General features: G+C 66.1%; 105 protein-coding genes, 4 tRNA genes and 1 pseudogene (2 of these 110 only partly in view). 73 read left to right on the top strand and 37 right to left on the bottom strand.

Translation table 11 applies throughout. From position 1 onward, the window contains the following. The 7 genes from AB4Z32_RS11380 to gltA all read left to right on the top strand — a co-directional run. Positions 1-354 carry the 3' end of a GntR family transcriptional regulator gene (locus AB4Z32_RS11380; protein ID WP_442121950.1) on the top strand. It extends 468 nt beyond the left edge of the window, so 354 of the gene's 822 nt are visible here — the last part of the coding sequence; the start codon falls outside the window, past its left edge; its stop codon occupies positions 352-354. Positions 355-537: 183 nt separating this feature from the next. Next, entirely contained in the window at positions 538-969 is a 432-nt protein-coding gene (sdhC, locus tag AB4Z32_RS11375; protein WP_442121949.1) for a succinate dehydrogenase, cytochrome b556 subunit, read from the top strand. A 2-nt stretch (positions 970-971) separates the two neighbouring features. Further along, entirely contained in the window at positions 972-1346 is a 375-nt protein-coding gene (gene sdhD / locus AB4Z32_RS11370) for a succinate dehydrogenase, hydrophobic membrane anchor protein (protein WP_442121948.1), read from the top strand. Positions 1347-1348: 2 nt separating this feature from the next. Continuing rightward, a complete protein-coding gene (gene sdhA / locus AB4Z32_RS11365; RefSeq protein ID WP_442121947.1) occupies positions 1349-3127 on the top strand; it encodes a succinate dehydrogenase flavoprotein subunit in 1779 nt (592 codons plus the stop codon). Between the two features lie 15 nt (positions 3128-3142). Further along, entirely contained in the window at positions 3143-3853 is a 711-nt protein-coding gene (locus AB4Z32_RS11360; protein WP_442121946.1) for a succinate dehydrogenase iron-sulfur subunit, read from the top strand. 129 nt (positions 3854-3982) lie between these two features. Beyond that, positions 3983-4249 carry an FAD assembly factor SdhE gene (locus tag AB4Z32_RS11355; RefSeq protein WP_442121945.1) on the top strand — a complete coding sequence of 89 codons (267 nt, stop codon included), beginning with the start codon at positions 3983-3985 and terminating at the stop codon, positions 4247-4249. Positions 4250-4300: 51 nt separating this feature from the next. Then, on the top strand, positions 4301-5602 hold the full coding sequence (gene gltA / locus AB4Z32_RS11350; RefSeq protein WP_442121944.1) for a citrate synthase: 1302 nt from the start codon (positions 4301-4303) through the stop codon (positions 5600-5602). Positions 5603-5679: 77 nt separating this feature from the next. On the opposite strand, the pseudogene AB4Z32_RS11345 reads toward gltA, so the two are convergent. Further along, positions 5680-5939, bottom strand: a pseudogene (locus AB4Z32_RS11345) (IS3 family transposase); the annotation flags it as partial. Positions 5940-6082: 143 nt separating this feature from the next. Here AB4Z32_RS11345 and AB4Z32_RS11340 point away from each other — a divergent pair. The 4 genes from AB4Z32_RS11340 (at position 6083) to rnk (ending at position 8835) form a co-directional block, all read left to right on the top strand. Continuing rightward, positions 6083-6925 (top strand): class I SAM-dependent methyltransferase, encoded by an 843-nt coding sequence (locus AB4Z32_RS11340; RefSeq protein WP_442121943.1) that lies wholly within the window; start codon positions 6083-6085, stop codon positions 6923-6925. A 99-nt stretch (positions 6926-7024) separates the two neighbouring features. Continuing rightward, entirely contained in the window at positions 7025-7561 is a 537-nt protein-coding gene (locus AB4Z32_RS11335) for a dihydrofolate reductase family protein (protein WP_442121942.1), read from the top strand. Further along, positions 7558-8136 carry a TetR/AcrR family transcriptional regulator gene (locus tag AB4Z32_RS11330; RefSeq protein ID WP_442121941.1) on the top strand — a complete coding sequence of 193 codons (579 nt, stop codon included), beginning with the start codon at positions 7558-7560 and terminating at the stop codon, positions 8134-8136. Before AB4Z32_RS11335 ends, AB4Z32_RS11330 begins: the two co-directional genes overlap by 4 nt. Before the next feature lie 291 nt (positions 8137-8427). Next, positions 8428-8835, top strand: a complete 408-nt coding sequence (gene rnk, locus AB4Z32_RS11325) for a nucleoside diphosphate kinase regulator (RefSeq protein WP_442121940.1) — start codon at positions 8428-8430, stop codon at positions 8833-8835. A gap of 74 nt (positions 8836-8909) precedes the next feature. Here rnk and AB4Z32_RS11320 read toward each other — a convergent pair whose 3' ends face one another. Both AB4Z32_RS11320 and AB4Z32_RS11315 read right to left on the bottom strand, forming a co-directional pair. Continuing rightward, positions 8910-9161, bottom strand: coding sequence for a DUF3297 family protein (locus AB4Z32_RS11320; RefSeq protein ID WP_442121939.1), 252 nt, complete (start codon positions 9159-9161; stop codon positions 8910-8912). A gap of 33 nt (positions 9162-9194) precedes the next feature. Then, positions 9195-9590 (bottom strand): hypothetical protein, encoded by a 396-nt coding sequence (locus tag AB4Z32_RS11315; protein ID WP_442121938.1) that lies wholly within the window; start codon positions 9588-9590, stop codon positions 9195-9197. 123 nt (positions 9591-9713) lie between these two features. Here AB4Z32_RS11315 and AB4Z32_RS11310 point away from each other — a divergent pair, with 123 nt between their 5' ends. The 3 genes from AB4Z32_RS11310 to AB4Z32_RS11300 all read left to right on the top strand — a co-directional run bounded on the left by AB4Z32_RS11310 (position 9714) and on the right by AB4Z32_RS11300 (position 13677). Next, entirely contained in the window at positions 9714-10742 is a 1029-nt protein-coding gene (locus tag AB4Z32_RS11310) for a proline iminopeptidase-family hydrolase (protein WP_442121937.1), read from the top strand. Positions 10743-10753: 11 nt separating this feature from the next. Continuing rightward, positions 10754-11245, top strand: a complete 492-nt coding sequence (locus tag AB4Z32_RS11305) for a nuclear transport factor 2 family protein (RefSeq protein ID WP_442121936.1) — start codon at positions 10754-10756, stop codon at positions 11243-11245. Positions 11246-11376: 131 nt separating this feature from the next. Then, a complete protein-coding gene (locus AB4Z32_RS11300; protein WP_442121935.1) occupies positions 11377-13677 on the top strand; it encodes a putative bifunctional diguanylate cyclase/phosphodiesterase in 2301 nt (766 codons plus the stop codon). Here AB4Z32_RS11300 and AB4Z32_RS11295 read toward each other — a convergent pair whose 3' ends face one another. Genes AB4Z32_RS11295 through pyp form a run of 3 tightly spaced genes read right to left on the bottom strand, consistent with a single transcriptional unit; the run spans position 13678 to position 16258 of the window. Then, positions 13678-14598 carry a MerR family transcriptional regulator gene (locus AB4Z32_RS11295; protein ID WP_442121934.1) on the bottom strand — a complete coding sequence of 307 codons (921 nt, stop codon included), beginning with the start codon at positions 14596-14598 and terminating at the stop codon, positions 13678-13680. Positions 14599-14611: 13 nt separating this feature from the next. After that, positions 14612-15865 (bottom strand): AMP-binding enzyme, encoded by a 1254-nt coding sequence (locus tag AB4Z32_RS11290; RefSeq protein WP_442121933.1) that lies wholly within the window; start codon positions 15863-15865, stop codon positions 14612-14614. Positions 15866-15868: 3 nt separating this feature from the next. Then, the gene (gene pyp, locus AB4Z32_RS11285; protein WP_442121932.1) at positions 15869-16258 is read right to left on the bottom strand and encodes a photoactive yellow protein; all 390 of its coding nucleotides are present in this window, start codon (positions 16256-16258) and stop codon (positions 15869-15871) included. Positions 16259-16435: 177 nt separating this feature from the next. On the opposite strand from pyp, the gene gluQRS reads away from it, so the two are divergent. Next, positions 16436-17359 carry a tRNA glutamyl-Q(34) synthetase GluQRS gene (gluQRS, locus tag AB4Z32_RS11280; protein WP_442121931.1) on the top strand — a complete coding sequence of 308 codons (924 nt, stop codon included), beginning with the start codon at positions 16436-16438 and terminating at the stop codon, positions 17357-17359. Positions 17360-17371: 12 nt separating this feature from the next. Here the strand turns inward: gluQRS and AB4Z32_RS11275 are convergent, their stop codons facing one another. The 8 genes from AB4Z32_RS11275 to AB4Z32_RS11240 form a co-directional block, all read right to left on the bottom strand. After that, a complete protein-coding gene (locus AB4Z32_RS11275) occupies positions 17372-17965 on the bottom strand; it encodes a CHRD domain-containing protein (RefSeq protein WP_442121930.1) in 594 nt (197 codons plus the stop codon). A 391-nt stretch (positions 17966-18356) separates the two neighbouring features. After that, entirely contained in the window at positions 18357-19037 is a 681-nt protein-coding gene (locus AB4Z32_RS11270; RefSeq protein ID WP_442121929.1) for a GNAT family N-acetyltransferase, read from the bottom strand. A gap of 10 nt (positions 19038-19047) precedes the next feature. Beyond that, positions 19048-20802 (bottom strand): ClcB-like voltage-gated chloride channel protein, encoded by a 1755-nt coding sequence (locus tag AB4Z32_RS11265; protein ID WP_442121928.1) that lies wholly within the window; start codon positions 20800-20802, stop codon positions 19048-19050. After that, on the bottom strand, positions 20789-20980 hold the full coding sequence (locus AB4Z32_RS11260; RefSeq protein WP_442121927.1) for an oxidoreductase-like domain-containing protein: 192 nt from the start codon (positions 20978-20980) through the stop codon (positions 20789-20791). The genes AB4Z32_RS11265 and AB4Z32_RS11260 overlap by 14 nt, the downstream gene beginning before the upstream one ends. Continuing rightward, entirely contained in the window at positions 20977-21372 is a 396-nt protein-coding gene (locus tag AB4Z32_RS11255; protein WP_442121926.1) for a BlaI/MecI/CopY family transcriptional regulator, read from the bottom strand. The genes AB4Z32_RS11260 and AB4Z32_RS11255 overlap by 4 nt, the downstream gene beginning before the upstream one ends. 20 nt (positions 21373-21392) lie before the next feature. Further along, positions 21393-21845 carry a hypothetical protein gene (locus tag AB4Z32_RS11250; protein ID WP_442121925.1) on the bottom strand — a complete coding sequence of 151 codons (453 nt, stop codon included), beginning with the start codon at positions 21843-21845 and terminating at the stop codon, positions 21393-21395. A gap of 86 nt (positions 21846-21931) precedes the next feature. After that, positions 21932-22606, bottom strand: a complete 675-nt coding sequence (locus AB4Z32_RS11245; RefSeq protein ID WP_442121924.1) for a response regulator — start codon at positions 22604-22606, stop codon at positions 21932-21934. Further along, positions 22603-24195: an ATP-binding protein gene (locus tag AB4Z32_RS11240; protein ID WP_442121923.1), complete on the bottom strand. Its 1593-nt coding sequence runs from the start codon at positions 24193-24195 to the stop codon at positions 22603-22605. Before AB4Z32_RS11240 ends, AB4Z32_RS11245 begins: the two co-directional genes overlap by 4 nt. A 270-nt stretch (positions 24196-24465) precedes the next feature. Here AB4Z32_RS11240 and AB4Z32_RS11235 point away from each other — a divergent pair, with 270 nt between their 5' ends. The 4 genes from AB4Z32_RS11235 (at position 24466) to AB4Z32_RS11220 (ending at position 28914) form a co-directional block, all read left to right on the top strand. Further along, complete coding sequence (locus tag AB4Z32_RS11235; RefSeq protein ID WP_442121922.1) at positions 24466-25206, top strand: hypothetical protein; 741 nt, start codon at positions 24466-24468, stop codon at positions 25204-25206. 103 nt (positions 25207-25309) lie between these two features. Further along, positions 25310-27538, top strand: coding sequence for a TonB-dependent receptor plug domain-containing protein (locus AB4Z32_RS11230; protein ID WP_442121921.1), 2229 nt, complete (start codon positions 25310-25312; stop codon positions 27536-27538). Positions 27539-27651: 113 nt separating this feature from the next. Further along, complete coding sequence (locus AB4Z32_RS11225) at positions 27652-28224, top strand: hypothetical protein (RefSeq protein WP_442121920.1); 573 nt, start codon at positions 27652-27654, stop codon at positions 28222-28224. A 120-nt stretch (positions 28225-28344) separates the two neighbouring features. Next, positions 28345-28914, top strand: a complete 570-nt coding sequence (locus tag AB4Z32_RS11220; RefSeq protein WP_442121919.1) for a hypothetical protein — start codon at positions 28345-28347, stop codon at positions 28912-28914. A 16-nt stretch (positions 28915-28930) separates the two neighbouring features. Here AB4Z32_RS11220 and AB4Z32_RS11215 read toward each other — a convergent pair whose 3' ends face one another. The 5 genes from AB4Z32_RS11215 to AB4Z32_RS11195 are packed head-to-tail and all read right to left on the bottom strand — an operon-like array spanning position 28931 to position 33375. Next, the gene (locus AB4Z32_RS11215) at positions 28931-30271 is read right to left on the bottom strand and encodes a sulfite reductase subunit alpha (protein WP_442121918.1); all 1341 of its coding nucleotides are present in this window, start codon (positions 30269-30271) and stop codon (positions 28931-28933) included. 2 nt (positions 30272-30273) lie between these two features. Then, complete coding sequence (locus AB4Z32_RS11210; RefSeq protein ID WP_442121917.1) at positions 30274-31290, bottom strand: FAD:protein FMN transferase; 1017 nt, start codon at positions 31288-31290, stop codon at positions 30274-30276. Positions 31291-31300: 10 nt separating this feature from the next. Beyond that, entirely contained in the window at positions 31301-32143 is an 843-nt protein-coding gene (locus AB4Z32_RS11205) for a DUF4198 domain-containing protein (protein WP_442121916.1), read from the bottom strand. A 9-nt stretch (positions 32144-32152) separates the two neighbouring features. After that, positions 32153-32677, bottom strand: a complete 525-nt coding sequence (locus AB4Z32_RS11200) for a DUF2271 domain-containing protein (protein ID WP_442121915.1) — start codon at positions 32675-32677, stop codon at positions 32153-32155. Positions 32678-32709: 32 nt separating this feature from the next. Next, positions 32710-33375: a PepSY-associated TM helix domain-containing protein gene (locus AB4Z32_RS11195; protein ID WP_442121914.1), complete on the bottom strand. Its 666-nt coding sequence runs from the start codon at positions 33373-33375 to the stop codon at positions 32710-32712. A gap of 311 nt (positions 33376-33686) precedes the next feature. Between AB4Z32_RS11195 and AB4Z32_RS11190 the strand changes: the two genes are divergently transcribed. The 6 genes from AB4Z32_RS11190 (at position 33687) to AB4Z32_RS11165 (ending at position 41819) form a co-directional block, all read left to right on the top strand. After that, positions 33687-36542 (top strand): 2-oxoglutarate dehydrogenase E1 component, encoded by a 2856-nt coding sequence (locus AB4Z32_RS11190; RefSeq protein ID WP_442121913.1) that lies wholly within the window; start codon positions 33687-33689, stop codon positions 36540-36542. Positions 36543-36629: 87 nt separating this feature from the next. Continuing rightward, a complete protein-coding gene (gene odhB / locus AB4Z32_RS11185; RefSeq protein ID WP_442121912.1) occupies positions 36630-37910 on the top strand; it encodes a 2-oxoglutarate dehydrogenase complex dihydrolipoyllysine-residue succinyltransferase in 1281 nt (426 codons plus the stop codon). Between the two features lie 70 nt (positions 37911-37980). Further along, complete coding sequence (locus tag AB4Z32_RS11180; protein ID WP_442121911.1) at positions 37981-38319, top strand: PspC domain-containing protein; 339 nt, start codon at positions 37981-37983, stop codon at positions 38317-38319. A 125-nt stretch (positions 38320-38444) separates the two neighbouring features. Next, positions 38445-39878: a dihydrolipoyl dehydrogenase gene (gene lpdA, locus AB4Z32_RS11175; RefSeq protein WP_442121910.1), complete on the top strand. Its 1434-nt coding sequence runs from the start codon at positions 38445-38447 to the stop codon at positions 39876-39878. Between the two features lie 130 nt (positions 39879-40008). Beyond that, positions 40009-41106, top strand: a complete 1098-nt coding sequence (zapE, locus tag AB4Z32_RS11170; protein WP_442121909.1) for a cell division protein ZapE — start codon at positions 40009-40011, stop codon at positions 41104-41106. Between the two features lie 14 nt (positions 41107-41120). Further along, positions 41121-41819 (top strand): hypothetical protein, encoded by a 699-nt coding sequence (locus tag AB4Z32_RS11165; RefSeq protein WP_442121908.1) that lies wholly within the window; start codon positions 41121-41123, stop codon positions 41817-41819. Positions 41820-41851: 32 nt separating this feature from the next. Here AB4Z32_RS11165 and AB4Z32_RS11160 read toward each other — a convergent pair whose 3' ends face one another. Further along, positions 41852-42655, bottom strand: a complete 804-nt coding sequence (locus tag AB4Z32_RS11160; RefSeq protein ID WP_442121907.1) for a PP2C family protein-serine/threonine phosphatase — start codon at positions 42653-42655, stop codon at positions 41852-41854. 176 nt (positions 42656-42831) lie between these two features. Here AB4Z32_RS11160 and AB4Z32_RS11155 point away from each other — a divergent pair, with 176 nt between their 5' ends. After that, the gene (locus tag AB4Z32_RS11155; RefSeq protein WP_442121906.1) at positions 42832-43032 is read left to right on the top strand and encodes a YdcH family protein; all 201 of its coding nucleotides are present in this window, start codon (positions 42832-42834) and stop codon (positions 43030-43032) included. A 46-nt stretch (positions 43033-43078) separates the two neighbouring features. After that, positions 43079-45187 (top strand): ATP-dependent DNA helicase, encoded by a 2109-nt coding sequence (locus tag AB4Z32_RS11150; RefSeq protein ID WP_442121905.1) that lies wholly within the window; start codon positions 43079-43081, stop codon positions 45185-45187. Between the two features lie 35 nt (positions 45188-45222). Here the strand turns inward: AB4Z32_RS11150 and AB4Z32_RS11145 are convergent, their stop codons facing one another. After that, positions 45223-46002 carry an SOS response-associated peptidase gene (locus AB4Z32_RS11145; protein WP_442121904.1) on the bottom strand — a complete coding sequence of 260 codons (780 nt, stop codon included), beginning with the start codon at positions 46000-46002 and terminating at the stop codon, positions 45223-45225. Between the two features lie 43 nt (positions 46003-46045). Here AB4Z32_RS11145 and AB4Z32_RS11140 point away from each other — a divergent pair, with 43 nt between their 5' ends. After that, positions 46046-47527 (top strand): alanine/glycine:cation symporter family protein, encoded by a 1482-nt coding sequence (locus AB4Z32_RS11140; RefSeq protein ID WP_442121903.1) that lies wholly within the window; start codon positions 46046-46048, stop codon positions 47525-47527. Between the two features lie 16 nt (positions 47528-47543). Here the strand turns inward: AB4Z32_RS11140 and AB4Z32_RS11135 are convergent, their stop codons facing one another. Both AB4Z32_RS11135 and AB4Z32_RS11130 read right to left on the bottom strand, forming a co-directional pair. Next, positions 47544-47795, bottom strand: a complete 252-nt coding sequence (locus AB4Z32_RS11135) for an MbcA/ParS/Xre antitoxin family protein (RefSeq protein ID WP_442121902.1) — start codon at positions 47793-47795, stop codon at positions 47544-47546. Continuing rightward, the gene (locus tag AB4Z32_RS11130; protein WP_442121901.1) at positions 47792-48778 is read right to left on the bottom strand and encodes an NADPH:quinone oxidoreductase family protein; all 987 of its coding nucleotides are present in this window, start codon (positions 48776-48778) and stop codon (positions 47792-47794) included. The genes AB4Z32_RS11135 and AB4Z32_RS11130 overlap by 4 nt, the downstream gene beginning before the upstream one ends. A 160-nt stretch (positions 48779-48938) precedes the next feature. On the opposite strand from AB4Z32_RS11130, the gene AB4Z32_RS11125 reads away from it, so the two are divergent. From AB4Z32_RS11125 to rlmD, 7 genes are all read left to right on the top strand, one after another. Continuing rightward, complete coding sequence (locus tag AB4Z32_RS11125; RefSeq protein ID WP_442121900.1) at positions 48939-49547, top strand: toll/interleukin-1 receptor domain-containing protein; 609 nt, start codon at positions 48939-48941, stop codon at positions 49545-49547. An 8-nt stretch (positions 49548-49555) separates the two neighbouring features. Then, on the top strand, positions 49556-50770 hold the full coding sequence (locus tag AB4Z32_RS11120; RefSeq protein ID WP_442121899.1) for a hypothetical protein: 1215 nt from the start codon (positions 49556-49558) through the stop codon (positions 50768-50770). Between the two features lie 177 nt (positions 50771-50947). Further along, positions 50948-51685, top strand: a complete 738-nt coding sequence (gene surE, locus AB4Z32_RS11115) for a 5'/3'-nucleotidase SurE (protein WP_442121898.1) — start codon at positions 50948-50950, stop codon at positions 51683-51685. Then, positions 51682-52542 (top strand): protein-L-isoaspartate(D-aspartate) O-methyltransferase, encoded by an 861-nt coding sequence (locus tag AB4Z32_RS11110; RefSeq protein WP_442121897.1) that lies wholly within the window; start codon positions 51682-51684, stop codon positions 52540-52542. Before surE ends, AB4Z32_RS11110 begins: the two co-directional genes overlap by 4 nt. A gap of 34 nt (positions 52543-52576) precedes the next feature. After that, a complete protein-coding gene (locus AB4Z32_RS11105; protein ID WP_442121896.1) occupies positions 52577-53494 on the top strand; it encodes a peptidoglycan DD-metalloendopeptidase family protein in 918 nt (305 codons plus the stop codon). Positions 53495-53503: 9 nt separating this feature from the next. Beyond that, positions 53504-54529 carry an RNA polymerase sigma factor RpoS gene (gene rpoS, locus AB4Z32_RS11100; protein WP_442121895.1) on the top strand — a complete coding sequence of 342 codons (1026 nt, stop codon included), beginning with the start codon at positions 53504-53506 and terminating at the stop codon, positions 54527-54529. A gap of 169 nt (positions 54530-54698) precedes the next feature. Next, positions 54699-56111 carry a 23S rRNA (uracil(1939)-C(5))-methyltransferase RlmD gene (gene rlmD / locus AB4Z32_RS11095; protein ID WP_442121894.1) on the top strand — a complete coding sequence of 471 codons (1413 nt, stop codon included), beginning with the start codon at positions 54699-54701 and terminating at the stop codon, positions 56109-56111. 95 nt (positions 56112-56206) lie between these two features. Here rlmD and AB4Z32_RS11090 read toward each other — a convergent pair whose 3' ends face one another. The 4 genes from AB4Z32_RS11090 to AB4Z32_RS11075 all read right to left on the bottom strand — a co-directional run bounded on the left by AB4Z32_RS11090 (position 56207) and on the right by AB4Z32_RS11075 (position 62180). Further along, on the bottom strand, positions 56207-58870 hold the full coding sequence (locus tag AB4Z32_RS11090) for an ATP-binding protein (RefSeq protein ID WP_442121893.1): 2664 nt from the start codon (positions 58868-58870) through the stop codon (positions 56207-56209). 104 nt (positions 58871-58974) lie between these two features. Further along, positions 58975-61008 (bottom strand): TonB-dependent receptor, encoded by a 2034-nt coding sequence (locus AB4Z32_RS11085; RefSeq protein WP_442121892.1) that lies wholly within the window; start codon positions 61006-61008, stop codon positions 58975-58977. Between the two features lie 79 nt (positions 61009-61087). Next, positions 61088-61432, bottom strand: a complete 345-nt coding sequence (locus AB4Z32_RS11080) for a DUF2946 family protein (RefSeq protein ID WP_442121891.1) — start codon at positions 61430-61432, stop codon at positions 61088-61090. 64 nt (positions 61433-61496) lie between these two features. After that, entirely contained in the window at positions 61497-62180 is a 684-nt protein-coding gene (locus tag AB4Z32_RS11075; RefSeq protein WP_442121890.1) for a Bax inhibitor-1/YccA family protein, read from the bottom strand. Between the two features lie 257 nt (positions 62181-62437). Between AB4Z32_RS11075 and ndk the strand changes: the two genes are divergently transcribed. The 17 genes from ndk (at position 62438) to AB4Z32_RS10990 (ending at position 80809) form a co-directional block, all read left to right on the top strand. Next, positions 62438-62863, top strand: a complete 426-nt coding sequence (ndk, locus tag AB4Z32_RS11070) for a nucleoside-diphosphate kinase (protein ID WP_047824070.1) — start codon at positions 62438-62440, stop codon at positions 62861-62863. Between the two features lie 177 nt (positions 62864-63040). Further along, positions 63041-64210, top strand: coding sequence for a 23S rRNA (adenine(2503)-C(2))-methyltransferase RlmN (gene rlmN / locus AB4Z32_RS11065; protein WP_442121889.1), 1170 nt, complete (start codon positions 63041-63043; stop codon positions 64208-64210). Further along, entirely contained in the window at positions 64207-65019 is an 813-nt protein-coding gene (gene pilW, locus AB4Z32_RS11060) for a type IV pilus biogenesis/stability protein PilW (RefSeq protein ID WP_442121888.1), read from the top strand. Before rlmN ends, pilW begins: the two co-directional genes overlap by 4 nt. A 1-nt stretch (position 65020) precedes the next feature. Continuing rightward, on the top strand, positions 65021-66049 hold the full coding sequence (locus tag AB4Z32_RS11055; RefSeq protein WP_442121887.1) for a helix-turn-helix domain-containing protein: 1029 nt from the start codon (positions 65021-65023) through the stop codon (positions 66047-66049). 37 nt (positions 66050-66086) lie between these two features. Then, positions 66087-67358: a flavodoxin-dependent (E)-4-hydroxy-3-methylbut-2-enyl-diphosphate synthase gene (gene ispG / locus AB4Z32_RS11050; protein ID WP_442121886.1), complete on the top strand. Its 1272-nt coding sequence runs from the start codon at positions 66087-66089 to the stop codon at positions 67356-67358. Between the two features lie 68 nt (positions 67359-67426). Then, entirely contained in the window at positions 67427-68773 is a 1347-nt protein-coding gene (gene hisS / locus AB4Z32_RS11045; protein ID WP_442121885.1) for a histidine--tRNA ligase, read from the top strand. Positions 68774-68809: 36 nt separating this feature from the next. Continuing rightward, positions 68810-69463 (top strand): YfgM family protein, encoded by a 654-nt coding sequence (locus AB4Z32_RS11040; RefSeq protein WP_442121884.1) that lies wholly within the window; start codon positions 68810-68812, stop codon positions 69461-69463. 88 nt (positions 69464-69551) lie between these two features. After that, the gene (gene bamB / locus AB4Z32_RS11035) at positions 69552-70706 is read left to right on the top strand and encodes an outer membrane protein assembly factor BamB (protein ID WP_442121883.1); all 1155 of its coding nucleotides are present in this window, start codon (positions 69552-69554) and stop codon (positions 70704-70706) included. A gap of 7 nt (positions 70707-70713) precedes the next feature. Continuing rightward, complete coding sequence (gene der, locus AB4Z32_RS11030) at positions 70714-72051, top strand: ribosome biogenesis GTPase Der (protein WP_442121882.1); 1338 nt, start codon at positions 70714-70716, stop codon at positions 72049-72051. A 260-nt stretch (positions 72052-72311) separates the two neighbouring features. Further along, positions 72312-72548 (top strand): RNA chaperone Hfq, encoded by a 237-nt coding sequence (gene hfq, locus AB4Z32_RS11025; RefSeq protein WP_036168820.1) that lies wholly within the window; start codon positions 72312-72314, stop codon positions 72546-72548. Positions 72549-72577: 29 nt separating this feature from the next. After that, the gene (hflX, locus tag AB4Z32_RS11020; RefSeq protein ID WP_442121972.1) at positions 72578-73759 is read left to right on the top strand and encodes a GTPase HflX; all 1182 of its coding nucleotides are present in this window, start codon (positions 72578-72580) and stop codon (positions 73757-73759) included. A 3-nt stretch (positions 73760-73762) separates the two neighbouring features. Beyond that, positions 73763-75136, top strand: a complete 1374-nt coding sequence (gene hflK, locus AB4Z32_RS11015; protein ID WP_442121881.1) for an FtsH protease activity modulator HflK — start codon at positions 73763-73765, stop codon at positions 75134-75136. Continuing rightward, positions 75136-76014: a protease modulator HflC gene (hflC, locus tag AB4Z32_RS11010; protein ID WP_442121880.1), complete on the top strand. Its 879-nt coding sequence runs from the start codon at positions 75136-75138 to the stop codon at positions 76012-76014. Before hflK ends, hflC begins: the two co-directional genes overlap by 1 nt. A 207-nt stretch (positions 76015-76221) precedes the next feature. After that, a complete protein-coding gene (locus tag AB4Z32_RS11005; protein ID WP_442121879.1) occupies positions 76222-77376 on the top strand; it encodes an ATP phosphoribosyltransferase regulatory subunit in 1155 nt (384 codons plus the stop codon). 3 nt (positions 77377-77379) lie between these two features. Next, positions 77380-78690 (top strand): adenylosuccinate synthase, encoded by a 1311-nt coding sequence (locus tag AB4Z32_RS11000; RefSeq protein ID WP_442121878.1) that lies wholly within the window; start codon positions 77380-77382, stop codon positions 78688-78690. 23 nt (positions 78691-78713) lie between these two features. After that, entirely contained in the window at positions 78714-79256 is a 543-nt protein-coding gene (locus tag AB4Z32_RS10995) for a phosphoribosyltransferase (protein ID WP_442121877.1), read from the top strand. Positions 79257-79390: 134 nt separating this feature from the next. Continuing rightward, positions 79391-80809, top strand: a complete 1419-nt coding sequence (locus tag AB4Z32_RS10990; RefSeq protein WP_442121876.1) for an SH3 domain-containing protein — start codon at positions 79391-79393, stop codon at positions 80807-80809. Positions 80810-80851: 42 nt separating this feature from the next. Here AB4Z32_RS10990 and AB4Z32_RS10985 read toward each other — a convergent pair whose 3' ends face one another. The 3 genes from AB4Z32_RS10985 to AB4Z32_RS10975 are packed head-to-tail and all read right to left on the bottom strand — an operon-like array spanning position 80852 to position 83742. Next, positions 80852-81226, bottom strand: coding sequence for a c-type cytochrome (locus AB4Z32_RS10985; protein WP_442121875.1), 375 nt, complete (start codon positions 81224-81226; stop codon positions 80852-80854). Beyond that, complete coding sequence (locus AB4Z32_RS10980) at positions 81219-82988, bottom strand: GMC family oxidoreductase (RefSeq protein WP_442121874.1); 1770 nt, start codon at positions 82986-82988, stop codon at positions 81219-81221. Before AB4Z32_RS10980 ends, AB4Z32_RS10985 begins: the two co-directional genes overlap by 8 nt. Before the next feature lie 22 nt (positions 82989-83010). Continuing rightward, positions 83011-83742, bottom strand: a complete 732-nt coding sequence (locus AB4Z32_RS10975; protein ID WP_442121873.1) for a gluconate 2-dehydrogenase subunit 3 family protein — start codon at positions 83740-83742, stop codon at positions 83011-83013. A gap of 282 nt (positions 83743-84024) precedes the next feature. Between AB4Z32_RS10975 and AB4Z32_RS10970 the strand changes: the two genes are divergently transcribed. From AB4Z32_RS10970 to AB4Z32_RS10950, 5 genes are all read left to right on the top strand, one after another. Continuing rightward, the gene (locus AB4Z32_RS10970) at positions 84025-85698 is read left to right on the top strand and encodes a methyl-accepting chemotaxis protein (protein ID WP_442121971.1); all 1674 of its coding nucleotides are present in this window, start codon (positions 84025-84027) and stop codon (positions 85696-85698) included. 64 nt (positions 85699-85762) lie between these two features. Further along, the gene (locus AB4Z32_RS10965; protein ID WP_442121872.1) at positions 85763-86365 is read left to right on the top strand and encodes a MarC family protein; all 603 of its coding nucleotides are present in this window, start codon (positions 85763-85765) and stop codon (positions 86363-86365) included. A gap of 6 nt (positions 86366-86371) precedes the next feature. Then, entirely contained in the window at positions 86372-87196 is an 825-nt protein-coding gene (locus AB4Z32_RS10960; RefSeq protein WP_442121871.1) for a helix-turn-helix domain-containing protein, read from the top strand. Between the two features lie 90 nt (positions 87197-87286). Then, positions 87287-88531: a glycosyltransferase gene (locus AB4Z32_RS10955; RefSeq protein ID WP_442121870.1), complete on the top strand. Its 1245-nt coding sequence runs from the start codon at positions 87287-87289 to the stop codon at positions 88529-88531. Positions 88532-88585: 54 nt separating this feature from the next. Then, on the top strand, positions 88586-89032 hold the full coding sequence (locus tag AB4Z32_RS10950) for an FKBP-type peptidyl-prolyl cis-trans isomerase (RefSeq protein ID WP_442121869.1): 447 nt from the start codon (positions 88586-88588) through the stop codon (positions 89030-89032). 6 nt (positions 89033-89038) lie between these two features. On the opposite strand, the gene AB4Z32_RS10945 is transcribed toward AB4Z32_RS10950, so the two are convergent. Next, entirely contained in the window at positions 89039-89530 is a 492-nt protein-coding gene (locus AB4Z32_RS10945) for a hypothetical protein (protein WP_442121868.1), read from the bottom strand. A 135-nt stretch (positions 89531-89665) separates the two neighbouring features. On the opposite strand from AB4Z32_RS10945, the gene AB4Z32_RS10940 reads away from it, so the two are divergent. After that, complete coding sequence (locus AB4Z32_RS10940; RefSeq protein WP_442121867.1) at positions 89666-90115, top strand: FKBP-type peptidyl-prolyl cis-trans isomerase; 450 nt, start codon at positions 89666-89668, stop codon at positions 90113-90115. Positions 90116-90342: 227 nt separating this feature from the next. Next, positions 90343-91413: a trypsin-like serine protease gene (locus AB4Z32_RS10935; RefSeq protein WP_442121866.1), complete on the top strand. Its 1071-nt coding sequence runs from the start codon at positions 90343-90345 to the stop codon at positions 91411-91413. A 64-nt stretch (positions 91414-91477) separates the two neighbouring features. Here AB4Z32_RS10935 and uvrB read toward each other — a convergent pair whose 3' ends face one another. Next, positions 91478-93562 carry an excinuclease ABC subunit UvrB gene (uvrB, locus tag AB4Z32_RS10930; protein WP_442121865.1) on the bottom strand — a complete coding sequence of 695 codons (2085 nt, stop codon included), beginning with the start codon at positions 93560-93562 and terminating at the stop codon, positions 91478-91480. A 107-nt stretch (positions 93563-93669) separates the two neighbouring features. Here uvrB and AB4Z32_RS10925 point away from each other — a divergent pair, with 107 nt between their 5' ends. The 4 genes from AB4Z32_RS10925 to AB4Z32_RS10910 all read left to right on the top strand — a co-directional run bounded on the left by AB4Z32_RS10925 (position 93670) and on the right by AB4Z32_RS10910 (position 95693). Continuing rightward, complete coding sequence (locus tag AB4Z32_RS10925) at positions 93670-94881, top strand: amino acid aminotransferase (protein WP_442121864.1); 1212 nt, start codon at positions 93670-93672, stop codon at positions 94879-94881. Positions 94882-94934: 53 nt separating this feature from the next. Continuing rightward, positions 94935-95010, top strand: a tRNA-Asn gene (locus AB4Z32_RS10920). Positions 95011-95094: 84 nt separating this feature from the next. Further along, a tRNA-Asn gene (locus AB4Z32_RS10915) sits at positions 95095-95170 on the top strand. A gap of 55 nt (positions 95171-95225) precedes the next feature. Next, positions 95226-95693 (top strand): RES family NAD+ phosphorylase, encoded by a 468-nt coding sequence (locus AB4Z32_RS10910; protein WP_442121863.1) that lies wholly within the window; start codon positions 95226-95228, stop codon positions 95691-95693. On the opposite strand, the gene purT is transcribed toward AB4Z32_RS10910, so the two are convergent. Then, the gene (gene purT / locus AB4Z32_RS10905; protein ID WP_442121862.1) at positions 95665-96882 is read right to left on the bottom strand and encodes a formate-dependent phosphoribosylglycinamide formyltransferase; all 1218 of its coding nucleotides are present in this window, start codon (positions 96880-96882) and stop codon (positions 95665-95667) included. The genes AB4Z32_RS10910 and purT overlap by 29 nt on opposite strands. 91 nt (positions 96883-96973) lie before the next feature. Here purT and AB4Z32_RS10900 point away from each other — a divergent pair. The 3 genes from AB4Z32_RS10900 to AB4Z32_RS10890 all read left to right on the top strand — a co-directional run bounded on the left by AB4Z32_RS10900 (position 96974) and on the right by AB4Z32_RS10890 (position 98325). Beyond that, positions 96974-97049, top strand: a tRNA-Asn gene (locus AB4Z32_RS10900). A gap of 56 nt (positions 97050-97105) precedes the next feature. Continuing rightward, on the top strand, positions 97106-98236 hold the full coding sequence (locus tag AB4Z32_RS10895) for an acyl-CoA dehydrogenase (protein WP_442121861.1): 1131 nt from the start codon (positions 97106-97108) through the stop codon (positions 98234-98236). A gap of 13 nt (positions 98237-98249) precedes the next feature. Then, positions 98250-98325: transfer RNA gene (locus tag AB4Z32_RS10890), tRNA-Asn, on the top strand. A 42-nt stretch (positions 98326-98367) separates the two neighbouring features. Here the strand turns inward: AB4Z32_RS10890 and AB4Z32_RS10885 are convergent. Continuing rightward, on the bottom strand, positions 98368-99252 hold the full coding sequence (locus AB4Z32_RS10885; protein WP_442121860.1) for a LysR substrate-binding domain-containing protein: 885 nt from the start codon (positions 99250-99252) through the stop codon (positions 98368-98370). Positions 99253-99358: 106 nt separating this feature from the next. On the opposite strand from AB4Z32_RS10885, the gene AB4Z32_RS10880 reads away from it, so the two are divergent. From AB4Z32_RS10880 to AB4Z32_RS10860, 5 genes are all read left to right on the top strand, one after another. Then, positions 99359-100378, top strand: a complete 1020-nt coding sequence (locus AB4Z32_RS10880; RefSeq protein ID WP_442121859.1) for an aldo/keto reductase — start codon at positions 99359-99361, stop codon at positions 100376-100378. Positions 100379-100382: 4 nt separating this feature from the next. Continuing rightward, the gene (locus AB4Z32_RS10875) at positions 100383-100868 is read left to right on the top strand and encodes an SRPBCC family protein (protein ID WP_442121858.1); all 486 of its coding nucleotides are present in this window, start codon (positions 100383-100385) and stop codon (positions 100866-100868) included. Between the two features lie 24 nt (positions 100869-100892). Next, on the top strand, positions 100893-102293 hold the full coding sequence (locus tag AB4Z32_RS10870; RefSeq protein WP_442121857.1) for an MFS transporter: 1401 nt from the start codon (positions 100893-100895) through the stop codon (positions 102291-102293). 70 nt (positions 102294-102363) lie between these two features. Further along, positions 102364-102708 (top strand): HNH endonuclease, encoded by a 345-nt coding sequence (locus tag AB4Z32_RS10865; protein WP_442121856.1) that lies wholly within the window; start codon positions 102364-102366, stop codon positions 102706-102708. A 144-nt stretch (positions 102709-102852) separates the two neighbouring features. After that, entirely contained in the window at positions 102853-104454 is a 1602-nt protein-coding gene (locus tag AB4Z32_RS10860) for a response regulator (RefSeq protein ID WP_442121855.1), read from the top strand. A gap of 24 nt (positions 104455-104478) precedes the next feature. Here the strand turns inward: AB4Z32_RS10860 and AB4Z32_RS10855 are convergent, their stop codons facing one another. Together AB4Z32_RS10855 and AB4Z32_RS10850 are read right to left on the bottom strand one after the other, a co-directional pair. Then, positions 104479-104937 (bottom strand): response regulator, encoded by a 459-nt coding sequence (locus AB4Z32_RS10855; protein WP_442121854.1) that lies wholly within the window; start codon positions 104935-104937, stop codon positions 104479-104481. Positions 104938-104965: 28 nt separating this feature from the next. After that, entirely contained in the window at positions 104966-107230 is a 2265-nt protein-coding gene (locus tag AB4Z32_RS10850) for an ATP-binding protein (protein WP_442121853.1), read from the bottom strand. Between the two features lie 235 nt (positions 107231-107465). On the opposite strand from AB4Z32_RS10850, the gene AB4Z32_RS10845 reads away from it, so the two are divergent. After that, a complete protein-coding gene (locus tag AB4Z32_RS10845; protein WP_442121852.1) occupies positions 107466-109376 on the top strand; it encodes a PAS domain S-box protein in 1911 nt (636 codons plus the stop codon). Between the two features lie 17 nt (positions 109377-109393). Next, entirely contained in the window at positions 109394-110317 is a 924-nt protein-coding gene (locus AB4Z32_RS10840; RefSeq protein ID WP_442121851.1) for a pyridoxal-phosphate dependent enzyme, read from the top strand. A gap of 28 nt (positions 110318-110345) precedes the next feature. Here the strand turns inward: AB4Z32_RS10840 and AB4Z32_RS10835 are convergent, their stop codons facing one another. Next, a protein-coding gene (locus AB4Z32_RS10835; protein WP_442121850.1) for an esterase/lipase family protein crosses the window boundary here: on the bottom strand, positions 110346-110963 show its 3' portion. Its footprint extends 585 nt past the window's final position; the window shows 618 of its 1203 coding nt (coding positions 586-1203); its start codon lies beyond the right edge, outside the window; the stop codon is at positions 110346-110348.

The following is a 110963-nucleotide window of genomic DNA, read 5'->3' as shown; positions in this document are numbered from 1 at the left end:
GCGGTCGTCTATATCAAGCGCATCATGTCGTTCGAGGGCGTGCCGACGATCCTGGAAGAGCTGTGGCTGCCGGGGCAATTGTTCAAGGGGCTGACGGCGGAGCGCCTGGCGGAATACAAGGGGCCGATGTATGGCCTGTTCGAATCGGAGTTCGGCACCCGCATGATCCGCGCGACGGAAAAGATCCGCGCGGTGGCGGCCGACGCCGGTGCGGCCGAGTACCTGAAAGTGCCGGAGGGAACGCCTCTGCTGTGCGCCGACAGGCTCTCGTTCACCTATGGAGACAAGGCGGTGGAGTTGCGTCGCGGACTGTATTTGACCGCGCAGCATCATTACCAAAACGAATTGTCCTGATAAGTTTTTGTGCCCGCTCTATGCTGGTGCAGGAATCGCTTTGAGCGAGTAAAATGAGTTGGTTTTGGGAAAGCGAAGACGAGGCCCGGTCGACGTTCCCCCGGAGTCGGAAACGGTTCCGAGCAGGTCGCAAAATCGATGCAATGGGTTCGATAAATTTCAGTATTTGAGGGAGGTGTTGCAATGTCCGAAGCCGTGAGAGAGGCTCAAAAGAAGGGCCGACCGGTAATTCGTAATGTCGACTTTGGCGATATTACTTACCGGGGGTATTACAAACAGCCGCCGTCGGCGATCGTGTCGATTCTGCACCGCGTGAGCGGCGCCGGCCTGTTCCTTTTCCTGCCGTTCCTGCTCTGGCTGTTCCAGGAAAGCCTGCGTTCGGAAATCTCGTTCGCGCACTTTGCCGGCGTTGTCAGCCATCCGTTCACCAAGATCATCATCCTCGGCCTGTCGTGGGCTTACCTGCACCACTTCTGCGCGGGCGTGCGCCACCTGTTCATGGACAACCACATGGCCCTGGACAAGGACGCTTCCCAGAAGACCGCACGCTGGGTGCTGGTCGTCAGCCTGGTCTTGACCCTGCTGGTCGCCCTCAAACTGTTCGGAGTGTTTTAATCATGCAATCCCATACTAACAAGAATATCGGACAGCGCCGCCTGGTCGTCGGCGCCCACTACGGCATGCGCGACTGGCTGGCCCAGCGCCTGACCGCGATCCTGATGGCGGTGTTTACCGTCGTCCTGCTGGTCTCCTTCCTGACCGGCCAGAATTTCACCTATGAAGGCTGGGCCGGGCTGTTCTCGCGCCAGTGGTTCAAGCTCTTCACCATGGTTACCCTCTTCGGCCTGTTCTACCACGCATGGGTCGGCATCCGTGACATCTGGATGGACTACGTCAAACCGGTCGGTATCCGCCTGACCCTGCAGACCCTCACGGTGTTCTGGCTGCTTGCCTGCGCCGCCTGGACTGTGCAAATTCTCTGGAGCGTTTAATCGTGGCAGCATTTAATTCTTCAATTCCCACCCGCCACTTCGACGTCGTGATCGTCGGCGCCGGCGGTTCCGGCCTGCGCGCCGCCCTGCAAATGTCGGAAGCCGGCCTGAACGTCGCCGTGCTGTCGAAAGTCTTCCCGACCCGTTCGCACACCGTGGCGGCCCAGGGCGGCATCGGTGCTTCGCTCGGCAACATGAGCGAGGACGACTGGTTCTGGCACATGTTCGACACCGTCAAGGGCGGCGACTACCTGGGCGACCAGGATGCGATCGAATTCATGTGCCGCGAAGCACCGAAGGTCGTGTACGAGCTCGAACACTTCGGCATGCCGTTCGACCGCAACCCGGACGGCACCATCTACCAGCGTCCGTTCGGCGGCCACACCGCCAACTTCGGCGAGAAGCCGGTGCAGCGCGCCTGCGCGGCCGCCGACCGTACCGGCCACGCGCTGCTGCACACCCTGTACCAGCGTAACGTCCGTTCGCGCACCCACTTCTTCGTCGAGTGGCAGGCGATGGACCTGGTCCGCAACGCCGACGGCGACGTGCTGGGCGTGGTGGCGCTGGAAATGGAGACCGGCGAGGTCATGATGCTGCAGGCGAAGACCACCGTGTTCGCCACCGGCGGCGCCGGCCGTATCTTCGCGGCGTCGACCAACGCCTTCATCAACACCGGCGACGGCCTGGGCATGGCGGCACGCGCCGGCCTGCCGCTGCAGGACATGGAGTTCTGGCAGTTCCACCCGACCGGCGTGGCCGGCGCGGGCGTGCTGATCACCGAGGGCGTGCGCGGCGAGGGCGGTATCCTGATCAACTCGAACGGCGAACGCTTCATGGAGCGCTACGCGCCGACCCTGAAGGACCTGGCGCCGCGCGACTTCGTCTCGCGCTCGATGGACCAGGAGATCAAGGAAGGCCGCGGCGTCGGCCCGAACAAGGACCACGTGCTGCTGGACCTGCGCCACATCGGCGCGGACACCATCCGCAAGCGCCTGCCGTCGATCCTGGAAATCGGCCACAAGTTCGCCAACGTCGATGCGACCAAGGAACCGATCCCGGTCGTCCCGACCATCCACTACCAGATGGGCGGCATCCCGACCAACATCCACGGCCAAGTGGTTGCCCCCGACGGCACCGGCGGCCAGAAGATCGTCAACGGCCTGTACGCGATCGGCGAATGCGCCTGCGTCTCGGTGCACGGCGCGAATCGCCTTGGTACGAATTCGCTGCTCGACCTGGTGGTGTTCGGCCGCGCGGCCGGCAACCACATCGTCGCCCAGAACCTGAAGGCGCAGGGCAACCGCGCGCTGCCGAAGGATGCCGCCGACTACGCGCTGGACCGCCTGAACCGCCTCGAGAACTCGACCGGCGGCGAGAAGGTGCAGGACGTCGCCAACGCCATCCGCGCCACCATGCAGAAGTTCTGCGGCGTGTTCCGTACCCAGGCGCTGATGGACGAAGGCGTGAAGGAAATCATGAAGCTGGACGAGCGCCGCAAGCACATCTCGTTCAAGGACAAGTCGAAGGTGTTCAACACCGCCCGTATCGAAGCGATGGAGCTGGACAACCTGATCGAAGTGGCGAAGGCGACCATGGTCTCGGCAGCGGCCCGCAAGGAATCGCGCGGCGCCCACGCCCACAGCGACTTCGAGCACCGCGACGACGAGAACTGGATGAAGCACACCCTGTTCTTCTCGGAAGGAAACCGCCTGGAATACAAGCCGGTGATCCAGAAGCCGCTGACGGTCGATACCTTCAAACCGAAACCACGTACTTTCTAAGAATTTAGGTAAAACATGGCACGCACAGTCCAACTGAAGATCTACCGCTACGATCCGGACAAGGATACGAAGCCCTACATGCAAGACATCACCGTCGAGCTGAAAGACACCGACAAGATGCTGCTCGACGCACTGCAGCGCATCAAGTCCGACGTCGACGACTCGCTGGCCCTGCGCCGCTCCTGCCGCGAAGGCGTGTGCGGTTCGGACGCGATGAACATCAACGGCAAGAACGGTCTGGCCTGCACCACCAACCTGAACGAACTGACCCAGCCGATCGTGCTGCGTCCGCTGCCGGGTCTGCCGGTCGTGCGCGACCTGATCGTCGACATGACCAACTTCTTCAAGCAGTACCACTCGATCAAGCCGTTCCTGATCAACGACTCGATCCCGCCGGAGAAAGAGCGTCTGCAGTCGCCGGAAGAGCGTGAAGAGCTGGACGGCGTGTACGAGTGCATCCTGTGCGCCTGCTGCTCGACCTCCTGCCCGTCGTTCTGGTGGAACCCGGACAAGTTCGTCGGCCCGGCCGGCCTGCTGCAGGCCTATCGCTTCATCGCCGACTCGCGCGACGAAGCGACCAACGAGCGCCTGGACAACCTGGAAGACCCGTACCGCCTGTTCCGCTGCCACTCGATCATGAACTGCACGGACGTCTGCCCGAAGGGTCTGAACCCGAACAAGGCGATCGGCAAGATCAAGGAATTGCTGGTCCGCCGCGCGATCTAAGCTGCGATTTGTCGCGTGGGTCGTGGGCACCCGTGCCCCGCGCGAACACCGTCATAAATATAGTAAAACTACCGTACTGCCGCGAAACGGCAGCCGGAGTATAGTGTTGACCGAACAACGGACTCTAGTGTGAAAACGCATCAATCCGACCCCGCCAACCGAGCGCGCCTGCGCTGGCGCGCCCGCCGGGGCCTGCTCGAAAACGACCTGATCCTCACGCGCTTCCTGGATGCGCACGAAGAGGAATTGACGGACGAAGAGGTCGATGCGCTGACCCGCTTGCTGGACCTGGCGGACAATCCGCTGATGGACCTGCTGTTGGGACGCGCCGAGCCCGCGGGCGAGGTCGACCTGCCGCATGTACGTGCCCTGGTGGCGCGGTTGCGGCAAGCGTAACGAAACCTGGTTTCGTTTTTTTGTATATCACCTCCCACAGAAGGAAGTGCCATGAACATCTCTGATACCAAAGCCACCCTGTCGTTCTCGGATGGCAGCCCGTCGGTAGACATGCCGATCTACAAAGGCACCATCGGCCCGGACGTCATCGACATCCGCAAGCTGTACGGCCAGACCGGCAAGTTCACCTACGACCCCGGCTTCATGTCGACGGCATCGTGCAACTCGAGCATCACCTACATCGACGGTGACAAGGGCGAGCTGCTGTACCGCGGCTACCCGATCGAGCAACTGGCCGTCAATTGCGACTTCCTGGAATCCTGCTACCTGCTGCTGAACGGCGAACTGCCGAACAAGGTTGAAAAGGAAAAGTTCGTCGACACCGTGACCAAGCACACCATGGTCCACGAGCAGATGAACTTCTTCTTCCGTGGCTTCCGCCGCGATGCGCACCCGATGTCGGTGCTGGTCGGTACCGTCGGTGCACTGGCGTCGTTCTACCACGACTCGCTGGACATCAACGATCCGGAGCAGCGCGAGATCTCGGCAATCCGCCTGATCGCCAAGCTGCCGACCCTGGTCGCCATGGCATACAAGTACTCGATCGGCCAGCCGTTCATGTACCCGCGCAACGACCTGTCGTACAGCGCGAACTTCATGCACATGATGTTCGCCAACCCGTGCGAAGAGTACAAGGTCAACGACGTGCTGGTGCGCGCCCTGGACCGCATCCTGATCCTGCACGCCGACCACGAGCAGAACGCTTCGACCTCGACCGTCCGCCTGGCCGGTTCGTCGGGCGCCAACCCGTTCGCCTGTATCGCAGCCGGCATCGCCTGCCTGTGGGGCCCGGCACACGGCGGCGCCAACGAAGCCGCCCTGAACATGCTGAAGGAAATCGGCAGCGTCGAGAACATCCCGGCCTTCATCGAGAAGGTCAAGGACAAGAACTCGGGCGTCAAGCTGATGGGCTTCGGTCACCGCGTGTACAAGAACTTCGACCCGCGCGCCAAGCTGATGCGTGAAACCTGCCACGAAGTGCTGAACGAACTGGGCCTGCAGGACGACCCGCTGTTCAAGCTGGCAATGGAACTGGAAAAGATCGCCCTGAACGACGAATACTTCGTGTCGCGCAAGCTGTACCCGAACGTCGACTTCTACTCGGGTATCGTGCAGTCGGCCCTGGGCATCCCGGTCTCGCTGTTCACCGGTATCTTCGCGATGGCCCGTACCATCGGCTGGATCGCCCAGTGGAACGAGATGATCGCCGACCCGGAACAGAAGATCGGCCGTCCGCGCCAGCTGTTCGTCGGCTCGCCGCGCCGCGACGTGCCGAGCATCGACAAGCGTTAATTTGCGTCAGTCGTCGTCAAAAAGCGAGCCTGCGTGAACTGACGCCGTAAAGTTGGACGGTTGGTTTGCCAGGTGACCAAGGCCCGAGTCCTGTATTGCACAGGACTCGGGCCTTTTTGTTTGAACTTGATACGGTCGTGATTGTAATAGTGGATGTGGGACAGTTCTGCCTGCAGGGAATCGACGCTGGAGAATTTGTTCAGGTAGAAGCACTCGGGCCTGAGCACGGCAAAGAAGCTTTCCATTGCCGCGTTGTCGAGGCTATTACCTTGCGTGGCATGCTCTGGGCAAGGCCGTGTTCCCGGAGAATACGCTGATAGGCCGGCATTCGGTATCGGGCGGATTCAACCGGTCGTCCCAACACCGTCATCAATCGCTGCACGGTTTTATGATTGACGTGCGGTCTTGTCTTTCGTTTTTCGGCGGTGTTTTCTGCTGCCGGGCTTGAACCAAGGCTTGAACCGCTCATCGTACTTCGCCATGAAAAAAACCAAAAAGTTGGAGTCCAACTTTTGGGCTTTAGTTCAGCGGGCTGGCTTTCTTGTTTCTGTTGTTTGGTATGATGAGGCCCGTTTTATTTTAAAAAAGAATATGGCGACACAAGGCGAACACGATTACTTCAAGAATATCGGCGAAGCGAATATGCGGCACGCCATCCTGAAGCCATGGTCGGATGCCCAATGCGGTTTGTACCTGATGGAACTGGGCGCCATGCTCGGCCTGATGCCGGAAGGTGGACGTCTGCTCGACATGGGCTGCGGCACCGGCTGGACCAGCATCCTGTTCGCCAAACGAGGTTATGAAGTGGTCGGCCAGGACCTGGTGCCGGAAGCGATCGAGGCCGGCCGCCGCATGAAACAGGAAAACGGCATCGGGAATCTCGAATTCGTGGTCGGGGATTATGAATCGCTGGCATTCAGGGAGGAATTCGACATCGTCGTGTTTTTCGATTGCCTGCACCATGCGGTCGACGAAGTCGCCGCGCTCGAAAGCGCTTATCGCGCGCTGAAGCCGGGCGGCATCTGCATTACCTCGGAGCCCGGATTGGGCCATGAACGCCGCTCGGCGGAAGTCATGGAGAAATTCGGCGTCACCGAACGCGACATGCACCCGGCCAAGATCATTCGAGCAGGTAAAAAGGTCGGGTTCCGCCGCTTCAGCGTGCACGCACACGCTTCTTATCTGTACATTTCACTGTACCGGCAGTCGGGCCGCGGCCTTCTCGGCAAGCTCATGAAATTGCCGGGCATGCGGACCTTGATCGGCATGCTGGTCGTGCTGTTCTCGAAGCACCAGGCCGGGATCGTCGTACTGAAGAAGTGAGGGTGGTCCGGTTTCTCGAACACGAGAAGCGAGCCTGCGGGCTCGCTTTTTTTCGTCCTGCGGTTAAAATATACGGTGTATAAATAAAACGGAGCAGACATGATCACAGGACACGTATTCATCGCCACCAGCCTCGACGGCTACATCGCCCGCCCGGACGGCGACATCGGCTGGCTGCTGCAGCGCGACGATCCAGACGAGGACCACGGCTACAAGGCCTTCATCGCCGACAAGGACGCCATCGTGATGGGCCGTGGCACCTATGAAAAAGTGGTGGAATTCGGCGAATGGCATTACGACCGCCCGGTGGTGGTGCTGTCGAAGCAATTACAAGGCAGCCCGGTGCCTGAGCGCCTGCGGGGAAAAGTGCGCTTCACGGACCTCGCTCCACGCGAGGCGATGCAGGAGCTGGAGCGCCAGGGCGCGCGCAAGGTCTACGTGGATGGCGGACAGGTGGTGCAGTCCTTCCTGCGCGAAGGGCTGATCGCGGACATGGTCGTCACCACCGTGCCGGTACTGATCGGCGCCGGCCGTCCGCTGTTCGGCGCGCTTCCGGAGGACAAGGACCTGGCCCTGGTTGCCAGCCGCAGCTTCCCGTCCGGCCTGGTGCAGTCGACCTGGCGCGTGCTCGCATGAACCGTCCGCGCGGCCGTCCCACGCGCGGGCAGGGCGTCACCCTCGACGCCATCCTCAATGCCGCCCTGGTCCTGCTGGCACAGGACGGCGGCCGGGGGCTGAGCATGCGGGCCCTCGCTGCGCAGATGAGCCTGACGCCGATGAGCCTCTACCATCACGTCGAGGACCGCGCCGGCCTGCTGCGGCTGCTTGCCGACAAGGTGTACGGCGCGGTGCCGATCGATGCCGACAGTCCGGCAGACGCCATCGATGCCGTCCGCGAGCTGCTGATCCGCTACCACGACGCCGTCGGCAGGCACCCCCAGCTGACCCTCGCGATCTTTGCCGAGCCGGCGGCAATGGCGGGGGCGGCGCAGCGGATCACCGAGCGCCTGGAGGCGCTGCTGGAGCCCTTGAGCCCGGAACATATCCTGTGGCGCGACATCCTGGTCGACCATGCCCACGGCAGCGGCCTGGCGCTCGGCGCTTTTCACGCCGATTCGCAGCAATCGGCAGCCCTGCGCGAGCAGTACCGGCGCGCCCTGGATGCCTTGCTGGCGCAGTTCGCCGGCGCCGCATCCGCACGCGCCGCCTGAAGGTCGCAACAATCGTCCAACACGGCTATACTGGTATCACTAACATCGTTCGTCACCGCCCATGTCTCACCCCGCCGTTCATGCCTGCTGTCAACGTGCGTCCCTGCACGAGGGAGTACGGCTGCCGCACGCGCGGTTTTTCCCGCGAGATCTCGCCCGGCCCTCCTGGGCTCGGTAGGACCCGACCGCCCGCGCGGCCGTCCTTCCGAGCCTGTTCCAACGACACACCCGGCCGCCGCCGACAGGCGCTGGCCAATCCGTCTTGCTGGTCTATTTTTACAGGAGTTGAACATGAGACCGAACATCACCGTATCCACCCTCGACATGGCGCGCCTTGAAGCGCTGTTCGACGACATGCCGGTCATTCCCGGCGATCGCGAGTACAACCTGCTCGACGAACTGGGCCGGGCGGACGTCGTCGATCCGGACGAGGTGCCGTCCAATGTGGTGACGATGAATTCGACGGTGCGCTTTGCGGTCGACCATCCGCCCCAGGAATTCTGCATGACCCTGGTCTACCCGAAAGACGTGGCCTTCGGCAGCGACCGCCTGTCGGTGATGTCGCCGATCGGCAGCGCACTGCTCGGCCTGGCGGTGGGCGATACGATCGAGTGGGCGCGCCCGGGCGGCGAACTGTTCAAGCTGACCGCGCTGGAACTGCTGTACCAGCCGGAACGCTCGGGCGAGCTGCACCGCTGAGCCGTCCGGTGCCGCAAACGAAAACGGCCGCCGGATGACTCCGGCGGCCGTTGCATTTGTGAAAGGTAAGGGGATCAGTCCGCGTAGTACGGCTCGACGGTGCCCTTCAGCTTGATCAGCATCGGACGGCCCTTGCGGTCCAGGACCTTGCCGGCAGCGACCCTGATCCAGCCTTCGCTGATGCAGTATTCCTCGACGTCGGTGCGGTCCTTGCCGTTGAAACGGATGCCGACCGGGTGCTTGAAGACTTCCGCATCGTGGTGCGGGCTCTTCGGGTCGATGGACAGGCGGTCGGGCAGGGGAGGGAGTTGGGTAGTATCGTTCATGGTGCGACATTATCCACGATTCCCGATCCGGCCTCAATTACACTTGCCGCGCACCACGGCGGCGGCCCAGAAGGGCAGGGCGAAGATGCCGCCGAGGCCGACGTTGAAGGCGCCGAAAGGCGTCTTGACCACCGTGCCGGCGGGCTGGAATTTCAGCGCGTCCGGCCCCAGGCAGCCCGGCTTTTCGGCTTCCGAGAATCCCTTTTCGAACTTCTGGTAGGCATCGCCGCTGAGCGCTTTTCCCGACTGCAGCCCGGAATTGCCCTTGCTCTCGGCCAGGGTCTCGCGCACCGCCTTGCTGATCACCTCGTCGCTCAGGCGCAGGCTCAGCGGCGGCGGCTTCGCATCATCCTTGCGCGTTTCAAGTTCCTGCGCCTGCGCCGAGGCCAGGCAAAGTCCGCACACCGTCATCCAGGTCCTCGCTCTCATCGCTTGCCCATCGAGTTGTCGGGTAATCAAACTTACACGAGTTCTTGAACGCGCGTTTCATCTTGCACATTTGCTTACATTTCCAACGTACAATATATCGATATTGCCAACAACGAGGTCCCGATGAAACGCTTTCTTGCGCTGATGGCCGCTGTGCTGATCGCCCTGCCGGCAGCTGCCGCATCCACCGCAGCCAGCAATTATTTCGACAACGCCGGCCGCGGCGACGTGCTGTCCGGGGGCGTCCGCATGATCCCGATCACCACGCCGAAGGGCACGTTCAAGGTCTGGACCAAGCGGGTCGGCAATAACCCGACCATCAAGGTGCTGCTGCTGCACGGCGGCCCGGGCATGACCCACGAATACCTCGAAGCCTTCGACAGCTATTTCCCCGGCGCGAGCATCGAGTACTACTACTACGACCAGCTCGGCTCGAGCTACAGCGACCAGCCCGACGATCCCTCGCTGGTCGAGCTGCCGCGCTATGTGGAAGAGGTCGAGCAGGTGCGCAAGGCGCTGGGCCTGGACAACAGGAACTTCTACCTGCTGGGCCACTCCTGGGGCGGCCTGCTGGCGGCCGAGTACGCCCTGAAATATGGCCGGAACCTGAAAGGCCTGGTCATCTCGAACATGATGATGAGCATCCCGGCGTACAACAAATACGCCGACACCGTGCTGATGCCGGCGATGGACCAGAAGGCCCTGGCCGAGATCAAGCGCCTGGAAGCCGAGGGCAAGTACGAGGATCCGCGCTACATGGAACTGCTGCTGCCGAACCACTATGTGCAGCACGTGCTGCGCATGCCCTTCGAGCAGTGGCCGGAGCCGGTGACGCGCTCGATCAAACACATGAATCCGAAGGTCTACGTGCCGATGCAGGGCCCGAGCGAACTGGGCGCCCACAACGCCAAACTCGAACACTGGGACCGCGTCGCCGACCTGCCGAAGATCGCCGTGCCGACCCTGGTGATCGCCGGCCGCCATGACACCATGGACCCGGCCCACATGAAGATGGTCTCGCAGGAGCTGCGGCATGGCCGCCTGCTGATGTGCGAGAACGGCAGCCACATGTCGATGTACGACGACCAGAAGACCTATTTCAGCGGGCTCATCAAATTCCTGCGCGACGTCGACGGCGGCCGCTTCCAATGAAAGGATTCGCCATGAAATCGCTGCTCCTCGCGTGCTGCCTGTTCTTCGCCGGAATCGCCCAGGCCGCGAATGCCGATCCCGCGCTGGCAAAGCAGGTGAACGCCTTCGTCGACGCCTGGCACGACGACGCGGCCCATGCCCGCATGGCCTATTTCGACAAGATGGCGCCGGACGGCGTCTACATCGGCACCGACCGCAGCGAGCTGTGGCAGCGCGACGCCTTCAAGGCCTGGGCCCGCAAATACTTCGAGGGCAAGAAGTCGGCCTGGACCTTCAAGGCCAGTCGCCGCAACGTCTACGCCTCCGAAGACGGCAAGCTGATCTGGTTCGACGAACTGCTCGACACCGCCAATATGGGCCACTGCATGGCCAGCGGCGTGATCCGCAAGACCGGCAAGGGCTTCGAGATCCTGCACTACCAGCTGTCGATCGCGGTGCCGAACGAGATCGCCGGGCAGGTGACGGCGCTGGCCAGGAAAGCCGAGGCCGCGCCCGCCAAGTAAATGTTCATCAACTGTTCAGTTTCTTAAAGCTATTGTTTCGTCCCGCGCACACAACAGGCTTTCCTGCAAATGCTGACACGCGACCCGCGCTCACATAGAATGTTGCTTTGCAACAATTGGCCCTCGGCTTAATGGGAACTTACTACGACATCGCACACTGGCGCTCCAGGGTTTTCGAATCCCTGCTGTCGTATGTCGTCCTGCTCGGTACGCTGGCCGCGGTGCCCAGCATCGGCCTGTCCATCAGCGAAGGCTTGTGGCCGGTCGCACTGATGGACAGCGTGGCGCTGGCCTGGGTGGCCGCGCTGTGGCGCCTGCCGCGCCTGAATTACACCTTCAGGGTCCTGAACTTCCTGGCGATCCTGTACATGATCGGCATCGGCCTGATGCTCACCATCGGCCCGGTCAGCCAGATCTTCCTGATGGCGCTGCCTGTGCTGGGCGTGGTCCTGCTGGGCATGCGGCCGGCGCTCGGCGCGCTGTGCTTCTGCGGCGCCTCCATCTTCTTCCTCGGCCTCGGCGGTTACGCCCGGCTTTACGTGAGCGGCATGGAAGAGCATGCGCTGCTGCCCTGCCTGATCGTCACCCTGAACTACCTGTTCGTCGGCGCCCTGATCACCCTGACCTGCGGCGGCCTGCTGCAGCGCCTCGACAGCTCGATGGAAGAGCTGAGCCGGACCGCCGACTCGCTCGAGGAAGGCCACGCCAGGCTGCACGAGCTGAACGCCGAGCTGCGCCTGACCTCGGCCGCGGTGGCGCGCCTGAACGACATGGTGCTGATCGCGAAAGTGGATCACCGCGAAGGCGCGGAACAGCCGATCATCTTCGCCAACGACGCCTTCGTGCGCCGCACCGGCTACTCGCGCGAGGAGATCGTCGGGCGCAGCATGCGCGTGCTGCACGGACCCGAGACCGACGAGATCGAAGTCCGGCGCATCCTCGACGCCATGGCGCGCGGCGAAGCGGTGACTTCCGAGCTGGTGAACTACACCAGGAACGGCGAAAAATACTGGGTCGAGATGGAACTGGTGCCCTTCGCCGGCGAAGGCGGCCGGAATACCCACTGGGTGGTGGTCGGACGCGACATCACGGACCGCAAGAATGCCGCCGACGCCATCCACCGCCTGGCCTTCTACGACGTGCTCACCGGCCTGCCGAACCGGCGCCTGCTGATCGAGCGCCTCGACGCCATGGTCGTGCGCGCCCATACCGGCGGCGGGCTGGGCGCGGTGCTGTTCATCGACCTCGACAACTTCAAGACCATCAACGATGCGCGCGGCCATGCGATCGGCGACGTCATGCTCAAGCATGCGGCCCAGCGCGTGGCGGCGGTGCTGCGCCAGGGCGATACCGTGGCGCGCCTGGGCGGCGACGAATTCGTGGTCCTGCTCGAGAACCTGGGCCGCGACGTGCAGCGCGCCACCGGCGCCGCGCAGGCGGTGGCCGAGAAGATCCGCGCCGCCCTGGCCGAGGACGTCGAGATCGGCGGCCAGCTCTACCACGCCTCGGCCAGCATCGGCGTTGCGCTGCCGCTGCGCGACGGCAGGACCGGACAGGACCTGCTGCGCGAAGCCGATACCGCCATGTACCGCGCCAAGGTGGCCGGCCGCAACGGCGTGACCCTGTTCGAATCCAGCATGCTGACCGAGGCCGAGCGCAAGCTGACCCTCGAGCGCGACCTCGCCGCCGCGATGGAGAACGGCGAGCTGGCGATGCACCTGCAGCTGCAGATCGATCACGAGCGCACGCCGGTCGGCGCCGAGCTGCTGATGCGCTGGCGCCGCGCCGACGGCACGATGGTCGCCCCGGACGTCTTCATCCCGGCCGCCGAATCGAGCGGCCTGATCCTGCCGCTCGGCCAGTGGGCCTTGCGCCAGGCCTGCCTGTCCTGGCTGCGCCTGGACCGCGCCGGCCTCGCCGTGCCGCTGTCGGTGAACGTCAGCCCGCTGCAGTTCCGCCAGCCCGATTTCGTCGACCAGGTGTGCGCGGTGCTGGTCGAGACCGGGGCCCCGGCTTCCCAGCTGATCTTCGAGGTCACCGAAGGCCTGCTGGTCAACGACCTGAACGAAACCATCGGCCGCATGCACGAGCTGGCGCGCATGGGCATCCGCTTCTCGATCGACGATTTCGGCACCGGCTATTCGAGCCTGGCCTACCTGAAGAAGATGCCGCTGTACGAACTGAAGATCGACAAGAGCTTCATCCGCGATACCCCGGGCGATGCCAACGGCACCGCGATCGTGCAGTCGATCCTGGCGATGGCCGACCACCTCGGCCTGCGCGTGGTGGCGGAGGGCGTCGAGACCCAGCAGCAGGCCAGCTTCCTGGCCGCCAACCGCCAGCCGGCCATGCAGGGCTTCCTTTTTTCGCGTCCGGTACCGCTGGACGACTTCATCGCCCAGCTGCAGGGCTGGGAAGCGCAGGCCGCCTGATCAGGCCTTGAGGCCGGCCAGGGCCTGACGGCCGCTGTCCAGGGTCGGCAGCAGGCGCACGCCGGCGACTTCCTCCAGCCTTTCCACGCCGGCGCCGCCGGCCCACAATTCCACGCCGTCGGGCAGGGCCTGGCGCAACTGCAGCAGCACCGGCGCCACCTGGCGGCGCGGATAGGCAGCCGAGAACGACAGCGCGACCACGCCCACGCCATAGGCCGCGGCGGCGCGCGCGATGTCCAGCAGCGGGGTCTCGGTACCCAGCGAGATGCAGCTTGCGCCCTCCAGCGCGAACATGGTTTCCGCCATCATGAGACCGAGGCCGTGGGCCTCGCCGGGAACGGTGGTGAGGAGGATGCGCGCACCGTGGCGCGCGGCCGGCAGGTCGGCCAGCGCCTGGCGCAGCAGCCGTTCCGCCGACTCGGTATAGAAATGTTCGTCGAAGACGTCGAAGCTGCCGTCTTCCCAGCAGGCGCCGACGGCTACCGTGAGCGGCGCCATGGTCTGCTCGACGAAGCGTTCGAGTCCCTGGCGCGCCAGCGACTGCCGCAGCGCGTGACGGAAGGCGGCCGGGTCGCGCGCGCCGATCATCTTCAGCAGTCGCAGGTTGGCGCCGTCCAGCGCATCGCCGGCCAGCGCGGCGCGCTCCGGCGCGGCCAGGGCGGCGAGTTCCGGGTGCGCCATCGCGGCCAGAGCACCGGGGCGGTGGCCCTGGTCCATCAGGCGCTTCATCAGGCGCAGGCGCTCGACCTGGTCGGCCGGGTAGCAGCGTTCGCCGTTCGCATCCCGCTCCGGCTGCGGAAAGCCGTAGCGGCGTTCCCAGACCCGTAGCACGTCCTTGGACAGCCGGGTCTCGCGCTCGACGGCGGCGATGCTCAAACCGGCCGATGCGGAAGCGGCGGGGGAGGTTGTCGATATCGTCATGTAGGCACTTATTCTAGCCGTTCGTGGGGCCGATGCTCCAGTCGGCCGGCTTGTCGAGTGCCCCGCGCGGGATGCGCTCGCCCAGCGTGATCGCCTTCGGGCGCTCCGGCGCCGCCAGCCTGGTGTCGATCCAGGCCCTTAGCTCCCTCGTGAAACGCTCGCGCGTGAATCCCTCGCCGGCGCCAGCGCCGGCACGCGGCACGATGAAGGCCTTCAGGCGCATGCCCTCGTCGGGGCGCATCAGGCGCACCGCCGCGTCTTCCACCATCGGATGCTCGAGCAGTACCTGGCGCACCCGCTCCGGGAACACGTTGGTGCCGCCCACCTGGACCGCGGCGTCGCGCCGCGGGCCCACCATGAACAGGTCGGGCGCCTGCCATTCCAGGCTGTCCTGCGGGCGCAGCAGCGCGGTGCGGCCGTCGGGGCAGTTGCGCAGCAGGGCGTCGACGCCGTCCGGCGCGCGGTCCAGGTAGGGCATCAGGCGGTAGGGCTCGCGGTGCGAGGCGCGCCAACCCAGGCCGCCGGTTTCGGAGGCGCCATACACCTGCACCAGCCGCAGGCCGGCCGCCCCCGCGCGTTCGGCCACCGCGTCGGGGCAGGGCGCGGTCGAGCTGGCGCCGTCCACGTCGTCCGGAAAAGCCGCGCCGGCACCGAGCGCATCCTGCCAGACATGAGGATGGCCGATCACCAGGTCGCCGGGCAGGACGTGGCGCGCGAGCTGGGAAGGCAGGCGCGCACGCACGCTCAGCACCTGGTCCGGTGCGAGGCCGAGGTGGCGCGGCAGCAGGACGCCGAACAGGAAGCCGTAGATGTGATGGCAGGGCACGGCCAGCAGCAGGCGCCGGCGGCGCGGGAACAGCGCGGCCAGCGCCGCCGCTTCCTGTTCCAGCAGGACCAGTTCGTGGCTGCAGCGCTTCGGCTCGCCGCTGCTGCCCGAGGTGCGGAAGGTGACTTCCTCGCTCCAGTGCTGCAGGGCGGCGGTGGCGATGTCGAGCCAGCCGTCCAGGGTGCGGCGCGCCAGCAGGTAATCCTCGACTCCGCTGCGCTGCATCTGCAGGGCTTCGGCCAGCGCGCCGGCCAGCTGCAGCAGCTCCAGCGAATCGACACCGAGGTCCTGGTCCAGCGACAGCGCGCCGCTCCAGCCGTCGGGCAGGATCCGCTCGTGGCGCAGCGCCGTCAGTTCGGCGGCCACCAGGTCGGCGACGAAGCGCAGCAGCGCGCCGCGGTCGGCCCACCATGGGGCCAGGTCGAGGCCAGGTTCGCGCATCGCTTACAGGCGCTTGACGAAGATCCAGAAGCTGCCGTCGCTGATGGCCTTCTTCATGTGGATCTTCACCTTGGTGGGCGTCATCTTGTAGTCGAACACGTACTCGAACATCGTGTTCAGGTTGTTGGCGCGCACGCCGGCGTCGAACACGCCCTTGAAGCGGGCCGTGTTGGTGCAGGGGGCGACGTCGCGGAAGAAGTTGGTGCCGATCACGGCGCTGGCCTGGCGGCCGGTGATCATCGCTTCCGCCTGGTTGTAGCGCAGGACCTTGCCCTGCGCATCGAGCTGGATGGCGCCGAAGGCCAGTTCGTCGATCTGCTGGCCGGACAGGCGGGACAGGGTGTTGTCGATGTCGTCCTTGCCGAAGGCGACGACGTTCAGGGTAGACAGCATGGGTTCCTCATTGTTCTTGGTTGATAGTTTGTCCAGGACAAAGTGAGATTGTATATTGCTTTTTAGAAATTACAAGCATTGTTGCGTAATTTTGTCCTGGACAAGAATATCACGCTGCCGGCACGGTCCGGCGCCGCGTCCCGGCCTGTGCTAAGGTTGCGCTTTTCTCCATCGAGCATGAGCCTTCCCAGCCCCTACATCGGCCGTTTCGCCCCCTCGCCCACCGGCCCCCTGCACGCCGGTTCGCTGGTGGCGGCCCTGGCCAGCTACCTGGACGCGCGTGCCAACGGCGGCGCCTGGCTGATCCGCATCGAGGACATCGACGAGGGCCGCGCCGTGCCCGGCGCCGCCGAGACCATCCTCGCTCAGCTCGACTGGCTGGGCATGCAGTCGGACGGCGGGATCGTCTGGCAGAGCCGGCGCAAGGACCTGTACCAGGCCGCGCGCGAACGCATCGCGGATTACGTGTACGGCTGCGGCTGCAACCGCAGGGAGATCGCCGATTCGCGCCTGGGCGTGGGACCGGACGGCGCCGCCATCTATCCCGGCACCTGCCGCCTTGGCCTGGCGCCGGGCCGCGAGGCGCGCAGCCTGCGCCTGCGGGTGCCGGAACCGGGAGAAGACCTGATCGGCTTCCAGGACCGCTTCGCCGGCTGGCAGGAGCAGCGGCTGGCGCTGGAATCGGGGGATTTCGTGCTCAAGCGTGCCGACGGCTACTGGGCCTATCAGCTGGCCGTGGTGGTGGACGATGCGGAGCAGGGCGTGACCGACGTCGTGCGCGGCGCCGACCTGCTCGATTCGACCCCACGCCAGATCTACCTGCAGCGCCTGCTGGGCGTGTCGACGCCGCGCTACCTGCACGTGCCGGTGGTGCGCAATGCCAGCGGCGAGAAACTGTCCAAGCAGACCGGTGCGCTGGCCGTCCTGCCGGGTAACGAAGAGGCCGCCGTCGCGGCCCTGCAACAAGCCGCCGGCTTCCTCGGCCTGCGCCTGGCTGGGCCGGGCGCTTCCCGGCCCGCTTCCCTGGCCGCGTTCTGGCAAGAGGCGGTCCCGGCCTGGGCCAAGCTGCTTGCCGAACGCGGCGCCCTGCTTACCGGCTAGCCGGAATGCCGGCTAACGCTGCCAGCAGCTTTCCCAACGCCGCCTGCGGCCCATCCACATGAGGCTGGCCAGGCCACCCGCCAGCATCGCCCACTCGGCCGGTTCCGGCACCGGTGCGGCCACCACGAAGCCACGGATCTCGCCAGCCGGATGCGAGGTCGTATGGATGTTGACGTAGGCTTCGTTGGCATTGATGCCGTTCACGAAGGCGGTCGCCGCGCCGGACACCGTGCCGCCATTCGCCGCCAGGAAGGCCGGGTCATAGGTCGCGGTGTCGTACAGCGAGAAGGTCTTCGTGTAGGTGCCGTCCTTGACGCCGGTCGGGAAATCGGTGAACGGCAAGGCCACCGGCGAAGTGCCGGTGAAGGCGGTGGTGGTGCAGCAGTGGATGTGGGCCTCGGTCGAGTCGCCGACCAGGCCGCTGAACGGCACGTCGACCGTCAAGTTGGTGCCGGCGAACTCGAGCGTCACCATGCTGCTGCCCGGCGAAGCGTTGGGCGGACTTTCGGCCGGGCCGCTGGCGGTCGCCTTGTAGGTCTGGGCGAAAGCCGGGGTGGCCAGCCCCGCCGTCGCTGCCAGTGCTAGAACAGACAGAACTTGTTTCATGGATACCTCCTGTTGAACAGAGTCTCTGCAACGCACCCCGTCCTGGGATGCGCTCAAAAACTTAGCACCGGAGCTTGGCCGGGACTCGCACCGTACGGCTGAGATAGTGCCCATGAGCGACTGAATCCCGGAAATTCAGTAATTATGTGATACAGAAATTTTGATCCTCCTCTCATTTTTGTATCATGTCTGGCGTGCGCCTACTTGCGCCTACTTGCGCTTCATGCTGATGCTGCCGTCCGGTTCCAGGAAGGCGCATTGCATCTCATGGCGGGCGCAGTCGGCCGAGCGCAGCGCCCTCGACCCGCGCCTCCTCCCAGCGAATGCCCACGGATGAGAGGGTGGTAGTGACGAGTGCGCGGTTTGATTGTTCGCCAGGGAACGAAGCGGATCAGCAGGCTGGCGTCACCACCCGCACCACCGTCTCGCAATAGTCGCGAAAGCCCATGCGCAGATAGAGCCCGTGCGCCGCCTCGTTGGCCCGCATCACGTGCAGGAAGGGCGTCTCGCCGCGCAGCAGCTGGCGCCGGATCAGCTTCAGCATCAGGCGCCGCGCGTAGCCGCGGCCCTGGGCATCGGGATGCGTGCAGACGCCGCTGATCTCGCGCAGCCCGGGCGCGGCCATGCGCTCGCCGGCCATCGCGATCAGCTTGCCGCCGTCGACATGGCCGAAGTACTCGCCCAGCTCGATGGTGCGCGGGCCGAAGGGACCGGGACGGGTGAGCCGGGCCAGCGCCAGCGCCTGCTCCGCATGCGCTTTCCCGAGCGGGATGGCATCCGGCGCTTCGTCGCGCTCCGGCATGACGCCGTCCCAGACCATGCGGTACATGGTCGACTCGGCCTCGATGCGCCAGCCCGCGGGCGCCGGGCCGGACCAGGCGTCGCAGTAGAAGTGTTCGCCGGCTTCGCAGAAGGGCGCCAGCGCCGCGAAGTCCGGCTGCCGCGGGTCGGGAAAGCCGACGATCGGCGAGAACCCGGGGGCATAGCGCCTGGCCGTCCCGGTGCCGGCCGACAGGTGGGCGTGCATGCCGCTCAGGGTGTTCCAGAAGATGTTGTCGAGCAGGTGGTCCATGCCGGGCATTCTACGCCTCGATGCGGGCGTGCAGCAGGCTGCGGTTCAGGCGCACGTAGGCATCCAGCAGATCGGTCTTGTGGACGGTGCCGAGCAGTTCCGGATCGCCTGGCGCGCGCACGATCGGCAGGCGTTCGCCGTGGTGGCGCATGAACTGGCGCAGGGCTTCGTCCAGGCCCATGCCGGCGTCCAGCAGCGGCAGCGCATCCCGGCGGGCCATCGTGCTGCAGGGCTGGCTCGCCAGCAGCGGATCCTGGAAGCGCGGCGCGATCTCGTGCAGGGCCACCGTGCCGCGGTAGCGCCCGGCGCCGTCGACCAGGTAGACGTACTTGACGTTGTGCTGGCCGAACAGTTCGGCGGCGGCGGACAGCGGCGCGGTGTCGGGCAGCACCGTCTCGGCGGGGCGGATCAGTTCCGCGATGCGCATGGTGCGCAGCCGTTCGCGCTCCTCGGCTTCGGCCAGGCGCTGGGCCGTGATCTCGTACATCGAGGCGCCCCCTAGCGCGCGCGCCACCGCGTAGGCCACCACGCAGGCCAGCATCAGCGGCAGCATGAGCTGGTAGCTGAGGGTCATCTCGAAGATCATCAGGATCGCCATCAGCGGCGCGCTGGCGGCCGCCGCCAGGGTCGCGCCCATGCCGACCGCGACATAGGCGGCGGGCAGCGCGGCGGCGCCGGGCCACAGGGCCTGCAGCGCCAGCGCGAACAGGTAGCCGACCGTGGCGCCCACGAACAGGGTCGGCGTGAAGATACCGCCGACGGCGCCGGAGCCGCAGGTCAGGCAGGTGGCCAGCACCTTGCAGACCAGTACCAGCAGCACGCCCTGCCAGAGCCAGGGCTGGTGCAGCAGCGAGTTCACCACGCTGTAGCCGTTGCCCCAGACTTGCGGCACCCACAGCGAGATCGCGCCGACCCCGAGGCCGCCGAGCGCGAGCCGCAGCGGCAGCGGCAGCCTGGATGCCTGGAACAGGCCGCGGGTGCGCTGGAGGGCGCCGAGGAAGCCCGGCGCCACCAGCCCGGCGAGCACGCCCAGCACCACGAAGGCGAGCATCTCGGTACCGGCGATCGGCGCGAAGGCCGGCATCTCGTAGGTCGGGTGGTAGCCGGGCAGGTGGCGCATGGTGATGTTCGAGACCACCGCCGCCACCATGATCGGGCCCAGGCTTTCCATGGCGATCGCGCCGAGCACGATTTCGGTGACGAAGAAGGCGCTGGCGATCGGCGCGTTATAGGCCGCGGCAATGCCGGCCGCGGCGCCGCAGGCCACCAGCAGGCGCAGGCGCATCGTGTTCAGGCGCAGTGCGCGCCCGCTCAGGGACGCCGACAGCGCCGCCAGCTGGATCATCGAGCCTTCGCGGCCGATCGAACCGCCGGAGGCGATCGACAGCAGCGAGGACAGGCCGTTGACGAGGGTGAGGCGGATCGGCACCCGGCCGTCGCCGATCGCCACGATCTCCATGTAGTCCGGGCGGCGTTGCGAGGGCAGGCGGCGGCCGAGGGCGAGCAGGGAGCCGGCCAGCAGTCCGCCCGCGCAGGGCAGCAGCAGCCGGGTATGCCAGGGCAGGGAAGCGGCGATCTCGACGAAGGAACCGGAGCGGCCGTAGAGCAGTTCCTGCATCAGGACCAGGCCTTCGCGGAACACCACCGTGGCCAGGGCGCCGACGAAGCCGACCAGGGCCGCCAGCAGGAGCAGGGAGTTCTTGCCGAGCAGCTCGCGCAGCCGGCCGCCGAGGCGTTCGCCCCGGCCGGCGTCAGGCGCCTGCACCGGCCTGCCCGGGATGGCGCTCCTCCCACGCCTTCAAGGCCCGCTCGTAGTTCTCGAGCGCGATCTGGTACATGTCGAACACGCAGTTGACGCAGCCGGTGCCGCAGCAGTCTTCGAGCTCGGGCTCTTTCGGCGGCAGCGGGCGCGGATCCGTTTCGGGCGAGGGGGCGGCGCTCACGATTCCTTCCCGCCGTTGAGGATCCGCTGGATCTCTTCGCGCTCCTTCTTGCTGACGTGGCCGCGCAGGGCGGCCAGCACCAGCGCCTTGCCGGAGCCGGAAAAGGCTTTCACGATCAATTCGCTGACCAGGCTGGTCTGCAGGGCGTCCTGCGGCTGGGCCGGCGAATACACGTGGGCGCGCTGGCTTTCGTCGCGCAGCAGCAGGCCCTTGGCATGCATCAGCTGCAGCAGGCGCAGCACCGTGGCGGCCGTCATGTCGGGACGGTCGGTGGCTAGCGCCTCGTGCACCTGTTTGGCCGTGGACGGGCCGGTTTGCCACAGGATGCGCAGCAGTTCCAGTTCGGACGGTGTCGGTTTGGGTGGGGCGGGATGCGACATGCGTTGCAGCATACCCGCTCCCGCCGTGAAAGTCACTCGGTGAGCTGGTATTCGCGCAGCGAGAACCTCATCCTGCCGTCCTGCTTCACGCAGACGCCCGTCATGGTTTCGCCCGGGCGCAGGGTGAAGCTGAGGCGGGTGCCCGGCTGCTTCGCGGCGCAGTCGGCGTGGGCACTGTCCGGCACCGGCGGCAGCTTCGGCGGCGGCGGCGGGGACGGCGGAGCCGGAACGTCGGGCGGCGCCGGCACGGCCGGGATCGCGGGCATGGCCGGCATGGCGGGCGCGTACGCGCTCGCATCGCCGGGTACGGGCGGGGCCGGTGGTGCCGGCGGTCCCGGCGGGCGCGGCGGTTTCGGCGGCTTGGGCGGCGGCGGGCAGTTGGCGCCCTTGGCATCGCAGTTGACGTAGACATGGACGTCGGCCACGGCGGCACCGGCGACGCCGGAGAGCAGGGCGAACGTCAGGATGGCGGCGGTATGTTTCATCTTCTTCTCCTCAGGCTGGAACCCGTCCGGGGCGGCGGGCCATATGTGCATGGTGCATTGCGAATGTGGAGAAAAAATGAAGAAGGCTATAAATCGAAGCGGTAGCCGAGTCCGTAGATCGCATGGATGGCTTCCACGCCCGGCAGCGCCGCGTCCAGCTTGCGCCGCAGGTTCTTGACGTGGCTGTCGATGGCGCGGTCGGCCACCTCGAGGCTGGCATTGCCCTCGCGCGCGGCGTCGAGCAGCTGGGCGCGCGAAAACACCTGGCCGGGCCGCCGCGCCAGCGCCGCCAGGATGCCGTATTCGGTGGGCGTCAGCTCCAGCGGCCGGCCATGGATGCGGATCCGGCGCGCGGCGGTGTCGACGGCGATCGCCGGCACCGCGGGCACGGAAGCCGGGCCTGCGCGGCGCAGGATCGCCTTGATGCGGGCCATCAGCTCGCGCGGGCTGAAGGGTTTGCACAGGTAGTCGTCGGCGCCGAGTTCGAGGCCCAGCAGGCGGTCGATCTCCTCGACGCGCGCGGTCACCATCACGACCGGCACGCTGGAGAAGGCGCGCACTTCGCGGCATACCGACAGGCCGTCCAGGCCGGGCAGCATCAGGTCCAGCACCACCAGCGCGGGCGGCTGGCGCCGGATCGCCTCCAGGGCCAGGGCGCCGTCGCCGAACACGGTGGGCCGGTAGCCGGCGGCCAGCGCGTAGTCGGCCACCAGCGCCGCCAGTTCGGGTTCGTCCTCGACGATGAAGATGTCGGCGCTCATGGATGCTCGCAATGGAAGTCGTAACCAAGGGGAATCGTGACGGTGGCGCGCAGGCCGCCGAGTGGAGAATGGGCGAAGGACAGCTGCGCGCCCTGGGCTTCCAGCAGGCGGCGGCACAGGGCCAGGCCGAGGCCGGCGCCGCCGTGCGCGCGGCTGCGCGAGGCGTCGACGCGGTAGAAGCGCTGCGCCAGGCGATCGAGGGCATCGTCCGGCACGCCGGGCGCGCTGTCGTCCAGGTGCAGGCGCAGCAGGGCGCCGGCGCTTTCCGCGCTCAGTGCCACGCGGCCGCCGGCGGCCGTATAGCGCAGGCTGTTCTCGAACAGGTTGTCGAACACCTGGCGCATGCGGTCCGGATCGGCCATGGCCTGCGCGCGTGGCGGCGCCTGGCCCAGTTCGAGCGCCAGGCCGGCGGCCTGCAGCCGCGCATCGAAGCTTTGGGCCTGGGCGCAGGCCAGCTGCCAGACGTCGAGGCGCTCGGGCTTGACGTCGAGGGCCTTGATGTCGGCGCGCGCCAGCGCATACAGCTCGTCGATCAGCTTGTTCAGGGCCAGCACCTGGCGCAGCATGGCGTCGAGGGTGGCCGGCGTGGCGCTGCGAACGCCGTCCTGGATCGCCTCGAGCTGGGCGCGCAGCACGGCCAGCGGGGTGCGCAGCTCGTGCGAGGTATCGGCCACCCACTGGCGGCGCGCGCTTTCGGCGCGGTCCAGCTGCTCGGCCAGGGTATTGAAGTGGCGCGCCAGTTCGCCCAGCTCGTCGCTGCGCCCTGCCGGCAGGCGGACGTCGAAGCGGCCCTCGGCCAGCATGCCGGCGCCGCCCGCCAGTTCTCGGATCGGGCCGCGGAAGTGGCGCGCCAGCAGGATCGCCGCCAGCGCCGAGAAGGCGACCGCGAAGCCGACGATCCACCACAGGCTGGCGCTCAGCTGCTGCAGGAAGGCGAGCGCCATGGCGTCGCTCGGACGGGGACTGCGCGCCACGCCCAGGTAGCCGGCCGTGCGGCCGTCCACCTCGACCGGACGGCGCGCCAGCGGAATCGCATCCGGCATGCGCCCGGCCAGGTAGCGGCCGTCGGCGTCGAGCAGGGTGATGCGCTCGGGCAGCGGGGCATCCACCCCGGCATCCGCGGCGAGGGCCGGGCCGACGCGCGGGGCGGCCAGGGGCGGCATCGGCGCCGGTGCCGCCGGTGGCGAGGGCGGTGCCGGCGGCGCGGGTGGGGAGAGGAGGGAAGTCGGCGCCGGCCGCGCGGCCTTGGCCGGTACCGCGGCCGGCACGGCTGGTGTTGCCGGAGCAGGCGGTGCGGCCGGCGGCGCCAGGGCTGCGGCTTCGCGTTCGCGCTGCAGGCGTTCCAGCTCGCGCGCGATCCACTGGCGCCGGCCGTCCGGCGCGGGCAGGAAGCGCCAGTCGCCGTGGCCGCGGTACTGGCGTGCCAGCGCGCCGGACAGCTCGTCGAGGCGATCGAGTTCGATCCCGACGGCGTAATCGCCAAAGCCCGCCAGCACGTTCTGGCGCAGCAGATAGACGGCACCCGCCGCCACCGCGAGGATCGCGAGCAGGACGGAGGCGAACAGGCGATGGCCGATCGAGATTTTCAAGGCGTTAAAAAAGGTTGGCGACAGTTCATTCTAAGGCAAGCATCAATCCCCGTCGTCCCCGCTTTCGCGGGAATGGCGAGTCGTCGGATTCGATTGACGGCAAACCACCCGCTCATTAGCATCGATGAGCCGCTACCTGGTGAAGATTGACGCGGCACAGGCCGCACGCCATTGAAGCCGGGCCTGCCCGCGCACGCGTGACAAAGCACGCATTTTCGGACAGTGGAATTTGTTACTGTGCCAGTCGTTCAATTTGACCATGACGGGGGAATGATGAAGCGGATCGTTGGCTTGCTCTTGATGATGTGCCTGATGGCAGCGTGCAGCGATCCGGACCAGGGTCCGCCACTGGGTCCGTTCGCGGCCATCACCAAGAAGGAAACCGATCCGGCCTTCGACATCGTGCCGCCGTCCTCGCGGAGCCCGGCCGCCTTTACTTTCACCAGCAGTAACGCCGCGGTCGCCACCATCGCCGGCACCCTGGTGACCATCAAGGGCCCGGGCGAGACCACGATCACCGCCTCCCAGCCGAGCATCGGCAGCTTTGGCCCGACCTCGGCGAGCACCACGCTCACCGTCAGCAAGGTCGATTGCGGCGCCGGCAGCGCGGTCGTCAACGGCGCCTGCGCCGTGGTGCCGACCTGCGTCGCGCCGGCAGTCCTGAGCAACAACCAGTGCGTCCCGCCGACGTCGGGCGCTGCCGTGGTGCATTTCGGCGGCTTTGCCTGGATGGGCGTGAGCAACGTCGACAACTTCAGCAATGCGGGCAATTTCTGCACCACCTCCACGATCGGCGGCGCGACCGGATGGAAGCTGCCGACCGCGGACCAGCTGATCGCCCTGCAGCAGTCCGGCGTCCTCGCCGGGCAGGGCTGGAGCCTTGGCGCCACCTGGTCGTCGACCATGCCCACGAGTTCAACGACCGCAAGCCACATGGTGGTCGACCTGTCCACCGGCGCGGCGACCGACCGGCCCGACGTCGGCATCGCCTACGTCAGCTGCGTGCGCTGAACGGACCAGCCGCAACAAATAGTGCATTGTGACAATTGGCGTAATTTAAGCGGCATGTATTTGCTATCGTGACGGGCTGTTCAGTAACTCCGCCCAGCCCTTCATGATCTTCCAGCATCGCCGTCTCGCCGCCGCCGTCCACCTCGCCTTGTCGACCCTGCCGGCCGCCGCGCTGGCCCAGACCGCGGTCCAGCCGGCCATATCGACGCAGACTGCGGCCGAACCTGTGCCCGCCAAGGAGGCGCCACCGAAAAAGGACGGCAAGATCTCGACCGTCGAGGTGAAGGGCGCGGCCAGCGACTACGATCCGCGCCGCGACGACACGGCCAGCAAGACCGTCATGAACGCGGAGGAGATCCGCAAGTACGGCGACGACAATATCTACGACGTCCTCAAACGCGCGCCCGGCGTGACCGTGACCGGCAAGACCCTGCGCATGCGCGGCCTGGGCGCCGGCTACACCCAGATCCTGGTCAACGGCGACCGTCCGCCGCCAGGCTTCAACATGGATGCGCTGACGCCCGACCAGATCGAGCGCATCGAGATCATCCGCGCCGCCAGCGCCGAGTATTCGACGCAGGCGATCGCCGGCACCATCAACATCGTGCTGAAGAAGGTGACCTCGAAGGCGGTGCACGACCTGCGCCTGTCAGGCTTCCGTTCGCAGCAAAGCCGTAACGCGAACGTCGGCATGAACCTGGCCGACAAGATCGACAAGCTCTCGTATTTCACCTACATCGGCCTGTACGGCGGCGACAACGACAATCATTCGACCGGCAGCGAGCTGTTCACGCTGCCGTCCGGGCAGGTGACGCAATCGCGCACCTCGCGCTACGACGGTGGCGGCAGCTACCGCGGCGCCGTGCTGTCCCCGCGCCTGAACTGGAAGTTCCCGGATGGCGACGAGCTGAACCTGTCGGGCATGGTGCATGCGAACCGCATGAACTGGGGCGGACGCAGCCTGAACGACAACCTGGTCGGCAGCTTCGGCAATCCGGACTATGTCGAGACCCTGAGCGCGACGCCGTCGGGTGGCTGGATGGGACAGATGGAGCTAGGCTGGATCGCGAAGATCGCCGGCGGCAAGCTGGACCTCAAGGTATCGGGCGAGCGCAGCCGCAACTACAGCGATTCGCTGACCGACCTGTACACCGCCGGTCACGCCGGGAGCCTGCTGCGCGATTGGGACACCGTCAATCGTGGCCGCCGCACCAGCCTGCGCGGCAAGTACACGCGCTCGCTGTTCGACGGCCACTCGCTGGCGGCCGGCCTGGATACGAGCGTGCAGGCCAGCGACGAAGTCCGCAACCGCAACGACCGCCTGAACCAGGACGCACCGACCCACACCATCGAGACCTTCGAACCGAAGATCACGCGCCTGGCCGGCTTCGTGCAGGACGAGTGGAGCATCGACAAGCAGCTCTCGGTCTACCTCGGTGCGCGCTGGGAAGGCGTGCAGACCGACAGCGAAGCTAACGAGCCGGGCACCGGCAAACTGTCGACGAAGTCGCGCAACCACGTGCTGAGCCCCGTGGCCCAGACCCTGTACAAATTCCCCGGCGACAGCGGACGCCAGCTGCGCCTGGCCCTGACCCGCACGTATAAAGCGCCGGAGGTCGGGCAGCTCACCGCGCGCCGCTTCGAAACCCCGGTCAACACCCGTTTCGACGCCGACTCCGGCGGCAATCCGGACCTGCGTCCCGAACTGGCGAACGGCATCGACCTCACCTACGAGCACTTCCTGAAGGACGGCGCGATGTTCTCGGCGAGCGTGTCGCGGCGCGCCATCTCGGACTATATCCGTACCCGCCTTGACCTCGATGCGGACGGACGCTGGGTCTACCGCCCGGTCAACGACGGCGACGCGCTGGTGCGCTCGCTGCAGCTGGAAGCCAAGGCCCCCGGCAAGCTGCTGGCCGCCGCCCTCGGCGGCTTCGACCTGCGCGCAAGCTTCAGCCGCAACTGGTCGCACGTTTCTGCCGTGCCCGGCCCCGGCAACCGCCTCGACGGCCAGACCCCGATGTCGGCCACCGCAGGTATCGACTACCGCAAGGGCGACCTGACCATGGGCAGCAGCCTGTCCTGGCAGAAGGGCGGCTGGGTGCGCATCTCCGACGGCCAGTTCCAGTACCAGCAGTCGCGCCGCGACCTCGACGCCTACCTGCTGTACAAGTTCAATCCGCGCTACCAGCTGCGACTGTCGGCCAACAACATCCTCGGCCAGGACAGCGCCTCGGACCGATACTACCGGGATGTATCGGGCACCTCGCGCCAGACCAGCTTCAATCCGGCGTCCGTGCGAGTGGGGGTGAATCTCGAGGTGAAGCTGTGAACGAAACGGCGGCGCCGCAGGACTCCCGCTGGATCGCCCGGCGCGCGGGCTGGTGCGTCATCGGACTCGGCATCGCCGACCTGGCCTACGGGGTCCTGTTTGCCCCGCCGGGCATGATCAATTTCAGGATCATCGGCATCCTGGCCGGACTCCTGATCCTGTTCGGCGGCCTGAAGGTGCATGCCGTCGTGCGCTGGCTGGCGCTGCTGGTGATCGGCGGAATGCTGCTCGGGCTGGTCCTGCCTTTCGTCGTCGTCCCCGCCAGCCTGACGCTCACCCAGATCCGCCTGTACCCGATTCCGTTCGCCCTGAGCTGCATTCCATGGCTGCTCTGGATGGCGATGATGGGCATCGCGGCGGGCGCCCTGAGTCACCCCTTGCTGCTTGCGGCACGCGCACGCGCCGGCCGGCCCGTGCACAGCGCGCGCATCCCGCTGGTCATCGGCATCGTCCTCGCGGCGGGCGCCGCCGTGGTCCAGGTGCGCGTCCTGGACGGCGAAGCCGGCCGGAAGGCCAGCCGGCTGGTCGCGGAGCGCCTGGGCCCGGGATACCGGTACTACACCCAGACGCTGCAGTACACGAAGCCGATCACGGCGGCGTCCGCGAAGCCGACGGTGGTGTCCGCGACGGTCCAGGCGTGGAACGAGCGCGAAGTGCTGAACGTTCCCGTCAGGTGGGAAGAGTAGGACGAAAAGTCAGCTTGATGGCACGTGATTGGCCCCGCCGCACGTGACAAAGCGCGCATTTCGCGCCGCCGCGCCCTGATAAGCTTGTCCGGATTCCAGGCTGATAAGGATAGGGACATCATGGGCATTTCGCTGGCGTGGGTCGCGGTCAAGGGACTCGATGCGGACACCATCCTGGCCAGGCTCGACCTGGCGCCGACGGGGAGAGACTGCGACATCCTCGAGACCGATATCGCCGCGCATCCCCTGGCCGGCGGCGCCCAGATGGTCGCGGCCCTCGACTGCGCGCACCGCATCATCGAGGCCGACAGCATGGCCCGGCTGTCGGCGGGCTGCGAAGCGCTGGCCTGCTCGGTCGAGGAGCACGTGTCCTGGGCGATGTCCGAACTGTGGCGGGACGGCAGGCGGATCTGGCAGGTCTATTTTGCCGGCAGCGAAGACCCGTACGAGTTCGGCCACGAAGGCGAGCTGCCGCCGCGCTTCCAGGAACTGCTGGCGAACGTCACGCCGGACGACAGCGAGGACCTGGACGGCTACTTCTTGGCGGACATCCCCTTGATCCTCGCGAAGGAGTTCGGCGGCTTCCACTACGCCGAGACCGACCCCGCATTCGATGCGGTCCCGTTCCAGGAGCTGAAGGACCTGTGGGCCAGGCCGAAGACCGGCTGGTGGAAAAAGCTGTGGGCCTGAGCGCCCGATACAGCGCTCAGTACACGTCGCGCCGGTAGCGGCCCTCGGCGCCCAGCTGCTCGAGCAGCTCCTGGCCGAGAATGCCGCCAAGCGCGTCGTGCACGCCGCCCGCCATGCCCTGCAGGCTGCCGCACACATAGATCGCCGCGCCGCGTTCGATCCACTCGCGCACGAAAGGCGCCTGGGCGCGCAGCGCGTCCTGCACGTACAGGCGCGCCTGCTGGTCGCGCGAAAACGCCAGGTCGAGCTTCTGTAGCCAGCCGGATTCGCGCCAGCCTTCCAGTTCGCCGCGCAGCAGGAAGTCGTGGGYGTTGTTGCGCTCTCCGAACAGCAGCCAGTTTTCCCTCACGCCGAGCTTGACGCGGGCGCGCAGCAGGCCGCGCAGGCCGGCCAGGCCGCTGCCGTTGCCGATCAGGAGCATGGGCCGGCGCGCGTTGTCGCCGAGGCGGAAGCGCGCGTGTTCGCGGATGCGCAGGCGGATCGCATCGCTGGACGCCGCGCTTTCGCACAGCCAGCCGGAAGCGGCGCCGGGGCTGCCGTCCTCGTGCCTTTGCAGGCGCACCAGCAGTTCCAGGCGGCCGTCGGATGGGATGGACGCAATCGAGTATTCGCGCGGGTGTCCGGGGTCGGCCGGGGCGCTGACCTGGGCCAGGTCGCCGGCTTCCCAGGCGGGCAACTGGCCGTCCACGGGCGCCAGCGCCAGGCGGTACAGGGGAGCGCCCAGGCTGCCCGGATTCAGCAGCTCGCGTTCGGTGATGCGCCAGTCGGCGTAGGCCGGCGCTTCCCAGTCGGGGGCGTCGATGGTGCCGGCCAGGCGGCCGAGGTGGTGCTGCCAGTCTTCCAGCGCCTTCGCGGCGCCGCGGTCGACCTCGATGCGGTCGAACAGCGGCGTGGCGCCGGCCTGCGCCAGCCAGGCGTCGAGGGCGCGGCCGAAGCCGCAGAAGTTGGCGTAGCTGCGGTCGCCCAGGGCCAGCACGGCGTAGTGCAGGTGGGGCAGATCGACGCCCTCGGCCATCAGGCGGGCGGCGAAACGGGCGGCGGTGTCGGGGGCGTCGCCTTCGCCGTAGGTGCTGGCGATGAACAGGATGCGCGTCGCGCCGCGCAGGCCGGCTTCGTCGAGGCTGGAGATGCAGGCCGCGCGCGCCGCCAGGCCGCCGGTGGCGAGCAGCTCGGCGCTGCGGCGCGCGAGGACTTCGGCGCTGCCGGTCTGGCTCGCGTAGACAACCAGCCAATCGGCCGGCGCGGCGCTTGCCCTGGTGCGGGCGCGGGCCGCGCGGAAATACGCGGCGCACATCGCCAGGTAGCCGCTGGACAGCAGCAGGGCGCTGCCCCAGCGCAGCGGTTCGATCGTCATCATGTTCATTGCAGCAGCGCGCGCCAGGCCGGTGTGTCGATTTCGCGCAGGCCCTCGTCGGTGCGCAGCAGGAAGCGGGCCGCCAGGCCGCGCTGTTCGGCGTAGGGCAGGCCGGCCGCAAGGCCCATCACGGTCAGCGCCGTCGAGAGGGCGTCGGCCGCGATGCAGGTCGGCGCCAGCACCGTCACCGAGGCGACGCCGTTGTCGATCGGGACGCCGGTGCGCGGATCCAGGGTGTGCGAGGCGCGCCGGCGCGCATGGTGAAAGTAACGGCGATAATCGCCGGACGTGGCGACCGCCAGCCCGTGCAGCGCCACCACCGACTGCGCTACGGTTGCGCCGGCGGTGTCGGTATCGGGCACGCCTTCCAGCTCGACCCACCAGGGCTGGCCATCGGCCTTGACGCCGGCGCCGCGCAGTTCTCCGCCGACTTCGACCAGGTAGTGGCGCACGCCCAGCGCTTGCAGGCGCTGCGCCAGGCAGTCGACCGCGTAGCCTTTCGCCACCGAGGACAGGTCGAGGATGGCGCCGCCGGGCTGGTACAGGCGCCGGCCTTCGCGGTCGAGCCGCGGCCGCTGGTCCTGGCGCCGGGCGATCACGGCGGCCACCGCTTCGTGGCCCGGGGCGTAGAAGCCGGCCTGGTCGTAGCGGCCGGTCGGGCCGAAGCCCCACAGGTTCACCAGCGCGCCCGCGGCCGGGTCGTAGGCGCCGCCGCTGTCCTCATGCACCGACAGCGCGTAGTCCATCACCGCGAAGAATTGCGGCGGCAGCGGATGCCAGCTGCCCGCCGGCGCGCGGTTGTAGCGCGACAGCAGGGAGCCGCCGTCCCAGTGGCTCATCTGCGCGACGATCTCGTCCAGCTCCTGCTGCAGGACGCCCCGCAATTCGGCATCGACGCCGGGAGGCAGCAGCATCCGCGCCGACCAGTCGGTGCCCATCGAGGTCCCGGCCAGCCCGTGCGGGCGGCTGCCGGCTTCGGGCAGGAGCGGATCGATGTCCAGCGGAACGAGAACGGCGCGCATGCTGGACCGCTTACTCCGGCAGGACTTCGAGGGTCGCCGAGTAGCTGTAGCGCTTGGCGTCCGCCGGGCCTTCCGCGCCCGGGCCGCGTGGCGCATTCGCCGGCTCAGTTGCCGGATACTTGGCGCTGAGCCAGTACATGTTCGGCGCCGGCAGCGTGAAGCTGGCTTCGCCCTTGGCGTCGGTGCTCAGGCGCGCTTCGTTGATCGTGCCGCGGTACTTGACGCCGCCGGGGATCAGGCTGAAGGGGAAGTTCGGCAGCGGCTTGCCGTCCAGCTGGAAGCGGAAGGTGGCTTTCTCTCCGGCGCGCAGCTCGGTCGGATTGGTGACGGCCACCATTTCGAGGCCGGTGCCCAGCGGCTTGAGGGCGCCGTTGCTCGGCTTGTTCAGGGTGACGAAGGTGTCCTGGCGCTGGACCATGGTGGTGCGCTTGACCTCGGTGGCGCCGGCCGGGATCTCCTTGTCCGCCGTCTGTTCGGTGGCGCGGAAGCGCTTCATCTCGCCGTTCAGCTTGTAGCTGCCCATGACGTTGGTCGCGGCCAGGGTGACGCGGTAGGTGCCGTCCTTCGGCAGCTTGAGGTCGACGCTGGAGCGGAACTTGCCGACCGTGGCGGCCGGGGCGGGCGCGGTCTGGCCGTCCGGATCGGTGACGGTCAGGCCATCCATGCGCAGCGGCATGTGGTCGACGTTGAACAGGCCTTCCGAGACGGCGCCGTCGATCGTGACCCAGGCTTCGCGCTCGGTCTCGATGAAGGTGCTGGTCGGCAGCATCCACGGGCGGTGGGCCTGGGCGGCGCAGGCGATGCCGGCGAGGGCGGCGGCGATGACGAACTGTTTCATGAATCGGGCTTGCATGCTGCCTCCTTATTGGACCGAGATCGATACCGCGCCCAGCTCTTCCTTGCCCGAGCTGCTCGCGGCCAGTTTGCCCTTGGCGGGCCAGGTGAAGGGCACGCGCACCAGTTCGCGGCCGCCGGCTTCGCGCGCGGCCTCGATGACCAGCTTGTAGTCGCCGGCCGGCAGCTTGTCCAGGCCGGCCCTGGCGGTCGAGAAGTTCATGGTCTGCAGGCCTGCCGGGCGGGTCGCGCCGGACACGCCATCCATCGGCAGCTCGACGTCGCGGCCGGCCTTGCGCCACCAGGTGCGCAGGTCCTTGACCCATTTGGTGCCGGCGTTGTCCTTCTTCTTGACGTCGTACAGCACCGCCAGGGGCGAGGCCACGCCCTGGTCGGCGCGCTCGATCCAGATCGCTACATAGGGCTTGTGGTACTCGGCCACGTTCAGCTGCGGCAGTTCGAACTTGACGGTCAGGTCGGCGGCCATCGCGCCGTTCGATACCAGGGGCAGAGCCAGCGGCAGCGTCAGCGCGAGCGATCGGGACAGTTTCATGGACTTTCTTTCGTAGTTGGTAGGAAGCAAACTCAGTGAACGAACAGCAGGGCCAGCACGATCGGCAGGACGATGCCGAAGCCGATCACCGGCCAGGTCGAGGGCCGGTTGGCGGCGTGGTATTTCAGGATCAGGAAACCGGTGATGCAGAACACCAGGCAGGCGCCGGCGAAAATGTCGATGAACCAGCTCCACACGGCGCCGGCGTTGCGGCCCTTGTGCATGTCGTTGAGCCAGGAGATCCAGCCGCGGTCGGTCTTCTCGTATTCGGCCTGGCCGTCGACGCCGATGCGCAGCCAGGCGTCGCCGCCCGGGCGGGGCAGGGCGACGTAGGCGTCCTCTTCGCTCCATTCGGCGTCCAGGCCGCGCACGTCGACCGGGAAGGACTGGTTGGCCCAGCGTGCCACCTCATCCGGCAGCGGCAGCTTGGCGTCGGCATGGCTTTCGGCGAAGGCTGCCAGGCGTTCGCGCAGCGGGGCCGGCAGCGCGGCTTTCTGGCGCGTGACCTGCGGCTTCGCCTCGATCTGCGAGGCGTGGTTCAGTGTGAAGCCGGTGATGCTGAACAGGAGCATCGCCATCAGGCAGATGGCGGAACTGATCCAGTGCCATTGGTGCAGCTGGCGCAGCCAGACTGCGCGGCCGGGGCCGGGAAGGGAGGCGGATGGCTGGCTGGATTGAGGAGAGCTGGTCGTATGCATGGGCAAATGATAACGATTATCATTTAGCTGGTCAACTCGGCCGCTGAGATGGCACACTCGATGCCACACAGTAACAAATAAAAACAACTCTCCTCGCTGTCGTGCTGGGCCGCTTGCGTTACAATGTCGTGCGCAAATTGGCAGCACGCGGCGATGATCTGCTGCATTGATCCACCGCAAATGTCCCGCTTGTAGAGTCCTTCCCCCACAACTTGAGTAGTAAGTGCGATCCGCTAACCGGTCAGGCCGTGTCGCGGAAGGTTAGACTAACCCGCCCCAAACTCGCGAAGCGCGAAGAAAGGTGAGCAAGAATGATGCAACAATACGAAGCCAACTCGTATCTGTTCGGCGGTAATGCGCCGTACGTTGAAGAGTTGTACGAAGCATATTTGAACAACCCGGGCTCGGTGCCGGACAACTGGCGCGCCTATTTCGACGCGATGCAGCACATGCCCGCCGTCGACGGTACCGCCAAGCCGGACGTGGATCACTCCTCCGTGATTGCCTCCTTCGCCGAACGTGCCAAGCAAGGTCCGATCCGCACCGTCAGCGCCTCCCCGGATGCCGAACTCGGCCGCAAGCGCGTGTCGGTCACCCAGCTGATCGCCGCCTACCGCTACCTCGGTTCCCGCTGGGCCAACCTGGACCCGCTGCAGCGCCAGGAGCGCCCGCCGATCCCGGAACTGGACCCCGCCTTCTACGGTTTCACCGAAGCCGACCTCGACACCAAATTCAACATCAGCAACACCTACTTCGGCAAGGAAGACGCATCGCTGCGCGACCTGCTGAACATGTTGCGCGATACCTACTGCCGTTCGATCGGCGCTGAGTTCATGTACGTCAGCGACCCGACCGAGAAGCGCTGGCTGCAGGAAAAGCTGGAATCGCTCCGTTCGACCCCGAGCTTCACCGCAGAAAAGAAAAAGCACATCCTCGAGCGCCTCACCGCGGCCGAAGGCCTGGAGCGTTATCTTCACACCAAGTATGTCGGCGCCAAGCGTTTCTCGCTGGAAGGCGGCGAGTCCTTCATCGCCTCGATGGACGAAGTCATCCAGCGCGCCGGTGAGCAGGGCGTGCAGGAAATCGTGATCGGCATGGCCCACCGCGGCCGCCTGAACGTGCTGGTCAACACCCTGGGCAAGGCCCCGTCCGAGCTGTTCGAAGAATTCGAAGGCAAGCACGCCGACGACCTGCCGGCAGGCGACGTGAAATACCACCAGGGCTTCTCGAGCGACATCTCGACCCCGGGCGGCCCGGTCCACCTGTCGCTGGCGTTCAACCCGTCGCACCTGGAAATCGTGAATCCGGTCGTGGAAGGCTCCGTCAAGGCGCGCATGGAACGCCGCGGCGACCGCAAGGGCAAGGAAGTGCTGCCGATCCTGGTGCACGGCGACGCCGCATTCGCCGGCCAGGGCGTGGTCATGGAAACCCTGAACCTGGCCCAGACCCGCGGCTACGGCACCGGCGGTACCGTCCACATCGTCATCAACAACCAGATCGGTTTCACCACCTCGGACCCGCGCGACGCCCGTTCGACCATCTATTGCACCGACGTGGTCAAGATGATCGAAGCACCGGTGCTGCACGTGAACGCCGACGATCCGGAAGCCGTCGTGCTGGCCACCCAGATCGCGATGGACTACCGCACCGAGTTCCATAAGGACGTCGTGGTCGACATCGTCTGCTACCGCAAGCTGGGCCACAACGAGCAGGATACCCCGGCCCTGACCCAGCCGCTGATGTACAAGAAGATCGCCAAGCACCCGGGCACCCGCAAGATGTACGCGGACAAGCTGGCTGCGCAGGGCACCATCGCCGCGGACGGCGGCGACCAGCTGGTGGCCGAGTACCGCAACGCCATGGACGCCGGCAAGCACACCATCGATCCGGTCCTGACCGACTTCAAGAACAAGTACGCCGTCGACTGGGCGCCGTTCCTGAACAAGAAGTGGACCGACGCCGCCGACACCGCCGTGCCGCTGACCGAGCTGAAGCGCCTGTCGCAGCGCATCACCACCGTGCCGGAAAACTTCAAGCTGCACTCGCTGGTCGAGAAGGTGCTGGGCGACCGCGCCAAGATGGGCCAGGGCGAGATGAACCTCGACTGGGGCATGGGCGAACACCTGGCTTACGCTTCGCTGCTGTCGTCGGGCTACGCCGTCCGCCTGTCGGGCCAGGACGCCGGCCGCGGCACCTTCGTGCACCGCCACGCCGTGCTGCACGACCAGAACCGCGAGCGCTGGGACCAGGGCATCTACCTGCCGCTGGCAAACGTGTCGGACAACCAGGCCAACTTCACCGTCATCGACTCCGTGCTGTCGGAAGAAGCGGTGCTGGGCTTCGAATACGGCTACTCGACCGCCGAGCCGAACACCCTGACCATCTGGGAAGGCCAGTTCGGCGACTTCGTCAACGGTGCCCAGGTCGTGATCGACCAGTTCATCGCGTCGGGCGAAGTCAAGTGGGGCCGCGCCTCGGGCCTGGTGCTGATGCTGCCGCACGGCTACGAAGGCCAGGGTCCGGAGCACTCGTCGGCACGCATCGAGCGCTTCCTGCAGCTGTGCGCAGACCACAACATGCAGGTCGTGCAGCCGACCACCGCCGCCCAGATCTTCCACCTGCTGCGCCGCCAGATGGTGCGCCAGTTCCGCAAGCCGCTGGTGATCTTCACGCCGAAGTCGCTGCTGCGTAACAAGGACGCCGGCTCGCCGCTGACCGACCTGGCCAAGGGCGGCTTCCAGACCGTGATCGGCGAACTGGACGACAAGATCGACGCCAACAAGGTCAAGCGCGTGCTGGTCTGCTCGGGCAAGGTCTACTACGACCTGGTCAACACCCGCAAGACCCGCAATGCGAACGACACCGCGATCGTGCGTATCGAGCAGCTGTATCCGTTCCCGCACAAGGCTTTCGTCGCCGAACTGAAGAAGTTCCCGAACGCGACCGAAGTGGTGTGGGYMCAGGACGAGCCGCAGAACCAGGGYCCRTGGTTCCAGATCCAGCACAACCTCTTCGAAAGCATGGAGTCGGGCCAGCGCCTGTCGTACGCCGGCCGTCCGGCTTCCGCGTCGCCTGCCGTCGGTTACGCCGACAAGCACGTGGCGCAGCAGAAGGAACTGCTGGAAACCGCGTTTTCGAAGCTCAAGGGCTTCATTTTGACCAAGTAATAGATCGGTAGATCGCAAGCCCATGAGCACCCCGCGCCGTTTCAGACGGCGCGGGGTTTTCGCAAAGAATAAATAACGGAGTTTTAAATGGCACAAATCGAAGTCAAGGTCCCCCAACTGTCGGAATCGGTTGCTGAAGCGACCCTGCTGTCCTGGCACAAGAAAGTCGGCGAAGCCGTTTCGCGCGACGAGAACATGATCGACATCGAAACCGACAAGGTGGTCCTGGAACTGCCGGCCCCGAACGCAGGCGTGATCGTGCAACTGATCAAGGCCGACGGCGCCACCGTCGTCTCGGGCGAGACCATCGCCATCATCGATACCGAAGCTTCGGCCCAGACCAGCCCGATCGGCATCAGCTCGACGCCGGTCGCCAACGCACCGGCCGCGGCACCGGCACCGCAGGCTTCCGCATCCACCGGCTCGAAAGGCGACGTCGCCATGCCGGCCGCCGCCAAGATCCTGGCCGACAACAACATGAGCACCGCCGACGCCACCGGCACCGGCCGTGACGGCCGCGTGACCAAGGGCGACGCCCTGGCCGCCGTCGCCAACAAAGGCGTTGCGCCGGCCGCTCCGGCACCGCTGCAGCAGCAAGCCGCCCCCGCAGCGGCGGCCCGGCCGGCCCTGCAGCAAGTCGCTGCCCCGGCCCCGGCCAACCTGGGCGACCGTCCGGAAGAGCGCGTGCCGATGAGCCGCCTGCGCGCCCGTATCGCCGAGCGCCTGCTGCAATCGCAGTCGACCAACGCGATCCTGACCACCTTCAATGAAGTCAACATGAAGCCGGTCATGGACCTGCGCGCCAAGTACAAGGACAACTTCGAGAAGCAACACGGCGTCAAGCTGGGCTTCATGTCCTTCTTCGTCAAGGCCGCCGTGCACGCGCTGAAGAAGTACCCGATCCTGAACGCCTCGGTCGACGGTAACGACATCATCTATCACGGCTACTTCGACATCGGTATCGCCGTCGGTTCGCCGCGCGGCCTGGTGGTGCCGATCCTGCGCAACGCCGACCAGATGTCGATCGCCGAAATCGAGAAGAAGATCGGTGAATTCGGCCAGAAAGCCAAGGAAGGCAAGCTGACCCTGGAAGACCTGACCGGCGGTACCTTCTCGATCTCGAACGGCGGCACCTTCGGTTCGATGCTGTCGACCCCGATCATCAACCCGCCGCAGTCGGCGATCCTGGGCGTGCACGCGACCAAGGACCGCGCCGTGGTCGAGAACGGTCAGATCGTGATCCGTCCGATGAACTACCTGGCCATGTCCTATGACCACCGCATCATCGACGGCCGCGAAGCCGTGCTGGGCCTGGTGGCCATGAAGGACGCGCTGGAAGATCCGGCCCGCCTGCTGCTGGACCTGTAATCACCCGCGGGTCGGAAAGGGCCGAAGGCCCGGTGTATTTTGTGCTGTTGAATGATGGAAGGGAGTCACCATGATTGCCGATGAAATCAAGCGCCTGCACGAGCTGCACCAGGCCGGCGCCCTGACCGACGCCGAATTCGAACAGGCCAAGGCGAAGATCCTGTCCTCGTCGACGGTGAACCTGAACAAGGGCACCGCATCGAGCGGCAACGGCAGCTTCGCCGACGAGCTCAACACCCTGCGCCGCTCGCGCACCGACCGCTGGATCAGCGGCGTATGCGGCGGCCTGGCCAAGGCCTCGGGTGTGGAATCGTGGGTGTGGCGGCTGGTCTTCGCGCTGTTCACCCTGACGTTCGGGTTCGGGGCGGTGATTTACCTGCTGCTGTGGATCTTCGTACCGGAAGAATAATTGCCAGCTCGTCGTCCCCGCGAAGGCGGGGATCCAAGTTTGTATGCGTATCGATAGTTCAAGCAGAACTTGGGTTCCCGCCTTCGCGGGAACGACGGATGAGTGGCCAATAAAAGGATTGAATAATGAGCACCGAAAAACAATTTGACGTCGTCGTGATCGGCGGCGGCCCCGGCGGCTACGTGGCCGCCATCCGCGCTGCCCAGCTGGGCTTCAAAGTCGCCTGCATCGACGAGGCGCAGAACGCCAAGGGCGGTCCGGCCCTGGGCGGCACCTGCACCAACGTCGGCTGCATCCCGTCGAAAGCGCTGCTGCAATCGTCGGAACATTTCGAGCACGCCGGCCACGCCTTCAAGGAGCACGGCATCAACGTGCAGGGCCTGGAGCTGGACCTGGCCCAGATGCTGAAGCGTAAGGATGGCGTGGTCAAGGCCAACAACGACGGCATCGTCTACCTGTTCAAGAAGAACAAGGTCACCTTCTTCCACGGCCGCGGTACCCTCGCAGGCAAGGCAGGCGAAGGCTTCACGATCAACGTCACTGGCCCGACCAACGACACCATCACCGCCAAGAACGTGATCGTCGCCACCGGCTCGAACCCGCGCGAACTGCCGGGCACCCCGTTCGACGAGAAGCTCGTCCTGTCGAACACCGGCGCACTGGCCATCGACGCCGTCCCGGCCAAGCTGGGTGTGATCGGCGCCGGCGTGATCGGCCTGGAAATGGGTTCCGTGTGGCGCCGTGTCGGCGCCAAGGTCACCGTGCTGGAAGGCCTGCCGGCCTTCCTGGGCGCGGTCGACCAGCAGATCGCCAAGGAAGCGCAGAAGGCCTTCGCCAAGCAGGGCCTGGACATCCACCTGGGCGTGAAGATCGGTAACATCACCAAGGGCGACAACAGCGTCACCGTGGAATACGCCGATGCCGGCGGCGCCGCACAGACCGCGACATTCGACCGCCTGATCGTCTCGATCGGCCGCGTGCCGAACACCATCGGCCTGGGCTTCGAGACCGTCGGCCTGCAGCTCGACGAGCGCGGCTTCGTCGCCGTCGACGACGAGTGCCGCACCGGCGTGCCGGGCATCTGGGCAGTCGGCGACGTCGTGCGCGGCCCGATGCTGGCGCACAAGGCGGAAGAAGAGGGCGTCGCGGTTGCCGAGCGCATCGCCGGCCAGCACGGCCACGTCAACTTCAACACGATTCCGTGGGTGATCTACACCTCGCCGGAAATCGCCTGGGTCGGCCGCACCGAAGAGCAGCTGAAGAAGGATGGCGTGGCGTATAAAGCCGGCACCTTCCCGTTCATGGCCAACGGCCGTGCGCGCGCGCTGGGCGACACCACCGGCATGGTCAAGGTGATCGCCGACGCGGCCACCGACGAGATCCTGGGCGTCCACATCGTGGGCCCGGTCGCTTCCGAGCTGATCTCGGAAGCCGTGGTCGCGATGGAGTTCAAGGCATCAAGCGAAGACATCGCCCGCATCTGCCACGCTCACCCGACCCTGTCCGAAGCGACCAAGGAAGCCGCGCTCGCCGTCGACAAGCGTTCGCTGAACTTCTAAGCAATACACGTGACGTGGGCACGGCTGCCCACCCTGCATGCCGGCCGTCGGCATCCGCAGGGTGGGCACTTTGCGCTTCGGGCATCTAGCCCGAAACGCTGCCCACGCTGCGTTAATCCACCGGTATTCCATGAACGTCCAAGAGTATTACCAGCACGCGCTGACCGAGCGCGGTTTCAAGTCCGATGCGGCCCAGCAGCGCGCGGTAGACCGGCTCCAGCAGGCGTACGACGACTGGGTCCACTACAAGGCCCAGCGGTCGTCCGCTTTCAAGCGCCTGATCAACCGTCCCGACGTCCCGCAGGGCGTGTACATGTGGGGCGGGGTGGGGCGCGGCAAGTCCTTCCTGATGGACAGCTTCTATTCGGTGGTGCCGGTGGTGCGCAAGACCCGCCTGCACTTCCACGAATTCATGCGCGCCGTGCACCGCCAGCTCGACGAGCTGAAAGGCATGGAAGACCCGCTGATCGAGGTCGCCAAGCGCATCGCCAAGAAATACCGCCTGATCTGCTTCGACGAATTCCACGTCAACGACGTCGCCGACGCGATGATCATGTACAACCTGCTGTCCGCCCTGTTCGCCAACGGCGTGTCCTTCGTGATGACCTCGAACTACGATCCGGACAAGCTGTATCCGGACGGCCTGCACCGCGACCGCATGCTGCCGACCATCGCGCTGCTGAAGGACAAACTGGACGTGATGAATGTCGACGCCGGCATCGACTACCGCCACCGCACGCTGGAGCAGGTGCAGGCCTATTACACGCCGCTGAACGCGGCCAGCGACCACGCGCTGCGCGAGACCTATGCGAAGATCGCCGACACCGCCGACGAAAGCCCGGTGGTGCACATCGAACAGCGCGAGCTGCGCGCACTGCGGCGCGCGGGCGGCGTGATCTGGTTCGATTTCGCGACCCTGTGCAACGGCCCGCGCTCGCAGAACGACTACCTGGAGCTGGCCAGCCAGTTCCACACCGTGATCCTGTCCGGCATCCCGCGCATGTCGGCGTCGATGTCCTCGGCGGCGCGCCGTTTCACCTGGCTGATCGACGTCTTCTACGACCACAAGGTCAAGCTGATCATGTCGGCCGAGGTGGCGCCGGAACAGCTGTACACGGAAGGCGCGATGGCGGGCGAGTTCCATCGCACGGTGTCGCGTATCATTGAGATGCAATCGCGCGAATACATGGTGGCCGAGCGCCGCGGCGCTGCCGACTCGCTCGCCTAAAGGAAAAAAAGAAGATGAAAGCTCATCCGTTCATGCGCCGCGCCGTCCTTGGCGCCCAGGGAGCCCTGCTGTGCGCCCTGCTGGCCGCCTGCGCCGCCAACCGCCCGGCGCCGCGCGAAGTGCCGCCGCCGCCGGTCAGCTCCGTGGACCAGGCCGACCAGCAACTGGCCGCCGTGGTCCGCGAACGCGCGATCATCGAGTCCCGCTTCGCCGAGCGCGAGCGGGTCTGCTACGACAAGTTCTTCGTGAACCGCTGCCTGGACGAAGCCAAGGAGCAGCGCCGCAGCGCCCTGGCGGCCCAGCGCGCGATCGAGGTGCAGGCCGAGCGCTTCAAGCGCCAGGCCGCGGTCGACGAGCGCGACCGCAAGCTGCTTGATGCCGACAAGCGCTACCGCGAAGAGGAAGCCCGCATGGCCACCGAACCGCCGCGGCCGCCGAAAACCGTCGAGGAAGCGCCGCCGCCGCGTGCGCCCACCGCGCCGGGCCGCATCGCCGAGCGCGACGCCCGCCTGAAGGCCGCCCAGGCCAAGGACGCCGCCGACGCATCGAAGCGCGCCCAGAGCGTGCGCGACTTCGAACGCCGCAAGGCCGAGTCGGAGGAGCGCCAGCGCGAAGTCGCGCGCAAGAAGGCGGAACGGGCGGCGAAGGCGAAGAAAGCCGAGGAAGACAAGGCCAAGGCGGCCAAAGCGCCGACCCCGACCCCGGCGCAGTAAGGCTAGGGTGGGCACACCGTGCCCACCCTGGGTCACACGGCGCGCCTGAGCTTTTGCACCGTGTAATTACCCACTTCCTGGGGCGGCTGCACCAGCTTGACGATCGCCATCGTGCAATTGCCGCCCTTGCCCTGGGCGCGTTCGCCCGCCTTGTTGATCAGCATCTCGGCCGCCTGACGCGGCGTCGCCCGCGAGGTCGCGGCGCCCAGTTCGGCATCGGTGAAGAAGTGCCACAAGCCGTCCGACGCCAGCAGGAAGACGTCGCCAGCGGCCAGGTCCGTATGGTGGCCGACGGTGACGTAAGGATCCTTGCGACCATTGCCCAGCACATTCAGCAGCAGCTTGGACTTGCGGTGGTTCTTCGCCGCGTCGGGCGGCAGGCGGTCGCTCGAGACCAGGTGTTCGATATAGGCCGCGTCCCCGGTGCGCGCCAGGCAGGCGCCGTTCTGGAAGTGGTAGAGGCGGGAGTCGCCGACGTGCGCCCAGACGGCTTCGCCGTGCGGGCTCAGGAGCAGGCCGACGAAGCTGGCGTGGGCATCGAGTTGATGGCTGACCGCGTTCATCTTGATGACCAGGTGAGTCTCCTGCACGATGTCGCGCAGCAGTTGCTCCAAACGCTCGACGGCGGGACCGTCACCGGGCTTGAACAGGTCGAACACCTGCTTGGCCGTGTGCAGCACCTGTTCCGAAGCGGCCGCGCCGGCGATGCCGTCGGACAGCACCGCCAGCACGTATCCGGGAGCGCGGGCGCCCGTCATCAGGGCGACCCGGTCGTTCTGCTGCGGACGGTTGCCGATGTGCTGCGCGGTTCCCGCTTCTAACTTGTATGAACTCATAAACGTGGCTTTCCGATACCGGCGTGCCGATCTTTGTTGGCGGCAACGTCGGCGTAGATTAAACTATGCACTGGTTTGCACTACAGTTGCAACTACAGTTGCAAGCCGTAACGAAGAATCACGACGATTCGCGTCTTCCCACCCAACATCAGCCCTTTAGTTCGGAAATGTCCACTATGATCGACGTCCAGGAGATCCATCGCCGTATTATTGAACTCGACGTGGAACATCGCGACCTCGACGCTGTCATCGACATGCTGACCCGCGACGGCCATTCCGACCAGTTGCAGCTGCGCCGTCTGAAGAAGCGCAAGCTGCAGCTGAAGGATCACATCACTTTGCTGAAAATGCAGTTGGTGCCGGACGTGCCGGCGTAAGCTGGCAGTTTTACCCTTTCCGACGACTTTGACCGATCACCTGCCCATGCCCGGCCTCGATGCCGAGGCCACTCCTGCCGACGCCGCCGCAACGCCTCCCGCCGATTCGTCCGCCGAGTCCGGCGCCGAGTCTCATGCACCTGCCGCGCCGGGTAAATACGACGCCGAGATCGACCGCATCTTCGGCCCAAACGGCCCGCTCGCGCCCGCCGTCGGCAGCTTCAGGCCGCGCCAGTCGCAGACCGAGATGGCGAAGGCGATCGCCGACGCCATCGGCAACCAGGGCACCCTCATCGCCGAGGCCGGCACGGGAACCGGCAAGACCTTCGCCTACCTGGTGCCGGCCCTGTTATGGGGCGGCAAGACCATCATCTCGACCGGCACCAAGAACCTGCAGGACCAGCTGTTCTCGCGCGACATCCCGAACGTGCGCCAGGCCCTGCGCGCGCCGGTCTCGGTGGCCCTGCTGAAGGGCCGCGCCAACTACGTCTGCCACTACCACCTCGAGCGCACGCTGCAGAACGGCCGCCTGACCTCGCGCGACGACGTCGGCCACCTGCGCGAGATCTCGCGCTTCATCAAGATGAGCAACTCGGGCGACAAGGCCGAGCTGGCCAAGGTGCCCGAGACGGCGTCCGTGTGGAACCTGGTCACCTCGACCCGCGAAAACTGCGTCGGCCAGGAATGCCAGTACTACCAGGATTGCTTCGTGATGAAGGCGCGCCGCGAGGCCCAGCAGGCCGACGTGGTCGTGGTCAACCACCACCTGTTCTTCGCCGACGTGGCGCTGAAAGAAGGCGGCATGGCCGAACTGCTGCCGTCGGCGAACACCATCGTCTTCGACGAGGCCCACCAGCTGCCGGAAGTCGCAACCCTGTTCTTCGGCACCACGGTGTCGACTTCCCAGGCGCTGGAACTGTGCCGCGACGTGCTGGCCGAAGGCCTCGCCCACGCGCGCGGCGGCCCGGATTGGGCCAAGGTCGTGATGGTGGTCGAGAAGGCCGCGCGCGACCTGCGCCTGACCTTCCCGGAAGGCGGCACCCGCCTGTCGCTGCCGCAGATTCCGCCGAGTTCGGATTTCTTCCCGGCCCTGGAAAAGCTGAAGGAAGAACTGGAAGGCATGGTCGACGTACTCGAAGAAAACGCCGAGCGCGCCGAGACCATCGAGCAGTGCCGCGGGCGCGCGGTGGAACTGCTGGAAAACTTCAAGGGCTGGAAGCAGGCCCCGGTCAAGAAGGATCCGAAGGAAAAGGACAAGGATAAGACTAACTACAACGAGTTCGGCGGCGCCGACGCGGTGCTGTGGGTCGAGGCCTTCTCGTCCTCGCTGCAGCTGCACAAGACCCCGCTGTCGATCGCGCCGATCTTCGCCGGCCAGCGCGCAAGCACGCCGCGCAGCTGGATCTTCACCTCGGCCACTCTGGCCGTGAAGAGCGACTTCAAGCATTTCACGTCGCAGATGGGCATGACCGGCGAGCCGGCGCGCACCTGGCCCAGCCCCTTCAACTACCAGGAGCAGGGCATCCTGTACGTGCCGACCGGCCTGCCGGAGCCGAACACCTTCGGCTATACCGACGCGGTGGTCGACATGGCGCTGCCGGTGATCGAGGCGGCAGGCGGACGCTGCTTCTTCCTGTGCACGACGATCCGCGCGGTGAACCGCGTGGCCGAGCGCCTGCGCGAGGAATTCGCCGCGCGCGGCCTGGAATTCCCGCTGTTCGTGCAGGGCGAGCGTGGCCGCACCGAGCTGCTGGATTCCTTCCGCAGCGCCGGCAACGCCGTGCTGGTGGGCAGCCAGAGCTTCTGGGAAGGCGTGGACGTGCGCGGCGAGGCGCTGTCGCTGGTCATCATCGACAAGCTGCCATTCGCCCCGCCGGACGATCCGGTGCTGGCGGCGCGCATCGAGGTGATGGAAAAGAAGGGCATGAACGGCTTCGTCCACCACACGCTGCCGGAAGCGATCATCAACCTGAAGCAGGGCGCGGGGCGCCTGATCCGCGACGTCGACGACCGCGGCGTGCTGATGCTGTGCGACCCGCGCGTGATCAGCAAGCCCTACGGCCGCCGCATCTGGCAGAGCCTGCCGCCGTTCCGCCGTACGCGGGTGCAGGCGGACGTGATCGATTTTTTCAAGCAGCCGACACCGGCCGCTTGATGTGAAACGTGGGCACGCCGTGCCCACGCGTGACGTCAGAACAGCGATCCCGTTTCCGGCACCACCACCTTCTTCGCCCGCGGCGCCGCCGGCGCCGCCCATGCCTTCATCCGCTCGGCCGGATAATGCCGCAGGAAGCTGCGCGCCAGTTCCTGATCGCGGCAGGCCAGCCAGGCATCCACGTCCTCGGGCGGCAGCACCACCAGCGCGCGTTTCTCGTCGCCCGGCTTGTGGAAGCGCTTCATCAGCGGGTGCTCGTCGGCGTTGATGGTGATCTGGGTAAACGAGGTCGCCACCTTGCCGTCCATCTCGCGCCACTCGCGCCACAGTCCGGCCACGAAGAAGGGCGCCTCGTCGGCCATGCCGATGCCGAAGCGCTCGGCCCTCCCGCTTTCGTAGTTCGGTTCGTAGAAGCAGGTCATCGGCACCGCGCACAACTGGGTGCGGTGCCAGGCCGGCGCGAAGGAACGCTTCTCGCCGATCGACTCGGCGCGCGCATTCATCGTATCGAAGACCTTCACGCCGGCCGGGATGTGGCGGCGCGGGACCATGCCGTAGCTGGCCAGGCTCAGGATGCGCTGGTTGTTCGCATCCGAGCGCACGATCGGCGCCAGGTAGTCTTTCCAGGTTTCGGTGGGCCAGTCCCAGTCCCTGTACAAGTCGACCAGGGTGCCGAGGACCATGTCCAGCTGTTCGGGCAGGGGAGGGCGGTAATTGACGCACATGATGACGTCATCATAGCAGGCGCCGCGCCCGGCGGAAAAAGTGATAGGCAGGTTCAGGCGCTTCGGGTATCTTGTTGGAAATTGTTGCATATACAACTTTGTAAGCGACTTCACTCCAAGGAGGACATTATCGATGAATGAGTTGGTCAACGCCATCAACGGCTACGTCTGGAGCCCGGCCCTGATTGCCCTTTGCCTGGGCGCCGGACTGTATTTTTCGGTCCGTTCGCGCTTCCTGCAGGTCCGCCACATGCGCGAGATGACGCGGCTGATGATGGAAGGTAAGAGCTCTGAACAGGGCGTGTCCTCCTTCCAGGCGCTGGCGATGACCCTGGCGGGCCGGGTCGGCACCGGTAACATCGCCGGCGTCGCCACCGCCATCACCTTCGGCGGCCCCGGCGCCGTGTTCTGGATGTGGGCGGTCGCCTTCCTGGGCGCCAGCTCGGCCTTCGTCGAATCGACCCTGGGCCAGGTCTACAAGGAACAGATCAACCGCGAATACCGCGGCGGTCCGGCCTTCTACATCGAGAAGGGCCTGGGCGTGAAATGGTATGCCTGGCTGTTCGCGGCCGTGACCGTGGTGGCCACCGGCGTGCTGCTGCCCGGCGTGCAGGCGAACTCGATTGCCGACGGCCTCAGGACCGCGGTCGGCATCGACCCGAACGTCACCGCCGCCGGCCTGGTAATCGTGCTCGGCTTCATCATCTTCGGCGGCGTCAAGCGCATCGCCCACTTCGCCGAGATCGTCGTGCCCTTCATGGCGCTGGCCTACATCATCGTGGCCGTGGTCATCATCTTCCTGAACATCGGCCAGCTGCCGCATGTGATGAAGCTGATCTTCAGCTCGGCCTTCGGCCTGGACGCCGGCTTCGGCGCCATCATCGGCATGGCGATCCAGTGGGGCGTCAAGCGCGGCGTGTATTCGAACGAGGCGGGACAGGGCACCGGCCCGCACGCCTCCTCGGCCGCCGAGGTCAGCCACCCGGCCAAGCAGGGCCTGGTGCAGGGCTTCTCGGTGTATATCGACACCCTGTTCGTGTGCTCGGCCACCGCCTTCATGCTCCTGATTACCGGCCAGTACAACGTCGAACGCGCCGACGGCAGCCACATCTACCAGGGTGTGCGGGGTGTGGCGGCCGGTCCCGGCTATGTGCAGACTGCGCTGGAAAACGTGCTGCCGGGCTTCGGTTCGATCTTTGTCGCGCTGGCCCTGCTGTTCTTCGCCTTCACGACCATCGTCGCCTACTACTACATCGCCGAAACCAATATCGCCTACATCAACCGCCACACGCCGCGTCCCTGGATGAACTTCCTGCTGAAGGTCGTAATCATCGGCGCGACCGTGTACGGCACGGTGAAGACGGCCGACGTCGCCTGGGCGATGGGCGACCTGGGCGTGGGCCTGATGGCCTGGCTGAACATCGTCGCCATCCTGCTGATGCGCAACACCGCCTTCAAGTGCCTGCGCGACTACGAGGCGCAGAAGGCGCTCGGGAAGGATCCGGAATTCGATCCGGTGGCGCTGGGCATTCCCAACGCCCACTACTGGGAAAAGCGCGCCGCCGGGCTGCATCAGCGCGAAGGCCGGGCCCGCGAGGCGGCCCCGGCAGATTAAGCGATGGCGCGAGCCCTCAGGCCTTGAGGGTGCGCACGTGGGCGAGCAGCTCGTCCACGCGGCCTTCGTTCACCAACTGGGCCGGCGTACGGCCCTCGAATGCGGCGAGCGGCGCCTCCATCCAGGCGCCGGCCGCATCGTCGCCGCCGAGCACGGCGCGCACCGCGTGCATGGCCGTGTAATAGGCCTGGGCCTTGCGCGACTGCTGCTCGAAGCGGGCGCGCAGGGCGGCCAGGCCGTCCGGGTTCAATTGTTCGTCCTTGCTCATTTTCCTTCTCCCGGTACGATCACGACCTTGCCCGTGACCTTGCGTTCGGCCATGTCGTTCAATGCCGTTGCGGTATCGGCCAGCGCGTAGCGGCGCGATACCAGCGGACGCAACTTGCCTTCCGCCATCCAGCCCAGCATCTGGCGCATCGCCGCCAGGTTCGCCTGCGGCTCGCGGCGCACGAAGTCGCCCCAGAACACGCCGATCACCGAGGCGCCTTTCAGCAACATCAGGTTCCACGGCAGCTTCGGGATCTCGCCGTTGGCAAATCCGACGACCAGGTGGCGTCCGCGCCAGGCGATCGAGCGCAGCGCCGGCTCGCTGTAGACGCCGCCGACCGGATCGTAGACCACGTCCGGGCCCTTGCCACCGGTGGCCGCCTTGATCGCTTCGCGCAGGTCTTCCCTGCTGTAGTCGATCAGGACGTCGGCGCCGTGGGCCTTGCACACCGCCAGTTTCTCGGGGCTGGAGGCGGCCGCGATCACGTGCGCGCCGAGGGCCTTGCCGATCTCGATCGCCGCCAGGCCGACGCCGCCGGCCGCGCCCAGCACCAGCATGGTCTCGCCGGGCTGCAGGGCGCCGCGGTCGACGATCGCGTGGTGCGAGGTGCCGTAGGTGAGGGTGATGGCGGCGGCGACGTCGAAGTCCATGTCGGGCGGCATCGGCATCAGCATCTCGCTCGGGGCCAGGGCCTGCTCGGCGAAGGCGCCGGTGCGGGTGAAGCCGATCACGCGGTCGCCCGGCTTCCAGGTGGTGACGCCGTCGCCGGCCGCGCGCACGATGCCGGCAAATTCATTGCCCGGGGTGAAGGGCAGTTCCGGCTTCACCTGGTACTTGCCCTGCACGGTCAGCACGTCCGGGAAATTGACGCCGGCCGCCTTCACGTCGACCACCACCTGTCCCGCTGCCGGAACCAGGTCCGCACGTTCTTCCACCACCAGGCTGTCCGGTGGGCCCCACGCCTTGCAGACGACGGCTTTCATTTGATTCTCCTGTTCGATGCCACTTCAAAGTCGGGATTATGCCGCAAGGCACGACGGCCGAGGCTGGCGGGGCGCTTGTGCTTCCACAACATGCGGGATGCATGGCTTGCTAGAGTCAGCAGGGTCCGCTGCCGGTGGCGGCGATGAAAGGGAATAGGGAATGTCGATCCGTTACGGCTGTTTCTTCAGCTATGCCCATGGGCGGCACGAGCTCATGCAGCGCTTCAAGGCCACCCTGGTGGACGCCTTGCGCTGCTATCTGGAACCCTACTTCGACAACGAAGATGAACTCTTCGTCGATACCGAACAGCTTGGCGGCGGCGACGACCTCGACCGCAAGATCGCTCGCGCGATGTGCGAGAGCGTCTGCATGATCCTGATTTACACCCCGAAATACGAAGCCCACGCCTACACGCGGCGCGAGTACGCCGCCATGCGCCAACTGGAGATCGAGCGCGGCAAGTGGTATGCGCTGCCCAGCCACCTGATCATTCCCGTCATCATGACCCAGCATCCGGAGCAATTGCCCCGGCAGATCATGGAATCCAGCTTCTACGTCGATTTCTCCCGCTTCACGATGGCGACCGGCGACCTGAAATCGAATCCCGACTTCCTGCCCGACATCGACAAGATGGTCCGGCGCATCGTCGCGCATTATCAGTGCCTGAAAAAACACATGCCGCAGGAGCATGACTGCAACCATTTCATGCTCCCCGATGTCCCACCCCCATGGCGCGAGATCACGGATATCACCTTCCCCAAAAAATGAGGAGAAACATGGATACCAACCGCATCACCGCTGCGCCGGCCGTGGCCGGCGAGGTGACGACGTTTTACGCCTATGATGGCGCGGGCGCGCGTAGTCGCGCGCTTGCTCATGCCGCATGGCTATTGTCTGGAAGAAATCATGCAAAAACACCCGTGCTGATGATCGACTGGGACCTCGAAGCGCCGGGCCTGCACCACTATTTTTCCGGCGGCCGGCCGCACCACGAACGCCAGGGCGTGCTCGAGCTGTTCGAAGCGTGCCGCGAGCAGCTGCGCGTTCTCGGGCGAGCGCCGTCCGACGAGGCCCGCGAGCTGGCCGAGCGCGTGCTCGACGGCCTCGACTGGGACAGCTACCTCGAAAGAGTCGACGACAGCCGCCCCTTGTACCTGATGCGCGCCGGCCGCTTCGACGACAGCTACGGCGAACGGGTCGACCGGCTCGACTGGGACGCGCTGTTCTGCGCCTGCCCGGCCCTGTTCCGCGGCTTCGCCGCCCACCTGACGCGACGCTTTGCCCACGTGCTGGTGGATTGCCGCAGCGGCCGCTCGGCCGCCACCAGCGTCTGCACCGCGCTGCTGCCCGACAGGATGGTCGGGCTGTTCACGCCCGAGCCGCGCAGCCTGGAAGGCCTGGAGGGCGTGGTGCGGCGCGCCCTCGACTACCGCTGCAGCCACGAGGACGAGCAGCGTCCGCTCATGGTCTACCCGCTGCCCAGCCCGCCAGACGGCGGCGTCGAGGAACGCCTCGGCTGGCGCCATGGCGATGCCCGCCAGGACGGCGCCGGCTACCAGGCGGCGCTCGAAAAGCTGCTGGGCGAGTGCTACGGCCTCGACGGCGTCGCGCTCGACAGCTATCTCGACGAGGTGCAGCTGCCGTCCGCCAGCCTGGGCGAGGCCCGCCGGTTCGCCGCGCGCGGCGCCGAACGCGACCGGCTGGGCCCGGTGCGCAGCATCGAGACCCTGCTCGAGTGGATGGAGCCGGGCCATGTTCCGTGGCGGCCGCTGGCCGAGGTGCGCCTGGTGCAGGCGGTCGAGGCCCTGCGCGAGCGCGCCGGCGATACCCAGGCGCCGCCGCTGGCGCGCGAACTGGCGCGCCTGGGCCAGCTCTACCTGGGCCAGCAGGGCGACGAACTGGAAGCGGCGCGCCGCTTCGAGCAGCATGTGATCGCGCTGGAAGAGGGACTGCATGCGATGGAAGAGGGCAGGCGACCTGTCCGTCACTGAGTCCGCCACCGGGTCCGCGAGCGGGTCCGCGGCCGGGCCGGCCGGGCGCGGTTGTGGCGCTTGCGCGACGGCAAGCCGCGCCGGCGCCGGGCCGCCGCCGCCGCGTGCATCCCGATGAGCAATAAATGTGCAGCCGCGGTCGTCGATACCCCCGTTGCTTCGGGTAAAATCGCACGCATGCGAATCCTTATCAGTAACGACGACGGCTATCTCGCGCCTGGCATCCAGGCGCTGGCCGATGCACTCGCCGGCATTGCCGACATCGTGGTGGTCGCTCCCGACAGCAATCGCTCGGGCGCGTCCAACTCGCTGTCGCTCGACCGGCCGCTGTCGGTGTCGAAAGCTGCGAACGGTTTCTATTTTGTCAACGGCACCCCGACGGACTGCGTGCACATCGCACTGACCGGGATGCTGGACCAGCGTCCGGACCTGGTCGTTTCCGGCATCAACAACGGCCAGAACATGGGCGACGACACCCTGTATTCCGGCACCGTGGCGGCCGCGACCGAGGCTTATCTGTTCGGTATCCCGGCGATCGCCTTTTCCCAGGTCCACTCCGGCTGGTCCGAAGTCGAGTCGGCCGCGCGCGTGGCACGCGACATCGTGCTGCGCCGCTTCGAGACCCTCGAAGCCCCCTTCCTGCTGAACGTGAACATCCCGAACCTGCCGTATGAGCAGATGGGGCCGCTGACCGCGACCCGCCTGGGACGCCGCCACCAGGCCGAGCCCGTGATCCGCGGCCAGGATCCGCGCGGCCGCGAGATCTTCTGGATCGGCGCGCCGGGCGCCTGCCGCGATGCCGGCGAGGGTACCGATTTCTTTGCCACCAGCCAGGGACGGGTGTCGATCACGCCCCTGCAGGTGGACCTGACCCACCGCGAACAACTGGCCGCGCTGCGAGGATGGCTGGAATGAGTGAAAAGCGCAGCAATTTCCCCCTGCCGCTGTCTTCCGTGACCAGCCCCGCGGCCCGCAAGCCGGTGGCGCCGGGGCCGATGGCGACGCCGCAGACGGCCACCCAGAATGCCCGCACCAGCCAGGCCCAGACGCGCCCGGCGCCGGCGCCCGCGCGTCCGGCCCAGGCAGGCACCGCGCCCCAGGCCACGCCCCAGCAGCCGCTGGCGCGCTCCGACCTCGCCGCCACCGAAGCGCCGCGGCGGGCGATGGCGGGCCACGTCGCGCGCCAGGGTGTCAAGGACCGGCAGGTGCTGGCCGCGCTGGAAACCATGCCGCGCCATATGTTCATCGAGCCGGCCCTGCTGGGCCAGGCTTATGCGGACGTTTCGCTGCCGATCGGCCATAATCAGACGATTTCGCAGCCGTACATCGTCGCCCGCATGATCGAGTTGCTCAAAGGTAGCGGCCAGCCGCTGCGCCGCATACTCGAGATCGGCACCGGCTGCGGCTACCAGGCGGCGGTCCTGTCCTGCGTGGCCCAGGAGGTGTATTCGATCGAGCGCATCAAGCCGCTGCACGAGCTGGCCAAGGCCAATCTGCGGCCCTTGCGCATCCCTAATCTGCGCTTGCACTATGGAGATGGTATGCTTGGGCTCCCGCAGGTTGCTCCCTTTAACGGCATCATCCTGGCGGCGGCCGGTCTCGAGGTGCCCCGCGCACTGCTCGAGCAGCTGGCCATCGGCGCCTGTCTGGTGGCGCCCGTCGGCGCTCAGGTCCAGCACCTGCAGCGCATCACCCGCACCGGCACATCGGAATGGGCCAGCGAGACGCTGGAAGCCTGCCATTTTGTCCCGCTGCGGCCAGGCATCGTATGAGAATGCCAGAAAGTCGTAACAGAATTAGATGAGAATGAAACCAACAACCCGCCTAGCCCTGCTGACCGTCAGTATCGTGCTGAGCGCCTGCAGCACCGAAACCCGCCAGGCGCCCGTGATCGACCGTCCGGCCCCGGTCGCCGCCAACAAGAATCCGCGTCCGCATCCGGCAACCCCGCCGGCGCCGGCCTCCGACGAACCGAAGGCCGACGCCCGCGGCACCTATACCGTGCGCAAGGGCGACACCCTGCTGCGCATCGCGCTCGACTTCGGCCAGAACTACCGCGACCTGGTCGCCTGGAACAACCTGGCCGATCCGGACGACATCAAGGTCGGCCAGGTGCTGCGCGTGACGCCCCAGGACCGCAACGGCAGCGCCATCGCCGGCACCAACCCGATCACCATGCCGGGCGCCGACAAGACCCCGGCGCCGCCGAAGAAGACCGCCCCGCGCGGCGACAAGAAGGCCTACAGCGAAGGCGGCCTGGCCGATGCCAAGGACGACAATCCGGGCGTGAATCCGAAGGCGGCCGAGCGTCCGTCCGGCCCGGTGACCGGAAGCACCGTCACCGCCAGCGACGACGAGAAGCTGAGCTGGATGTGGCCGTCCGACGGCAAGATCATCGCGACTTTCGACGAAGGCAAGAACAAGGGCATCGATATCGCCGGCAAGCTGGGCCAGCAGGTGATGGCGGCCGGTTCCGGGAAGGTGATGTACGCGGGCAGTGGTATCCGCGGATATGGTAATCTCGTGATTGTTAAGCACAGCAACAGCCTGCTGTCGGCGTATGCGCACAATCGTACGATCGTGGTCAAGGAAGGTCAGAGCGTGACCAAGGGCCAGGTGATCGCCGAGATGGGCGATTCCGATGCCGACACGGTCAAATTGCATTTCGAGATACGCCAGCAGGGCAAGCCGGTCGACCCGTCGAAGTTCCTGCCCAGTCGTTAGCGAGGACCAATGACGCTGCCGCCCAACCCGATGGACCAGGAAATGCCGGACAATGCGCCGGAAGAGGTGCCGGAGGAAGCGCTGGGCGACAGCGATTTCGGCGCCGAGGGCGACGAACACCCCGGCATGCGGGCCGAAGGGCCGGCAGCGGCGCCGGCCGACACGACGGACGAGCTCAAGAGCGTGCTGCAGGCCGAGCTCTCCACCGATACCACCCAGCACTACCTGAACCGGATCGGCGCCAAGCCCCTGCTCGGCGCCGAGCAGGAGGTGCATTACGCGACCCTGGCCAAGGCCGGAGATTTTGCCGCCCGGCAAAAAATGATCGAACACAACCTGCGTCTCGTGGTCTCGATCGCCAAGCACTACATCAACCGCGGCGTGGTCCTGCTCGACCTGATCGAGGAGGGCAACATCGGCCTGATGCGCGCCATCGACAAGTTCGAGCCGGAGCGCGGTTTCCGCTTCTCGACCTACGCGACCTGGTGGATCCGCCAGAGCATCGAACGCGCCATCATGAACCAGGCCCGTACGGTGCGCCTGCCGGTGCACATGGTGCGCGAACTGAACCAGGTGCTGCGCGCCAAATACCACCTCGAAGCCCAGCACCACGACGGCAAGGAGGCCAGCGCCGAGGACATTGCCAGCCTGGTCGGCCGCCCGGTGGAAGAGGTGCAGGACATCCTGGCGCTGTCCGAGCACGCGGCCTCGCTCGACGCCCCGCTCGACAACGATCCCCAGACCAGCCTGATGGACATGCTGCCGGACGAGGGCGACGTCAGCCCCGACGCCCGCGCCGAACACCACGAGATGACCGTGCTGGTGCGCGACTGGCTGCAGAAGCTGCCGGACAAGCAGCGCGTGGTCGTGATGCGCCGCTTCGGCCTCGACAACGACGACCCAGCGACACTGGAAACCCTGGCCGAAGAGATGGGCGTGACGCGCGAACGGGTGCGCCAGATCCAGCAGGAAGCCCTCGTCAAGCTGAAGCGGGCCATGGCCGCCCGTGGCGTGGTGCGCGATTCCTTGCTATGATGTCCGGCTTTCCCTGAACTGCCGGCGGCCGTGTTCCCGTCGTTCCCGCGAAGGCGGGAACCCATGCTGAATGTCACGAAGCCGTGATGCCGGCGTATCGACTGCGGTTGCTCAGTATGGGTCCCCGTTTTCACGGGGACGACGTTGCACTTTGCTCTCTTCCATCCCCATGCAAGAAACCTTCATCAACATCAAATCCCTCGACATGGACGCGCGCGGCGTCGGCCACCTGGAGAACGAGGACGGCACACCGGGCAAGGTGATCTTCGTCGAAGGCGCGCTGCCTGGCGAGACGGTCAGCTTCGAAACCCTGCGCAAGAAGAAGAACTGGGAATCGGGCCGCATGGTCACCCTGCAGAAGGCCTCGTCGATGCGGGTCGAGCCGAAGTGCCCGCACTTCTGGCATTGCGGCGGCTGTTCGATGCAGCACCTGGAGCCGAGCGCCCAGGTGGCGATGAAGCAGCGCGTGCTCGAGGATAACCTCTGGCACATCGGCAAGACCCGGGCCGAGAACATCATGCGCCCGATGTACGGCCCGACCTGGGGCTACCGCTACCGCGCCCGTCTGTCGGTGCGTCACGTGGCGAAGAAGGGCGGCATGCTGGTCGGATTCCACGAACGCCATTCGAGCTACGTGGCCGACATGACCAGCTGCGAGATCGTGCCGCCGCATGTGTCGAAGATGCTGGTGCCGCTGCGCGAGCTGATCGCTTCGCTGTCGATCTACCAGCAGATGCCGCAGATCGAGCTTGCCGTGGGCGAAGAGAGCACCGTGCTGGTGCTGCGCATCATGGCGCCGCTCAACGCCAACGACGAAAAGCTGGTCAAGGCCTTCGCCGACCAGTGGAACGTCGAATGGTGGCTGCAGCCGAAAGGGCCGGACACCGCCTATCCCTATTATCCGAAGAAGAAAGAGCTGTACTACACGCTGCCGGAATTCGGCATCCGCATGCCGTTCAAGCCGACCGACTTCACCCAGGTGAACCACCAGGTCAACCGCCTGCTGGTGCACAAGGCCCTGACCCTGCTCGACGTGCAGAAGGAAGACCGCGTGGCCGACCTGTTCTGCGGCCTCGGCAACTTCACGCTGCCGTTGGCGACCCAGGCGCGCGAAGTGGTCGGCATCGAAGGCAGCACCGCGCTGACCACCCGCGCGCTGGAGAACGCCCGCGCCAACGGCCTGGACGCGAAGACCAGCTTCTCGACCCGCAACCTGTTCGAAGTCACCAGGGACGACCTGGTCGCGCTGGGCAAGTTCGACCGCATGCTGGTCGATCCGCCGCGCGACGGCGCGGTAGCGCTGGCCATCGCCCTGGCCGAGCTGCGCCTGACGCATCCGGAGCTGATGCCGAAGCGGATCGTGTACGTGTCATGCAGTCCGTCGACCCTGGCGCGCGACGCCGGCATCCTGACCCACCGCGCCGGCTACAAGATGAGCAAGGCGGGGGTGGCGAACATGTTCCCGCATACGTCTCACGTGGAGTCGATCGGGGTGTTCGATCTGGTCGAGGATTTTGTGCCTCGGGAGTTTCAGGTGGCTGAGCAGCAGGGGCAGCAGGAGCCGCAGCAGGACGCTCGGTAACAGCGCAAACCAAGGGGTATTCCCGCGAAAGCAGGGATGACGTGTTGATTCTGCCGGGGATCGACGTGTTGGCGGTGCCGGGGCCTGCGTCAACGTCAGCGCCTCGCCGTCACCCCACCCAAGGCCCCCAGCAACTCCTCAGCATCCACCGGCTTGACGAAGTAGCGGTCGAACCCCGCCCCCTCGGCATCCTCGCGGTCCGACTGCTGGCCGTAGCCGGAAATCGCCATCAGCACCACGTGCTCGTTGCCCGGCACCCGGCGCAGGCGGCGTGCCAGTTCGACGCCGCTCATGCCCGGCAGGCCGATGTCGAGCAGGAAGGCGTCGAAGCGTTCGTCACCGGCGCGTACCAGCGCTTCCAGCGGGTCGTGCATCACCGTTACCACGTGGCCGCTCGATTCCAGCAGCAGGCCCAGGGTCATGGCCGCGTCCTCGTTGTCGTCCACCAGCATCAGCCTCAGGCCGCGCGCCTCGTCGTCGCCGGCCGCGGCAGGCACGCCGGGCAGCTCGCCCGCAGGCGATTCCTTGCATTGCAGGCGCGGCAGCCGCACCGTGAATTCCGTGCCCATATTGCGGCCCTCGCTGCTGGCGGTCACCATGCCGCCGTGCAGTTCGACCAGGCTCTTCACCAGCGCCAGGCCCAGGCCCAGGCCGCCCTGGGAGCGGTCCGGCGTGCGCTCGGCCTGGGAGAACAGGTCGAACACGGTCGGCAGCAGGTCGGCCGGGATGCCGATGCCGTTGTCCTTCACGCTGACCAGCACGTGCTCGGCGGAGGCGCCCATCCATACGCCGACCACACCGCCTTCGGGCGTGTACTTGGCGGCGTTGTTGAGCAGGTTGGCCAGCACCTGCACCAGGCGCTTGGTATCGCCTTCGACGAAGGCGGGGCCGGTGTCCGGCGCCAGGTCGAGCGTCAGCCGGTGGCGGCGCGCCTCGATCAGCGGGCGCACCTGCTCGACCGCGTCGTCGATCACGCAGCGCAGGTCGACCTGGTCGCGCGCCAGCACCACCAGGCCGCGGGTCACGCGCGAGACGTCCAGCAGGTCGTCGATCAGTTCGGTCATGTGCGCCACCTGGCGCGCGATGATGGCGCTGGTGCGCTCCACGCGGCCGCTGTCGGGCGGCCCCATGTTCAGCAGCTGGGCGGCGGCCGAGATCGGCGCCAGCGGATTCCTCAGTTCGTGCGCCAGCATCGCCAGGAACTCGTCCTTGCGGCGGTCGGCCAGGCGCAGCGCCTCCTCGGCGCGCACGCGCTCGAGCGCGCTCCAGGAGCGTTCGGCCACGTCCTCGATCAGGCGCACGATGTCGGCGCTCCAGACCCGCGGCAGGTTGTCGTTAATGAACAGGCAGGTGGTCAGGGCGCCGTTGCGGTGCACCGGCACCACCACGGCCGAACGGATCTGCAGCGAGGCGTAGGTGGGCCAGGTGTCCGCTCCGCCGGTGCGCGGGTCGCGCTGCACGTCGCTCGCCACCATGGTCGATCCCTGCACCAACGGGGCGAAGTTGGCGGCGCCGAACAGGGCTGCCGGAAACGTGCCGCTGAGTTCGGGGACGATGCCGTCGGTATAGTTCGAATGGAAGGTGACGAGCTGGCGGTCGGCGTCGTAGTCGCCGTACAGCACCCGGCTGGCCTGCAGGAAGCGGCCCAGCATGGCGCTGGTCTGGACGAAGATCTGGCCCGGGTCGTCGAGGCGCCGCAGCAGGTCGGCCAGCTCGAGCCGGAACTCGTTCATGTCCAGCAGCGTGGTCTGGCGCGCCACCGCGTTGCGCAGGGCCTGCTCGGCCGACATGCGGTCCAGCGCTTCCCAGCTGCGTTCGGCGATGTCGGCGGCCAGCTTGCATTCTTCCTCGTCCCAGCCGCGCTCGCTGGAGGAATAGCCGACCAGGGCTGCCTGCAGTTGGCCGCGGCGCAGGCGCGGCAGCGCCAGGATCGCGCGCGCGCCGGCGGCCGCGTAGCGCGCCCCGCTCTCGGGCACGCGCGGGTCGCTGGTGGTGTCGCGGATCGCCAGCGGCGCGCCGGTGCGCAGCAGGGCCAGCGCGGCCGGGCCGAAATCGCGGATGCGGGCGCGCCTGCCGCCGAGCGCGGAGGCGCCGTCGCGGGCCCAGTCGTGCACGACCTCGAAGCCGGCCCCGGTGCCGTCGCCTTCGACATAGCAGGCGTGGTCGAGCTCGAGGTGCTTGCCGAGCATCGCGCAGGCGCACTCGACGATATCGGAGGGGTGGTGCAGGCGGCGCAGGCTGTCGACCACCTGCAGCTGCACCGCGTGGCGGCGTTCCAGCTGCACGCGCGGCGTGGTCTCGCTGATCACGCACAGGAAGCCGCGCACCGCGCCGGCACCGTCGCGTACGGGGGAATAGGCGAGCGTGAACCAGCCGCGGTAGGGCTTGCCGGCGCGCCGGATCGTCAGCGGCAGGTCTTCGCCGTAGGTGGAATGGCCGCCGAGGGCGCGTTCGGCCAACGGCTTGATGGCCGGCCATTGATCGGGCCAGACCTCGAGCAGCGGTGCGCCCAGCGTGGACGGATGCCTGCCGTCCAGCAGGGAAATATAGGCCGCGTTGTACAGCATGATGAGGCGTGGGCCCCATGCGATGTACATCGGAAATTCGGATTCCAGGATCAGGCTGACCGCATTGCGCAGGGCCGGATCCCAATGGTCGGGCCAGCCGAGCGGCGAGCCCGACCAGTCATGCAGGTGGTACCCGGCGCGTACGGCGCCGGAGGTGTCGAGGAGATGAAAGTCGCGCGTAGCCGCTTCCATGCTGATCGCCTTCGAGTCCGAAAGTGGTCATTCTATGCGCAAATGCATTAGCTGGAACGCGGCTGAGAAAAAATACATTTTCCGGCAACTAAGAAAAATTTCCCTTAGAAATGTGCCCGCACGCCGAACACCAGGTTGCGGCCCGGCAGCGGCGAAATGTCCTTCAACAGCGAAGTCGACAGGCGAACGTCCTGGTTCAGCAGATTCTTCGCCAGCACGAACCAGGTCAGGTCCATCTTGTCGAGCTTCTGGGTGTAGGAGAGGTTGGCGTCGACCAGATTGTAGGCCGGCGTCGGCGTATTCTCGAAGGCCGCCAGGCGGTCCTGGCCGCGCGCATGCGTCCACGACAGTCCGGCGCGCCAGTCGGCCTGGCGGTAGCCGATGCTGGCGCCGATGCGGTCGGCCGGCTGCAGCGGCAGGTTCTCGCCGTTGTCGAGTTTGCCACGCGAGCCGTCGGCGAACAGGCGGCCGTTCCAGCCCATGCCCACCGCGTTCCAGGTCAGCTCGGCTTCCGCGCCCTGGATGTGGGCCGGGGCCTGCTGGAACAGGCGCTGGCGGAATTCGCCGCCGGGCAGGCCTTCCTCGTCGAGTTCGAGGCCGGTGATGTGGCCGTAGATGAAATCGGACACATTGTTGCGGAACAGGTTGGCCTTCCAGCGCAGCAGGCCGGTGTCCTTCTGCAGCGAGAGTTCGATGTTGCGCGAGACTTCCTTCTTCAGGTTGGCATCGCCGACGTCGAAGGTGAGGGTGGCGTCGTGCGGGCCGCCCGAGTACAGCTCGTCGGTGGCCGGTGCGCGCTGGGCATACGACAGGGTCGCGCCGGCGCTGTAGCCTTTCATGAAGGGCCACAGGGCGCCGACCGAGCCGGAACCCAGGTTGAAGCTGCGCTCGGCGTTGCCGACCGGTTCGCGGCGCACGTTCTCGTAGCGCGCGCCGGCGTTCACGCGTACCGGGCCGATCGCGGTCTCTTCGACCAGGAAGGCGGCCTGGGAGGTCGAGTGGGTGACCGGCACGGTGTCCGGGCCGCCGGCCGCCGAGAGCGCCGAGAAGTGGGTGTTCTCGGTCTGTACGCCGAAGGTGCCGTGGAAGCCGAGGCCGCCGACATCGAGGGGCTTGTGGGTCAGCTCCAGGCGCGACTCGAAGGAGCGGTTCTTGAAGATGACTTGCGGCGCCATGTTCACGCCCAGCTCGGCGTGGCGGTAGTCGGTGAAGCCGGCCTTGAAGCGCGCCGTCTCGAAGCCGCTGAAGGGCTCGTGCACCAGGCTGTCGAAGTCGTAGCGGTTCTGGCGCTGGTCGATGCGCGAGCCGTCCGCGCTCGGGATGCCGTAGTTGTTCGACAGGTGGTTCGCCGACACGCCCACATAGCCCCAGTCGCGGATATACGAAGCGCCGGCGCCGATGCTGCGCTCGCTGGTATCGCTGTCCGGCAGGCGGCCGCTGGTGGACGCCGGGTCGTTCAGCACGCGGTTGCCGGGAATCTTGTAGTCGTTGGTGTCGCGCCAGTTGCCGTCGACGTGCATGCCGACGTGGCCGACCGCACCGTCCATCGAGCCGGACACGTTGCGGCCGTTGTCGACGCTGCTGTAGCGGGTCTCGGCCTGGCCGGTCGGCTTGTCTTCGAGTGCGGTCGGGATGCGCTCGTTGACGACGTTGACCAGGCCGCCGATCGCGCCGGAGCCGTAGAGCAGGGCGGCGGGGCCGCGCAGGATCTCGATCTGGCGCGCCACCGCGCCTTCGGAAGCGACCGCGTGGTCGTTCGACAGGCCGGACACGTCCGAGGTGGCCATGCCGTTTTCCAGCATCTTCACGCGCGAGCCTTCCATGCCGCGGATGATGGGGCGCGAGGCGCCGGCGCCGAAGGCCGAGGCGGACACGCCCAGCTCGTTCTGCAGGGTCTCGCCGAGCGAGCTGCCGACCTTGTCGCGCAGTTCGTCGCCGGCCAGCACCTTGGCCGGGGTCAGGATCTGGTCGCCCTCGCCGTTGCGCAGCGGATTGGCGGTGACCACCACCTGCTGGACCTTGCCGTTATTGATGGCCTGGCCGCCGTCGGGCGTTTCCTGGCTCTGGGCTTGAGCAAAAGCGGGGGAATAGGCGAACAGGATCGCGCTGGCGATCAGCGTCGGTTGAATCTTTTTCATTGTTTAAAACCTCGAGCAAATGGATAACGGTCCGCGCTGCCGGGCGCAGGCGCGGCAGGACGGTTGAAGCAGGGCGTTATCAGGCTCGGGGTGGGCCGCGCTGCTGGAAGGGGCAGGCCGCCAGCAGGCAGATGCCGGGCGTCGGTGCGAGGCTGGGAACCGCGTACGCGAGCTCGGCGGGAACGAATTGCCGGACCGTGGCCGGCAGTGCGAAGGCGACCTGGGCGCTGGCCGCGCACTGGCCGCACTGGTCGTGCAGGACCGGTTTGGTCGGCTTGCCGCCGTTGCCGTCGGGGTCGTAGGCGCTCTGCTGCGCCAGCGATTCCTTGACGTCGTTCCAGTGTGAGTAGGCATGGCCGAGCGACAGCTGCTGCGAAACGAGCAGCAGCAGCGACAGTAATACATGGACCAGGCTACGTGACATCCAGCTATTGTACAAAAAAAGACCGGCCCTGGGCCGGTCTCCTTTCAGGTGATCGAGAAGACGATCAGTCGCGGCTGCCGAAGCCGATGCCCAAAAGTCGCAGCAGGGCCGTGAAGATGTTGTACAGATCCAGGTAGATCGACAGGGTGGCGCTGATGTAGTTGGTTTCGCCGCCGTTGATCACGCGCTGCACGTCATAGATCAGCCATGCCGAGAAGATACCCATCGCCATTACCAGTACCACCAGCTGCAGCGCGCTCAGCTGCAGGAAGATGTTGGCGACCGAGGCCAGGATCAGCACGATGGTGCCGGCGAACAGCCAGCTGCCCATGCCCGAGAAATCGCGCTTCGAGACGGTGGCGATGGTCGCCATGCCCGCGAAGATGACGGCGGTGCCGCCGACCGCGCCCATGATCAGGGCGCCGCCGTTGGCGAAGCCCAGGGTGTAGCGCAGCAGCGGGGTCAGCATCAGGCCCATGAAGAAGGTGAAGCCGAGCAGCACCGGCACGCCGGCCGCCGAGTTCTTGGTCTTCTCGATGGCGAAGATGAAGCCGAAGGCGACTGCCAGGAACAGCAGGGCGCCGAGGCCGCCGCCCATGATCGGCATGTGGGTCGTCAGGCCGATGAAGGCGCCGAACACGGTCGGGACCATCGACAGCGCGAGCAGCCAGTAGGTATTGCGCAGTACGCGGTGGCGGACGGCGCGGCCGGCCGAGACGTCATAGGTTTTCTGCAGATTGGGAATCATATTGCCTCCGGGTGAAGAACTTCTGTCGTGTCCAAGATGAGGACGTTTCCTGTCCGTTAAAGACCTTACCGGGCGCCGCTTAAGGCCGGGTTAAGGCCGCGATATGGACGAGTATTTATTACCGCCACTGTAACACCGGCGATGCCGGCCTCGCAATATCGGCCAGCCTCCGGATATATGGTAAAATCGAAGGTTGATTGAGTTCCGATGTTCTCGCGAATTTCTTTATCTAAACCTTTATTTTTATTGGAGTTTATATGGCAATCGAACGCACCCTGTCGATCATCAAGCCGGACGCAGTTGCAAAAAACGTTATCGGTCAAATCTATAGCCGTTTCGAAGGCGCCGGCCTGAAGATCGTCGCAGCCCGCATGGCCCAGCTGTCGCGCGCTGAAGCGGAAGGCTTCTACGCCGTCCACAAGGAGCGTCCGTTCTTCAAGGATCTGGTCGACTTCATGATCTCGGGTCCGGTCATGATCCAGGTGCTGGAAGGCGAAGGCGCGATTGCCAAGAACCGCGAACTGATGGGCGCTACCGACCCGAAGAAGGCCGACAAGGGCACCATCCGCGCCGACTTCGCCGACTCGATCGATGCCAACGCCGTGCACGGTTCGGACGCTGCCGAAACCGCCGCAGTCGAAATCGCCTACTACTTCCCGGCGCTGAACGTCTACTCGCGTTAATGGTGCTGCCCCGCGCAGGCGGGGAAGTTTGTAAAGACGCGAAATTTTTTCGCGCTCAGGCGGTCTGCTGCGTTAAGCTGCATACCCACCCGTAGCAACCCGCTCGCCCAAGCTCGCCCGCCACTGTGTGGCGGGCCCCGGCGGGCGGGATTCATTTAGAAGATACAGGATTTAAAGATGGCAACTCTCACCAACCTGCTGGACTTCGATCCCGCGCAGCTCGTCGCTTACTGCGCCGAGTTGGGGGAGAAGCCATTCCGCGCCAAGCAGCTGCAGCGCTGGATCCACCAGTTCGGCGTGTCGAATTTCGACGACATGACCGACCTCGCCAAGTCGCTGCGCGAAAAACTGAAAACCCGTGCCGAAGTCCGCGCGCCGGCCATCATCAGCGATCACACCTCGAGCGACGGCACCCGCAAATGGCTGGTCGACGTCGGCAACGGCAACGCGGTCGAGACCGTGTTCATCCCGGAAGAGACGCGCGGCACGCTGTGCATCAGCACCCAGGCCGGCTGCGCCGTCAACTGCCGCTTCTGCTCGACCGGCAAGCAGGGCTTCAACCGCAACCTGACCGTGGCCGAGATCATCGGCCAGCTGTGGATGGCCGAGTTCGAGCTGCGCAAGACCAAGGGCATCGAAGGCGGTCCGAAAGGCGAGCGCCAGATCACCAACGTGGTGATGATGGGCATGGGCGAGCCGCTGCTGAACTTCGAGCCGACCGTCACCGCGCTCAAGCTGATGCTGGACGATAACGCCTACGGCCTGTCGCGCCGCCGCGTGACCGTCTCGACCTCGGGCGTGGTGCCGAACATGGACAAGCTGAGCCAGGAATGCGCGGTGGCGCTGGCCGTCTCGCTGCACGGCTCGAACGACCCGCTGCGCGACATGCTGGTCCCGCTGAACAAGAAATACCCGCTGCGCGAGCTGATGGCCGCGTGCAAGCGCTACCTGGCGTTCGCGCCGCGCGACTTCATCACCTTCGAATACTGCATGCTCGACGGCGTCAACGACACCGACGAGCACGCGCGCGAGCTGATCGCCCTGGTCAACGATCCGGTGGTCGGCGTCTCGTGCAAGTTCAACCTGATTCCGTTCAATCCCTTCCCGGAATCGGGCCTGGTGCGCTCGAAGAACCCGCGCATCAAGGCCTTCGCCCAGATCCTGATGGACGCGGGCCTGGTCACCACCATCCGCAAGACCCGCGGCGACGACATCGACGCCGCCTGCGGCCAGCTGGCAGGCGAGGTCAAGGACCGTACCCGCGTCAACGAGCGGATGAGCAAGATGGCGGAGTACCAGCAGAAGTTCGGTCCGAATTTCGGCAAGATCGTGGAGATCCCTTCTTGAAGCCGGTGCTGGCCGCATCCGTCAACGCGATTGCCGGCGCGCTTGCGCTGGCCCTGCTGGCCGGCTGCGCCGGAGCGGGCGGCGATGCGCCGCGCGAACTCAAGACGGCATCCGACCAGACCGCCGCGGAAAAGCGCGCCCAGATCCGCCTGCAGCTGGCGGTCGGCTATTACCAGGACCGCAAGTACGAGATCGCCCTCGACGAGGTCAAGCAGGCGATCGCCGCCGCGCCCGACTTTGCCGACGCCTACGGCTTCCGCGCCCTGATCTACACGGCGATGGGCGAGAACGCGCTGGCCGACGAGAACTACCGCCATGCCCTGCGCCTGGCGCCGCGCAATCCCGACCTGGCCAACAACTACGGCCTGTTCCTGTGCGATGCCGGCGGCAGGCCCGACCAGGCGCTCGGCTTGTTCGAGTCGGCGCTGAAGAACCCGCAGTACCGCTCGCCGGCGAAAGCGCTGACGAATGCGGGCAACTGCAGTCTGAAACTGAAGAATACCGACGCGGCCGAACGCTACCTGCTCGAGGCCCTGCGTTACGAACCCGAGCTGCCGGCCATCCAGGCCGGCCTGGCGAGGGTCTATTTCGAGCGGCGCGACTATACCCGCGCCGGGTTTTTCATCAACCGCCTGACGGACGCAGCGAAGCTCGAGTCGCTGTCGGCCGACGTGCTGTGGCTGGCCATCCGGGTCAAGCACATGCTGGGCGACCGGGCCACGGAAGCCACCCTCGCGGCGCAGCTGCGCAAGCGCTTCCCCGGCTCGGCCGAGTACGCAGCGTTCGAGCGCGGTGCATTTAACGAGTGAGATGACGACGATGAGTTCCGAGCGCGCAGAAGAGCCGACGACGCCCGCCAGCCAGCATGAGATCCCGGGCAAGGTGCTGGCCGCCCAGCGCGAAGCGATGGGTTGGACCGTGGAGCAGGTGGCCGACCAGCTGAAACTGGCCGTGCGCCAGGTGGTGGCGCTGGAGGCCGGCGATTACGCATCGCTGCCGAGCCCGGCCGTGACGCGCGGCTTCGTGCGCGCCTATGCCAAGCTGATGAAACTCGATCCGGCGCCGCTGGTCGCGCAGATCGCGATCGACACGCCGGCCCCGGCCGAAGCCAACCCGGCCGCGGTGCGCCGCCCGAGCCCGGCCTCGTTCTCGCAGGCGAAATTCCCCTCGCACGGCAAGCGTTCCTCGCTGCCGCTGGGCTGGATCGCCGGCGCCGTGGCGGTGGTCGCCGTCGCCGGCGCGGCCTGGCACTTCGGCCTGATCCCGGGCGGCCAGCGTGCCGAATCCGGCAGCGTGGCCAAGCCGGAAGCGGCGCATGGCGCTTCCGCCGACGCTACCAGCGGCAGCTCGACCGAGACCCTGCAGAATCCGTCGGTGCCGCTGATCTCGGTGCCGGGCTCGGCCGGCAGCCAGGCCGAAGCGCCGGCCGCCGCGCCGGGCGCCGTCGTGAATGCGCCGGCCAGCACCGCCACCGGCGCGCCGCCGACCACCAGTTCCACCGCCCAGCTGACTGCTCCGCCGGCCAATCCGGCGACCGTGCAGGCGGCGGCTGCCGCCCCGGCTGCGACCGCGCCGGCCGCCGCCGCGTCGGCCAGCGGCGCCAACGCCCTGGTGCTGAGTGTGCGCGAGGATGCCTGGATCGAAGTGCGTCCGGCCAAGGGCGGTACCCCGATGATCAAGCGCCTCGTCAAGGCTGGCAGTACCGAAACCGTGAACGTCGACCAGCCCGTGCGCGTGATCGTCGGCAACCCGGGCGCTGTCTCGGCCAGCCTGCGCGGCGCCCCGGTGGCGCTGCCGCTGGTGCCGGGCAAGACCTACTCGCTGGTTAACGTGCAATAAGCGTGCAATAAATTGCAATAACGGACTACACCGCAACATGACCACTACACATTCGCCCATTCCCTCCGGTCCGCTGGCGCGCCGCGCCAGCCGCAGCGTGCTGGTCCAGCACGGCGAGCGCAAGGTCTGGGTCGGCGGCGACGCCCCCGTCGTCGTGCAGTCGATGACGAATACCGATACCGCCGACGTGATCGGCACCGCGATCCAGGTCAAGGAGCTGGCGCGCGCCGGTTCCGAGATCGTGCGCATCACGGTCAACACGCCGGAAGCCGCGGCCGCCGTGCCGGCCATCCGCGAACAGCTCGACAAGATGGAGGTCGACGTCCCGCTGGTCGGCGATTTCCACTACAACGGCCACCTGCTGCTGCGCGACTATCCGGAATGTGCCCAGGCGCTGTCGAAGTACCGTATCAATCCGGGCAATGTGGGACAGGGCGCCAAGCGCGACACCCAGTTCGCCCAGATGATCGAAATCGCGATCAAGCACGACAAGCCGGTCCGTATCGGCGTCAACTGGGGCAGCCTGGACCAGTCGCTGCTGGCCCGCATCATGGACGAGAACGCCGCCCGCGCCCAGCCGTGGAGCGCCCAGGCCGTGATGTACGAAGCCCTGATCACTTCGGCGATCGAGAATGCCGTGCGCGCCGAAGAAATCGGCCTGGCGCGTGACAAGATCATCCTGTCGTGCAAGGTGTCGGGCGTGCAGGACCTGATCGCCGTCTACCGCGAACTCGGCAAGCGCTGCGACTACCCGCTGCACCTGGGCCTGACCGAGGCCGGCATGGGCAGCAAGGGCATCGTCGCCTCGACCGCGGCACTGTCCGTGCTGCTGCAGGAGGGCATCGGCGACACCATCCGCATCTCGCTGACCCCGGAACCGGGCGGCGACCGCACCAAGGAGGTGGTGGTGGGCCAGGAAATCCTGCAGACCATGGGCTTGCGCAAGTTCACCCCGATGGTGATCGCCTGCCCGGGTTGCGGCCGCACGACCTCGACGGTGTTCCAGGAACTGGCCGACAATATCCAGACCTTCCTGCGCGAGCAGATGCCGGAGTGGAAGAAGACCTATCCGGGCGTGGAAGCGATGAACGTGGCCGTGATGGGCTGCATCGTCAACGGTCCGGGCGAATCGAAGCACGCGAACATCGGCATCTCGCTGCCCGGCACCGGCGAGTCGCCGGCGGCGCCGGTCTTTGTGGATGGCCAAAAGGTCGCTACACTGCGGGGCGAGCGGATCGTGGATGAGTTCAAGACGATCGTGCTGAATTACGTGCAGAAGAATTATTCGAAGCAGGCTGAAACCATTTAACTGTCATTCCCGCTTTCGCGGGAAGACGGGCCGGGCAGTGTCCGGCACGACAGTAACGGGAAATTGAAATGTCCGATAAAAAAGAAAAGATTGTCGCCATCAAAGGCATGAACGACATCCTCCCGGCCGACGCGCCGCTGTGGGAGCTGTTCGAAAACACCGTGGAATCCGTGCTGAAGAGCTACGGCTACCAGAAGATCGTCACCCCGATCGTCGAGGAAACCGGCCTGTTCGCGCGCGCCATCGGCGCCGTCACCGACATCGTCGAGAAGGAAATGTATTCCTTCGAAGACTCGATGAACGGCGACCAGCTGACCCTGCGCCCCGAAGGCACGGCCGGCGCGGTGCGCGCCGTGGTCGAGCACAACCTGGCCTACGACGGTCCGAAGCGCCTCTGGTACAAGGGCCCGATGTTCCGCCACGAGCGTCCGCAGCGCGGCCGCTACCGCCAGTTCTTCCAGTTCGGCGCGGAAGCGATCGGCTTTGCCGGCCCGGACATCGACGCCGAACTGATCATGCTGTGCCGCCGCGTCTGGGATGATCTCGGCCTGGACAACATCCGCCTCGAACTGAACTCGATCGGCAATGCGGAAGAGCGCCAGCGCCACCGCGCCGACCTGATCGCCTACTTCGAAGCCAATAGCGAACAACTGGACGCCGAGGCCCAGCGCCGCCTGCACGCCAACCCGCTGCGCATCCTCGACACCAAGAATCCGGCGATGCAGGACCTGGTCAATGCCGCGCCCAAGCTGATCGAATACCTGGGCGGCGAGTCGCTGGCCCATTTCGAAGGCCTGAAGAAGATCCTCGACGCCAACAACGTCCAGTACACCGTCAACCCGCGCCTGGTGCGCGGCCTGGATTACTACAACCGCACCGTGTTCGAGTGGGTCACCGACGAGCTGGGCGCCCAGGGCACCGTGTGCGCCGGCGGCCGCTACGATCCGCTGATCGAAATGGTGGGCGGCAAGCCGACCCCGGGCATCGGCTTCGCGATGGGCATGGAGCGCCTGATCGAGCTGATGAAGGGCCAGGGCGAGCCGGCCGCGCCGAGCCAGTGCGACGTCTACATGGTCCACCAGGGCGAGGAAGCGCAAATGAAGGCCTTCATCCTGGCCGAGCGCATCCGCGACGCCGGCCTGGACGTGGTCCTGCACTGCGCGACCGCGCAGGGCGCCGGCAGCTTCAAGAGCCAGATGAAGAAGGCCGACGCCTCGGGCGCGGCGTTCGCCGTGATCATCGGCGAGGACGAGGTCAAGAACGACGTGGTGGCGGTGAAGTCGCTGCGCGAAGCCGAGGGTGCTGCCCAGCAGACCAGCGTCGCCTTCGACGAGGCGGTCGATTTCATCGTCGACCAGGTCATCGGCGACCACGATCACGATCACGATCACGACCACGTGCACTATCATCCGTAATCCACCCATCCATTAACCAAACACGAAACTGAGTCCATGGCATACGATCTCGAAGAACAGGAACAGATAGCCAATTTCAAGGCCTTCTGGAACCGCTTTGGCAACCTGATCAGCTGGGTGCTGATCATCGCGCTGGGCAGCTACGCCGGCTACAACTTCTGGAATTCGCACCAGCGCGGCAAGGCAGCCGAAGCCTCGGGCCTGTACGACCAGATGTTCGAGGCCGCCCAGGCCAACGACAATGCCAAGGTCCAGCGCATGGCCGCCGACATCGAAAGCAAGTACGACAGCACCGCCTACGCCCAGATGGCTGCGCTGGCCGCCGCCAAGACCGCTTTCGACGCCAACGACCTGAAGACCGCCAAGGCCCAGCTGCAGTGGGCGGTCGACCATGGCAACGACGAGTACAAGTCGATCGCGCGCCTGCGCCTGTCCGGCGTGCTGCTCGACGAGAAAGCCTATGACCAGGCGCTGACCCTGCTGAACGGCGACTTCCTGCCGCAGTTCGCCGCCGAGGTCGCGGACCGCAAGGGCGACGTCCTGGTGGCGCAGAACAAGCTGCCCGAAGCCCGCACCGCCTACCAGGCCGCGCTCGAGAAGATGGACAAGAAGCACCCGGGCCGCCAGATCGTGCAGATCAAGCTGGAGGCGATCGGTGGTGCTGTGCCGGCTGAGAAGGCCGCGGCATAAGAACCACGGTCATTCCCGACGTTTTAACGTGCGCCTTACCGCGCACACGTATTCGTAATTTGTACGTCCAAGAACAAGGCAAAAGAATATGCGTATTACCCGGAAGCTCGTAGGTGTCGGTGTCCTCGCCCTGATGACGGGCTGCTCGACGATCAGTTCCCTGAACCCGTTCGCATCCAAGCCGAAGGGCAACCTGCCGGCGCCGCTGGTCGACCTGAAAGGTTCGATGGCGGTGCGCACCGCCTGGAAGCTGGAAGTCGGCAAGTCCCGCAACTACCAGTTCAGCCCCGCGCTGGCCGGGAATACCGTGATCGCCGCCGGCGGCGACGGTACCCTCGTGCGTGCCGAAGCCGACAGCGGCCGCCAGCTGTGGCGCGTCAAGGCCGGCATGGAACTGACCGCCGGCGTCGGCACCGACGGCAACTACATCGTCGTCGGCGGCGACAAGGGCACGCTGATGGCCTTCGACATGGACGGCAAGCAGCTGTGGAAGGCCCAGCTGTCGAGCGAGATCCTGTCGTCGCCGGTGGTGGGGCAGGGCATCGTGGTGGCGCGCAGCATCGACAATCGCATCGTCGGCTACGACGCCGCGACCGGCCAGAAGAAATGGACCGTGCAGCGCACCTCGCCGCCGCTGACCCTGCGCCTGGCGCCGGGCATGGTGGTGCACGACAAGGATGTCATCGTCGCCCAGCCGGGCGGCAAGCTGCTGTCGCTGCTGCTGGCGACCGGCGCACCGCGCTGGGAAGTCGAAGTCGGCGTGGCGCGCGGCGCCACCGAACTGGAGCGCGTGACCGACATCGGCGGCTATCCGGCGGTGTTCGAGGGCGACGTCTGCGCCGTCTCCTACCAGGGGCGCGCCGGCTGCTGGGACCTGCTGAACGGCAGCCCGCGCTGGACCCGCGACCTCTCGTCGGAAGCCGGCGTGGCGGTCGACCAGCGCTTCCTGTTCGCCAGCGACGACAAGGGCGCCGTCTATGCCTTCAACCGCGACAGCGGCACCAGCGCATGGAAGAACGACAAGCTGGCCTTCCGCCGCCTCTCGACCCCGGTCTCCTACGGCCGCACGGTCGCAGTCGGCGACTATCAAGGCTACGTGCACTTCCTGTCGCGTGAGGACGGCGCCTTCCTGGCCCGTGCCGCCACCGACGGCAGTGCGATCAGTACGACTCCGCTGGTGGCGGGTTCGAACCTGATTTTTCAAACACAAAATGGAACTGTGACCGCCATCGCGGTCGAATAACAATTAAATGAAGCCGGTAATCGCACTCGTAGGACGTCCCAACGTCGGGAAGTCCACCTTATTCAACCGCATGACCCGCTCGCGCGATGCGCTGGTGGCGGACCTGCCGGGCCTGACGCGTGACCGTCACTACGGCGAGGGCCGCCTCGGCGAACGCCCCTTCCTGGTGATCGACACCGGCGGCTTCGAACCCGTCGCCAAGGAAGGCATCATGCACGAGATGGCGCTGCAGACGAAGCAGGCCGTGGCCGAAGCGGACATCGTGATGTTCATCGTCGACGGCCGCCAGGGCCTGACCCCGCACGACAAGACCATCACCGACTTCCTGCGCAAGTCCGGCCGCAAGGTCATGCTGGTGGTGAACAAGAGCGAGGGCATGAAGTACACCAGCGTCACCGCCGAGTTCTACGAGCTCGGCATGGGCGATCCCTACGTGATCTCGGCCGCCCACGGCGACGGCGTGCTCGACCTCGTCAACGAGGCGATCGACGAAGCCGCCACCCTGCGCCCGCAGGAAGAGGCGGAATTCGATCCGGCCGACTACGGCGTCAAGATCGCCCTGATCGGGCGCCCGAACGTCGGCAAGTCCACGCTGATCAACACCCTGGTCGGCGAGCAGCGCGTGATCGCCTTCGACATGCCGGGCACCACCCGCGATTCGATCGAAGTACCTTTCGAGAAGAACGGCAAGCACTATACGCTGATCGACACCGCCGGCATCCGCCGCCGCGGCAAGGTGTTCGAGGCGGTCGAGAAGTTCTCGGTCGTGAAGACCCTGCAGTCGATCTCGGAAGCCAACGTGGTCGTCCTGATGCTGGACGCGCAGGCGGACATCGCCGAGTCGGACGCCCACATCGCCGGCTTCATCCTCGAAACCGGGCGCGCGCTGGTGGTTGCCGTCAACAAGTGGGACGGCCTGACCTCCGACCAGCGCGACCAGGTCAAGAACGACATCGACCGCAAACTCGATTTCCTGTCCTTCGCCGAGACCAAGTTCATCTCGGCGCTCAAGGGCACCGGCATCAATCACCTGATGAAGGCGATCGATACCGCGTATGCCGCCGCCACCGCCAAGCTGTCGACGCCGCGCCTGACCCGCGCGCTGCAGGAAGCGGTCGAGAAGCAGGAGCCGAAGCGCAAGGGCAGCACCCGTCCGAAGATGCGCTATGCCCACCAGGGCGGCCAGAATCCGCCCATCATCGTCATCCACGGCAATGCCCTGGACGGCATCACCGAGCCGTACAAGCGCTATCTGGAGAAGCACTTCCGCGAGACTTTCGACCTGATCGGTACCCCGCTCAGGATCGAACTGCGCAGCGGCAAAAACCCCTTCGCCAAGGAGTGATCGATGCCGGGGGCATCGATCACGCTGGGCACACCGTGCCCACGCGTAGCGAATGTGATTTGCCGGCGTCACGCGTGGGCACCTGCTGCCCACCCTACCGGTTTTTAAGCCAGAATTAACCGTACGAGTACGACAGAAAACGGTAAAACAGGTTACAGTAGGCTTGGAAAAACATTCACAAAGTGAGAATGTTGGCCCAAGCACTTGAAAATCGGCATAGCGCCTCAATTTTTATACGACAACAACACCACGGAGCTGTTATGAGCAACAAAGGGCAACTGTTACAAGACCCATTCCTGAACGCCTTGCGCAAGGAGCACGTCCCCGTTTCGATCTATCTGGTCAACGGTATCAAGCTCCAGGGACACATCGAGTCCTTCGACCAGTATGTGGTTCTGCTCCGTAATACCGTCACCCAGATGGTCTACAAGCACGCCATTTCCACCGTCGTTCCCGCACGCGCCGTCAACCTCAACCTCGAACAAGACGCCGAGTGAGGTCGATGGCTGACGTGTCCGGCAACACCATGCGCGCAGCATTGGTCGGTATCGACTTTGGCCGTGGCGATTTCGCGGCCAGCCTGGAAGAACTGGCATTGCTGGCGCGTTCCGCCGGAGCGGATCCGATCACCACGATCACCGCAAAACGCAACAGTCCTGATCCAGCGCATTTCGTCGGCAGCGGCAAGGCCGACGAAATCGCCCAGGCCTGCCTGGCCGAGCGGATCGAGATCGTCATCTTCAACCACGCCCTGTCGCCCGCCCAGCAACGTAACCTGGAGCGCCGCCTCAATATCCGCGTGGTCGACCGTACCAGCCTCATCCTTGACATCTTCGCCCAGCGCGCCCAGAGCCACGAGGGCAAGCTGCAGGTCGAGCTGGCCCAGTTGCAGCACCTGGCCACGCGCCTGATCCGCGGCTGGACCCACCTGGAACGCCAGAAGGGCGGTATCGGCCTGCGCGGTCCCGGCGAAACCCAGCTCGAGACCGACCGCCGCCTGATCGGCGAGCGCGTCAAGATGCTGCGCACCCGCCTGTCCAAGCTGCGCAAGCAGCATGAAACCCAGCGCCGCTCGCGCGGACGCAACCAGACATTCTCGGTGTCGCTGGTCGGCTATACCAATGCCGGCAAGTCGACCCTGTTCAACACCCTGACCAAGGCCGGGGTGTACGTCGCGAACCAGCTGTTCGCGACCCTGGACACCACCAGCCGCCGCCTCTACCTGGGGCAGGAAACCGGCAACGTGGTGGTGTCCGACACGGTTGGTTTCGTGCGCGAACTGCCGCACCAACTGGTGGCCGCCTTCCGCGCCACCCTGGAAGAAACCATCCATGCCGACCTGCTGCTGCACGTGGTCGACGGCTCGTCACCGGTGCGGATGGAGCAGATCGAGCAGGTCAACGAGGTGCTGCGCGAAATCGGCGCAGACCACATCCCGCAGATCCTGGTCTGGAACAAGATCGATGCGGCCGGGCTCGAGCCCGGGGTGGAACGTGATGAATATGATAAAATCAGCCGCGTTTTTATCAGCGCCCATAGTGGCGCCGGCCTGGATCTGCTGCGCGACGCGATCGTCGAGGCGGCCAGACCCGAGCCCGGTGTGACGCATGCCGACGAGCAGGACGGCGACGATTCCGGCTTCGCGCACGACGTGCAGCCCGGGACGGCTGAGAATATTCCGAATTCCACCCATGTGGGACCACACTAGCCTATGCTCGTTTCACTCTTCAAACGTCTCGGCATCACCCTGTCACTGAACGATCCCCGCTGGGGCCACAAACCCGGCGACGAACGCAAGATCCAGCAGGGTAAGAACCAGGGCAACGACGGTCCGCCCGATCTCGACCAGCTGTGGCGCGATTTCAATCAGCGCCTGAACCGCCTGTTCGGCAAGCGCGGCGGCGATGGTGGCGGCTATCGCCCGGATGCCCGGGGCGTCGGCGTCACCGCGACCGTGGTCGGCGCCATCCTGGTCCTGATCTGGCTCGCCAGCGGCGCCTTCATCGTGCCGGAAGGCCAGGTCGGCCTCGTCACCACCTTCGGCGAGCTGTCGCACAAGACCGGCGCCGGTTTCAACTGGCGCTGGCCGGCCCCGTTCCAGGCCCACCAGACGGTCAACGTGAGCCAGGTCCAGACCGTCGAAGTCGGCTACCGCGCGAACGTGCGCAACAAGCAGCTGAACGAAGCCCTGATGCTGACCGCGGACGAGAACCTGGTCGACGTCCAGTTCTCGGTGCAGTACAAGGTCACCGATCCGGTCGCCTGGGTATTCAACAACAGCGACCAGGTCGAGACCATGCGCGATGCCGCCGAAACCGCCGTGCGCGAACTGGTCGGCCGCCGCAGCATGGATGCCGTGCTCGCCGAAAACCGCGACAAGCTGGCCGGCGAAGCGCGCGTCATGGTCGAGCAGATGCTGGAGCGCTACAAGATGGGCGCCGACGTCACTGGCGTGACCGTGCAGTCGCTGGCGGCGCCCGAGCAGGTGGCAAGCGCCTTCGAGGAAACCGTCAAGGCCCAGGAAGACCGGTCCCGTGCCCGCAGCGAAGCCCAGGCCTATGCCGACGACATCGTCCCGCAGGCCAAGGGCAAGGCGGAGCGCATGAAGCAGGATGCCGAAGCCTACCGCGCGACCACCGTGAACACGGCGGAAGGCAATGTCGCCCGCTTCAACCAGGTCGTGGCCGAATACGCGAAGGCGCCAGGCGTCACCCGCGACCGCATGTACATCGACACCATGCAGCAGATCTTCTCCAGCACCAGCAAGGTCATGATCGACGCCAAGACCTCGAACCAGATCTACCTGCCGCTCGACCGCATGCTGAACCAGTCGGTCGCCAACGAGCAGGCGATGGGCAGCCGTTCGGGCCCGGTCATGCCGGCGCCGCAGGGCGCCCAGGGCCAGCCGAACCAGGCGCAGCAGCCCCAGGCCCAGCAGCAGGCCCAGGGTCAGCAAGCGCCGCAGCCGCAGAACCCGCAACAGCAGGTCCAGGCCGTGCCCGCAACGGAGAACCACCCGCTGGAATCGGTGCGCAAGATCGATCCGCGCAGCCGCGATTCCTCGCGTGAAAGGGAGACCCGCTGATGAGCCGCCTGATTTCGATCGTGATCGGGGCGGCCATCGTCCTGAGCCTGCTCGCCTCGAGCTTCTTCGTGGTCGACCAGCACCGCTATGCCGTGGTCTATGCCCTCGGCGAGCTGCGCGAGGTGATCAAGGAGCCCGGCCTGCACTTCAAGCTGCCGTCGCCGCTCCAGACCGTGGTCTACCTCGACAAGCGCCTGCAGACCCTCGACACCGCCGACGGCGAACGCTTCGTGACGGCGGAGAAGAAGGACCTGCTGGTCGACGCCTTCGTCAAATGGCGCATCACGGATCCGCGCCAGTACCTGGGCGCGGTCGGCAGCGGCAACGCCGGACGCGGCGCCGAACGCGTGGCCCAGGTGGTGCAGGTGGCCATGAACGCCGAGATCGCCACCCGCAAGGTCGGCGAAGTCGTCTCCGGCCAGCGCCAGGAGCTGGCGAATGCCCTGCGCGAGCGCGTGGCCGCCAACAGCCGCCAGCTCGGCGTCGAGATCGTCGACCTGCGCCTCAAGCGCGTCGACTTCACCGCCCAGGTCAACAACGCGGTGTTCGAGCGCATGAAGGCCGAGCGCCTGCGCGTGGCCGCCGAGACCCGCTCGACCGGCACGTCCGAAGCCGAGCAGATCCGCGCCGACGCCGAACGCCAGCGCAGCGTGATCCTGGCCGAAGCCTTCCGCAACGCCGAAACCATCAGGGGCGAGGGCGATGCCAAGGCGAGCCAGATCTATGCCCAGTCCTTTGGCAAGAACCCCGAGTTCTACCGCTTCTACCGCTCGCTGGAGGCCTATCGCGCCACCTTCAAGAGCCGCAGCGACGTGCTGGTGCTGGATTCGAATTCCGAGTTCTTCAAGTATTTCCGCGGGCCCGGCGCGGGTAAATGACGTGTGGGCGTGGGCGCGGGGCGCCCACCCTACGCATACTGTAGGGTGGGCACCCCGTGCCCACGAAGCAACGTTAACAATCGCTCCACCCATCTTCCGCGCCAATCCCGGCCGGTTTTCGGTTAAAATCGTCGATTCGGCGCAGAATACGCGTGCAAAGCCGCGTGCTCCGTTGCCCTATCTTTAACGAACCCAATCGCTTTGCCCATGCCTACCTGGCTACTGCCCGAGAATATCGCCGACGTCTTGCCGTCCGAAGCGCGCAAGATCGAGGAACTGCGCCGCCTCATGCTCGATACCTTCCGCACCTATGGATACGAGCTGGTCATGCCGCCGATGCTCGAGTACGTCGAATCGCTGCTGGCCGGCGCAGGGCAGGACACCGACTCCAAGACCTTCAAGCTGGTCGATTCGATGAGCGGCCGCCTGCTCGGCCTGCGCGCCGACATGACGACCCAGGTCGCCCGCATCGACGCGCACCTCTTGAACAGGGATAGCGTCACCCGCCTGTGCTATGCCGGCACGGTGCTGCACACCCGCCCGTCCGGCTTGCACGCGACCCGTGAACAACTCCAGATCGGCGCCGAAATCTACGGCCACGCCGGCCTCGAAGCCGACGCCGAGATCCAGGAACTGGCCCTCGCCACCTTGGCGCTGGCCGGCTTCGAACAGCCGCGCCTGGACCTGTCGCACGCCGGCGTGCTGCGCGCGATCCTGGCCGAAGACCCGGCCGCCAAACGCGACGAGCAGCTACTGCACGGCCTGCTGAAATCGAAGGACATGCCGGGCCTGGACGAAGCGACGCAGAACCATGCGCAAGCGACCCGCGCCGCCCTGATGGCGCTGCCGAACCTGTATGGCGACGTCGACGTGCTGACCCGTGCAAAAGAAGTGCTGCCGGCGCTGCCGGGCATCACCCGCGCGCTGGCCGAACTGGCGGCGCTGGCCGGCTGTGCGATCGGCCGCGCCCAGGTGGCGATCGACCTGGCCGACCTGCGCGGCTACCAGTACGAGAGCGGCGCCATGTTCGCGCTCTACGTGCCGGGCCTGCCGAATGCCGTCGCCCGCGGCGGCCGTTACGACCACGTCGGCGAAGCCTTCGGACGCGCGCGTCCGGCAACCGGCTTCTCGCTCGACCTGCGCGAGCTGGCGCGGCTGCTGCCGACCGCCGACCGCAAACACGCCATCCGTGCGCCGTGGGGCAATGCGCCCGAGCTGCGCGAAAAAATCGCTGAACTGCGCAAGGCAGGCGAAGTCGTGATCCAGTCCATGCCGGGTCATGAAAACGTACAGGACGAGTTCGAGTGCGACCGTGTGCTCGTCCTCGAACAAGGAAATTGGATTCTCAAAAACTTAGGTTAAGTGATGTCAAATACTGCTAAGAACGTCGTTGTCATCGGCACCCAATGGGGCGATGAGGGCAAGGGTAAGATCGTCGACTGGCTGACCGACCATGCCGCCGGCGTGGTGCGTTTCCAGGGTGGCCACAATGCCGGCCACACGCTGGTGATCAAGGGCCAGAAGACGGCACTCCAACTGATCCCGTCGGGCATCATGCGCGAAGGCGTGGCCTGCTACATCGGCAACGGCGTCGTGGTCTCGGTGCCGGACGTGATGCGCGAGATCGACAAGCTGGAAGCTGCCGGCGTCGAAGTCGCTTCGCGCCTGAAGATCTCGGAAGCCTGCCCGGTCATCCTGCCTTACCACGTCGCCATCGACGTCGCCCGTGAAGCGGCCCGCGGCGTCAACAAGATCGGCACCACCGGCAAGGGCATCGGCCCGGCCTACGAAGACAAGGTGGCACGCCGCGCGATCCGTATCGCCGACATGCTGAACGAGACCCGCTTCGCCGAAAAGCTGCGCGAGAACCTGGACTACCACAACTTCGTGCTGACCGGTTACCTGAAATCCCAGGCAATCGACTTCCAGAAGACCTTCGACGACGCGATGGCCCTGGTGCCGCGCCTGCGTCCGATGGTCGGCGACGTCAGCTCGGCCCTGTACGCAGCCCACAAGGCCGGCGGCCACCTGTTGTTCGAAGGCGCGCAAGGCTCGCTGCTGGACGTCGACCACGGCACCTATCCGTTCGTGACCTCGTCGAACTGCGTGGCCGGCAACGCTGCCGCCGGTTCGGGCGTGGGTCCGGGCATGCTGCACTACATCATGGGCATCACCAAGGCCTACACCACCCGCGTGGGTTCGGGCCCGTTCCCGTCCGAACTGCCGACCGACGCCGGCGTCGGCGAGCACCTGTCGCGCGTGGGCCACGAGTTCGGCACCGTGACCGGCCGTGCGCGCCGCTGCGGCTGGTTCGATGCCGCGCTGCTGCGCCGCTCGGTCCAGATCAACGGCGTGACCGGCATGTGCCTGACCAAGCTCGACGTCCTGGACGGCATCGAGTCCCTGAAGCTGTGCACCGGCTACAAGATCGACGGCCGTGACGTCGACATCTTCCCGGTCGGCGCGGAAGAGGCGGCCGCCTGCGTGCCGGTCTACGAAGAGATGCCGGGCTGGAAGGAAAGCACTGTCGGCGCCAAGTCCATGGACGAGCTGCCGGCCGCTGCCCGCGCTTACATCAAGCGCATCGAAGAGCTGGTCGGTGTTCCTGTCGATATGGTGTCGACCGGTCCGGACCGTGAAGAAACCATCGTGCTGCGTCACCCGTTTGCCGCATAAGAACAATAGGAATTATCAAAGCTATGAATACTCCTGCATCGACCGACAAGGATCTGTGGGTCTCCTGGGATGAGTACAACCGCCTGGTCGAGCGCCTGGCGCTGAAGGTCTACGAATCGAACTGGAAGTTCGACATGGTCCTGTGCCTGGCGCGCGGCGGCGTGCGTCCCGGCGACGTGATCTCGCGCATCTTCGACGTGCCGCTGGCGATCCTGTCGACCAGCTCCTACCGCGAAGAATCCGGCAAGAAGCAGGGTGACCTGGACATCGCCAAGTACATGACGATGACCAAGGGTCCGCTGGCCGGCAAGATCCTGCTGGTCGATGACCTGGCCGACTCCGGCGTGACCCTGGCAAAAGTGAGCGAGCACCTGACCGCCAACTACCCGGACGTCACCGAAGTGCGTTCGGCCGTCATCTGGGTCAAGGGCACCTCGTCGCTGGTCCCGGACTACCACCTGGAAGACCTGCCGCACAACCCGTGGATCCACCAGCCGTTCGAAGACTACGATGGCCTGCGTCCGCACCAGCTGTCGGCGTGGATGAAGAAGTTCGAGAAGAACTGAAGACGACGGCGCTCTCGCGCCTTTTAGTCGTCGCCCCCGCGCAGGCGGGGGGCCAAGCTGAATCGGGGCCGCGCGCCCCGATTTTTTTTGCCCGTCTTCATGTAAGCTTCATCCATAAAAAAATGGAGACGACGATGAAGACGAGCACCAAGCTGCGCACCCTGGCGCTGGCCGTGGCGATCACATGCGCCACCCACCCCGCACTGGCCGCCGACGAGCGCGCCCCGGCCCCGGTATCCCCCTCCGGCATCCCCGCCTTCAGCGAGGAGATGCTGAATCCCGATTTCTGGATCCACCGCCTGCTGGAACCGGACATGGTGCTGCTGAACGCGCGCCAGGCGGCGGCCAAACGGACGCAAGCCTTCGCGCCGGGCGGCGGCTTCATCGACCTGCAGCGCCTGCCGGCGACCCTGGAACGCGCCCAGGTGGCCGACTGGCTGACGCAGGCCGAGCAGGCGACGCCGGTCAAGATTGCGGTCGACGAGGACGGCAAGCCGGTCGGCGCGGCGACCCTGGACGCCGTCCGCAGGAACGGCGCGCCGGAGCGGATCGCGGCATCGGCGCCGGCCAGGTACGGCCTCAGCGTGCGCCGCGCCCACCTGCGCACGATGCCGGCCGAACGCAACTTCTACCCGGCCGCCGACAACCGCGATTATGAAAGCCTGCAGGCCGGCGTCCTCTTCCCGGGCGAGCCGGTCGTGATCGCCCACCAGAGCCTTGATCGCAACTGGCTGCTGGTGATGTCGACCCAGGGCCCGGCCTGGGTGAGAAGCAAGGACATCGCCGAAGGCGGGCGCGACGCCGTGTTCGGCTATGCCACCCGTGCCCCGGGCCGGGTCGTCACCGGCGACCAGGTGCGCACCGTGTTCACGCCGGAAGCGCCCGAGGTGTCGGAAGTGCTGCTGGACATGGGTACGGCGCTGCCGGCCGCCGATGTGCCGCCCGGCGAACCGGTGAACGGCGCCAGCCCCTACGCGTCCTGGCCCTTGCTGCTGCCGGTGCGCGGGCAGGGCGGGGCGCTCGAATTCAGGCCGGCCCTGCTGCGCCGCAGTGCGGACAGCGCGCCCGGCTACCTGCCGGTCACCCGCGCCAACATCATCCGCCAGGCCTTCAAACTGCTCGGCGAGCGTTACGGCTGGGGCCACCAGTTCAATGCGCGCGACTGCAGCGGCCTGACCGGCGAGGTCTACCGCAGCATGGGCCTGTACCTGCCGCCCAGCTCCGCCCTGCAGGGCAGCATGCCGTTGTTCCAGCACCGGACTTTTACCGACAAGGACAGCCATGAGGACCGCGTGCGCGCCCTGGCGGAGGCCCAGGTGGGCGACCTGGTGGTCGTCCCCGGCCACGTGCTGATGATCATCGGCCACGTGAACGGCGAGCCCTATGTGATCCAGGACGTGCCTTACGCGGTGTTCAGGGATCCGGCCGGCGGCCAGGTTCGCAAGACGAAACTGAACCAGGTGTCGGTCACGCCGCTGCTGCCGCTGTATGCGGACGACAAGACCCTGTATGTGGATGCGATGACGAGCCTGGTGCAGCTGACGCGCCCCTGAGGCGGCCCTGAGGCCGCCCGCCCACCAGGCCGGGTCGTGGACTTACTTGCTGGCCGTCGCCAGGTACTGGACGACTGCCTTCAGCGCCGCATCGTCCGGAACGCCGGAGAAGGGCATGCGGTTGCCCGGCACCTTCTCCTGGGGCGCACGGAGGAATTCGGTCAGATTCTTTTCGTCCCAGGTGATGCCGCTCCGTTTCATCGGACCCGAGAAGCGGAAGCCAGGCTCAAGGCCGGCGGTACGGCCGACGATGTTGTGCAGGTCGGGACCGACGCCGTTCTCGCCGGCCTTCAGCGAGTGGCAGGCGGCGCAGGTTTCGAAGGTCTTCTTGCCGAGGTCGTCGGCGGCCTGGGCGTGCAGGGAGAAGGCGGCGAGGGCCGCGAACGTGATTGCAGACGAATTGACGAACTTAGGCATCGATGAGCTTTCCTGGATTCTTGACGTAGACTTTCTTGATGATATCGGCTGCCATGTAGGCGATCGCGCCGACGGGACCGGTCGGGTTGTAGGCCGAGTTGTGCGGGAACAGCGAAGCGCCCATGATGAACAGGTTGTCGACGTCCCACACCTGGCCATATTTGTTCGTGACTGAGTTGCCCGGATTCGTGCCCATGATGGTGCCGCCCGTGTTGTGGGTGCTCTGGTACACGGTCGCGTTCCAGGAGTTGCGCGGCGCCGCCTTGTTCAGGTGAGCAGGGCTCATTGCCTGTGCGATCTTGTTGATGACCTCGGCCGAGTGCGCCGAAATCTTGCGCTCGTTGTCCTTGTAGTCGAAGGTCATGCGCATCAGCGGCATGCCGAGGCGGTTGCGGTAGGTCGGGTCGAGGTCGAGGAAGTTGCCGCGGTTCGGCATCACGCTGCCGGCGGCCGCGATGTTCATCGCGCGTTCGTACCACTTGGCGGTTTCCTCTTTCCACTTGTTGCCCCAGGCTGGCGTACCGCCTGGCACCGGGTGCCATTGGATCGGACGGCCGCCATACTGCACGGTGCCGATGATCGAACCGCCGATGTAGCCGAAGGGCGTGCGGTCGAAGTCCCAGTTGGCGTTGAAGTCGTCGATCAGGGTGCTCGTGCCGCCTGCCGACATGTAAGGGTGGAACAGCTTGTCTTCGAAGAACAGCGTGGCGCTGGCGCCGGTCTGGTAGCAGTAATTCTTGCCGATCAGGCCTTTGCCGGTGGCCGGGTCGTAGACCTGGCCGATGCCGGAGACCAGCATCAGGTGGACATTATTCAGCGCGTAGGCAGTCAGCACGACCATCTTGGCCGGCTGGAAGACTTCTTCGCCGTTCGCCAGGTTGACGTAGGTGACGCCGGTCGCTTTCCTGCCCGAGGCGTCGCGCTCGATGCGGGTGACCCAGGCGTTGGTGCGCAGCTCGAAGGTATTCTGCTTCAGGGCGGCCGGCAGCACGGTCATGTGGGCGCCGCCCTTGGCGTTCGATTCGCAGCCGAAGCGCTCGCAGTGGCCGCAGTACTGGCATTCGCCGAACTTGGCGCCGTCGGGGTTGGTATAGGCGCGCGAGGTGTTCGCGGTCGGGCGCGGGAAGGGATGGTAACCCATCTTCCTGGCCGTATCTTCGAACAGCTCGCCGGCCAGGGTCTGTTCGACCGGCGGCAGCGGATAGTCGTTCGATCGCGGCGCTTCGAAGACGTTGCCGCCGGCGATCTTCTTGCCCTTGATGTTGCCCGCCTTGCCGGAGATGCCGGCAACCTTCTCGAACTTGTCGTAGTACTTCTCCAGTTCCTTGTAGCTGATGCCCCAGTCCTGGATCGTCATGTCTTCGGGAATGTACTTCTTGCCGTACTTGTCCTCGTAGCGCGAACGGATCTTGAACTCGTCGTCGGTCCAGCGCCAGGTATGGCCGTTCCAGTGCGTCGATGCGCCGCCGACGCCGGTACCCATCAGGTAGGATCCGAGGCGGCGATAGGGAAGCGCGGTTTCCCCGGCGTGGTTGCGGATGGTTTCGGTCTGGTCGGTCGTGTTGACCATCATGCCGTTGCGGATGCCCAGCGACAGTTCGTCGCGCATGCGCGGCACGGTAAAGTCTTCCGACGAGGCCTGCGGGCCGCCCCGCTCGAGGCATACCACGGTCATGCCTGCTTCGGACAATTCCTTGCCCAGGATGCCGCCGGTCCAGCCGGCGCCGACCAGCACGACATCCACTTCATTCATTTTCTTCATTGCGGTTCCGTTGGTGTTTGCTTCAGCTGAGGTCGGCAATGCCGACCGGCTGCGTGCGATACGGTTTGTTCTTGAACTTGACGATGTTCAGCTTGTTGGTGGTGTTCACGCCTGGGTAGCCGATCATCTTCCAGGCCATCTTGTCGCGGTTACCGCCATAGATCGGGTCGGAGAACATGGCTTCATAGAACATCTGCAGCAGCTGCGCGAAATACGGCTTGGCCGGCACGCCGTTCGGCAAGGCGATCTTGCCTGCCTGCAGGTCCTTGAGCAGCTGCTCCCTGGCCTCGGACGGCAGGGCATCGAAGGGCTTCTTGAAGGTCGCCTGGCAGTAGTCGGCCAGGCCTTCGGTGCCGGCGCGGAACAGGGCGGCGGGGGTCATGGCCAGCTGGTAACCCTGGTTGGCACTGCCTTGCCTGAAGGGGCCTTGCAGGTAGAGGCGGTCGCCCTGGCCCCAGTTGCCGGCGAGGGCACGGTCGAAGTAGATGTTCAGGCCCATGTCGACCCCGTTCGGGGTGTACTGGTCGGCCGGGCACATGTGATTGACCAGCGCTTCGACGAATGCCTGCTCGCCGGGACGCAGCCATTCGTAGCCGGCCGGCGCTTCCGCGGCGGCGGCGGGGGCGGCGGGCTGTCCGTTGGCCGCCTGGGCCTTTCCGGTGAGAGGCAGGGAAGCGCTCGCTGCGCCGGCCGCGCCGACCAGTGACTTGATCAGGAAGTCGCGACGCGGCTTGGGTTGGGTAGGGTCGGTCATGCTGTTTGTATCCTGTGAAAACGGAGGACAGGAAGGCCCGGCAGGAAACACCGATGCCTTGCTGTAAATATGAAATTTTAAACGGCCGGAAGAAACAAAATTTCCCTTGGGCATCATAAACCGGTTTTATGCCCATGCATATCGGGTGTTGCGCCGATGCCGACACATACAAATTTTATGTTGCTATGCGGAAATTATTGCGGCATATTCCGGACCTGACAGCGGGGCCTCCCGTTATTGAACACTGGTGCCGTGCGACGGCGGATTGCGTACATGTAAATGATGAAAAACCTCAACATCGGCAAAAAGATTGCGCTCGTCTTCGCAATCGTCCTGCTCTTTTCGATTGCAACTACCGGCGTCGGACTTTGGCAGCTGAACAGGATGACGGCATCGACCAAGGAGCTGATGGCCTTGCCACTGGCCAAGGAAAGGCTGGTCAGCGACTGGTACCGCACCATCTACGGCGGTTCGCGCAGGACGCTGGCAATCGCGAAGAGCAGCGACAATGCGCTGGTTGCGTTCTTTGCCGAAGATTCGGCGACGGGCAGCAAGGAAGCCGGCGAAATCCTGAAAAAGGTGAAGCAGCTGCTGACCTCGCCGGAAGAGGCCAAGCTGCTGCAGCAGATCGCCGATGCGCGTGATTTCTACAACGTCCAGAAAGCCGCGGTGACCAAGGCCAAGGAAATGAACGATGTCGAGACCGCAACGCACGTGCTCGAAGAGAAGTTCATCCCGGCTTCGGCCAAGTACCAGGGCTTGCTGCGTGACATGGTCGACATGCAGCGCAAGGCCATCGACGCCAGCGCAGCGCAGGCCGAGCAGGCCGCGGCCGCCAGCCTGCGCATGCAGACCGCGCTGAGCGTGATGCTGGTGCTGCTGGTGGTCGCCTGTGGATGGCTGCTTCGCAGCAGCATCGTCAAGCCGCTCGAAACCGCGATCGGGATCGCGCGCCGCGTCGCCAAGGGCGACCTGACGGCGGATATCCAGGTCACATCCAGGGACGAGGCCGGACAACTGCTGGAAGCGCTGCGCGCGATGAATCACTCGCTGCGCGAGCTGGTGCATAGCGTGGTCCAGGGCGCCGGCAATATCGCCCGTGCGAGCGACGAGATCGCCGCGGGCAACCTCGAACTGTCGTCGCGCACCGAGCAGCAGGCCAGCTCGCTCGAAGAAACCGCTTCGTCGATGGAAGAGCTGACCTCGACCGTCAAGCAGACCTCGGACAATGCGCGCCAGGCCAATCAGCTGGCCGCCTCGGCAAGCGAAGTGGCGGCCAAGGGCGGCGCGGTGGTGCACCAGGTGGTCGAAACGATGGGGCTGATCGATACCTCGTCGAAGAAAATCGTCGACATCATCGCTGTGATCGACGGGATCGCCTTCCAGACCAATATCCTGGCGCTGAATGCCGCAGTGGAGGCGGCCAGGGCGGGCGAGCAGGGCCGCGGCTTCGCCGTGGTGGCCGGCGAGGTGCGCAACCTGGCCCAGCGTTCGGCTGCCGCCGCCAAGGAGATCAAGACCCTGATCGATGCCTCGGTCGGCAACGTGGAAACGGGAAGCGCCCTGGTGGCCAAGGCCGGCACCACGATGGGCGAGATCGTGGCGAGTATCCGCCGCGTCACCGATATCATGGGCGACATCAGCGCCGCCACCCGCGAGCAGACCCTCGGCATCGAGCAGATCAACGAAGCGGTCAGCCAGATGGACCAGACCACCCAGCAGAATGCCTCGCTGGTGGAGGAGGCTGCGGCGGCCTCCGAAACCCTGCAGAAGCAGGCTGCGGACCTGTCCGACGCGATGCGCGTATTCAAGCTGAAAGACATGCCGGCCCAGCCGGCTCAGTCGGTCCGGTCGCCGGCGCCGGCGCGCAAGGCACTGGCAGCCGCGGCGCCCGCAGGTCCGGCGGCACGGGGCCGCAACCCGGAACCGGCTGCGGAGGCGTGGGAAAGCTTTTGACCGGTAAATCGATGGGTACGGATGCCGATCGGTTAAGATTGCAACAAATACCTTGACCGATCCCATGACCCAAAGCTTCTTCCAGACCTTCATCCTGCTCCTGCTCGTTACCGACCCCTTCGGCAACGTTCCCCTGTTCGTCACCGCGCTGAAGGAGGTCGAACCGGCCCGCCGGCCGCGCATCGTGGTGCGCGAGTGCGCGATCGCCTTCTTGCTGCTGCTGGTCTTCATGTTCTTCGGCCGGCACTTCCTGGAAGCGCTGCACCTGACCGACATCTCGCTGCGCATCGGCGGCGCGGTGATCCTGCTGATCATCGCGATCCGCATGATCTTCCCGCATCCGGACGGCGTGCTGGGCCGCAGCGAAGGCGGTGAGCCCTTCATCGTGCCGCTGGCGATCCCCGCGCTGGCCGGCCCCTCGGCGCTGGCCACCGTGCTGCTGTTCACCTCGCAGACGACGGCGGAAGTGATGGTCCACGTGGCCGCGCTGGCCGCCGTCGGCCTGGTCTGGCTGGCCGTGTTCCTGGCGGCGGAGCGCCTGCAGAAAGCGCTCGGCGCCCAGGTCATGACCGCCTTCGAGCGCCTGATGGGCCTGATCCTGACGGCGATGTCGGTCGAGATGCTGCTGGGCGGCGTGCGCGCCTTCGTCAAGACGCTCGGCGAGTAAGGCCGCATGCGGACCTCGATGCACCAGCCGCAAGGCGAACTGTCCGAGGTCCTGTACGGGATCGGCTTCATGTCGACCCTCGACGAGCCCTGGCCGCCGCCGCAGCCCCACCTGAACCGCTTTCCGGCGATGGTCTATTGCAGCCTGAGCCTGATCCTCGACGGCGCCATCGCCATGGCGGCGGAGGAGGGCGGCACGCGCGCCCTGTCCGGCCTGCTGGTCTCGGGGCCGCGCACGCGCCCGGTCACGTCGCTGTCGCTGGCGCCGGTGCGATCGCTGTCCGCGATCTTCTATCCCGATGCCTTCGCCCTCCTGACCGGCATCGCGCCGGTCCGTCTGCAGGACCGCGACGAGCCGGCCGCCGGCTGGCTGGACGCCGATTGGGAAGCCTGGCCGCGGGCCCTGGCGGACCTCGACGAGGCCGCGCAGACCGCATGGATCGAGGCGTGGATTGCCGCGCGCTGGCGCGAGCGCCGCGCCGGCTGGGACGCGGCGCTGGGCCGCAGCCTGCGCCGTATCGCCAGCCACGAAGGCGTGGCGGAGACGGCGCGCACGCTCGGCGTCGGCGAGCGCCAGGTGCAGCGCCGCTACCGCGAGCGGATCGGTGTCACGCCGGCCCAGGCGAGGCGCCTGCAGCGCATGAACGAAGCCGTCTACGCCCTGCGCGACCCGGCCGCGCCCAAGGAGACGCTGGCCGCGCTGGCGGCCGAACTGGGCTACGCCGACCAGGCCCACATGGCGCGCGAGCTGCGCGAACTGGCCGGCCTGCCGCCTTCGCGCCTGGAAGAAAGCATCGCTTCCGACCGCGATTACTGGGCTTACCGGCTGTGACGCGACGGTCACGATGACGATGTCGGATTCGTACAAGCCTCGCTCCGGCTAGCAGGCCGACAATCATGCCTTCGACAAGCAAGGCATGACATGAAGATCACTTTCCTCACCTATGGCACCGACGGCGACACGCGCCCGCTGGCGGCGCTCGCCAGAGAACTGATCCGGCGCGGGCACGAAGCCCGGCTGCTGGCCGACCGCGCCTGCGCCCCGCTGGCGCGCGAACACGGCATCCCGTTCACGGCCCTGGCCGGCGACATCCGCAAGGCGGTGCAGCCGGGCGGCACGCTCGCCAAATCCATCGACGGCCGCGCCGACATGTCGCGGGTCGCGCGCGCCTGCGCCCGGCTCGCGCGCGAGCACACGACGGCGTGGATGGCGACCGCGCGCACGGCGGCCCAGGGCAGCGACGTGCTGGTGTTTTCCGGCCTGGCGGCCTTCGTCGGCCTGGCCGTGGCCGAGGCCCTCGCCATTCCCTGCATCGGCACCGCGCTGTGGCCGCTGACGCCCACGCGCGAGTTCGGCGCCGCCTTCCTGCGTCCGCGCAGGCTGCCCGGCTGGGCCAACCGGCTGACGCACCAGGCATTCAACAGCCTGACCTGGGCGATGTTCCGGCCGGCCGTGAACGCGGCGCGCAGGGACGTGTTCGGCGCGGCGCCGCGCCGGCGCCTGTGGCAGGGCTATCCGACCCTGTACGGCTGTTCGCCGGCCCTGCTGCCGCGTCCTGACGACTGGCCGGCCGAGGTCGAGCTGACCGGCAGCTGGCAGCTTCCCGCCGCCGCCGGGTGGCAGCCGCCGGCATCGCTGTCCGCCTTCCTGGCCGCCGGCGAGGCGCCGGTCTACATCGGCTTCGGCAGCATGGCGGGCATGGATCCGCAGACGCTGCTGGAGACGGTTTGCGGAATCGCCGCCACCCGTCGCGTGCTGTTCTATCCCGGCTGGAGCGGCGTCGACCTGTCGCGGTTGCCGCCGGACGTCTTGGTGCTGGGCGACACGCCGCACGAATGGCTGTTCCCGCGCACCGCCGCGGTCATCCACCACGGCGGGGCGGGGACCACGCATGCGGCGGCGCGCGCCGGCGTGCCCTCGGTGGTGGTGCCGTTTGCCGGCGACCAGTTCTTCTGGGCCGGGCGCCTGCGTGCGCGTGGAATCGGCCTCACCTGCCCGATGGAGGAATTCGCCGGCGCCGATCCGGCCGCGCTGATTGCCGCCGCCTGCGCGCCGGCCATGCGCGAGCGGGCGCACGAGGTAGCGGAGGAGATGGCGCTCGAAGATGGCGTCGGCCGCGCCGCCGACCGCATCCTGGGCGGCATTGCACGCCTGCCGTTGCCCTAGGGGCGGGCGGGGTGTATCCTGCGCCGGCATCCATCACTACGAAAGAACAAGAACATGAAACAGCTGCTTTCCGTGTGCGCCCTCGGCCTGGCGCTTTCCCTCACCCTGGCCGGCTGCAAGCGCGGCCACGCGCCTTCCGCGGCGCCGTCCGACGCGACCCCGATCGCCATGCAGAAGATCGATACCGTGACCGGCACCGGCAAGGAAGCGGTGGCCGGTTCCACCGTGGTCGTCAACTACACGGGCTGGCTGTACGCGCCGAGTGCCCAGCTGCAGCATGGCGCCCAGTTCGATTCCTCGATCGGCCGCGAACCCTTCAGCTTCCGCCTCGGCGCCGGGCAGGTCATCCCGGGCTGGGACCAGGGCGTGCAGGGCATGAAGGTGGGCGGCAAGCGCACCCTGATCGTGCCTGCCGCGATGGGCTATGGCGAGCAGGGCGCGGGCCCGATTCCGCCGAACAGCAACCTGATCTTCGATGTCGAGCTGCTCGACGTCCAATAAAGCGCTTTACATCGTCGGTTCGTAATTGCTGTGCCAGCGGTGGCCGTTCTGGCGGCGGCTGCAGGCCGTCATCCTGATGCCGGTCTGCAGCGCTTCCAGGCAACGGGTGGCGCCGGTTTCGCGATTGGTCAGCAGCATCTGGCGCGGCACGTCGCTCAGGCGCTCGATCGTCCATTGCTGGCTGTCGGCGCGGCTGCAGGGCTCCATCACCAGCACGTTCTTGCGGTCGTTCGGGTGCGCCGCCAGGCAGACGGTCTCGCCGTCCGCCACCGTGTGGAATTTGTCGAAGCCCGGCAGCTCGCCGCGGGTGGCGAACCATTGCTGCGTCGGCGATTTATTGCAGGCCATCATGGCGACGTCGGGACCGGCCGTGCCGAGGCAGCGGCCACGGCCGTCGAGTTCGTTCTGCAGGTAGTTGACGTCGGGCGCGGCAAAGGCCGGCGCCGCTGCGGCCTCGAGGAGGATCAGCACTGCGGCGGCAATGAATCGGGCTTGCATGGTGATGTCCTTTCTTTCGGGTTAGTCTGCCTCAACATTAACACGGAGAAAGGGTGAATAGCGTTGTCGCTTGTACAAATACTGCACCTCGGCAATACTAGTGCCACCCTTTCCCAACCAGCAGAGCAAATCCCGATGACTTCCATTCTTTCGCGCGCCGCACTTGCCTTTGGACTGAGCCTGGCCCTCGGTCCTGCCATCGCCCAGGCTGCGGCCATCCCCAAGGCTCCGGTGGCCGCCGCCGCCAGGCCGCTGCAGAAAACCGACACCGTCGTCGGCAAGGGCAAGGCCGCCGCGGCCGGTTCCACCGTGACCGTGCACTACACCGGATGGCTGTATTCGCCCAAGGAGCCGGGCCAGCATGGCCTCCAGATCGACAGCTCGGTCGGCGGCGAGCCCTTCACCTTCCAGCTCGGCGCCGGCAAGGTCATCAAGGGCTGGGACGAGGGCCTGGTCGGGATGAAGGCGGGCGGCAAGCGCACCCTGGTAGTGCCGGCCGCGCTCGCCTACGGCAACAACGGCGCGGGGCCGATTCCGCCGAACGCCAACCTGATTTTCGACGTCAGCCTGCTCGACGTGAAATAAGGCAGCGGCAGCCCCAGCCCGAACCGCAGGCTCCGCGAGGACCTGCGGTTTTTTCTTGTGCATTTACTGTCGGAAAAATTTACAACTGGTAAGTATTCGTGAAGTGCCGTTTCCGTATGTCATTAATTTTTAAGCATCTTTTCTTTCTGGCATAGTTCCTGCATGCACTATCCGCGCGAGCTTACAAAGTGCCGCAGACATAACGCTGTTACTACAAAGGATAAAAAATGCGTAATCGGAAACTGTCGTTCAATAAGCTGTTGGGTATCACCATCGCCACCGGCGCACTCTTCGGGATCAGCGGTGCCGCGCAGGCAGGCATCGCCGGTGCAATCAATACCCCGGTCATTACCGCCGGCGCACTGCCGGATACCCCGGCCGCGCACGTCGATCCGAACGTGTCGTCCTCGAAGTTTTCCGGTGTGGTCGCAATCCAGATCCAGTACGGCAACGATTACTACATCTGCTCCGGCGCCCTGGTCGGCAAACGCCAGGTCATCTCGGCCGGCCACTGCGTCGACCAGTATGGCGACGGCAAGGTCATCGACCTGAAGAATCCGAACAACAGCGTGCTGGTCGCCTTCAACAGCAACGGCACCTACAACTCGATCATCTCGGCCTCGAAGGTCTCGATGAATCCGGATTACCAAGGCTTCAACAACTGCCCGGACGGCAGCAAGGGCTGCGTGAACGACGACATCTCGGTGATCACCCTGAGCAAGGACGCACCGGCCAGCGCCAAGATCTACAAGGTCGCCACCACCGAGCTGGTCGCCGGCTCGCACATCATCATGGCCGGCTACGGCACCTCGGGCGACGGCATCAACGGCCATTACGTCGCTCCGCGCTACGACACCAAGCGTGTCGGCGAGAACGTCACCGACTATTTCGAGGGCGACGACGAGGGCATCAAGAGCGGCAACGAAGTCTATTATGCCGACTTCGACGGCAACGGCAAGGACACCTTCTGCACCTACTTCAACATCTGCACCGTGGCGCTGCCGAACGGCGTCGAAGCCGGCATCGGCGGCGGCGATTCGGGCGGTCCGTCCTTCGTCGAGCTGTACGGCGAGCTGATGGTCGTTGCCAACAACACCTTCGAAACCCGCCTGTTCGCCAGCCAGGTGGCCGGCACCTTCGGCACCCTGTTCGGCGGCATCATCCTGGGTTCCTACGTCGACTACCTGCACCAGGCAACCGACGGCAACATCACCTTCGTTCCGGAACCGGGCAGCCTGGCGCTGCTGGCCCTGGGCGGTGCGATGCTGGGCGGCCTGCGCCGTCGTCGCAAGCAGTAATCTGCACGTGCATGAAGAAAGCGGCCCGCGGGCCGCTTTTTACTTTGGGGGGGGCGATCAAGGCTTACTTGCCCAGAATCGACACCACATTGTCCGCCCCCGGCGCCCCGAAAGCCTGCTGCTTGAGCACATGCAGCTGGTCCCGAACCTGGGCCGCCTTCTCGAACTCGAGGTTCTTGGCATGGTCGACCATGAGCTTCTCGAGGCGCTTGATCTCTTTCGAAATCTGCTTCTCGCTCATGCCTTCGATCTTCGCGGTCTCCTCCGCCTCGGCCATGTTCTTGGCCGCGGCGGCGCTGTAGACGCCGTCGATCATGTCCTTGATCTTCTTGTTCACACCCTTCGGCGTGATGCCGTTCGCTGCGTTGAAGGCGATCTGCTTGGCGCGGCGGCGTTCGGTCTCGTCGATGGCTTTCTTCATCGAGTCGGTGATCTGGTCGGCGTACAAAATCGCGACGCCGTTCAGGTTACGCGCGGCGCGGCCGATGGTCTGGATCAGCGAGCGCTCGGAACGCAGGAAGCCTTCCTTGTCGGCGTCCAGCACGGCCACCAGCGAGACTTCCGGCAAGTCCAGGCCCTCGCGCAGCAGGTTGATGCCGACCACCACGTCGAAGGTGCCCAGGCGCAGGTCGCGCAGGATCTCGACGCGCTCGACGGTATCGATGTCGCTGTGCAGGTAGCGCACCTTGATGCCGTGGTCGCTCAGGTATTCGGTCAGCTGCTCGGCCATGCGCTTGGTCAGCGTGGTCACCAGCACCCGCTCGTCCTTGGCGATGCGGTCGGTGATCTCGCCCATCAGGTCGTCGACCTGCGAGCGCGCCGGGCGCACGATCACCTGCGGGTCGACCAGGCCGGTCGGACGCACCACCTGCTCGACCACGTTGTCGGCGTGCTCCTTCTCGTAATCGGCAGGCGTTGCCGAGACGAAAATGCACTGGCGCATCTTGTTCTCGAATTCCTGGAACTTCAGGGGCCGGTTGTCCAGCGCCGAGGGCAGGCGGAAGCCGTAGTCGACCAGATTGGTCTTGCGCGAACGGTCGCCGTTGTACATCGCGTTCAGCTGGCCGATCATCACGTGCGACTCGTCCATGAACATCAGCGCGTCTTTCGGCAGGTAGTCGATCAGGGTCGGCGGCGGTTCGCCCGGCATCGCGCCGGACAGGTGGCGCGAGTAGTTCTCGATGCCCTTCGTGAAGCCGACTTCGGCCAGCATCTCGAGGTCGAAACGGGTGCGCTGCTCGAGGCGCTGCTCTTCCAGCAGCTTGCCCTGTTCGCGGAAGAATTCGAGGCGGTCGCGCAGCTCGGCCTTGATTGAGTCGACGGCTTTCAGGACGGTGGCGCGCCCGGTCACGTAGTGCGAGCCCGGATAGACGGTGAAGCGCGGGATCTTCTGGCGTACCTTGCCGGTGAGCGGGTCGAACAGTTGCAGCGATTCGATCTCGTCGTCGAACATCTCGACGCGGATCGCGAGTTCCGCGTGCTCGGCCGGGAAGATGTCGATGGTGTCGCCGCGCACGCGGAAGGTGCCGCGCGCGAAGTCCATCTCGTTGCGCGTGTACTGCATCTGGATCAGGCGGGCGATCACGTCGCGCTGCGCGACCTTGTCCTTGGCCCGCAGGGTCAGCACCATCTTGTGGTACTCGTCCGGATTACCGATACCGTAGATGGCCGAGACGGTGGCGACGATGACGACGTCGCGGCGCTCCATCAGCGACTTGGTGCAGGACAGGCGCATCTGCTCGATGTGCTCGTTGATCGACGAGTCCTTTTCGATGAACAGGTCGCGCTGCGGCACATAGGCTTCCGGCTGGTAGTAATCGTAGTAGGAAACGAAGTACTCGACCGCGTTCTGCGGGAAGAACTCGCGGAACTCCGCGTAGAGCTGGGCCGCGAGCGTCTTGTTCGGCGCGAAGACGATCGCCGGACGGCCCGCACGGGCAATCACGTTGGCCATGGTGTACGTTTTACCGGAGCCTGTTACGCCCAGCAGCGTCTGGTACATCAGGCCGTCGTCGATGCCCTCGATCAGGCCCTGGATCGCGGTCGGCTGGTCGCCGGCGGGAGGGAAGGGCTGGTGCAGCTTGAACGGAGAATCCGGGAAAGTGATGACGGTGGGCGCGGGGGAATTTGCGACCGATAGTTCTGCCATGAGTTCAGACCTTTGCTAGAATGGGAATCCGCCTGCGGCACTGCAACATCCAAGCCGCTGTCTATACAACCGCTGCGAACCCAGCCGACAAACCAGAGTTTATCACGATGAATTCCACAGTTCCTGCCAGCATCTTCGGCGCCATCGCCATGGCCCCACGCGACCCCATCCTGGGCATTACCGAAGCCTTCAATGCAGATACCAATCCGGCCAAGATCAATCTCGGCGTCGGCGTCTACTACGATGACAACGGAAAAGTGCCCCTGCTGGAATGTGTACGCAAGGCGGAAGCGATGCTGATGGAACAACCTGCGCCCCGCACCTATCTGCCGATCGAAGGCCTGGGTGCGTATGACAAGGCTGTGCAAGAACTCGTATTTGGGGCCGACAGCGCGGTAATTCAAGAGAAGCGTGCGGTCACCGTGCAAGCCCTCGGCGGCACCGGCGCACTGAAGATCGGCGCCGACTTCCTGAAGCGTTTCTCGCCGGGCTCGGCGGTCTACATCAGCGACCCGAGCTGGGAAAACCACCGCGCGCTGTTCGAAAGCGCCGGCTTCGACGTCAACAACTACAGCTACTACGATCCGGCCACCCACGGCGTGAATTTCGAAGGCATGCTGGCCTCCTTGAAAGCGATGCCGGAAGCTTCGATCGTGGTCCTGCACGCCTGCTGCCACAACCCGACCGGCGCCGACCTGACGGCCGACCAGTGGGGCCAGGTGATCGACGTGGTGCGCGCGAACGGCCTGATCCCCTTCCTGGACATGGCTTACCAGGGCTTCGGCTCGGGCATCGCCGAAGATGGCGCCGTGGTGCGCCGCTTCGTCGACGCCGGCGGCCCGCTGCTGGTGTCGAACTCGTTCTCGAAATCCTTCTCGCTGTACGGCGAGCGCGTTGGCGCGCTGTCGGTGGTGCTGGCATCCAGCGAAGAAGCGGCGCGCGTGATGTCGCAGCTGAAGCGCGTGGTGCGCACCAACTACTCGAACCCGCCTGTGCACGGCGGCAAGGTCGTCGCCACCGTGCTGTCGACCCCGGAACTGCGCCGGCTGTGGGAAGAGGAACTGGCCGGCATGCGCGTGCGCATCAAGGAGATGCGCGAAGAGCTGGTGAAAAAGCTGGCCGAGAAAGCGCCGGGCACGGACTTCGGCTTCGTGCGCCAGCAGGTCGGCATGTTCTCCTATTCCGGCCTCACCAAGGAGCAGGTAGGCAAGTTGCGCGAGGAGTCGATCTACGCCGTGGACACCGGCCGCATCTGTGTTGCCGCGATGAATTCAAAGAACATCGATCGGGTCGTTGACGCGATCGCAAAAGTTCTCTAAACTCTTGGCTCTTCCGATTCAGCACGCATGAATTGGAAGAGCAAGTAGGCAATTCCCTGATAGCTCAGTCGGTAGAGCGACGGACTGTTAATCCGCAGGTCCCTGGTTCGAGTCCAGGTCGGGGAGCCAGGTTTCAAGCCTCAGCGAGGCATGCACGGTTGGAAACTCACTCTGTGCAAGTCGCGATGGGGAAGCTATAATAGCAACATCAATTCCCTGATAGCTCAGTCGGTAGAGCGACGGACTGTTAATCCGCAGGTCCCTGGTTCGAGTCCAGGTCGGGGAGCCAGAATTCAGAAGAGGCCGCTTCAGTCGAAGCGGCCTTTTTTTCGTGGCTTGCTCGTGTGGCCTGCTCATTTGATCTACTCTTCCTCTCCGGTGCGGGCGCCAAGCTGTCCGGCGGCCGCTGGAAGCGGCCCGGCAATGCCATGCTCTACTGTGCCACGACCATTTTGCTGGCCGTGCTGGAAACTTTCAACCACATCAAGGCGGGCGGCCTGCCGCTGAGCCGTTATCTAGTGGAACTGTCCATTCCCGATGCGGTCTGGGACAGGGCGCGCCGGCTGGATGCGCCGCCGGTCGGCTGGGATGCCATCCCGGCGGGCAAGGTGAGCCTGGACGCGGGCGACGGCTGGATCAAGGCCAATGGCAGCGCGCTGATCTTCGTACCCTCGGTCGTCGTCAACGAAGAGTTCAACGTGCTCGTCAATCCCGCGCATCCGGACACCAGGCTGATCACGGCCCGGAAAGTCCGGAAGTGGAGCTACGACCCCAGGCTGACGCTTAGTTCTTCTTGCCGGATACCGGCTTGACCTTGCCGGCCGCCTCCAGCGCACGCTGGCGCGCGGTCTCGATATCCGGCGCGGTCGCCAGCGCCACGCCCATGCGGCGGCGCGCGAAGGATTCCGGCTTGCCGAACAGGCGGATGTCCGAACCCGGCACCCGCAGCGCCTCGGCCACGCCTTCGAAGGCGATGCCGGCCTGCTCCAGCTGGCCGTAGATCACGGCGGAGGCGCCCGGCGCGCGCAGTTCCGGATTCACCGGCAGGCCGAGGATAGCCTTGGCATGCAGTTCGAACTCGCTCTGGACCTGGGTCGCCATGGTCACCATGCCGGTGTCGTGCGGACGCGGGCTGACTTCCGAGAACCACACCATGTCGCCCTTCACGAACAGCTCGACGCCGAACACGCCGCGGCCGCCCAGGCTGGCGGTGACCTTGCTGGCGATCTCGCGCGCGCTCTCCAGGGCGCGCGGGCTCATCGGCTGCGGCTGCCAGGATTCGACGTAGTCGCCGTGGACCTGCTTGTGGCCGATCGGCTCGCAGAAGCCGGTGACGATCTCGCCGTTGCCGTTCGACGAGCGCACGGTCAGCAGGGTGATCTCGTAGTCGAAATCGATGAAGCCTTCGACGATCACGCGGCCGGCATCCACGCGCCCGCCGGCGGCCGCGTAGTTCCAGGCGTTCTCGACGTCATCCATGCTGTCCAGTTTCGACTGGCCCTTGCCGGATGAGGACATGACCGGTTTCACGACGTTCGGAAAGCCGATCTCGGCGCAGGCCGCCTTCAGCTCTTCGAGGCTGCTGGCGAAGCGGTAGGGCGAGGTGGCCAGGCCCAGTTCCTCGGCGGTCAGGCGGCGGATGCCTTCGCGGTTCATGGTCAGCTGGGCGGCGCGGGCGGTGGGGATGCAGGTGATGGCACCTAGCGCTTCGAGCTCGGCCAGCTTGCTTGTCGCGATCGCCTCGATTTCCGGCACGACCAGGTCGGGCTTCTCTTGTGCGATCAGCGCGGCCAGGGCTTCACCGTCGGTCATGTCGATCACGTGGGCGCGGTGCGCGACCTGGTGGCCCGGCGCGTCGGCATAGCGGTCGACGGCGATCACTTCGACGCCGAGGCGCTGCAGGGAAATGATGACTTCCTTGCCGAGCTCGCCGGAGCCGAGCAGCATCACTTTCGTGGCGGAGGGAGACAGGGGCGTACCGAGGATGGGTGCTTTCGTCATTGCAGTGGATGGTGTGGAGGGAAGCGAGCACTATAACAAAATAAAAAAACCTTGCCAGATTCGGTCCAGCGGTTATAATGCGTGCCTCAATTCCCTGATAGCTCAGTCGGTAGAGCGACGGACTGTTAATCCGCAGGTCCCTGGTTCGAGTCCAGGTCGGGGAGCCAGAACATGAAAAGGCCGCTTCAGTGAAGCGGCCTTTTTGCTTTTCGAGGTCACGCCGATGATTTCCTTGAACGATGCCGCCGTAATTGCCGAACACGCCGCCCGGGCCGATGCCGAAGGCTGGCTGCGCCCGCAACAGCAAACCCTGATCCACGAACGCGGCTGGCTTCGCATGCTGGCCCCGCGCGCGGTCGGCGGCGCCGAGCTGCCGCTGCCGGAGGTGGTGCGGCTGGAAGAGGCGATCGCCCGCGTCGACGGCAGCATGGGCTGGACCGTGACCCTGTGCGCCGGCGCCGGCTGGTTTGCCGGCTTCCTGTCGCCGCGCCTCGCAGCCGGGATCCTGGCGACGCCGCAGGTCTGCCTGGCCGGCAGCGGCGCACCGACCGGCTACGCCGACCGCGAAAGCCGGGGAGGAGAAGCGGGCTGGCGCATCGACGGCCTGTGGGACTACGCCAGCGGCGCGCCGATGGCCACCCACTTCACCTTCAACGCGGTTCTGCGCGAGCAGGGCGAGCCGCTGCTGGACGCCGCCGGCAATCCGCGCATCCAGGCCTTCGTGGTGCCGGCCGCACTGGTCGAGATCGTGCCGCGCTGGCGCAGCATCGGCCTGCGCGCCACCGCCTCGCACGCCTATCGCGTGGCCGGGCAATGGATCCACGCCGACCACGGTTTCGGGATCGACCCGGCCAGGGCTTGCGCACAAGGCCCGCTGTACCGTTTCCCGTTTCTTCCCTTTGCCTTCGTCACGCTGGCGGCCAACGTGGCCGGCATGGCGCATCACTTCGTCGAGCTGGCGCAGGAATGCATCGCCCACCGCCGCAACCGCTTCGGCGGGCAGGGCGAGCCCCTGATCGAGGTGCCGGCCGTGCGTGCGCTGCTGGACTCGACCCGTGCTTCGCTCGACGCCGTGCGCGAGCGCTTCTACGCGCGGCTGGATGCGACCTGGGACCAGGTCGTGGGAGGCGCGCCGGTCGGCATTGAGGAGGCCGCGCAGATGCAGGCGCTGTCGATGGAATGGGTGAACGCATCGCGCCGCGCGGTCGATGCGCTCTACCCATATTGCGGCCTGTACGCGGCGCGCGAGGACACGCCCGTCAACCGGGTCTGGCGCGATTTTCACACCGCGTCCCAGCACGCCCTGCTGACCCCGTGCACGAGCACTGGTCAAACGGCAACTGAACCGCTATAATGCGAGCCTCAATTCCCTGATAGCTCAGTCGGTAGAGCGACGGACTGTTAATCCGCAGGTCCCTGGTTCGAGTCCAGGTCGGGGAGCCAGAATACGAAAGGCCTCGTGTGCAAGCACGAGGCCTTTTCCGTTTACGCCTGCAGGATCTCGCGGAAGCTGGCCACCAGCGGACGCAGGTTGATGCGGTGCCACACTACCCACAGCGGGGCGCGGTGACTGAACCAGGGCAGCTCGCGCAAGGTCACCCCCGGCGGCGCCTGGTGGCGCAGGCCCTGCTGCACGATTGCGATGCCCAGGTTTGCCGCCACGAGTCCCATTGCCGTCGTCGGTTCGCTCGCTTCCATCTTGATGTTGGGCGTGAAGCCGGAGCGCACGCAGGCGGCGACGAAGTCTTGATGATGCGTGCCCGTCTCGTGGTGGCGCACGGCGATCCAGTCCTGGCCGTTCAGGTCTTCCGGCTTCAATTCCTTCACTGCGCACAGGGGGTGGCAATCCGGCAAGGCCAGGATCATCGGATCGCTGAGCACCTGCGCGGATTCCAGGTCCGGATCGTCGGCCGGGGGCGGATCGCAGACCAGTGCGATGTCCAGGCTGCGCTGGCGCAGCCCTTCCAGCTGCTCCGATGGGGGCTGGCTGTACAGCGCGACGTGTACCGAGGGCCGACTGGCGCGCAGGGTGCGCAGGCCGGCCGGCAGCACGCCGGCGTGCATGGCGTTCTCGATGTAGCCGATGCACAGGCCGCCCTCGTCGCCGCGCCCCAGTCGTTTGGCCAGGGACTCCAGGCGGTTGGCGTGGGTGAGAAAAGCCTGCACCTCGGTCAGGAAGGTGCGGCCGTCCCGCGTGAGGCGGATGCGCTGCTGGCTGCGCTCGAACAGCGTCAGGCCCAGCTTTTCTTCGAGCTGGGCGATCTGCCGGCTCAGCGGCGATTGCGAGATGTGAAGCTTTTCGGCGGCCCGTCCCACGTGCTCTTCCTCGGCGACGGTGACGAAATACTGAAGTTGGCGTATGTCCAACATATAAGACCTTTTGAGACTTAAGTGATGCAAATTATGTCTTGGACAGTCTTATGTCGTCAACCTACACTTGCCTTCACTTACTTCATCATCCCAAAAGGAAACCGACATGAGCATCCGTCACAAACTGAAAAGCAAACTGGGCTTCGGCGCCGCACCGCTGGGCAATATGTTCCGCAACATCCCCGACGCCGAGGCGCTGGCGACGGTGGACGCGGCCTGGGAGCAGGGCGTCCGCTACTTCGACACCGCGCCGCTGTATGGCGCCGGCCTGTCCGAGATTCGTCTCGGCGAAGCCCTGGCTGGCCACAAGCGCGACGATTATGTGCTGAGCACCAAGGTGGGCCGCGTGATCCTCGACGAGGTGGAAGACCCGGCTGCCCGCCAGCTCGGCGAGAAGGGCGGCGTGTTCCAGCACGGCCGCCCCAACAGGATCGTCAACGACTATGGCGCCGACGCCACGCTGCGCTCGATCGAGGACAGCCTGAAGCGCCTGAAGACCGACCGCCTGGACCTGGTCTTCATCCACGACGTGGCGCAGGACTTCTACGGCGACGAATGGCTGGCCCGGTTCGAGACCGCGCGTCTAGGGGCCTTCCGCGTGCTGGACCGCCTGCGCGACGAAGGCGTCATCAAGGGCTGGGGTCTCGGCGTGAATCGGGTCGAGCCGGTCGAACTGATCCTGGACCTGAACGAACCGGCACCGGACGTGATGCTGCTGGCCGGCCGCTACACCCTGCTCGATCACGAGCGCGCGCTGCAGCGCGTGATGCCGGCCGCGGCCGCGCGCAAGGTCGATATCGTGGTCGGCGGTCCATACAGCTCGGGCATCCTGGCGGGTGGCACCCACTTCGAGTACCAGAAAGCCTCGCCGGACATCATCGCGAAGGTGGAGCGGATCAAGGCGATCGCGCAAGGCCACGGCGTCAGCGTCAAGGCGGCGGCCCTGCAGTTCGCCCTCGCCAATCCGGCCGTCGCCGCGGTCATTCCCGGCGCCAGCCGTCCGGAGCGCATCATGGAAGACCATGCCGCGCTGAACGAAAAAGTGCCTGCCGCCTTCTGGCAGGAGATGCGTGAACAGAAGCTGGTCTCGGCCGATGCGCCGCTGCCCGGCGATTCGAAGGAGTAAGAACATGGCCAATACCATCGCAAGCATCGAACTTCCGGTGTCCGCGCAACGCGTGTGGCAACTGATCGGCGGCTTCGACGCGCTGCCCGACTGGCTGCCCTATATTCCGCGGAGCGAGTCGAGCGAAGGCGGGCGCGTGCGCACGCTCGCCAACCCGGCCGGCGACGCCATCGTCGAAAGGCTGGAAGCCTTCAACGACAAGGAGCGCAGCTACAGTTATTCGATCCTGAAGGCGCCTTTCCCGGTCACCGGGTATTACTCGACGCTGCGGGTCAGGCCGGCAGGCGAGTCGGCGGCCGTGGTCGAGTGGTCGGGCAGCTTTACGCCGGCAGGCGCCAGCGAACAGGAAGCCACGCAGCTGTTTTTCGGCATCTATATGGACGGGCTGGCAGCCTTGAAGGAGAAGTTGTTGCGCCAGGACGCCGATGGGCCGGTAAATTCATCGGCAAGCCAGGCCCTCTCCAGCAGACCTTGCTCAAGCCTTTTATAATCGGTCTTTTGTCGCGGACCGGTCATGAAAAGCGCAGTAAATACAAATGCTTACGACAAGACCGCGGCGCCGCAGGACGGTCTTTCCGGCGCCCAGCTCATCTGGGCCGTGATCGTCCTGTCGCTCGGCGTCGGCATGTCCGCGCTCGATACCGCCATCGCCAATACGGCGCTGCCGGCCATGGCCCAGCAGCTGCACGCCAGCCCGGCGGATTCGGTGTGGATCGTGAATGCCTACCAGCTGGCCATGGTCGCAACCCTGCTGCCGGTGGCGGCGCTGGGCGAGACCATCGGCTACAAGCGGGTCTATATCGCGGGCATGGTCATCTTCACCGCCGCTTCGCTGGCCTGCGCGCTGGCCTGGTCGCTGCCGGTCCTGATCGCCGGGCGCCTGTTCCAGGGCCTGGGCGCGAGCGCCCTGATGGGCGTGAACTCGGCGCTGATCCGCACCGTCTATCCGGCCAAGCTGCATGGACGCGGCTTCGGCAACAATGCGCTGGTGGTGGCGATCGGCTTTGCCATCGGCCCCAGCCTGGCATCGATCATCCTCAGCGTCTCGTCCTGGGAATGGCTGTTCGGGATCAACGTCCTCCCCGGCGTGCTCGGCTTCTTCCTGGCCCGTAAAGCCTTGCCGGAATCGCCGCGCGCCAGCCACAAGGTCGACGGCGTGGCCGGCCTGTACAACGTCGCCGCCTTCGGCATGGCCATCCTGGCGCTGGGCGATGCGGCCCACCGCGTCGGCATGCGCACCCTGTTGCCGGAGACCGTGATCGCATTGTTCTTCTTCTTCCTGCTGATCCGCCGCCAGAAGGGCCACCCGGCGCCGCTGCTGCCGGTGGACCTGTTCCGCCTGCCGCTGTTCACCCTGTCCACGCTGACCGCGATCTGCACCTTCGCGGCGCAGGCGCTGGCCTTCGTCGCGCTGCCGTTCTACTTCGAGAGCCAGCTCGGCCGCACGCCGGTGGAGACCGGCTTCCTGCTGACGCCCTGGCCGGTGATGGTCGGCATCATGGCGCCGGTGGCGGGGCGCCTCAGCGACCGTTATTCGCCGGGCCTGCTGGGCGGCGTCGGCCTGATGATCCTGGCGGCCGGCCTGGCCCTGCTGCTGGGCATGCCGGCTTCGCCTTCGGCCTTCGACATCGGCTGGCGCATGGCCGTGTGCGGCGTCGGATTCGGCTTCTTCCAGGCGCCCAACGTGAAGGCGATCATGGCCAGCGCGCCGCCCTCGCGCAGCGGCAGCGCCAGCGGCATGGTGGCGACCGCGCGCCTGATCGGGCAATCGACAGGCGCCGCGCTGGTGGCCTTCTGCCTGACCGTGTTCCACCTGCGCGGCACCTGGTATGCGATCGCCATTGCGGCGGTGTTTGCGGCGGCGGCCAGCATCGCCAGTTTTTCGCGGCTGGTGGTGGCTGCGCCAGCGCGTTAATGCGCTCGTCGTGCCGGGCATTGCCCGACCCGACTCTTTAAACGGCGGTGCACGCCTCGATATGAAGGGCATGGCGCGCCGTTCCCGCATTCCCGACACCCTTGACACCTCCCCGGAGCCCGAGGGCGAGGCACTGTGCCCGCTGTGCGGCCGGCCGCTGGGCGTCGAGAACATCGACCGGCACCACCTCGTTCCCAAGTCCCTGAAGGGCAGGGAACAGTTTCCGATCCACAAAATCTGCCACCGCAAGATCCACTCGATCTTTTCCGAACGCGAACTGCTGCGCGCCTATCACACCTGGGATGCACTGAAGGGCCACGAAGACATCCGCTCCTTCATCGGCTGGGTCGCGAACAAGCCGCCCGGCTTCTACACCCGCACCTTCACGGCCAACAAGAAGCAGGGAAGAAGATAAGCAGCTAATGGCTATATGGCAACATCGGCATAAATAGTCGGGTATCCCTGCTGCATGGACGTCGCCATCAGCGTGCCTGGTGTAAAATTAAAGCTTACTATTTTGCAATTCGCGTCACATTTTGCCCACCTTACCGCAGTTGCAATGACCCGAGACGAATCCAGCGCCTGCTCCGTCCTCCTCATCGACGACGAACCCTTTGCCGAAGACATCATCTCGCATGGCCTGAAAGGCTGTGCGCCGCATACCCTGCGCTTCGCGAGCCGGCCGGAGATGGCGGTCGAACTGGCGCGCGAGATCGGGGCGACGGTTGTGCTGGTCGACCTGCGCATGCCGGAGATCGACGGCCTGGAAGTCACGCGGCGCCTTCGCGCCGACAAGGACACCGAACACATTCCCGTGATCGTGCTGTCCTCGGAAGATGATCCGGACATCAAGGCCAAGGCCTTCGCGGTCGGCGCCAACGACTACCTGGTGAAGTGGCCGGATCCGCGCGAACTGGTGGCGCGGGTGCGCTACCACAGCGACGCCTTCGTCGCGCGCCGCCAGCGCGACGCCGCCTTCGTCTCGCTGCGCCACAGCCAGGAGCAGCTGGCGGCCAGCCAGTCGGCCCTGTTCCAGGCCCAGAAGATGGAGGCGATCGGCCAGCTGACGGGCGGCGTGGCCCACGACTTCAACAACGTGCTGCAGATCGTCGGCGGCAACCTGCAGCTGCTGAAACTGGTCGGCAACCTGAACGATGCCGGCAAGGCGCGCGTCGACATGGCGCTGGCCGGGGTCGAGCGCGGCGCCAAGCTGTCCTCCCACCTGCTGGCCTTCGCCCGCCGCCAGCCGCTGCAGGCGGTGGTGATCGATCCAGGCCACCTGTTGCGCGAGATGGACGACATGATGCGGCGCGTGCTCGGCCCGCGTGCGCGCGTGGTCACCGAGATCGAGCACCGGCTGGGCAGCACCCTGGTCGACCCCAACCAGCTCAACAACGTGCTGCTGAACCTGGCCATCAATGCGCGCGACGCCATGGGCGGCAGCGGCACGCTGACGATCCGCGCCGCCAATGCGGGGCCGGACAGCGACTTGCCGCCGTCGCTGGCGGCCGGGCATTACGTGATGATCGAGATCCTTGACACCGGCAAGGGCATGGCGCCGGACGTGCTGGAACGCGCCTTCGAACCCTTCTTCACCACCAAGCCGACCGGGCAGGGCACGGGGCTGGGCCTGTCGATGGCCTATGGTTTCGTGAAGCAGTCGGGCGGCGAGATCGTGCTGCAGAGCGAGCCGGGCAAGGGCACCAGCGTGCGCATCTGGCTGCCGCGCAGCGAAGCGGCGCCAGCCATGTTCGAGGACGTGGCGGCTGCGCCCCTGCTGGGCGGGCCGGAAACGATCCTGGTGGTCGAGGACGAGGAAGACGTGCGCAGCGCCACCTGCGGCATCCTGTCGGCGCTCGGCTACCGGGTGCTGGAGGCGCCGGATGCGGCGGTGGCCAAGGCGATCGTGGAAAGCGGCGAGCAGATCGACCTGGTGTTCAGCGACGTCATCATGCCGGGACCTGTCAGCAGCCTGCAGCTGGGGGACGCGGTGCGCGCCCGGCTGCCGCAGGCGCAGATGTTATATACCTCGGGATATGCGGAAGGCGTGCTGGCGCACGAGGGCAAGCTGGATGCGAGCGTCAACCTGCTGCAGAAACCCTATCATCCGGATGCGCTGAGTGCGCGTATCCGTCATCTGCTGCGGCGCCGGGCAAGCTGACGCCTTTGTCATGCGTGGCCTCGTTCATTTATTCGGCTTGATGTATTTCTGCGAACCCGGCGGCGGTTCGTTCAGCACCGCCCAGAAGATCCCGAGGTCGGCGATCGCGCGCACGAACTCCGTGAAATCGACCGGCTTGACCACATAGGCGTTCACGCCCAGCTCGTAGCTGCGCACCAGGTCCTGTTCTTCCTTCGACGAGGTCAGCATCACCACCGGCAGCGGTTTCAGGCCGTCGGTGGTACGGATTTCCTTCAGCACCTCGAGGCCGTCGACCTTCGGCAGCTTGAGGTCGAGCAGCACCACGGCCGGGTTGCCGGCGGTACGCTGCGCGTGTTCGCCGCGGCGGTGCAGGTAGTCGAGCGCTTCGGCGCCGTCGCGCACGACGATCACCTGGTTGGCGAGCTGGCTCTTCGACAGGGCTATCAGCGTGAGTTCCAGGTCGTTCGGATTGTCTTCGACGAGCAGGATGGGTTTGAGCATGCGTTCCTTGAGGACTCGATCAGTGAATTCAGTTGCTTGAAACATGTTTTGGAATGGCAAAGGAGAAGGTCGCGCCTTCGCCCTGCACCGACTCGGCCCACACCCGGCCATTGTGCCGCTCGACGATGCGGCGCACGTTGGCCAGGCCGATGCCGGTACCCTGGAAGTCTTCTATGCGGTGCAGGCGCTGGAACACGCCGAACAGTTTGTGCGCGTATTCCATGTTGAAGCCGGCGCCGTTGTCGGCCACATGGAAGATCGTCTCGCCGGGCGTGTCTTCGGCACTGACGCGGATGATGGCCGGGTCCTTCTTCCCGGTGAACTTCACGGCGTTCGACAGCAGGTTGAGCATCGCCAGGTGCAGGAAGGTCGGGTCGGCGTAGGCCGCCGGCAGCGGGGCGATGTCCCATTCGAGGTTGCGGCCGCGCGTTTCCAGCGCCAGCTTGTCGATGCAGGCGGCCACCAGGTCGTTCATGTCGACCGTGGTCGGGCGCAGCGAGGCGCGGCCCATCTGCGAGAAGGACAGCAGGTCGTCGACCAGCTTGCCGGCCATGCGCGCCGCCTCCTTGATGTTCTTGAGGAAGCGCTGGCGCTGTTCGCCGTTCTCGCTGCCGGCCGATTCGATCAGGAGGTCGGCGAAGCCGACGATGTGGCGCAGCGGCGCGCGCAGGTCGTGCGAGACCGAATAGGAGAAGGCTTCCAGCTCCTTGTTGGAACGGGTCAGCTCCTCGGCCAGTTCGGCCATCTGCTCGGCGCGCTCGAGGGCGATGCCCAGCAGGGCGGTGCGGAATTCCAGCGCCAGTTCGATCTCGCCGCCATGCCAGGGCATGCTGGTGCCGTGGATGGTCTCGCGCCAGGCCTGGAAGCTGGTGCGCGGCGACAGCTGCAGCGGAGTGCCGGCGGCCGGGCCGCCGGCCGCCGCCTGCACGAGCTTGTCGTGCGGGTTGCCGGCCCATTCGATCGTGTGCACGTATTCGGCGCGAAACCACAGCAGGTAATGCTTGTGGATGCGCGAGATCGGCATCGCCAGCAGGCCGCTGGCGTTGCGCACCATTTTTGCCGCCTCGGGCCAGGCCGACGATAAGTTGTCGGTGTGGTAGATGTCGCCGTGGCCGTGCACGGCCAGCCAGTCGACCAGGCCCAGGATATCGTCCTGCTCGGGCGTGTCGCCATAGGTCAGCACGCGCTCGTCGACCACCACCGCGACGCCGGTGGCGCGCGCGAAGCGCAGCAGCTCGGGGAAGACGCTCGACAGGTTCTCGATGAAATCGCTGCCCTGGGTCAGGCCGGCCAGCATCGACACCATGATGCGGCGCAGGTCCAGGCGGAACTGCAGCTCGTGGGCATCTTCGCGCGATTCGATGCACAGCGCGAGCAGCTGGCCCAGCTGCTCGCAGGCGGTGCGCTGCTCGAAGGGTACCGGGGACGGCCCCTCGTTGTGGCAGGAGATCAGGCCCCACAGCTTGCCCTTGACCATCAGCGACACCGACATCGAGGCCAGCGTGCGCATGTTTCGCATGTACTGCAGGTGCACCGGCGAGACGCTGCGTAGCACCGCGAACGACAGGTCGTTCGGCTTGCCGGTGACCGGATTCATGGCCGGGACCAGCGGCGCCGGCGTGTAGTTGGCGTCCTGGATCAGGCGGATCGGCGACAGCGCGTACAGCTGGCGCGCCTGGACCGGGATGTCGGAGGCCGGGAAATGCTGGCCCAGGTAGGAAGCGTAGTCTTCCTGCTTGGCCTCCGCCATCACGTGACCGTGGCCGTCGCGGTCGAATTTGTACACCATCACGCGGCCGAAACCCGTCACCGAGCGCACGTGGTGGCAGGCCAGCCGGGCCAGCGATTCCACGCACTCGGCACTGTTCACTTTCTGCAGGAAGTCGCCGATCAGCGAATACAGGTGGCGGAAATCGGCCGTGGCGGCGCGTTCGGTCGGTTCGAACTCGAGGATGGTCAGCTCGTCCCAGCGGTGCCCGAGCACGTCGAAATGGCGGCCATTGCCGATCGTGACCGTGCCCACGTAATAGGGACGCGAGCCCAGATTTTCCGTCAGTTCCGGCGCCAGGCGGAGGGCGGCCGCTTCGCCGGTCACCTCGGCGAGCGGGCGGCCGACGGCTTCCTGGACGCCGAAACCGGTCCAGTCGCCCAGGTTGGCGCTGGCCTGCAGGATTTCCAGGCCGTCGGACAGGGTCAGCATGAAGCCGTGGGGCTGGATGCTCCCGGGCGTGCGAATCGGCTCCCTGTCGCAGGCCGACAGGTCGAGTACGGGGGCGGAAGAGGCCGGATTCATGTACGTGGGATGATGTAAAACTTAAATTTCAACTCCGCCATTTTACATTGAATGCCGTGCGGTACCCTTCTTTAGGTATTCTGGCAATGTTGCCCATGCGGCGATAAGACAACGGTATGACTAATGCAGAATTGTGAAATCCCTTGTTACGCGTGCGGGCTGGGCGAACAGGCTGGGTGTATCATGAAGTGGATTTGGATCAATGAATTTGTGCCTCTGACACGAGTGGCAAGCCATGAGCGAACACATGCAGGAAAAGAAAATCTTGTCGGATGAGCGGCGCTATCAGTACCTGATTTCCGGTATCAACGACTACGCGATCTACATGCTCGACCCGCAAGGGCACGTGAGCAGCTGGAACGCGGGCGCGAACCGCTTCAAGGGCTATGTGGCGCAGGAGATCCTCGGCCAGCATTTCTCGCGCTTCTACACCGAGGAAGACCGGGAATCCGGTCTGCCGGCGCGCGCGCTGAAGACCGCGCTCGAGCAGGGCAAGTTCGAATCCGAAGGCTGGCGCGTGCGCAAGGATGGCAGCCGCTTCTGGGCCCACGTGGTCATCGACCCCATCTACAACGAGGAAGGGGTCCTGCTCGGCTTTGCCAAGGTAACCCGCGACGTCACCGAGCGCAAGGAGGCCGAGGACAGGCTGCGCGAGAGCGAGCAGCGCTTCCGCCTGCTGGTGCAGGGCGTGACCGACTATGCGATCTACATGCTGTCGCCGGAAGGAACGGTCACCAACTGGAATTCGGGCGCCGAGCGGATCAAGGGCTATACCCAGGACGAGATCGTCGGCATCCACTTCTCGCGCTTCTACACGGCCGAGGACCACAACGCCGGCGTGCCGAAACAGGCGCTGTCGACCGCCGCCGAGACGGGGCGCTTCGAGGCCGAGGGCTGGCGGGTGCGCAAGGACGGCACCCGCTTCTGGGCCCACGTGATCATCGACGCCATCCACGACGACGAAGGCAAGCTGGTGGGTTTTGCCAAGATCACCCGCGACCTGACCGAGAAGAAGCGCATCGCCGACGCGCTGGAAGCCGCCAACGCCGCGCTGTACCAGGCGCAGAAGATGGAGTCGATCGGCCAGCTCACGGGCGGCGTCGCGCACGACTTCAACAACCTGTTGTCGGTGCTGTCGAGCGGCCTGGAAGTGCTGGCGATGCAGCGCGGCGAGGGCAGCGACACCCGCACCATCGAGAGCATGCGGCGCGCGGTGGACCGCGGCGCGCGCCTGACCCAGCAGCTGCTCGCCTTCGCGCGCCAGCAGCCGCTGCAGGCCGAGACCCGCAACCTGAACCGCATCGTCACCGGCTTCGAATCCGTGCTGCGGCGCGCCGTCAATGCCGGCATCGAGTTCGAGGTCGACCTCGACCGCAATGCGCATAGCGCGGTGATCGACAGCGCGCGCCTCGAGTCGGCCCTGCTGAACCTGGTGGTGAACGCGCGCGACGCCATGCCGGACGGCGGCCGCATCGTCATCGCGACCCGCAACGTGACGATCGGCCACCACGAGGCGGGCAGCCTGGCGGCCGGCGACTACGTGCGGATCTCGGTCAGCGATACCGGCACCGGCATGCCGCCCGACGTGGCGCGGCGCGCCTTCGAACCCTTCTTCACCACCAAGGAAGTGGGCAAGGGCACCGGCCTGGGCCTGTCCCAGGTCTACGGCTTCATCAAGCAGTCGGACGGCGACGTGGTCATCGAGAGCAAGCAGGGCGAGGGCACCACGATCTCGATCTACCTGCCGGCGGTGGTGTCCGAGGCCCACGAGGACAAGCGTGCGCATGTCGAGCGCGTGCTGATCGTCGAGGACGAGCCGGACCTGATGGATGTCGCCGCCTCGCTGTTCACCAGCATGGGCTACGACGTGGTGACGGCATCCAGCGGCCGCGAGGCGATCGACATGATGGAGCAGCTCGATGTCGACATCCTGTTCACCGACGTCGTCATGCCGAACGGGATGGACGGCCTCGAGCTGGCCAGCTACACGCGCACCCATTATCCCGGCACCAAGATCATGCTGGCCTCCGGCTATCCGCTGCCGGCGCTGAAGCAGCGCCATGGCCAGGACCTGAACGAGTTCGCCTTCGTCAACAAGCCCTACCGGCTGTCCGACCTGGCGCGCACCCTGCGCACGGCGATGTAGGCGGAGCGGGCGCGACGATGGTCCTGCATGTCGAGACGCCGCTGCTGCCCTCGGGCGCCATGGCCACCCGGCCCGGCCAGTCGGTGTGGCTGAAGATGGAGGCGCTGCAGCCTTCCGGCTCGTTCAAGCTGCGCGGCATCGGCCACGCCTGCGAGCAGTACGCGCTGCGCGGGGCGCGGCGCTTCGTCTCGTCCTCGGGCGGGAATGCCGGCATCGCCGCCGCCCACGCCGGACGCCGGCTCGGCCTGCCGGTGACCGTGGTGGTACCGGAGACGGCCAGCGCCAGGGCGCGCGAGCTGATCGCGCGCGAGGGCGCCGAAATCGTCGTCCATGGCGCCTCCTTCCAGGAAGCGAACGCGCTGGCGCAAGCGATGCTGGGCGCCACCGACGCCTTCATCCACCCCTTCGACGACCCGCTGCTGTGGGAGGGCCACGCGAGCATGATCGACGAGGTGGCGCGCGCCGGCCTGATTCCCGATGCGGTGGTGCTGTCGGTCGGCGGCGGCGGCCTGCTGTGCGGCGTGGCCGAAGGTTTGCGGCGCCATGGCTGGGATGCGGTGCCGGTCATTGCCGTCGAGACCGAAGGCGCCGATTCCCATGCGCGCTCGCTGCGGGCCGGAGAGCGCATCGAACTGCCGGCCATCACCAGCATCGCCACCTCGCTGGGCGCGCGCAAGGTGTCGGAACAGGCTTTCGAACTGGCGCGCCGCCGTCCGGTCGAGCCGGTGGTGGTGAGCGACCGCGAGGCCGTCGAGGCCTGCCTGCGCTTCATGGACGACCATCGCGTCGTGGTGGAACCGGCCTGCGGCGCCTCGCTGGCGCTGGCCTATCGCGCCGGCGAGAGGCTCGCTGCTTACGAGCGCGTGCTGGTGGTCGTGTGCGGCGGCGTCACGGCCACCGTCGAACAGCTGCAGCGCTGGGGCCGCGAGCTGGCTGCCTGAATCGTGGGCAAGGCGTGCCCACCCTACCTTATTCCAGGCCGAAAATAATGTCGCAGATGCGGTCGTAGACCGGATCGGCCGACGGTCCCGGGTTAGGCCAGTTCAGGATGTCGAAGTGGTCGTAGCCGTCGTAGGTGCCGAGGTAGTTCCAGCTGCCGCGCACGGCCCGGCCGTCGTAGTCGCGCACCGGATGGCCGGCGGGCGCGCGCATGCTCACCGTGTTGACCACGCCGTCGCTGGCGAACCAGCTGCCGTCGATCCGCACTCTCCCGGGCGCCGACTGGGTATAGGAACCCATGCCCGGCTGCGCCAGCGAACCCGCGATGAACTCGCCCGCGAACAGCTTGAAATAGGGGATCATGTCGTCGCGTGGATACTGGAACCGGCTGCTCTGGATCGGTGCCAGCACGCGGTCGCTGCCGTTGCAGCACCAGGCGCCCGCCACCGTCGCCCGCGTCCCCAGCGAAAACCAGTAGACCGAGGGAGAGGTCTGCGCCCAGCGGTTGAATTCGCGCGCGCCGTCCGGCGCCAGCTCCCAGTGCGCCAGGCGGCTGTCGAGGATGTCGCGCAGCGGACTGCGTAAATTCGGCAGGACGTCCAGCACGGCGTCGCGCAGGGTGGTGCCGTTGTGCGGCGCCGAGATCGT

This window comes from Massilia sp. 2TAF26, assembly GCF_052115005.1.
In the GTDB taxonomy this organism is placed as follows: Bacteria; Pseudomonadota; Gammaproteobacteria; order Burkholderiales; family Burkholderiaceae_D; genus Telluria.
This window is presented reverse-complemented; position numbering and strand designations above follow the sequence as displayed.

What these genes read in the sequence shown, in the direction of transcription:
- sdhC (WP_442121949.1), top strand. Translation starts at nt 538, where the DNA reads ATGTCCGAAGCCGTGAGAGAGGCTCAAAAGAAGGGCCGACCGGTAATT.
- sdhD (WP_442121948.1), top strand. Translation starts at nt 972, where the DNA reads ATGCAATCCCATACTAACAAGAATATCGGACAGCGCCGCCTGGTCGTC.
- AB4Z32_RS11360 (WP_442121946.1), top strand. Translation starts at nt 3,143, where the DNA reads ATGGCACGCACAGTCCAACTGAAGATCTACCGCTACGATCCGGACAAG.
- gltA (WP_442121944.1), top strand. Translation starts at nt 4,301, where the DNA reads ATGAACATCTCTGATACCAAAGCCACCCTGTCGTTCTCGGATGGCAGC.
- AB4Z32_RS11340 (WP_442121943.1), top strand. Translation starts at nt 6,083, where the DNA reads ATGAAAAAAACCAAAAAGTTGGAGTCCAACTTTTGGGCTTTAGTTCAG.
- AB4Z32_RS11335 (WP_442121942.1), top strand. Translation starts at nt 7,025, where the DNA reads ATGATCACAGGACACGTATTCATCGCCACCAGCCTCGACGGCTACATC.
- AB4Z32_RS11330 (WP_442121941.1), top strand. Translation starts at nt 7,558, where the DNA reads ATGAACCGTCCGCGCGGCCGTCCCACGCGCGGGCAGGGCGTCACCCTC.
- rnk (WP_442121940.1), top strand. Translation starts at nt 8,428, where the DNA reads ATGAGACCGAACATCACCGTATCCACCCTCGACATGGCGCGCCTTGAA.
- AB4Z32_RS11320 (WP_442121939.1), bottom strand. Translation starts at nt 9,161, where the DNA reads ATGAACGATACTACCCAACTCCCTCCCCTGCCCGACCGCCTGTCCATC.
- AB4Z32_RS11315 (WP_442121938.1), bottom strand. Translation starts at nt 9,590, where the DNA reads ATGAGAGCGAGGACCTGGATGACGGTGTGCGGACTTTGCCTGGCCTCG.
- AB4Z32_RS11310 (WP_442121937.1), top strand. Translation starts at nt 9,714, where the DNA reads ATGAAACGCTTTCTTGCGCTGATGGCCGCTGTGCTGATCGCCCTGCCG.
- AB4Z32_RS11305 (WP_442121936.1), top strand. Translation starts at nt 10,754, where the DNA reads ATGAAATCGCTGCTCCTCGCGTGCTGCCTGTTCTTCGCCGGAATCGCC.
- AB4Z32_RS11300 (WP_442121935.1), top strand. Translation starts at nt 11,377, where the DNA reads ATGGGAACTTACTACGACATCGCACACTGGCGCTCCAGGGTTTTCGAA.
- AB4Z32_RS11295 (WP_442121934.1), bottom strand. Translation starts at nt 14,598, where the DNA reads ATGACGATATCGACAACCTCCCCCGCCGCTTCCGCATCGGCCGGTTTG.
- AB4Z32_RS11290 (WP_442121933.1), bottom strand. Translation starts at nt 15,865, where the DNA reads ATGCGCGAACCTGGCCTCGACCTGGCCCCATGGTGGGCCGACCGCGGC.
- pyp (WP_442121932.1), bottom strand. Translation starts at nt 16,258, where the DNA reads ATGCTGTCTACCCTGAACGTCGTCGCCTTCGGCAAGGACGACATCGAC.
- gluQRS (WP_442121931.1), top strand. Translation starts at nt 16,436, where the DNA reads ATGAGCCTTCCCAGCCCCTACATCGGCCGTTTCGCCCCCTCGCCCACC.
- AB4Z32_RS11275 (WP_442121930.1), bottom strand. Translation starts at nt 17,965, where the DNA reads ATGAAACAAGTTCTGTCTGTTCTAGCACTGGCAGCGACGGCGGGGCTG.
- AB4Z32_RS11270 (WP_442121929.1), bottom strand. Translation starts at nt 19,037, where the DNA reads ATGGACCACCTGCTCGACAACATCTTCTGGAACACCCTGAGCGGCATG.
- AB4Z32_RS11255 (WP_442121926.1), bottom strand. Translation starts at nt 21,372, where the DNA reads ATGCTGCAACGCATGTCGCATCCCGCCCCACCCAAACCGACACCGTCC.
- AB4Z32_RS11250 (WP_442121925.1), bottom strand. Translation starts at nt 21,845, where the DNA reads ATGAAACATACCGCCGCCATCCTGACGTTCGCCCTGCTCTCCGGCGTC.
- AB4Z32_RS11245 (WP_442121924.1), bottom strand. Translation starts at nt 22,606, where the DNA reads ATGAGCGCCGACATCTTCATCGTCGAGGACGAACCCGAACTGGCGGCG.
- AB4Z32_RS11235 (WP_442121922.1), top strand. Translation starts at nt 24,466, where the DNA reads ATGATGAAGCGGATCGTTGGCTTGCTCTTGATGATGTGCCTGATGGCA.
- AB4Z32_RS11230 (WP_442121921.1), top strand. Translation starts at nt 25,310, where the DNA reads ATGATCTTCCAGCATCGCCGTCTCGCCGCCGCCGTCCACCTCGCCTTG.
- AB4Z32_RS11225 (WP_442121920.1), top strand. Translation starts at nt 27,652, where the DNA reads ATGATCAATTTCAGGATCATCGGCATCCTGGCCGGACTCCTGATCCTG.
- AB4Z32_RS11220 (WP_442121919.1), top strand. Translation starts at nt 28,345, where the DNA reads ATGGGCATTTCGCTGGCGTGGGTCGCGGTCAAGGGACTCGATGCGGAC.
- AB4Z32_RS11210 (WP_442121917.1), bottom strand. Translation starts at nt 31,290, where the DNA reads ATGCGCGCCGTTCTCGTTCCGCTGGACATCGATCCGCTCCTGCCCGAA.
- AB4Z32_RS11205 (WP_442121916.1), bottom strand. Translation starts at nt 32,143, where the DNA reads ATGCAAGCCCGATTCATGAAACAGTTCGTCATCGCCGCCGCCCTCGCC.
- AB4Z32_RS11200 (WP_442121915.1), bottom strand. Translation starts at nt 32,677, where the DNA reads ATGAAACTGTCCCGATCGCTCGCGCTGACGCTGCCGCTGGCTCTGCCC.
- AB4Z32_RS11195 (WP_442121914.1), bottom strand. Translation starts at nt 33,375, where the DNA reads ATGCATACGACCAGCTCTCCTCAATCCAGCCAGCCATCCGCCTCCCTT.
- odhB (WP_442121912.1), top strand. Translation starts at nt 36,630, where the DNA reads ATGGCACAAATCGAAGTCAAGGTCCCCCAACTGTCGGAATCGGTTGCT.
- AB4Z32_RS11180 (WP_442121911.1), top strand. Translation starts at nt 37,981, where the DNA reads ATGATTGCCGATGAAATCAAGCGCCTGCACGAGCTGCACCAGGCCGGC.
- lpdA (WP_442121910.1), top strand. Translation starts at nt 38,445, where the DNA reads ATGAGCACCGAAAAACAATTTGACGTCGTCGTGATCGGCGGCGGCCCC.
- zapE (WP_442121909.1), top strand. Translation starts at nt 40,009, where the DNA reads ATGAACGTCCAAGAGTATTACCAGCACGCGCTGACCGAGCGCGGTTTC.
- AB4Z32_RS11165 (WP_442121908.1), top strand. Translation starts at nt 41,121, where the DNA reads ATGAAAGCTCATCCGTTCATGCGCCGCGCCGTCCTTGGCGCCCAGGGA.
- AB4Z32_RS11160 (WP_442121907.1), bottom strand. Translation starts at nt 42,655, where the DNA reads ATGAGTTCATACAAGTTAGAAGCGGGAACCGCGCAGCACATCGGCAAC.
- AB4Z32_RS11155 (WP_442121906.1), top strand. Translation starts at nt 42,832, where the DNA reads ATGATCGACGTCCAGGAGATCCATCGCCGTATTATTGAACTCGACGTG.
- AB4Z32_RS11150 (WP_442121905.1), top strand. Translation starts at nt 43,079, where the DNA reads ATGCCCGGCCTCGATGCCGAGGCCACTCCTGCCGACGCCGCCGCAACG.
- AB4Z32_RS11145 (WP_442121904.1), bottom strand. Translation starts at nt 46,002, where the DNA reads ATGCAACAATTTCCAACAAGATACCCGAAGCGCCTGAACCTGCCTATC.
- AB4Z32_RS11140 (WP_442121903.1), top strand. Translation starts at nt 46,046, where the DNA reads ATGAATGAGTTGGTCAACGCCATCAACGGCTACGTCTGGAGCCCGGCC.
- AB4Z32_RS11135 (WP_442121902.1), bottom strand. Translation starts at nt 47,795, where the DNA reads ATGAGCAAGGACGAACAATTGAACCCGGACGGCCTGGCCGCCCTGCGC.
- AB4Z32_RS11130 (WP_442121901.1), bottom strand. Translation starts at nt 48,778, where the DNA reads ATGAAAGCCGTCGTCTGCAAGGCGTGGGGCCCACCGGACAGCCTGGTG.
- AB4Z32_RS11125 (WP_442121900.1), top strand. Translation starts at nt 48,939, where the DNA reads ATGTCGATCCGTTACGGCTGTTTCTTCAGCTATGCCCATGGGCGGCAC.
- AB4Z32_RS11120 (WP_442121899.1), top strand. Translation starts at nt 49,556, where the DNA reads ATGGATACCAACCGCATCACCGCTGCGCCGGCCGTGGCCGGCGAGGTG.
- surE (WP_442121898.1), top strand. Translation starts at nt 50,948, where the DNA reads ATGCGAATCCTTATCAGTAACGACGACGGCTATCTCGCGCCTGGCATC.
- AB4Z32_RS11110 (WP_442121897.1), top strand. Translation starts at nt 51,682, where the DNA reads ATGAGTGAAAAGCGCAGCAATTTCCCCCTGCCGCTGTCTTCCGTGACC.
- AB4Z32_RS11105 (WP_442121896.1), top strand. Translation starts at nt 52,577, where the DNA reads ATGAAACCAACAACCCGCCTAGCCCTGCTGACCGTCAGTATCGTGCTG.
- rpoS (WP_442121895.1), top strand. Translation starts at nt 53,504, where the DNA reads ATGACGCTGCCGCCCAACCCGATGGACCAGGAAATGCCGGACAATGCG.
- rlmD (WP_442121894.1), top strand. Translation starts at nt 54,699, where the DNA reads ATGCAAGAAACCTTCATCAACATCAAATCCCTCGACATGGACGCGCGC.
- AB4Z32_RS11090 (WP_442121893.1), bottom strand. Translation starts at nt 58,870, where the DNA reads ATGGAAGCGGCTACGCGCGACTTTCATCTCCTCGACACCTCCGGCGCC.
- AB4Z32_RS11085 (WP_442121892.1), bottom strand. Translation starts at nt 61,008, where the DNA reads ATGAAAAAGATTCAACCGACGCTGATCGCCAGCGCGATCCTGTTCGCC.
- AB4Z32_RS11080 (WP_442121891.1), bottom strand. Translation starts at nt 61,432, where the DNA reads ATGTCACGTAGCCTGGTCCATGTATTACTGTCGCTGCTGCTGCTCGTT.
- AB4Z32_RS11075 (WP_442121890.1), bottom strand. Translation starts at nt 62,180, where the DNA reads ATGATTCCCAATCTGCAGAAAACCTATGACGTCTCGGCCGGCCGCGCC.
- ndk (WP_047824070.1), top strand. Translation starts at nt 62,438, where the DNA reads ATGGCAATCGAACGCACCCTGTCGATCATCAAGCCGGACGCAGTTGCA.
- rlmN (WP_442121889.1), top strand. Translation starts at nt 63,041, where the DNA reads ATGGCAACTCTCACCAACCTGCTGGACTTCGATCCCGCGCAGCTCGTC.
- AB4Z32_RS11055 (WP_442121887.1), top strand. Translation starts at nt 65,021, where the DNA reads ATGACGACGATGAGTTCCGAGCGCGCAGAAGAGCCGACGACGCCCGCC.
- ispG (WP_442121886.1), top strand. Translation starts at nt 66,087, where the DNA reads ATGACCACTACACATTCGCCCATTCCCTCCGGTCCGCTGGCGCGCCGC.
- hisS (WP_442121885.1), top strand. Translation starts at nt 67,427, where the DNA reads ATGTCCGATAAAAAAGAAAAGATTGTCGCCATCAAAGGCATGAACGAC.
- AB4Z32_RS11040 (WP_442121884.1), top strand. Translation starts at nt 68,810, where the DNA reads ATGGCATACGATCTCGAAGAACAGGAACAGATAGCCAATTTCAAGGCC.
- bamB (WP_442121883.1), top strand. Translation starts at nt 69,552, where the DNA reads ATGCGTATTACCCGGAAGCTCGTAGGTGTCGGTGTCCTCGCCCTGATG.
- der (WP_442121882.1), top strand. Translation starts at nt 70,714, where the DNA reads ATGAAGCCGGTAATCGCACTCGTAGGACGTCCCAACGTCGGGAAGTCC.
- hfq (WP_036168820.1), top strand. Translation starts at nt 72,312, where the DNA reads ATGAGCAACAAAGGGCAACTGTTACAAGACCCATTCCTGAACGCCTTG.
- hflX (WP_442121972.1), top strand. Translation starts at nt 72,578, where the DNA reads ATGCGCGCAGCATTGGTCGGTATCGACTTTGGCCGTGGCGATTTCGCG.
- hflK (WP_442121881.1), top strand. Translation starts at nt 73,763, where the DNA reads ATGCTCGTTTCACTCTTCAAACGTCTCGGCATCACCCTGTCACTGAAC.
- hflC (WP_442121880.1), top strand. Translation starts at nt 75,136, where the DNA reads ATGAGCCGCCTGATTTCGATCGTGATCGGGGCGGCCATCGTCCTGAGC.
- AB4Z32_RS11005 (WP_442121879.1), top strand. Translation starts at nt 76,222, where the DNA reads ATGCCTACCTGGCTACTGCCCGAGAATATCGCCGACGTCTTGCCGTCC.
- AB4Z32_RS11000 (WP_442121878.1), top strand. Translation starts at nt 77,380, where the DNA reads ATGTCAAATACTGCTAAGAACGTCGTTGTCATCGGCACCCAATGGGGC.
- AB4Z32_RS10995 (WP_442121877.1), top strand. Translation starts at nt 78,714, where the DNA reads ATGAATACTCCTGCATCGACCGACAAGGATCTGTGGGTCTCCTGGGAT.
- AB4Z32_RS10990 (WP_442121876.1), top strand. Translation starts at nt 79,391, where the DNA reads ATGAAGACGAGCACCAAGCTGCGCACCCTGGCGCTGGCCGTGGCGATC.
- AB4Z32_RS10985 (WP_442121875.1), bottom strand. Translation starts at nt 81,226, where the DNA reads ATGCCTAAGTTCGTCAATTCGTCTGCAATCACGTTCGCGGCCCTCGCC.
- AB4Z32_RS10980 (WP_442121874.1), bottom strand. Translation starts at nt 82,988, where the DNA reads ATGAAGAAAATGAATGAAGTGGATGTCGTGCTGGTCGGCGCCGGCTGG.
- AB4Z32_RS10975 (WP_442121873.1), bottom strand. Translation starts at nt 83,742, where the DNA reads ATGACCGACCCTACCCAACCCAAGCCGCGTCGCGACTTCCTGATCAAG.
- AB4Z32_RS10970 (WP_442121971.1), top strand. Translation starts at nt 84,025, where the DNA reads ATGAAAAACCTCAACATCGGCAAAAAGATTGCGCTCGTCTTCGCAATC.
- AB4Z32_RS10965 (WP_442121872.1), top strand. Translation starts at nt 85,763, where the DNA reads ATGACCCAAAGCTTCTTCCAGACCTTCATCCTGCTCCTGCTCGTTACC.
- AB4Z32_RS10960 (WP_442121871.1), top strand. Translation starts at nt 86,372, where the DNA reads ATGCGGACCTCGATGCACCAGCCGCAAGGCGAACTGTCCGAGGTCCTG.
- AB4Z32_RS10955 (WP_442121870.1), top strand. Translation starts at nt 87,287, where the DNA reads ATGAAGATCACTTTCCTCACCTATGGCACCGACGGCGACACGCGCCCG.
- AB4Z32_RS10950 (WP_442121869.1), top strand. Translation starts at nt 88,586, where the DNA reads ATGAAACAGCTGCTTTCCGTGTGCGCCCTCGGCCTGGCGCTTTCCCTC.
- AB4Z32_RS10945 (WP_442121868.1), bottom strand. Translation starts at nt 89,530, where the DNA reads ATGCAAGCCCGATTCATTGCCGCCGCAGTGCTGATCCTCCTCGAGGCC.
- AB4Z32_RS10940 (WP_442121867.1), top strand. Translation starts at nt 89,666, where the DNA reads ATGACTTCCATTCTTTCGCGCGCCGCACTTGCCTTTGGACTGAGCCTG.
- AB4Z32_RS10935 (WP_442121866.1), top strand. Translation starts at nt 90,343, where the DNA reads ATGCGTAATCGGAAACTGTCGTTCAATAAGCTGTTGGGTATCACCATC.
- uvrB (WP_442121865.1), bottom strand. Translation starts at nt 93,562, where the DNA reads ATGGCAGAACTATCGGTCGCAAATTCCCCCGCGCCCACCGTCATCACT.
- AB4Z32_RS10925 (WP_442121864.1), top strand. Translation starts at nt 93,670, where the DNA reads ATGAATTCCACAGTTCCTGCCAGCATCTTCGGCGCCATCGCCATGGCC.
- purT (WP_442121862.1), bottom strand. Translation starts at nt 96,882, where the DNA reads ATGACGAAAGCACCCATCCTCGGTACGCCCCTGTCTCCCTCCGCCACG.
- AB4Z32_RS10895 (WP_442121861.1), top strand. Translation starts at nt 97,106, where the DNA reads ATGATTTCCTTGAACGATGCCGCCGTAATTGCCGAACACGCCGCCCGG.
- AB4Z32_RS10885 (WP_442121860.1), bottom strand. Translation starts at nt 99,252, where the DNA reads ATGTTGGACATACGCCAACTTCAGTATTTCGTCACCGTCGCCGAGGAA.
- AB4Z32_RS10880 (WP_442121859.1), top strand. Translation starts at nt 99,359, where the DNA reads ATGAGCATCCGTCACAAACTGAAAAGCAAACTGGGCTTCGGCGCCGCA.
- AB4Z32_RS10875 (WP_442121858.1), top strand. Translation starts at nt 100,383, where the DNA reads ATGGCCAATACCATCGCAAGCATCGAACTTCCGGTGTCCGCGCAACGC.
- AB4Z32_RS10870 (WP_442121857.1), top strand. Translation starts at nt 100,893, where the DNA reads ATGAAAAGCGCAGTAAATACAAATGCTTACGACAAGACCGCGGCGCCG.
- AB4Z32_RS10865 (WP_442121856.1), top strand. Translation starts at nt 102,364, where the DNA reads ATGGCGCGCCGTTCCCGCATTCCCGACACCCTTGACACCTCCCCGGAG.
- AB4Z32_RS10860 (WP_442121855.1), top strand. Translation starts at nt 102,853, where the DNA reads ATGACCCGAGACGAATCCAGCGCCTGCTCCGTCCTCCTCATCGACGAC.
- AB4Z32_RS10855 (WP_442121854.1), bottom strand. Translation starts at nt 104,937, where the DNA reads ATGCTCAAACCCATCCTGCTCGTCGAAGACAATCCGAACGACCTGGAA.
- AB4Z32_RS10850 (WP_442121853.1), bottom strand. Translation starts at nt 107,230, where the DNA reads ATGAATCCGGCCTCTTCCGCCCCCGTACTCGACCTGTCGGCCTGCGAC.
- AB4Z32_RS10845 (WP_442121852.1), top strand. Translation starts at nt 107,466, where the DNA reads ATGAGCGAACACATGCAGGAAAAGAAAATCTTGTCGGATGAGCGGCGC.
- AB4Z32_RS10840 (WP_442121851.1), top strand. Translation starts at nt 109,394, where the DNA reads ATGGTCCTGCATGTCGAGACGCCGCTGCTGCCCTCGGGCGCCATGGCC.